General features: G+C 37.9%; 80 protein-coding genes. 51 read left to right on the top strand and 29 right to left on the bottom strand.

Annotation, left to right across the window (positions count from 1 at the left end; all coding sequences use genetic code 11):
- The first annotated feature begins 37 nt into the window (after positions 1–37).
- The 7 genes from JEM65_RS10840 (at position 38) to JEM65_RS10810 (ending at position 9996) form a co-directional block, all read left to right on the top strand.
- Positions 38–1225, top strand: a complete 1188-nt coding sequence (locus tag JEM65_RS10840) for a DUF1343 domain-containing protein (RefSeq protein ID WP_199599289.1) — start codon at positions 38–40, stop codon at positions 1223–1225.
- A 68-nt stretch (positions 1226–1293) separates the two neighbouring features.
- The gene (locus JEM65_RS10835; protein ID WP_199599288.1) at positions 1294–2754 is read left to right on the top strand and encodes a sodium:solute symporter; all 1461 of its coding nucleotides are present in this window, start codon (positions 1294–1296) and stop codon (positions 2752–2754) included.
- 27 nt (positions 2755–2781) lie between these two features.
- Positions 2782–3603 (top strand): N-acetylmuramic acid 6-phosphate etherase, encoded by an 822-nt coding sequence (murQ, locus tag JEM65_RS10830; RefSeq protein ID WP_199599286.1) that lies wholly within the window; start codon positions 2782–2784, stop codon positions 3601–3603.
- On the top strand, positions 3600–5288 hold the full coding sequence (locus tag JEM65_RS10825; protein WP_199599284.1) for a glycoside hydrolase family 3 protein: 1689 nt from the start codon (positions 3600–3602) through the stop codon (positions 5286–5288). Before murQ ends, JEM65_RS10825 begins: the two co-directional genes overlap by 4 nt.
- Positions 5289–5357: 69 nt before the next feature.
- Complete coding sequence (locus JEM65_RS10820) at positions 5358–6572, top strand: exo-beta-N-acetylmuramidase NamZ family protein (protein WP_233530617.1); 1215 nt, start codon at positions 5358–5360, stop codon at positions 6570–6572.
- A 367-nt stretch (positions 6573–6939) separates the two neighbouring features.
- Positions 6940–9453 carry a glycoside hydrolase family 9 protein gene (locus JEM65_RS10815; protein WP_199599282.1) on the top strand — a complete coding sequence of 838 codons (2514 nt, stop codon included), beginning with the start codon at positions 6940–6942 and terminating at the stop codon, positions 9451–9453.
- A 219-nt stretch (positions 9454–9672) separates the two neighbouring features.
- Complete coding sequence (locus tag JEM65_RS10810; protein ID WP_199599281.1) at positions 9673–9996, top strand: hypothetical protein; 324 nt, start codon at positions 9673–9675, stop codon at positions 9994–9996.
- Positions 9997–10319: 323 nt separating this feature from the next.
- On the opposite strand, the gene JEM65_RS10805 is transcribed toward JEM65_RS10810, so the two are convergent.
- Together JEM65_RS10805 and JEM65_RS10800 are read right to left on the bottom strand one after the other, a co-directional pair.
- The gene (locus JEM65_RS10805) at positions 10320–11156 is read right to left on the bottom strand and encodes a universal stress protein (protein ID WP_199599280.1); all 837 of its coding nucleotides are present in this window, start codon (positions 11154–11156) and stop codon (positions 10320–10322) included.
- Positions 11157–11539: 383 nt separating this feature from the next.
- Complete coding sequence (locus JEM65_RS10800; protein ID WP_199599279.1) at positions 11540–12538, bottom strand: metal-dependent hydrolase; 999 nt, start codon at positions 12536–12538, stop codon at positions 11540–11542.
- Between the two features lie 264 nt (positions 12539–12802).
- On the opposite strand from JEM65_RS10800, the gene JEM65_RS10795 reads away from it, so the two are divergent.
- The 25 genes from JEM65_RS10795 (at position 12803) to JEM65_RS10675 (ending at position 60310) form a co-directional block, all read left to right on the top strand.
- On the top strand, positions 12803–13690 hold the full coding sequence (locus JEM65_RS10795; protein ID WP_199599277.1) for an alpha/beta hydrolase: 888 nt from the start codon (positions 12803–12805) through the stop codon (positions 13688–13690).
- A gap of 391 nt (positions 13691–14081) precedes the next feature.
- Positions 14082–16898 carry a helix-turn-helix and ligand-binding sensor domain-containing protein gene (locus JEM65_RS10790; RefSeq protein WP_233530616.1) on the top strand — a complete coding sequence of 939 codons (2817 nt, stop codon included), beginning with the start codon at positions 14082–14084 and terminating at the stop codon, positions 16896–16898.
- A gap of 222 nt (positions 16899–17120) precedes the next feature.
- Positions 17121–20249: a SusC/RagA family TonB-linked outer membrane protein gene (locus tag JEM65_RS10785; RefSeq protein ID WP_199599275.1), complete on the top strand. Its 3129-nt coding sequence runs from the start codon at positions 17121–17123 to the stop codon at positions 20247–20249.
- 12 nt (positions 20250–20261) lie between these two features.
- On the top strand, positions 20262–21668 hold the full coding sequence (locus JEM65_RS10780; protein WP_199599273.1) for a RagB/SusD family nutrient uptake outer membrane protein: 1407 nt from the start codon (positions 20262–20264) through the stop codon (positions 21666–21668).
- A gap of 254 nt (positions 21669–21922) precedes the next feature.
- Positions 21923–23290, top strand: coding sequence for a glucoamylase family protein (locus JEM65_RS10775; RefSeq protein ID WP_199599271.1), 1368 nt, complete (start codon positions 21923–21925; stop codon positions 23288–23290).
- A 237-nt stretch (positions 23291–23527) separates the two neighbouring features.
- Complete coding sequence (locus JEM65_RS10770; RefSeq protein WP_199599265.1) at positions 23528–24895, top strand: glucoamylase family protein; 1368 nt, start codon at positions 23528–23530, stop codon at positions 24893–24895.
- 40 nt (positions 24896–24935) lie between these two features.
- Positions 24936–25730 carry an alpha/beta hydrolase-fold protein gene (locus tag JEM65_RS10765; RefSeq protein ID WP_199599263.1) on the top strand — a complete coding sequence of 265 codons (795 nt, stop codon included), beginning with the start codon at positions 24936–24938 and terminating at the stop codon, positions 25728–25730.
- Positions 25730–28039 carry a beta-glucosidase BglX gene (gene bglX, locus JEM65_RS10760; protein WP_199599261.1) on the top strand — a complete coding sequence of 770 codons (2310 nt, stop codon included), beginning with the start codon at positions 25730–25732 and terminating at the stop codon, positions 28037–28039. The genes JEM65_RS10765 and bglX (JEM65_RS10760) overlap by 1 nt, the downstream gene beginning before the upstream one ends.
- 230 nt (positions 28040–28269) lie before the next feature.
- Complete coding sequence (locus JEM65_RS10755; protein WP_199599259.1) at positions 28270–30372, top strand: glycoside hydrolase family 97 protein; 2103 nt, start codon at positions 28270–28272, stop codon at positions 30370–30372.
- 138 nt (positions 30373–30510) lie between these two features.
- Positions 30511–32748, top strand: a complete 2238-nt coding sequence (locus JEM65_RS10750; protein ID WP_199599255.1) for a glycoside hydrolase family 3 N-terminal domain-containing protein — start codon at positions 30511–30513, stop codon at positions 32746–32748.
- 10 nt (positions 32749–32758) lie between these two features.
- Positions 32759–35380 carry a glycoside hydrolase family 2 TIM barrel-domain containing protein gene (locus JEM65_RS10745; RefSeq protein ID WP_199599253.1) on the top strand — a complete coding sequence of 874 codons (2622 nt, stop codon included), beginning with the start codon at positions 32759–32761 and terminating at the stop codon, positions 35378–35380.
- Between the two features lie 54 nt (positions 35381–35434).
- Positions 35435–37111: a sulfatase family protein gene (locus JEM65_RS10740; RefSeq protein WP_199599251.1), complete on the top strand. Its 1677-nt coding sequence runs from the start codon at positions 35435–35437 to the stop codon at positions 37109–37111.
- Between the two features lie 13 nt (positions 37112–37124).
- The gene (locus JEM65_RS10735) at positions 37125–38984 is read left to right on the top strand and encodes a family 43 glycosylhydrolase (RefSeq protein WP_233530615.1); all 1860 of its coding nucleotides are present in this window, start codon (positions 37125–37127) and stop codon (positions 38982–38984) included.
- A 131-nt stretch (positions 38985–39115) separates the two neighbouring features.
- A complete protein-coding gene (locus JEM65_RS10730; RefSeq protein ID WP_199599249.1) occupies positions 39116–40495 on the top strand; it encodes a sugar porter family MFS transporter in 1380 nt (459 codons plus the stop codon).
- Between the two features lie 125 nt (positions 40496–40620).
- Positions 40621–43425 carry a triple tyrosine motif-containing protein gene (locus JEM65_RS10725; protein ID WP_233530614.1) on the top strand — a complete coding sequence of 935 codons (2805 nt, stop codon included), beginning with the start codon at positions 40621–40623 and terminating at the stop codon, positions 43423–43425.
- A 236-nt stretch (positions 43426–43661) separates the two neighbouring features.
- Complete coding sequence (locus JEM65_RS10720) at positions 43662–46808, top strand: SusC/RagA family TonB-linked outer membrane protein (RefSeq protein ID WP_199599248.1); 3147 nt, start codon at positions 43662–43664, stop codon at positions 46806–46808.
- 18 nt (positions 46809–46826) lie between these two features.
- Positions 46827–48326, top strand: a complete 1500-nt coding sequence (locus JEM65_RS10715; RefSeq protein ID WP_199599247.1) for a RagB/SusD family nutrient uptake outer membrane protein — start codon at positions 46827–46829, stop codon at positions 48324–48326.
- Positions 48327–48337: 11 nt separating this feature from the next.
- Complete coding sequence (locus tag JEM65_RS10710; protein WP_199599246.1) at positions 48338–50365, top strand: PKD domain-containing protein; 2028 nt, start codon at positions 48338–48340, stop codon at positions 50363–50365.
- Positions 50366–50397: 32 nt separating this feature from the next.
- Positions 50398–52044, top strand: a complete 1647-nt coding sequence (locus JEM65_RS10705) for a glycoside hydrolase family 16 protein (RefSeq protein ID WP_199599245.1) — start codon at positions 50398–50400, stop codon at positions 52042–52044.
- Positions 52045–54342, top strand: a complete 2298-nt coding sequence (bglX, locus tag JEM65_RS10700) for a beta-glucosidase BglX (RefSeq protein WP_199599244.1) — start codon at positions 52045–52047, stop codon at positions 54340–54342. It begins immediately after the preceding gene.
- Positions 54339–55097, top strand: a complete 759-nt coding sequence (locus JEM65_RS10695; RefSeq protein ID WP_306465088.1) for a glycoside hydrolase family 16 protein — start codon at positions 54339–54341, stop codon at positions 55095–55097. The genes bglX (JEM65_RS10700) and JEM65_RS10695 overlap by 4 nt, the downstream gene beginning before the upstream one ends.
- Before the next feature lie 88 nt (positions 55098–55185).
- Positions 55186–56190 carry a LacI family DNA-binding transcriptional regulator gene (locus tag JEM65_RS10690; protein WP_199599242.1) on the top strand — a complete coding sequence of 335 codons (1005 nt, stop codon included), beginning with the start codon at positions 55186–55188 and terminating at the stop codon, positions 56188–56190.
- Between the two features lie 127 nt (positions 56191–56317).
- The gene (locus JEM65_RS10685; RefSeq protein WP_199599240.1) at positions 56318–57610 is read left to right on the top strand and encodes a PQQ-dependent sugar dehydrogenase; all 1293 of its coding nucleotides are present in this window, start codon (positions 56318–56320) and stop codon (positions 57608–57610) included.
- A 5-nt stretch (positions 57611–57615) separates the two neighbouring features.
- On the top strand, positions 57616–59904 hold the full coding sequence (locus tag JEM65_RS10680) for a TonB-dependent receptor family protein (protein ID WP_199599238.1): 2289 nt from the start codon (positions 57616–57618) through the stop codon (positions 59902–59904).
- A gap of 67 nt (positions 59905–59971) precedes the next feature.
- Positions 59972–60310: a DUF4870 domain-containing protein gene (locus JEM65_RS10675; RefSeq protein ID WP_199599236.1), complete on the top strand. Its 339-nt coding sequence runs from the start codon at positions 59972–59974 to the stop codon at positions 60308–60310.
- Between the two features lie 70 nt (positions 60311–60380).
- Here the strand turns inward: JEM65_RS10675 and dnaN are convergent, their stop codons facing one another.
- The 6 genes from dnaN to JEM65_RS10645 all read right to left on the bottom strand — a co-directional run bounded on the left by dnaN (position 60381) and on the right by JEM65_RS10645 (position 65910).
- Positions 60381–61499 carry a DNA polymerase III subunit beta gene (gene dnaN / locus JEM65_RS10670; protein WP_199599233.1) on the bottom strand — a complete coding sequence of 373 codons (1119 nt, stop codon included), beginning with the start codon at positions 61497–61499 and terminating at the stop codon, positions 60381–60383.
- 242 nt (positions 61500–61741) lie between these two features.
- Positions 61742–63412, bottom strand: a complete 1671-nt coding sequence (gldG, locus tag JEM65_RS10665; protein ID WP_199599232.1) for a gliding motility-associated ABC transporter substrate-binding protein GldG — start codon at positions 63410–63412, stop codon at positions 61742–61744.
- Positions 63399–63893 (bottom strand): hypothetical protein, encoded by a 495-nt coding sequence (locus tag JEM65_RS10660; protein WP_199599231.1) that lies wholly within the window; start codon positions 63891–63893, stop codon positions 63399–63401. The genes gldG and JEM65_RS10660 overlap by 14 nt, the downstream gene beginning before the upstream one ends.
- A 1-nt stretch (position 63894) precedes the next feature.
- On the bottom strand, positions 63895–64605 hold the full coding sequence (gene gldF / locus JEM65_RS10655) for a gliding motility-associated ABC transporter permease subunit GldF (RefSeq protein ID WP_199599230.1): 711 nt from the start codon (positions 64603–64605) through the stop codon (positions 63895–63897).
- A 16-nt stretch (positions 64606–64621) separates the two neighbouring features.
- Positions 64622–64918: a putative quinol monooxygenase gene (locus JEM65_RS10650; protein WP_199599229.1), complete on the bottom strand. Its 297-nt coding sequence runs from the start codon at positions 64916–64918 to the stop codon at positions 64622–64624.
- 158 nt (positions 64919–65076) lie between these two features.
- The gene (locus JEM65_RS10645) at positions 65077–65910 is read right to left on the bottom strand and encodes an SAM hydrolase/SAM-dependent halogenase family protein (protein ID WP_199599228.1); all 834 of its coding nucleotides are present in this window, start codon (positions 65908–65910) and stop codon (positions 65077–65079) included.
- A 210-nt stretch (positions 65911–66120) separates the two neighbouring features.
- Between JEM65_RS10645 and JEM65_RS10640 the strand changes: the two genes are divergently transcribed.
- From JEM65_RS10640 to JEM65_RS10630, 3 genes are all read left to right on the top strand, one after another.
- Positions 66121–67077: a PhoH family protein gene (locus tag JEM65_RS10640; protein WP_199599227.1), complete on the top strand. Its 957-nt coding sequence runs from the start codon at positions 66121–66123 to the stop codon at positions 67075–67077.
- Between the two features lie 191 nt (positions 67078–67268).
- Positions 67269–67772, top strand: coding sequence for a hypothetical protein (locus JEM65_RS10635; RefSeq protein WP_199599225.1), 504 nt, complete (start codon positions 67269–67271; stop codon positions 67770–67772).
- Positions 67773–67887: 115 nt separating this feature from the next.
- Entirely contained in the window at positions 67888–68841 is a 954-nt protein-coding gene (locus tag JEM65_RS10630) for a phosphoribosylaminoimidazolesuccinocarboxamide synthase (protein ID WP_199599224.1), read from the top strand.
- Here JEM65_RS10630 and JEM65_RS10625 read toward each other — a convergent pair.
- On the bottom strand, positions 68838–69986 hold the full coding sequence (locus JEM65_RS10625) for a heparan-alpha-glucosaminide N-acetyltransferase domain-containing protein (RefSeq protein WP_233530613.1): 1149 nt from the start codon (positions 69984–69986) through the stop codon (positions 68838–68840). The genes JEM65_RS10630 and JEM65_RS10625 overlap by 4 nt on opposite strands.
- A gap of 119 nt (positions 69987–70105) precedes the next feature.
- Between JEM65_RS10625 and JEM65_RS10620 the strand changes: the two genes are divergently transcribed.
- The 8 genes from JEM65_RS10620 to JEM65_RS10585 all read left to right on the top strand — a co-directional run bounded on the left by JEM65_RS10620 (position 70106) and on the right by JEM65_RS10585 (position 79556).
- Positions 70106–71476: an alanine/glycine:cation symporter family protein gene (locus JEM65_RS10620; RefSeq protein WP_199599223.1), complete on the top strand. Its 1371-nt coding sequence runs from the start codon at positions 70106–70108 to the stop codon at positions 71474–71476.
- A 270-nt stretch (positions 71477–71746) separates the two neighbouring features.
- On the top strand, positions 71747–73651 hold the full coding sequence (gene acs / locus JEM65_RS10615; RefSeq protein WP_199599222.1) for an acetate--CoA ligase: 1905 nt from the start codon (positions 71747–71749) through the stop codon (positions 73649–73651).
- An 8-nt stretch (positions 73652–73659) separates the two neighbouring features.
- On the top strand, positions 73660–74760 hold the full coding sequence (locus tag JEM65_RS10610) for a sensor histidine kinase (protein ID WP_199599221.1): 1101 nt from the start codon (positions 73660–73662) through the stop codon (positions 74758–74760).
- 3 nt (positions 74761–74763) lie between these two features.
- A complete protein-coding gene (locus tag JEM65_RS10605) occupies positions 74764–76089 on the top strand; it encodes a sigma-54-dependent transcriptional regulator (protein ID WP_199599220.1) in 1326 nt (441 codons plus the stop codon).
- A 385-nt stretch (positions 76090–76474) separates the two neighbouring features.
- Complete coding sequence (locus JEM65_RS10600) at positions 76475–77770, top strand: Glu/Leu/Phe/Val family dehydrogenase (RefSeq protein ID WP_199599219.1); 1296 nt, start codon at positions 76475–76477, stop codon at positions 77768–77770.
- 20 nt (positions 77771–77790) lie between these two features.
- On the top strand, positions 77791–78204 hold the full coding sequence (locus tag JEM65_RS10595) for a GreA/GreB family elongation factor (protein ID WP_199599217.1): 414 nt from the start codon (positions 77791–77793) through the stop codon (positions 78202–78204).
- The gene (locus JEM65_RS10590; RefSeq protein ID WP_199599215.1) at positions 78204–78584 is read left to right on the top strand and encodes a hypothetical protein; all 381 of its coding nucleotides are present in this window, start codon (positions 78204–78206) and stop codon (positions 78582–78584) included. The genes JEM65_RS10595 and JEM65_RS10590 overlap by 1 nt, the downstream gene beginning before the upstream one ends.
- 177 nt (positions 78585–78761) lie before the next feature.
- Positions 78762–79556: an NYN domain-containing protein gene (locus JEM65_RS10585; protein ID WP_199599213.1), complete on the top strand. Its 795-nt coding sequence runs from the start codon at positions 78762–78764 to the stop codon at positions 79554–79556.
- A 222-nt stretch (positions 79557–79778) separates the two neighbouring features.
- Here JEM65_RS10585 and JEM65_RS10580 read toward each other — a convergent pair whose 3' ends face one another.
- The 9 genes from JEM65_RS10580 to JEM65_RS10540 form a co-directional block, all read right to left on the bottom strand.
- Positions 79779–81320, bottom strand: coding sequence for an acyl-CoA carboxylase subunit beta (locus JEM65_RS10580; RefSeq protein ID WP_199599211.1), 1542 nt, complete (start codon positions 81318–81320; stop codon positions 79779–79781).
- Between the two features lie 126 nt (positions 81321–81446).
- On the bottom strand, positions 81447–82892 hold the full coding sequence (gene accC / locus JEM65_RS10575) for an acetyl-CoA carboxylase biotin carboxylase subunit (protein WP_199599210.1): 1446 nt from the start codon (positions 82890–82892) through the stop codon (positions 81447–81449).
- A gap of 132 nt (positions 82893–83024) precedes the next feature.
- Positions 83025–83510: an acetyl-CoA carboxylase biotin carboxyl carrier protein subunit gene (locus JEM65_RS10570; protein ID WP_199599209.1), complete on the bottom strand. Its 486-nt coding sequence runs from the start codon at positions 83508–83510 to the stop codon at positions 83025–83027.
- Positions 83511–83555: 45 nt separating this feature from the next.
- Positions 83556–84227, bottom strand: coding sequence for a 3'-5' exonuclease (locus JEM65_RS10565; RefSeq protein WP_199599208.1), 672 nt, complete (start codon positions 84225–84227; stop codon positions 83556–83558).
- Positions 84224–86143 (bottom strand): DUF294 nucleotidyltransferase-like domain-containing protein, encoded by a 1920-nt coding sequence (locus JEM65_RS10560; protein ID WP_199599207.1) that lies wholly within the window; start codon positions 86141–86143, stop codon positions 84224–84226. Before JEM65_RS10560 ends, JEM65_RS10565 begins: the two co-directional genes overlap by 4 nt.
- Before the next feature lie 53 nt (positions 86144–86196).
- Positions 86197–86883: a PrsW family intramembrane metalloprotease gene (locus tag JEM65_RS10555; protein ID WP_199599206.1), complete on the bottom strand. Its 687-nt coding sequence runs from the start codon at positions 86881–86883 to the stop codon at positions 86197–86199.
- Complete coding sequence (locus JEM65_RS10550) at positions 86880–87449, bottom strand: NUDIX hydrolase (RefSeq protein ID WP_199599204.1); 570 nt, start codon at positions 87447–87449, stop codon at positions 86880–86882. The genes JEM65_RS10555 and JEM65_RS10550 overlap by 4 nt, the downstream gene beginning before the upstream one ends.
- Entirely contained in the window at positions 87450–88610 is a 1161-nt protein-coding gene (locus JEM65_RS10545; RefSeq protein ID WP_199599202.1) for an aminotransferase class V-fold PLP-dependent enzyme, read from the bottom strand.
- Positions 88610–89701, bottom strand: a complete 1092-nt coding sequence (locus JEM65_RS10540; protein WP_199599200.1) for a M42 family metallopeptidase — start codon at positions 89699–89701, stop codon at positions 88610–88612. The genes JEM65_RS10545 and JEM65_RS10540 overlap by 1 nt, the downstream gene beginning before the upstream one ends.
- Positions 89702–89802: 101 nt before the next feature.
- On the opposite strand from JEM65_RS10540, the gene JEM65_RS10535 reads away from it, so the two are divergent.
- Both JEM65_RS10535 and trhA read left to right on the top strand, forming a co-directional pair.
- Positions 89803–90480, top strand: coding sequence for a DUF4294 domain-containing protein (locus JEM65_RS10535; RefSeq protein WP_199599295.1), 678 nt, complete (start codon positions 89803–89805; stop codon positions 90478–90480).
- Entirely contained in the window at positions 90480–91106 is a 627-nt protein-coding gene (gene trhA, locus JEM65_RS10530; protein WP_199599293.1) for a PAQR family membrane homeostasis protein TrhA, read from the top strand. Before JEM65_RS10535 ends, trhA begins: the two co-directional genes overlap by 1 nt.
- Before the next feature lie 5 nt (positions 91107–91111).
- On the opposite strand, the gene JEM65_RS10525 is transcribed toward trhA, so the two are convergent.
- The 4 genes from JEM65_RS10525 to JEM65_RS10510 form a co-directional block, all read right to left on the bottom strand.
- Complete coding sequence (locus tag JEM65_RS10525; protein WP_199599198.1) at positions 91112–91924, bottom strand: amidohydrolase family protein; 813 nt, start codon at positions 91922–91924, stop codon at positions 91112–91114.
- A 244-nt stretch (positions 91925–92168) separates the two neighbouring features.
- Positions 92169–92597 (bottom strand): DUF4268 domain-containing protein, encoded by a 429-nt coding sequence (locus JEM65_RS10520; protein WP_199599196.1) that lies wholly within the window; start codon positions 92595–92597, stop codon positions 92169–92171.
- Positions 92598–92703: 106 nt separating this feature from the next.
- On the bottom strand, positions 92704–93378 hold the full coding sequence (locus tag JEM65_RS10515) for a ZIP family metal transporter (RefSeq protein ID WP_199599194.1): 675 nt from the start codon (positions 93376–93378) through the stop codon (positions 92704–92706).
- Positions 93375–94106, bottom strand: a complete 732-nt coding sequence (locus JEM65_RS10510) for a class I SAM-dependent methyltransferase (protein WP_199599192.1) — start codon at positions 94104–94106, stop codon at positions 93375–93377. The genes JEM65_RS10515 and JEM65_RS10510 overlap by 4 nt, the downstream gene beginning before the upstream one ends.
- A 57-nt stretch (positions 94107–94163) precedes the next feature.
- On the opposite strand from JEM65_RS10510, the gene JEM65_RS10505 reads away from it, so the two are divergent.
- Positions 94164–95321 carry a THUMP domain-containing class I SAM-dependent RNA methyltransferase gene (locus JEM65_RS10505; RefSeq protein WP_199599190.1) on the top strand — a complete coding sequence of 386 codons (1158 nt, stop codon included), beginning with the start codon at positions 94164–94166 and terminating at the stop codon, positions 95319–95321.
- Positions 95322–95383: 62 nt separating this feature from the next.
- Here JEM65_RS10505 and JEM65_RS10500 read toward each other — a convergent pair whose 3' ends face one another.
- From JEM65_RS10500 to rlmD, 4 genes are all read right to left on the bottom strand, one after another.
- Positions 95384–95908 carry a DinB family protein gene (locus tag JEM65_RS10500; protein WP_199599188.1) on the bottom strand — a complete coding sequence of 175 codons (525 nt, stop codon included), beginning with the start codon at positions 95906–95908 and terminating at the stop codon, positions 95384–95386.
- Between the two features lie 76 nt (positions 95909–95984).
- Complete coding sequence (locus tag JEM65_RS10495) at positions 95985–96716, bottom strand: DUF6048 family protein (RefSeq protein ID WP_233530612.1); 732 nt, start codon at positions 96714–96716, stop codon at positions 95985–95987.
- Complete coding sequence (locus JEM65_RS10490) at positions 96688–97224, bottom strand: DUF6452 family protein (protein WP_199599186.1); 537 nt, start codon at positions 97222–97224, stop codon at positions 96688–96690. The genes JEM65_RS10495 and JEM65_RS10490 overlap by 29 nt, the downstream gene beginning before the upstream one ends.
- Positions 97225–97328: 104 nt before the next feature.
- A complete protein-coding gene (gene rlmD / locus JEM65_RS10485) occupies positions 97329–98738 on the bottom strand; it encodes a 23S rRNA (uracil(1939)-C(5))-methyltransferase RlmD (protein ID WP_199599185.1) in 1410 nt (469 codons plus the stop codon).
- Positions 98739–99224: 486 nt separating this feature from the next.
- Here rlmD and rocD point away from each other — a divergent pair, with 486 nt between their 5' ends.
- Positions 99225–100475, top strand: coding sequence for an ornithine--oxo-acid transaminase (gene rocD / locus JEM65_RS10480; protein WP_199599291.1), 1251 nt, complete (start codon positions 99225–99227; stop codon positions 100473–100475).
- The gene (locus JEM65_RS10475; protein WP_199599183.1) at positions 100475–100930 is read left to right on the top strand and encodes a DUF5362 family protein; all 456 of its coding nucleotides are present in this window, start codon (positions 100475–100477) and stop codon (positions 100928–100930) included. Before rocD ends, JEM65_RS10475 begins: the two co-directional genes overlap by 1 nt.
- Before the next feature lie 343 nt (positions 100931–101273).
- On the opposite strand, the gene JEM65_RS10470 is transcribed toward JEM65_RS10475, so the two are convergent.
- Together JEM65_RS10470 and JEM65_RS10465 are read right to left on the bottom strand one after the other, a co-directional pair.
- Positions 101274–101609 (bottom strand): CCC motif membrane protein, encoded by a 336-nt coding sequence (locus JEM65_RS10470; protein WP_199599181.1) that lies wholly within the window; start codon positions 101607–101609, stop codon positions 101274–101276.
- A 10-nt stretch (positions 101610–101619) separates the two neighbouring features.
- Entirely contained in the window at positions 101620–101919 is a 300-nt protein-coding gene (locus tag JEM65_RS10465; protein WP_233530611.1) for a DUF2752 domain-containing protein, read from the bottom strand.
- A 129-nt stretch (positions 101920–102048) separates the two neighbouring features.
- Between JEM65_RS10465 and JEM65_RS10460 the strand changes: the two genes are divergently transcribed.
- Positions 102049–102246: a hypothetical protein gene (locus JEM65_RS10460; RefSeq protein WP_199599179.1), complete on the top strand. Its 198-nt coding sequence runs from the start codon at positions 102049–102051 to the stop codon at positions 102244–102246.
- Complete coding sequence (locus JEM65_RS10455) at positions 102243–102797, top strand: Smr/MutS family protein (RefSeq protein ID WP_199599177.1); 555 nt, start codon at positions 102243–102245, stop codon at positions 102795–102797. Before JEM65_RS10460 ends, JEM65_RS10455 begins: the two co-directional genes overlap by 4 nt.
- 77 nt (positions 102798–102874) lie before the next feature.
- On the opposite strand, the gene JEM65_RS10450 is transcribed toward JEM65_RS10455, so the two are convergent.
- The gene (locus JEM65_RS10450; protein WP_199599175.1) at positions 102875–103798 is read right to left on the bottom strand and encodes a hypothetical protein; all 924 of its coding nucleotides are present in this window, start codon (positions 103796–103798) and stop codon (positions 102875–102877) included.
- 249 nt (positions 103799–104047) lie between these two features.
- On the opposite strand from JEM65_RS10450, the gene JEM65_RS10445 reads away from it, so the two are divergent.
- Positions 104048–105187, top strand: coding sequence for a cysteine desulfurase family protein (locus JEM65_RS10445; protein WP_199599173.1), 1140 nt, complete (start codon positions 104048–104050; stop codon positions 105185–105187).
- The last annotated feature ends 324 nt before the right edge of the window (positions 105188–105511 follow it).

The raw sequence follows: 105511 nt of genomic DNA, 5'->3' as shown, positions 1-105511 counted from the left end.
ATTGAGTTTTACTAATTTAAACAAATAAGCATAGATTTTGAAAAGAATTAGTTTAGGATTGGATGTTTTAGTGGCGGATGGCAATCTTCAAAAAACCTTCCGTGGCAACGTGGCCTTATTGGCTCATAATGCATCTGTAGATTCTAGCTTAGTGCATGCGTCTGTAAGATTTAAGGAACTTTTTGGATCAAGATTTGTAAAACTATTCGGACCTCAACACGGATTTAGTACCAGCGCACAGGACAATATGATTGAAACAGATCATGAGATCCATCCTTATTTCAACATTCCAGTCTATTCTTTGTATTCTGAAACGCGCGTACCTACGGATAGCATGTTGGAGGCTGTGAACCATCTGTTTGTCGATTTACAGGATATAGGGAGCAGAATGTACACCTACATCTATACCCTGACCTTACTTTTGGAAAAATGTAGTGATAAACCAATCGAGATTATTGTTTTAGATAGACCCAATCCTTTAAATGGTGTTACCATTGAGGGCAATATTTTAGACTTGAATTTTGAGTCATTTATAGGAAGGCATCCCATTCCCGTAAGGCATGCGATGACTATTGGAGAAGTAGCATTGATGCACCAGAAATTTTGGGCTAAAGAGAAAGCCAACTTAAAAGTCATAAACATGCGAAATTGGGATCGCGAAATGTATTATGAAGATACACAATTGCGTTGGCTATTGCCATCACCCAATTTGGGTAGGGTAGAAAGTGCTTTAACATTTCCTGCAATCGTCCTTTTTGAAGGCACGAATTTAAGTGAAGGTAGAGGGACTACGCAGGCCTTGGAGATTATGGGGCATCCTAAAATTGAACCATTTTCATTTTATAAGGATCAATTGACGCAAAAAATCAAGCAGTCCAAATTAGAAGGCTTTACATTAAGACCGATCACTTTTCTGCCCACATTCCATAAGCAAAAAGATGAAGTTTGTGGCGGATTTCAATTACATACAACGGACAGAACGCTTTACCAACCGTGGCGCGTGGGTCAATTTTTGTTACGAGAAGTCTACCATTATTTAGGTGATGATTTTGAATGGTTATCACCCCCTTACGAATATAATTACACCCAACAACCCATTGATATTATTAACGGAACAGATACATTAAGACATTGGGTAACCCAAAATGGATCCCTTGAAGAATTGGATTCATTTGAGGATTTAAAGGACTATACATTACAACTCGAAGACATTAAGATATATTAAAGTATTTTTGGAGATTCAAAATAAAAAATAACCATAGCAACCCATTAAAATAAAAACTAACCACACAAATGAGCGCGACTTTAATTTTAATAATCATAGCCTGCTATTTTGGAGTATTGATGCTGATCTCCCACATCGTTTCTAAAAATACCAGTGAGGACTCTTATTATACCGGAGACAGGAAATCGCCGTGGCAAATTGTAGCCTTCGGGATGATTGGTGCCGTTTTATCAGGGGTCACCTTTGTATCCATTCCGGGAATGGTGGGGAACAACTATTTTTATTATTTACAGTTCGTTTTTGGAAATGTTGTAGGCTATGTGTTTATTACCTATGTATTGGTTCCCATTTATTATGATTTGAAGTTGGTATCCATCTACACTTATTTAGAAACACGTTTTGGGATGAAGACCTACAAAACGGGGTCTATGTTTTTTCTTATTTCACAGTCTTTTGGCGCGGCCCTGCGTTTAATGCTTGCCGCAAAAATCTTACAATATGCCGTTTTTGACGCCTTTAACATCCCGTTTTTTGTGACGGTCATCCTTATTCTCGTTCTCATCTGGCTATATACTAACAAATCAGGGATTAAGACCATTGTGTGGACAGACACGTTACAAACCTTTTTCTTGTTATTAGCGGTTGGAATCTCTATTTATGTTGTTAAAACATCGCTTAATTTAAGTGTTTCGGAAACCATTACTTCAGTGACCAACCACGAGTATTTTAAAGTGTTTGATTGGGATTTTAAATCGGGGAACAACTTTTACAAGCAGTTCATTTCAGGGGTTCTCATTGCCGTCGCTATGGTGGGATTGGATCAGAATATGATGCAAAAAACCTTAACCTGCAAAACCAAAAAGGAAGCCCAGAAAAATATTTTGACCTTTAGTATCTTTTTAGCGGTAACCCAATTTCTATTTTTAGGTTTAGGCGTCATGCTCTATTTATATGCGGAGAAATTCGGGATTCAATTAGACATGGAGAACGGCAATTTTATCAATACTGATAATTTATTCCCAATGTTGTCTTTAAATCATTTTGGCATGATTGCCGGAATCAGTTTTATTCTGGGAATAACGGCCGCGTCATTTTCCAGCGCCGATTCTGCCTTAACCGCATTGACTACATCATTTACACATGATTTTTTAAATATTAAAACGAAGACTTCCAAGAAAAAGATTCAGCTAAAAAATTGGACGTTATTTGGATTCTCAGCGTTTATTTTCATCATCATCATGGTGTTTTCAGAAAGTAAAGGCGATGTTATTTCAACCATATTTAAAGTAGCAGGTTATACCTACGGGCCCTTGTTGGGCTTATATCTATTGGGTATTTTTACAAAAGTAAAGGTTTATGACGCTGCAGTGCCGTATATATGTATTGCAATGCCGTTGGTAACCTACTTTTTAAATTACTTTTTTATAAACTGGTATAACTTTGATTTCGGGTTCATGAATATTTTTGTCAATGCCTTGTTAACAATTGTGTGCTTGATACTTGTGAAGAAAAAGCCACTCAAATCTTAATATAATAGCAAATATAATACAAATCCTATGGAACGTAAATTAACCACAGAGCAAGCGTCGGATTATAATGATCTAGAAAAAATGGACACCTTTGAGTTGCTCTCAAATATGAATACCGAAGATAAAACGGTACCTGAAGCCATTGAAAAAGTCCTTCCACAAATTGAAAACTTAGTAGATGCCATATATTCTAAAATGAAGGATGGCGGACGCTTATTTTATATTGGTGCAGGCACTAGTGGCCGTTTGGGCGTGTTGGATGCTTCAGAATGTCCACCTACCTATGGCGTGCCAGATACGATGGTAGTTGGTATTATAGCGGGAGGCGATGGTGCTCTTAGAAAGGCAGTTGAAAATGCTGAGGATGATACTGAATTAGCATGGGAAGATCTAAAAAAACACAACATCACCTCAAAGGATGCACTTGTGGGGATTGCAGCGTCTGGTACAACACCGTATGTGATTGGTGGTGTAAGAGTAGCAAGAGCTCAAGGTATCATTACAGGATGTATTACCTGTAATGCCGATTCGCCGTTGTCTCAAGAAGTAGACTTTCCTATTGAATTGGTGGTAGGTCCGGAGTTTGTCACCGGAAGTACCAGAATGAAAGCAGGAACTGCCCAGAAACTCGCCTTAAATATGATTTCCACAACCGTGATGATCAAATTGGGAAGGGTTAGAGGCAATAAAATGGTCGACATGCAATTGTCAAACAAAAAGTTGGTGACCAGAGGTGTTCAAATGATTATGAATGAAACCCACGTTGATGAAGCCACTGCAAAACTACTTTTAAACGAGCATAAAAGCATCCGAAAAGCAATTGACACCTATAATTTACATAAAAAATGAAAAAAATTTTACCGATAGTCAGTATCGCCATGCTCATGTTGGCGTCTTGCGCTAAAACGCCAACTAAGCGTTCTATAGAGGTCGATCATAGAGGGCATTGGGTGGACAGTGTGTATAATCAAATGTCGCTTCAGGAAAAGGTAGGACAGTTGTTTATGGTCAGCGCCTATTCCAACCGCATTGATGCCCATACAGATTCTATTCAAAAACTCATAAATGAGTATCAAATTGGGGGACTGATATTTTTTCAGGGCGGACCAGTACGCCAGGCAAATCAAACCAATACCTATCAAGCTTTATCAAAGGTGCCGATGTTTATTGGTGTTGATGGCGAATGGGGTTTGAATATGCGTTTGGACAGTACGGCAAGATATCCGTATAACATGACCCTCGGAGCAATTACCAACAACAAAATCCTCGAAAAAATAGGCCATCAAATTGGGAAGGATTGTAACCGCATGGGCATTCATATCAACTTTGCACCTGTAGTAGATATCAATACAAATTCTAGAAATCCGGTGATTGGTGTCCGCTCTTACGGAGAAGAAAAGTATAACGTCGCCCAAAAAGCTTGGGCCTTTACCAAAGGCATGGAAAGTACGGGCGTGATTGGTTCTGCCAAACATTTTCCAGGTCATGGCGATACAGATACTGATTCTCACAAAACATTACCAACCGTTGCTTTTACCGAACAAAGAATCGATTCGGTAGAATTGTATCCTTATAAAGAATTGTTCAAGAAAGGTATTGGCGGCGTCATGGTAGCGCATTTAAATGTACCGAATTTGGAACCTCAAGCGGGCTTACCGTCGTCTTTATCCTATAAAATTGTCACGGAACTCCTGAAAGAAAAATTAGGCTACGACGGACTCATTTTTACCGATGCTTTAAATATGAAAGGTGCCGCAGATTATGGTCAACCTGGCGATATTGATTTGGCGGCATTTAAAGCAGGAAATGACGTTCTTTTATTTTCTGAAGACGCACCAAAAGCCATTGCAAAAATAGTCGAAGCTTACGATGCCAAGGAGGTTTCAGAGGAGCGTTTGGCTTATTCTGTAAAGAAAATCCTTGCCGCAAAATTTGACTCCGGATTGAACAACTATAAGCCTATAGAAACAAAGCATCTCATCAAAGACTTGAATGGCGAAGTTAACGCAAATCTGTACGAAGAGGCTATCAGAAATGCCATCACTGTCATTAAAAACGAGGATCAACTTATGCCGTTGAAAAAAAATGGAGACGAAAAAATTGCCTTTGTAAAATTAGGAGAAGGCCCTTCTGAGGCGTTTCTAAAGGAATTGAAATCCAGAGCTGAAGTGACGGAAATTACTAACACTTCTACTAACACTCTTTTGGAAGATCTTAAAGCGTACGATAAGGTAATCATTGGGTATCATCGTAAAAATAGTCGTTTAACCTATGCTGTTTCTGCAGCCGATAAAAAGGTGATAGAATCCATCGCAAAAGAGCATCAAACACTACTTACTGTTTTTGCCAGTCAGTACAGTTTAAAGGAAACAAATCTTGACAACCTTGAAGGTATTGTGATTTCTTACGAAAATTCAGTAATAGCCAATAACGTTTCGGCAGAAATCATTTTTGGCGAGACTGAAGCAAAAGGGACCTTGCCAGCTTCAATTTCACCAACCTATCCGGTGCATTCAGGAATTGTAAATCCTTAATGATTTGAAAAAAAATAATGGCTATTTAGCCTCTCGATTCAGTATTAACAAATTCAAAAAATAGAACTTATGAAATATCTTTTATTATGTTTTATGACGCTTTTAGCTTGTAATTCTACGCCTAAAAAAAATCAAGCTAAAGATGACGGTGTGGTGCCTAATGTTGAAAGCCCAGCAATCATAACAGGCGCTAACCAAACAGAAAACTACCTCAAATTATTAGAAGGGAAAAAGGTTGGTGTTGTAGCCAATCAAACCAGTGTTATTTTTAAAGATGCGAGTGAAGAAACGCATACGCACATTGTGGATTCCTTAATCGCTATGAATGTTAACGTGACCACCGTGTTTGCGCCAGAACATGGCTTCCGTGGCACAGCTGATGCTGGTGAATATATTGAAGATGGTGTGGATGAAAAAACCGGACTTCCTGTATTTTCATTGTATGGAAAAAACAGAAAACCACCGGCTGAGTTTTTAGAGAATATTGATGTGATGTTGTTTGATGTACAGGATGTTGGGGTGCGTTTTTACACCTATATTTCTACCTTACACTATGTGATGGAAATTGCGGCTGAACTCAATATTCCAGTCATTGTTCTTGACCGACCGAATCCTAACGGACATTATATTGATGGTCCTATTTTGGAAAGCGATGTGAAGAGTTTCGTGGGCATGCATCCGGTGCCAATTGTATATGGGATGACTATTGGCGAATACGGAAAGATGATCAATGGCGAAAAATGGTTGGACAATGGCATTCAATGCGATCTTACTGTGGTGCCACTTCAGAATTACACCTATGCTTCTGAATACGACTTACCTATTTTACCATCACCAAACCTTCCCAACGCAAAGTCGATTAATCTATATCCTAGCGTGTGCTTTTTTGAAGGTACAACGGTCAGCTGTGGACGTGGTACGGAAATGCAATTTCAAATTTTTGGAGCACCTTATTTACCAAAAGACCAATTCGATTTCAGCTTTACCCCACAACCAAATTTTGGAGCGAAAACACCAAAACATGAAGGCAAAGTCTGCTACGGAAAAGATTTAAGAACCGTAGAACCGCTTAACGAAATCCGTTTAGATTGGTTAATTGAAGCCTATACTGCAACTTCAGATAAGAAAACATTTTTTAATGACTTTTTTAAGAAATTAGCCGGCACTACCAAATTAAAGGCCCAAATAGAACAAGGCATGTCTATAGAAGATATTAAAGCAACTTGGCAGCCTGGATTGGAATCTTTTAAAGAAACTAGAGCAAAGTACTTGTTGTATAACTAATCGAACTGAAGAGCGTAGTTTCAGTACTTTAGCTTATAATTCAATTAATGGTGTCGGAATATGTATCTTTTCAACAATGGATGCCACTGCTAACAAGATATGATCTTAGACGTCGTAGCATCCCTTTTTTTAAAAAAAATTGATTGTCCAGAAAATATCATAACACTATAAATTTTCACGTTATAGTAATTTTTAGATTTAGTCATCAAAAACAAATATTCGTTTTTATTCGGCGTGAATCTGCGCAATCTGCGGTATAACTTCCGCATTCGCATGTTTTTATTTCCCGCTGATTTCGCACATGTTCGCAGATTTTTCACTGATATGACAAAATACGGACGTACAGTAAAAAAAATAAAATAAACAGATGAAAAAAATATTCCTCTTTCTTAGTCTGATCCTATTTTCTACACTTGCTAGCGCACTGGCGTTGCAAACTGAAGAAAACGCGGTAATCCGAATCAATCAATTGGGATACACACCAAACGCCATAAAAGTTGCTGTTTTCGGTGCGCTGGAGTCCGAAACAATTAATGCGTTCACTTTACACGATGCACAAACAGATAAAGTCGTGTTTAGCTCAAAAACACCAGAAGCTAAAGGTGCTTACGGTCCTTTTAAATCGTCGTACCGCTTAAATTTTAGTACCTTCAATACGCTAGGCACATACTATCTTTCTGCCAATGGGGTGAAATCGCCCGAATTTCGGATCAATGCTGATGTGTATGACCATACCGCCGATTTTCTTTTAGAATATATGCGTCAACAACGTTGTGGCTACAATCCCTTTTTAACCGCCTCCTGTCATTTGGATGATGGTTATATCCTTTACAATCCTGACAGAATAGGAGAGCGCATGGATGCGACTGGTGGATGGCATGATGCTTCAGATTATTTACAATATACCGCCACTTCGGCCAATGCTGTGTTTCAATTGCTTTTTGCCTATCGCGATAATCCAGAAGCCTTTGGTGATGCTTATGATGTAGCTGGGTTACCGGGTCCGAATGGTATCCCTGATGTGATTGATGAGGCCAAATTTGGAATGGATTGGCTGAAAAGAATGAATCCATCTACAACAGAATATTATAACCAAATTGCTGATGATCGTGATCACGCAGGATACCGTTTGCCAAATAAGGACACGGTGGTTTACGACCCTAATCACAAAGGACGTCCCGTGTATTTGGCAAGTGGTGAACAACAAGGCGTGTTAAAATATAAAAATAGATCTACAGGGGCGGCTTCTACTGCAGGAAAATTTGCGTCAGCGTTTGCGATTGGCGCGGAAGTGTTAAGCAATTTTTATCCTGAATATTCTAAAGATTTATATCAGCGTGCCGAAGATGCCTTTTCTTATGGCGAAGTGCATCCCGGCGTGAGCCAAACTGCACCAGGAGGTTCGCCTTATTTTTATGAAGAAGACAATTGGGTGGATGATATGGAGTTGGCGGCAAGCAGTCTATATAAACTTACCGGCAATGAGGCCTATAAAAAGAGCGCCTTAAAATATGCGGCTGAAGAAAAAATCACCCCTTGGATTGGTCGAGACACCATCCTCCATTATCAATATTATCCGTTTTTAAATGCCGGACATCATGAATTGGCTACCGCGCTCGCTTCCGAAGAAAAAACGGAAGTCGTTTCCTATTATCAAGAAGGCTTACAAATGTTACACGAACGCGGTAAGGATAATCCGTTTTATATAGGAATTCCATTTGTGTGGTGTTCCAATAACTTCTTAACCGCTGCCGTCACCCAAAGTAAATTGTATTATAATCTGACGGGGGATGCAACGTTTTTAGAAATGGAAGCCGCGCTGCGCGATTGGCTGTTTGGCTGTAATATTTGGGGAACCTCAATGATTGTAGGACTTCCAAATTTTGGAGATACACCGGTTGATCCGCATTCTTCCCTAACGCTTTTGGAAGGTTATCCAACAAATGGTGGGCTCATTGACGGTCCAGTTTATGCTTCTATCGCCAACAGTTTGATAGGGGTGGAGCTTCATAATGCGGATGAGTACGCAAGGTTTCAATCGGATTTGGTGGTGTATCAAGACGATGTGGGGAGTTATGCCACCAACGAGCCTACTATGGACGGGACAGCGTCTTTGGTGTACTACCTTGCAGCTCTTGAAAATGAGAGTAGGGCAAAAGGACATCAGAAAAAGAGCTCTACTTATGATGATACTGGCGCCATTGTTAGAGGCAGCACATATCATAAAAGAATCAGCTTACTATTCTCTGCGGATGAATATGCTGATGGGGCAGAGGATATCTTGCGTATTCTTGAAAGGCATGGTATTAAAGGATCGTTCTTTTTAACGGGGAATTTTTATAGAAATAAAGACTTCACCCCATTTGTGGAACAAGCAAAAAAAGCCGGCCATTATCTTGGTGCACATTCTGACCAACATTTACTTTATAACGAGTGGACAGAAGACAAAAAACGTTTAGTCACTCAGGAAGAATTTCAAAACGATCTCAAAGCCAATTATTCCGAAATGGAAAAATTAGGCATTCAAAAAGAGCAAGCCCCCTATTTTTTACCACCTTATGAATGGAACGACAATATTATCACCCAATGGACTGATCAAATGGGTATTACAATGATCAATTACAGTAAAGGCACGTTGTCCCATGCAGATTATACCACACCTGACATGAAGAATTATAGAAGTACAGAAGACATCAGGGATTCTGTTTTGACCTTTGAAGAAACGTATGGCATGAATGGTTTTATGTTACTCTCACATTTGGGCACACATCCTGATCGGACCGATAAGTTTTATAAAACGTTGGATAATCTTATTACAATTTTGAAAGAGCGTGGCTATACGTTTGAGACTTTAGAGCGTACCCTCAATTTGAAGGATTAAAATCAGATCTCTATCGTTTAAACTGAACTTGTAAAAACCTTGACGTGCTGCAGAAATTAAAATCTGTCTACAGCAATGTCAGGGTTTGTTTTGATAAGCGTATGAAATATAAATTATCTCCCTATCTTTGCCCTCTTCCTAATAATCTACAAGTAAGGCGTTATACTAGCGCTAACGGTTATAGCAAGTAACCAAAAACATGGTGATGTCACCCTAATTATGAGTCAAAGAATATATTCCAATACTGAAATCCAAGAAAAAATTTCAAGTGCACTTAAAAAATTATCAGACGCTGATTTAGACAAGTTTTGCCGGAAATCACATTCCAAAGTGGTTTTTGATATCAAAAATCCGCTGCTTTTAAAAGTACCAACGCATTTTACAGAAGCAGAGAAAGTGGATGCCGTAAAAGATGAAAAAGGTGTGGAGCGATGGACTTGGGATCATGAGATTGAAAGAAACGGGTTTTTATATGCCATCAATACGCAATGGTATGCGAGAAATGATGAGTATGTGCAACGTTGGTTGAACGACGTGGCATAGTCTGAAATATCTCTATTGTTATATTTTGATGGTAATCCATACTATAAAAGCGACCCAATAGGAGTCGCTTTTATTTTTTTATCATTCTTACTACGTAAAATACACTATTGAAAATCTCAACTTAATAGCATTTAAATTAGTGAAACTCAATTTTTAAAAGTTGCGAAGCAATGAATTAAAAATTGTTAGTTGAACTAATCCCGCTTTTTAGCGGGATCTTTGGGTTTTATTCCCCGACGCTCTGCGTCGAAATAAAAAAGGAACTTCTACTTGATACCTCGTACCCTTGGGTCGAGGTTGTTCATTTCAAAAAATTCTTTATTTTAGTCGATTCTCGGGATGACCATAAATGGAATTCTTGAATGAAACCCTAATTTTTTAATAACCGGTTCTTTGATTAAATTTTCAATAAAGCTGTGCTCATAATTGATCATGGTGAGGATATTGATATCATTATCCTTAATAAAATCGGTTATAGCATGTGCTTTCGTATTATAATCTGGCATCCAATTAAAATTAAACTCAAAGTCTTTTAAAGACGTTTTTAAACTTTCTAAATTAGAATTCTGGATGTCTGATAACGTATCCTTTTTATTAATATGAAGAATGTCTATTGTAGATTCATGCAACTCAGCTAACTGTTTTACTCGCATAATTTCTTCACCAAAAAATCGAGTAAAAGCCGTAGGAAACAATATCTTTTTAGGAGTTTCAAAGGTACATTTCTTAGGGACAAGTAATAATGGAGCGCGTCTCACTTTATTGATGACCGTTACCGCATTACTCCCTAGAAAAATCTTTTTGGCTCCTGTAGCACCTTTAGTACCCATTACAACCAAATCAATATTATGCTCCTTATTGGCGAATTCTATGGAGTCCATAAGAGAACCATAACTAAAAATAGTTTCAAACTCATGGTCGCTACTAGTGCTTTCCAATTTTGCTTTCTCCTTCACTGCTTCAAGTTGTTCTTTGGCGTTTTCAATTAAGGGCTCTATATAACTTTGCGAAATATGTGTTCTTGATCCTGAGTTCAAAAACGTCCAAGCATGCGAAAAATAAAACGTACATGGTTTGTTGGCATACAATTTTAGGGCGTAAAGCGCGGCACTCCATGCGTTGTCTGAAAAATCTGTTGGTACTAGAATCTGATGTCTCATGCTTTTTATGGTTATTTCTATGAAATAAAATTAAGTTTTTAATAGATGTAAAATTACAGTTTTATATGTAATAGCAAAATGACATAGATCAGCTTAAATTTGTCTCCCTTTAATAGTGGTTAGCTCATTGAAAACAAGAGGTTTATATGCTATTTTTTTAGCTTCGTATAACTTCTTTAAGGTTTTAAAAAAAAATATATTTTCAGCATTAAATTTAATTAGTGAAACTCAATTTTTAAAAGTTGCGAAGCAATGAATTAAAAATTGTTAGTTGAACTAATCCCGCTTTTTAGCGGGATCCTTGGGTTTTATTCCCCGACGCTCTGCGTCGAAATAAAAAAGGAACTTCTACTTGATACCTCGTATCCTTGGGTCGAGGTTGTTCATTTGCCCTTGATCCGCGTCCATAAATCAGACATCAGCTTTTTGGCATCCCGTGGTCTCTTTTCCTGCTCTACAAATTGCACCTTGCCTTGGCTGTCTTGCTTTATTTCGTATTGAAACACAAAATCTTGAGAGCCTTCCTCCATACTCAACACTCCAAATCGTAGATCATTATACAATAATTTACCATCCTTTTCTGTAATAATATACCATCCTTTGGAAATGTTAATCATCTGTTGCACTTTTTCATCATTCGCAAGATCGCCCAAAAGTTCATGATTCTTTTCATAGGTTTCAAATTTGATGGACTCTGTATCAAAGAATGAATAATAACCCAATAAATAGGCGGTATCAGTTTCAACATTGGCACTCCACAAAATCGTATTGAGCGGGGCAGGTCTGGTGTCTATTTGTTTGTAAGCAATCTGCTGGTCTTTCAAAGCCGCTTCAAATTTGATAAACGCCATCCATTTCAAGAAGAAGGTCAAAAGCAAATACGCGCTACTTAAAATGAGCCCAGTCTTATTATACAGTCGTCTTTTTTTGGAAGTTCGCTGCTGGAACATGGCCATAATTAAAAATACTAAAAATGGCACCGTGTAAAGTGGGTCGATGACAAAAATGGTTTTAAAGGCAAGCCGTTCATGTAATGGCCAAAACAGTTGTGTACCCCAAGTGGTGTGCGCATCTAGTATGGGATGGGTTACAAATGCCCAGAAAAACAACCACGCCCAGCCCTTAAAGTCTTTATAACGTTCATAGCGTGATACCAGCCATCCAAAAATAGGAGCGAACAGTGCGGAAAACACGATTGAATGGGTAAAACCTCTATGTATTTGCAAGGCCGTTACCGTATCCGTGAAATAAGATGAAAAAATATCCAAATCAGGAATCGTGCCTGCAATAGCACCGTAGAGCATCGCCTTGTTCCCAACTTTTTTCCCTAAAACGACCTCTCCAACAGCGGCCCCTAAAATGATTTGTGTAAGTGAATCCATAATGGCTGCAAAAGTAAGTGAAATAATATAGTTTTCCTTCTCAAAGGAGCCCCTGATTGGAGCATTTATAAGGAGATACTGATGATTCTTAACTTTAGGCAGAATTCTAAATCCAAAGGAATGTATCCTTCATAAATTACATTTCAATGAGATAGTAATTATTAAACAATAATTGATATTTTTACCCGTGATAATACAGACCTCATTAAGGATTGAATTCATTTTTGAGAATCCCTATTTAAGTGATTATTTAAAGACCCCATTATGCAAAAACACATTGTTTACATTTTTATATTATTTACAAGTTTTGCCATTGCGCAATCAAAAGTAACCAAATACACTTATGCCATTAAAGGTTTAGATACCCTAAAAATGGATGTGTATACACCCAAAAACATGAAAAAAAATGATTCCCTTCCGGTAATGCTATGGATGCACGGTGGCGGGTTTTCTGGTGGAGGGAGGGATTATCCCAGTGAGGTTAAATTTGGTGAGTTGGCCGCTGAAAAGGGTTATATAGGAGTACTAATTTCTTACCGATTAACCCGTAAGGGGCAGCCTACCGGGTTTGGCTGCGATTGTCCAAAAGCTGATAAATTGGCGACTTTTAAAAGTGCGGCCATCGATTTTCTGGATGCCGCAAAATTTATCGTTGAGAATAAGGGCTTATTGGGGGCAGATGTCAATAGGATAATCGCTGGCGGTAGTAGTGCGGGAGCAGAAGGCATGTTGAACGCGGTGTATATGCGGGAATATTTTGTAGACGATTTAAAAAAATATGATCGCGTCAAATTTGCCGGAGTGCTATCTTTAGCTGGCGCTATGGTCAATGCAGATTATGTAACTAAAGAAAACGCCTTGCCGTCCGCTTTTTTTCATGGTACGGCTGATACTTTAGTGCCATTTGCTAGTGCAGCACATCATATGTGCAAACCTGAAAAAAAGGGGTATATCATGTTAGATGGTTCTGCAACCATTGTGGATAGATTGTTGGAATTGCAAATGCCTTATTATTTTTATAAGGTTATTGGTGGCAAGCACGAATTGTCTTCTATTCCTTTTGATCAATTAAAAGATGTCTTTAGCTTTTTTGATCAAACGGTGTTAAAGAAAGAAATTATCCAAACGGTAAGAATAAATTTTAAAAAATAGAGCACTATAGATTTGAAATCCATAGTTTTAAAGAAAAGAATGAAATTCTTTTCTGAGAATAGTTTGTCATTCCGAATGAGGTATGAAGAGGAATCTCAATATTATAAGATTTCTCGTCACTCGTTCCTCGCTCTGTCGAAATGACAACATCCTCTTAAAAGTTTATATAACTAAAGTAACTGCAATGAATCCTGATAGCTATCTGGAGCAGGGTTTTAACCTTTAACTAGATAATAAATCACATTATTTTCTAAATGATTTTTGTCCAAATAAAACCTCTAGGTTAGTTTTCTACTAACACGTTTTTTACCATCAAATAATAGTCGCTGGTGTAGGATATTCATTGTGATTACATGATGTTATTTCAACTATAAATGATATTTTTATAGCAATGAAAATAAGAATGTCTTTAACACTTACTTCTAAAATCTGGGCTGCACTGCTCGGGTGTTTGCTTTTTCAAAACATCGCAGAGGCGCAATATGCACCTTATTTTCAAAATTATGATCTGTCGCAATACAATGCAGGAAACCAAAATTGGGGTATTTCTAAGGCAAGTGATGGTCGTTTGTATGTAGCGAATAACAAGGGTTTGTTGGAGTATGATAGTTTTAGGTGGACCTTGAGTACGCTTCCCAATAAGACCACAATACGCTCCGTTCTAGCAATTGACACTAAAATTTATACAGGCTCCTATGAAGAGTTTGGATTTTGGGAACGCAGTAAATTTGGACAACTAAAATATACCTCACTAAGTGAAAACTTGAATCCAAAAGAATTTTTAAGTGAAGAGTTCTGGCAGATTATAAAAATTGAAGACGCCATTATCTTTAGGTCGTTTTTGAACATTTATATCTATAAGGATGGTGAAATTAAGAAAGCAACGCCTCCTTCAACGGTGCTTTCTTGTGATGTTATAGATGGAACCTTATATATTTCAACCTTAAAGAATGGTATTTTTACTTTTGATGATGGAGAACTAATTCCGTTTATTGATCATAAGGATTTAGTTGAAGCTAAAATAATCTCTATTACCAAAAAGAAGGAACAGCTATTCATTACCACTTCCTTACAAGGCATATTTATATATGAAAACGGCGTTCTTAGCCCGTTTAAAGCTGAAATATGCACTATTATAAAAGAACAACAACTCAATGCGTTTTCTGAAATGGGAAATGGAAATATGATCTTTGGAACTATAAAGAACGGTATATATATTACCAATTCAAAAGGGAAATTACTTTTCCATATTCATAAAGAAAATGGACTTATTAACAATACGGTGCTGTCTCAATATGTGGATGATGACAACCAGCTTTGGTTAGGTCTTGATAATGGATTGGCATCGGCAGATTTGAGCAGTCCATATCTATTTTATAATGATGTTTCAGGAAATTTGGGCGCCGTTTATGATGTCATCCAATATAAAAACACCGTTTATATAGGCAGCAATACTGGTCTTTATTACCTAGATGCTGATAATATACTGCAATTTATCGACGGCTCCCAAGGGCAGGTTTGGGATTTGAAAGAAATTGAAGGCGATCTTTTTTGTGGGCATAATAACGGAACTTACCTTGTAAAAGACAAACAACTAGAGCTTATTTCCTCACACACAGGTGGCTGGGTCATTAAAAAGGTGATCGGAACACCAAGGACCTACATTCAAGGCACTTATGCTGGATTGGTCAGATTTAAAAAAGAATCTACGGGGTGGACGGTAAAGCATTTAGGACAAACTACTATTCCCAGCCGGTTTTTGGTATTTGAAGATGCCTATACTGCTTGGGTAGCGCATGCCTATAAAGGCTTCTACAAAGTTAAGTTCAACAGTTCATATGATTCCATTTTGGAGATCAAAAATTATGAAAAGAAAGGACTCTGGTCGCCGTATAATGTCCGTGTATATGAACTTAAGAATGATATCTGTATCAAAACTAATGAGGGCTGGCAAAAATATGAGCCACTGTTGGATACGATTGTTTCGTATCCGTTATTGAATAAAAGTTTTGGAAAGAATTCCTACATCATTTCTGAAAATGATATCAGCACTTTAGCGGTCAAAAATAAAAATACAATCAATTTTAAAACCTTTCCAGATGATGGTTTTAAAGCGTCGCTCGGCGACAAGTATTTTAAGCAGCGCCTTATAGTAGGCTATGAAAATATTTCACAACTGTCAGACTCCATATATGCATTGAGTTTGAATAATGGATTTATGTTATTTGATAAAACATTAAATTCACAGTCAAGTGCATTGCATGAGCCCTATTTTGAAAGTATACTCATCAACAAGCAACGGATCGCCATAGATTCCGTCACAACCGTTGAACTAAAAAATAATTTTCAAACGTTTAGCATTTCATTGACCTCGCCAAAATCTAAAGATCATTATTTTGAATATGCTGTGAGGTCAACGGATTCCATGCATTGGTACAAAATAGAAAATGATAGGTTGGAAGTTTCAAATATAAATTACGGCGATCATGAGTTTCTTTTCAGAACATCAAACCACCTGGGAAAAGCATCAACTTCTCGTAGGTTGATGGTCAAGGTACTGCCTCCTTGGTACAGATCTACACCAGGTTACGTACTCTTTGGAGTTTTATTGGTGTTAACGTCAGTCGTGTTTTATATCCTGCACCGTAAAAAAATTGATAAAGAGCAACGCCTCTTGCATTTGAGGTTTGAAGAGGAGCAAAAGGAAGTCCTTAAAGAAAAATCCATTGAAAATGAGAGACGCATTGTTGAGCTCAAAAATGAATCTTTAAAAAATGAAGTCAAATTAAAAAGTAAGCAACTTGCCAATACTGCCATGTCTTTGGTCAAAAAGAATGAAATACTTTTAGAACTTAAAAAGGAACTATTAGTGCATAAAAATTCTTTTGAAAATTATTACTCTTATAAAAATCTTATTAAAAAAATAGACACATCCATAAGCCATAAAGATGAATGGAAAGTGTTTGAGTACAATTTCAACCAAGTCCATGAAGAATTCTTTCATCAATTAAAACACAAACATCCCGAATTGAACGCTAAGGATTTACGAATTTGTGCCTACATCAAAATGAACTTATCTACCAAAGAGATTGCACCATTATTAAATATCTCCATCAGGGGTGTAGAGACTCAGAGATATCGATTAAAGGGTAAATTGGCGCTTGATTCAGACAAAAATTTAACAGATTATTTGTTAAATTTTAAATAACAGCACTTCAAAACATACATTTCCATAATTTTTTCTACGTCAATTCTACGTCAAATGCGTTTTACTTAAACGTTTTCGGTCATTTGTTTGTAACTTAATCCTACGTCATTAGTGAAATTTAAGAATTATTTAACGTTGACGTAATTAAAATGTAAACCATTTATTCGTCACGTTTCAAATTCATTATACATTCGATTAACTAACGCAATAAAATTTAATTATATGAAAGCAAGACTAGTTTTATTCTTATTTTTTCTTTTCAGTTATGCTGTTTCACAAGCGCAGGAATCGACTGTCACAGGAACGGTAACGAATGCAGAAGACAATATGCCAGTTCCGGGCGTGAATGTTCTTATTAAAGGGACCACTAGAGGAACTAGCACTGATTTTGATGGGAAGTATTCTATTACAGCTAAATCTGATGAGATTCTTGAATTCTCATATGTAGGATTCAAAAAACAATCATTTACTGTGGGCAGTCAAACTGTGGTTAATGTCACGTTACAAAACGATATTGAATCGCTGAGTGAGATTGTGGTGATTGGGTATGGTACTCAAAAACGTTCTGAAGTTACTGGTGCTATTTCCAGTATAAAGTCGGAAGAACTTTTAAAGCAACCGGCTTTAAATGCCACGCAATCCATCCAAGGTAAATTATCTGGAGTAAATATTGTTAATTCCGATGCTCCAGGTGCAGTACCTAAAGTTGTGATCAGAGGAGTTGGTACAGCATCTGCAGGGGAGCAGGTGCTTTATATAGTAGATGGTATTCAGGTAACAGGAATTACAAATATCAACCCAGCTGATATTGAAACCATGGATGTTCTTAAAGATGCTTCATCTACAGCAATTTATGGGATGGATGCTGCCAATGGAGTTGTAATCATCACAACTAAAAAAGGTAAAAAAGGCCAAACCAAAATTGAACTTAGTTCTTTTTATGGTGCAAAAACGATATTGAACCAAGTTAGAATGGCCGATGCCAATCAATATGTTACTTATTTTAATGAAAATCAAACTGCAATAGGTGGGGATAATTCTTACCAATTAGCTCCGGCCTCACAACAACCCGCAAATACTGACTGGTATGATGCGCTTATTGATGTTGGTTTTTCTAACAGCAATAATGTTGCGTTGTCAGGTGCTGGTGATATGTCTAGCTATTATTTTAGTTTCAACAACTATAATGAAGATGGAATCCTTAAAGATCAAGATTTAAGCAGAAACACTTTACGTTTAAATAATACGTTCAATTTTTTTGATAATAAATTAAAAATTACTTCATCTATAAGTGGCGCTTTTACGAAATCGACACCAAAGCCATTTGGTGCATTTAACGAAGCTTACCGTCAAGCGCCAATTGTACCTGTTTTTTATCCAGATGGTCATTTTGGAACAAATGACGTGAATAGAACAACTGGAGTTCAAGGCTTTTTAGCTGGCCTTGGTGAAACTATCGGTGGGTTAAATTCAGTAGGAAATCCGGTTGCTAATGTGTTTTTCTCGAATAATAAAAATAAAGCGACTGATCTACAAGGCATAATTGAGGCAGAATTAAAAATCACAGATTTCTTAAAGTTTACGTCAAGAGTGGGTATGACTAAAGCCTATGGTAGAGAAAGGGTCTTCAACGACATAAGGGGAAGATATGTAGTGGCAGGAGATCCTGTATCAGATACAGATCAACAATTTCAAAATTTGCAAGATGCGAATCCCAATAATACACAATATGCAAATAATAGTTTGAGATACACAATGACTGAAAATTTTAGTTATAATTGGGATAACTTCTTGAGTTTTGATAAGACCTTCAATGAAAAACATACCATTGGTGCCTTAGCAGGTATCACAAAAGGGAAAAGGGATGATTTTTATTTTGCAGAAACCACTGCGTATGGTGTTCCTTCTCAAGAGCAATATTGGAGCATAGAGTTTGCGAACGGTAATTACGACAATGTGTCCACGCAAAGATTTTCAACGTATACTACTCAATTGTCCTACTTCGGTCGTTTGCAATACAACTACGATGGTAAATATTTAGCACAGGTGAATATACGTCGAGATGGTGTGAGTACCTTTAAGGACAATGCTGAATATTTTGGTAATTTTCCTTCATTCAGTTTAGGATGGGTACTGACAGAGGAAAATTTCCTGAAAGATGTTAACGGTCTAGACTTTCTTAAGCTACGTGGCGGTTGGGGTGAAGTTGGCAACTCAAGAGTGCCATTCAACCAATTCCGCTTTAACACCAATAGTGGTAGCAATAACGTGAATTATGTTTTTGGAGTTAATCAAGATTTTGTACTTGGGGCATCATTGGGAGCGCAAGTATTTCCAATATCATGGGAGGTTACTGAAGAGACAAATATAGGTCTGGAATTTAGAATGCTGGACTCAAGATTGGCAGGTTCTGTTGATCTATATGATAGAAGAACTAACGATGCAATTTTGCAAGTGCGACCTGTTTTAAATTCACCTAATGATGCTAACTTTTTTGATTCTGGAGCGGACATTACTAACAAAGGTGTTGAAGTAGAACTGAACTGGCGTGATGATATTAATGATAATCTTTCTTATAATATTGGTGTTGTCTATTCATACAACAAAAATAATGTTGAGAATGTAAAACCTGCTTATGATGGTCAAATTGGTGGTAGCTTGAATAACGGTCAAATTACTAAACGATTGCAAGACGGTCAGCCATTGTATGCCTGGTGGATGTATGAAGCCGAAGGAGTTTGGCAAAACCAAGCTGAAATTGATAATAATCCAAGAGTTGGAAGTCCTAAACCAGGTCATTTAAGATATAAAGATCAAAATGACGATGGCGTGATTGATGATAGGGATAAAAAGTTTTTTGGTTCTTATTTACCAACATATAATCTTGGATTGACTTTAGGACTTAACTACAAGAACATTGATTTCAGTGTGGATGCCTTTGGTGCTGGTGGAAATAAAATTTACAATGGATTAAAAGGTACACGTATTGACGGCGGTGAAAATATTACAGCAGATGTATTTAATGAACGTTGGACTGGAGAAGGTTCGACCAATGTCAATCCAGGTGCTAATAGAGATGCTATTGCATCAAGCTACTATCTTGAAGATGGTGATTATTTGAGAATTAACAATATGACGTTAGGGTATACCCTGAAAAATGTGATTCCAGACATTTCAAGAATTCGCTTATATCTTACGGTTCAAAACCCCTTTTTATTTACTAACTACTCAGGTTTTACTCCAGAGTTAGTAGGTAATGAAGATGGAGCGCCTGAAGAACGAGCTGGAATTGAGCTAAGTGCATATCCTAATACAAAAACATTCTTGTTTGGAGTTAATATAGAATTATAAAAATAAATAATTATGAAAATTAATATAAAAAAAATTAGTCTTTTACTGGCGACACTTATAGTGATTGTTGGGTGTGATGAAGATTATTTAGAAGTTGATTCTAGAGATGATATTGAGTTTGAAGATAGTGGGGAGGTAGTAACACCTGAAGAAATGGTCACTGGTGTTTACGGGCGTTTTACCGGCTTTAGCTATGCCTTTTCCTATTTGGGAGTTTCGGAGATCATTTCTGATAATTCAGATAAGGGCAGTTCTCCAGGAGATACGGGAGGAGATAAAAATTTGTTAGACGACTTAACCCATACAACTTCATCCTCTTCTATTAGAGCCATGTGGGAAGAGTGGTATAAAAGTATTGGTCGTGCAACCATTGCTATAGATTATACCCAGAATTATGAAAACTATGATGCCAATCTAAAATCGCGATTAATTGGAGAAGCAAAGTTTTTAAGAGCCTTACATTATTTCTGGTTGGTGCGTAGTTTTGGTGACGTGCCAATTCAAGAAGTTGATCTTGTGGAAAGAGCTCCAGAAAGTGAAGTTTATGCCTATATAATCAATGATTTACAAGATGCTATTAGCGCATTGCCAGTTAAAAGTTCTTACGCCCCTAAAGATGTTGGTAGAGCAACTAAAGGTTCGGCTCAAGGTTTATTGGCCAAGGTCTATTTATATCAAGAAAATTGGCAAGCCGCTTATGATGCAGCTAATGAGGTCATTGCATCAAATCAATATGATCTACATCCTAACTACGCTGAGATATGGAGAGCTTCGACAGAAAATGGTATGGAGTCACTTTTTGAAATTCAAGGTAGAGGGGAGACCATAAATCATGGCATCCAGCAATATTCACAAACCCAAGGCGCCAGAGGCTCAACTGGTTGGGGATGGGGCTTCAATACGCCAAGTGAAAATCTCTTAAATGCATTTGACGCCGCAGGAGATGACGTAAGAAGAGACGCCACTATTATTTTTAGAGGAGAAACTCTTTGGGATGGTCGTGTGGTTGGTGAAACTGAAAACCCAATGTATAATGAAAAGGCGTATTCAAGTTTAAATGTAGGTGATGGTGATGGTGATAAAAATATCCGGGTATTGCGCTATGCTGAAATTCTTTTGATCCAAGCTGAAGCCGCAACTCATATCAATCAAGATGCCGCGACACCACTGAATTTAGTAAGGGAGCGTGTAGGTTTAGCACCTATCGCTGCACCCACAGTTCAACAAATTTGGAATGAAAGACGCTTGGAGTTGGCAATGGAACATGACCGTTGGTTTGATCTTAACAGAACAGGCCAAGCTGCTGCGGCAATGGCAGCTGATGGAAAAACGTTTGTCAATGGGAAGCACGAATTGTTTCCAATTCCCAATGATCAACTAATACAAACACCAGAAATGGTTCAAAACCCGGGATGGTAAAATTTGAGTTAATCTATTTTTATTTTGGCCGCATTTTGGTAACAGAATGCGGCTAAAATTTAATATTGAGACCCTTGTGCCGCTCTCTTTTATTAACAACGTACTAAAATATGATGGTCAAACATCCCTTTTGTGAGCAGGTTAACCCCATATTTTTTGCGGAGTTTCAATTAAAATACTTCGTTCCGGAAACCCAATAACTATCAGATCGGGAGCCCGAGAATTTACATAATAATTTTTTACATAAAATTTTCATGAATAAAACATCTACCAAAATTGTAGTTTTTTGGATGTTATTTGTAGTGTTTTTTTCTAGTTGCAATTCAACAAAAACAAAGCAGATTACGGTGCCTTCTGAAAGTTATTCAGGGCTGATAATTGTTGATGACCCCTTGTTGGACACCATCCAAAAACAAACTTTCAACTACTTCTGGGAGGGTGCTGAACCCAACTCCGGGTTGGCAAGAGAACGTCTCCATATGGATGATGTTTACCCTACCAGTCCTAAAAACACGGTTACCACCGGTGGTTCTGGTTTTGGTTTTATGGCGCTTCTGGTAGGGATCAAAAGAGGTTATATTACTAGGGAAGATGCCGTTGGCCGATTTGTGAAAATGGTAGATTTTCTCGAAAAAGCCGATCGCTTTCACGGCGCGTGGCCACATTGGCTTAATGGAGAAACTGGCAAAGTAGTGCCTTTCAGCAAAAAAGATACAGGTGGTGATTTGGTGGAGACTGCATTTTTAATCCAAGGCATGTTGACCGTTAAAGAGTATTTCAAAAATGGCAACGCCAAAGAAAAACAACTTGCCGCTAAAATCGATCAGCTATGGCGAGGGGTAGAATGGGACTGGTACACTAAAGGAGAAAACGTCCTGTATTGGCATTGGTCTCCCACCGATAATTGGGACATGAATTTCCCTGTTGGAGGCTATAATGAATGCTTGGTGATGTATGTGCTAGCAGCAGCCTCACCTACATATCCTATTTCTAAAGAGGTCTATGATCAAGGCTGGGCGCTCAACGGTAATATTGTATCTAAAGATTCTTTATATGACATCCCCTTAGTGCTGAATTATTACGAAAATGATGACACTGATGTGGGCCCTTTATTTTGGGCGCATTATTCGTATTTAGGGTTAAACCCAAAAGGATTAAAAGATCAATATGCAGATTATTGGGAATTGGTGCAAAATCAATCCAAAATACACCATGCCTATGCTGTTGATAATCCGAAGAACTTTAAAGGTTATGGCGATAGTTTATGGGGTATGACCTCCAGTTACTCCATAAAGGGATATACCAGTCACAGGCCAGGAAATGATGTAGGGGTCATTTCACCAACGGCCGCCTTAGCTTCCTTTCCTTATACACCTAAGGAGAGCATGAAAATGCTTCATTATTTATATAAAAAACAAGATTCCTTGATTGGGAAATATGGACCTTATGATGCGTTTAGTTTAGATAAAAAATGGTATGTTCAGCGGTATTTGGCAATAGATCAAGGCCCTATTCCCATAATGATTGAAAATTATAGATCAGGAATGTTATGGGATTTGTTCATGCAAAACAACGATGTACAACACGGTTTGGATAAACTGGGGTTCGAGTATCAGAAATAAAGAATTTTTTGAAACCAACTATCCTCGAGGCAGAGCCATAGAGGTGTTTCGCTGGTTTCATTTTGACCTGAAAAAGGTCAAAAACCAAAATTCTGTATTTAGATTCCCGTTTTCACGGGAATGACTCCCGATAATTATCGGGATCAACGGAAACCCCGAGGCAGAGCCTCGAGGAATTCTTTACGATTAAATGACACTAATGACTGAAAAAATTTCAGACACTCAAAATAAAACACAATGACTCACATTTATAGGCTCCTCCTCATAGCGTTTATAACTTTTTCCTGTTCTGACAACTCGCCATCAGAACCCTTTATTCCAGCTCCTGGAGTTGATGTTCCGGTCCTCATTGCACCGCTGTCAGATGTGGAAATGATGGACTTGGTACAACGTGAATCCTTTAAATACTTTTGGGATTTTGCAGAGTCCAATTCTAAAGCAGCAAGAGAACGCTATATCCCCAGCAACCCTTCCCAAGATCAGAATATCGTCACTACAGGTGGTACTGGTTTTGGGCTGATGGCAATTTTGGTGGGTATTGAGAGAGGTTATGTTTCAAGAGCGGATGCAGTGGCAAGATTACAGACCCTTTTGACGTTTTTGGAAACCGCAGACCGTTTTCATGGCGCATGGCCACATTGGCTCAATGGCACAAATGGGAGCGTAGTTCCTTTTAGTGCCAAAGATAATGGTGGAGATCTAGTAGAAACTGCTTTTTTAACCCAAGGGCTCATCTGTGTCAAAGAATATTTTAAAAATGGAACTCCGGCAGAGGTGCAATTGGCCAATAAGGCTGATCTGCTTTGGAAAGCTGTGGAATGGAATTGGTACACACAAGATCAACATGTATTGTATTGGCATTGGAGCCCGAATTACGAATTTGCCATCAAGCTAAAACTGCAAGGGTATAATGAAACCTTGGTGGCCTACATTTTAGGAGCTGCATCCCCAGAACATAGTATCCCAGTAGAGGCTTATATCCAAGGGTGGGCTGGTAATGGAAGCATTGTATCTTCAAATGTACAATATGGCCTGCCATTGGTTCTAAAACATGCGGGTTCTCCTCAATTTGGAGGCCCAATGTTCTTTAGTCATTATTCATTTTTGGGTTTAAATCCAACAAATTTAGTGGACCAATACGCCAATTATAATGAGGTGGTGACCAATCATGCCAAAATCAATTATCAATATGCGGTTCAAAACCCTAAAAACTTTGAAGATTATGGTCCTGATTGTTGGGGTCTAACGGCAAGTTATTCCAGAAATACTGACGGATCTCTAGGCTATTCGGCTCATAGTCCAGTTAATGATAAAGGGGTTATTTCGCCCACGGCGGCCATAAGTTCCATCCCTTATACGCCTACCGAATCTTTGCGTGCGATGCATTATTTCTATCAGAAGAAAGACAAATTATTGGGAAAGGCAGGATTTTATGATGCCTTTAGTCCAGAGTATAATTTTTGGGTGGCAGAAGCCTATTTGGCAATTGATCAAGGACCGGAAATCATCATGATCGAAAATTACAGAACAGGTTTGCTTTGGAATCTGTTTATGCAGAATGAAGATGTGCGTAACGGACTTGATAAACTCGGGTTTACGTATTGATTTATAAGATGAATTAAGTGAACCATAAACAATGAAACCAATGAAAACAAATTTTAGAACTATAATCTACAGTGTTGTGATTCTTCTTTTAAGTGCCTTTAAATTACTGGCACAACATCAAGAATACTACTCCCAAGAACAATTTATTTCTGGCAACGATAGCTTGAACTATCGGGCGTTAATGCCTAAGAACTTTGAAACGACCAAAAAATATCCTGTCGTACTCTTCCTTCATGGCGCTGGTGAGAGGGGGAGTGACAACACAAAACAATTGGCACACGGGAGTGAGTTGTTCTATAAAATGAGAGATTCCTTTCCGGCAATAGTCATCTTTCCACAATGTCCGCAAACCGATTATTGGGCAAATGCAACAGTAGACAGAAGTACAAAACCTATTACTTTAAATTTCCCATTAGATAGCGCTCCAACCAAATCTATGTCTTTAGTTATGGAACTGTTAAACGACTTGCTGGCCAAACCGTATGTCAATAAAAATCAAGTATATGTTGGAGGGCTTTCTATGGGAGGGATGGGAACTTTTGAAATCCTTTACAGAAAACCAGACGTATTTGCAGCAGCATTCGCTATCTGTGGTGCCGGGAATCCTGAAGCTACAGAAGCATACGCCAAAACTATTCCTATGTGGATTTTCCACGGTGCCAATGATGATGTGGTAGATCCGCAGCATTCCGTTGACATGGTTTCCGGTATTTTAAAATATGGTGGAAAGCCCAATTTTTCGCTCTACGCCAAAGACAACCACAACAGTTGGGATTCTGCATTTGCTGAACCTGAACTCATTCCTTGGTTATTTTCTAACTCTAAATCTCAATAATGAAATTACAATCCATTAACAGCATTCTCTTTAGTGCACTTACATTCTGTTTGTTATCCTGTACTTCCTATCAGGCACAAACACAAGTAAAACCACAACAATCTATTGAACAGAAAGTAGATTCCATCCTTAAACTCATGACTTTGGAAGAAAAATTGGGCCAGCTCAATTTACCATCTTCCGGAGATATCACCACAGGTCAGGCCAAAAGCGCTGACATTGCAAGTAAAATTGAAGACGGCAAGGTAGGCGGACTTTTTAACATCAAAACGGTTGAAAAAATTAGAGACGTCCAAAAGGTGGCCATGGAAAAAAGCCGACTTAAAATTCCGTTATTATTTGGTATGGATGTTATTCATGGATATGAAACCACATTCCCGATTCCGCTGGGATTATCGAGTTCTTGGGATATACCAATGATTGAAAAAACAGCACGTATTGCGGCTATTGAAGCCAGTGCAGATGGTATCAACTGGACCTTTTCGCCTATGGTGGATATTTCCCGTGATGCCAGATGGGGTCGTGTTTCTGAAGGTTCTGGAGAGGATGTGTATTTGGGAAGCGAAATCGCAAAAGCAATGGTTAAAGGATATCAGGGTACTGATTTGACCGATAATAAAACAATAATGGCCACTGTTAAACATTTTGCACTCTACGGTGCTCCGGAGGCAGGTCGCGATTATAATACGGTCGATATGAGCCGCATCAAAATGTACAACGATTACTTACCGCCTTATAAAGCTGCCATTGATGCTGGTGTGGGTTCAGTAATGGCCTCTTTTAATGAAATAGATGGGATTCCTGCCACAGGCAATAAATGGTTAATGACCGATTTACTGCGTACCGATTGGGGTTTTGATGGCTTTGTGGTTACTGATTATACGGGCATCAACGAAATGGTTGATCATGGGATGGGCGATTTGCAAGCGGTTTCTGCCATGGCCTTGAATGCCGGGATAGATATGGATATGGTGGGCGAAGGATTGTTGACCACCTTGCAGAAGTCTTTTGAGGAAGGTAAAGTGTCTATGGCAACAATTGACACCGCCGTTAAGCGGATGCTAACCGCAAAATATCAATTGGGTCTGTTTGATGATCCTTATAACTATTGCGATATCAACAGAGCCAAAACAGAGATTTTCACAGATGAGCACCGTGCCTTCGCTAGAAAAGTATCGGCAGAATCTATGGTATTGTTAAAAAACGAACGTCAAACCCTGCCCCTAAAAAAATCAGGGACCATTGCTCTTATCGGGCCTTTGGCCAATAATGCAGTGAATATGGCAGGCACGTGGAGTGTGGCCACCAAACAAGAAAAGTCCAATCCGTTGTTGGAAGGTTTAAAAACAGTGGTTGGCAATAAGGCTACAATTCTCTATGCCAAAGGAAGTAATCTTGCTGCCGACTTAGCATACGAAAAACGGGTCACCATGTTTGGAAAAGACATTCCACGTGATGGCAGAACCGACAAACAAATGCTGGATGAAGCTTTGGAGATCGCTTCAAAATCTGATGTCATTATTGCCGCTTTGGGAGAATCGGCTGAAATGAGTGGCGAAAGTAGCAGCAGGACAAATTTAGATATTCCCCAAATTCAAAAAGACTTATTACAAGCCCTTTTAAAAACAGGGAAACCTGTGGTGTTGGTCATGTTCGCTGGCCGCCCATTGACCATTCAAGAAGAAGTGGAAACTGTTCCTGCAATTTTAAATGTTTGGTTTCCTGGTAGTGAAGCTGGTTTGGCAATTTCTGATGTCTTGTTTGGCGATGTGAATCCGTCAGGAAAATTAACAGCGACGTTTCCGCGAAATGTGGGACAAATTCCCATCTATTACAATCACAAAAATACCGGACGCCCACTGAACAATAATGAAGGCACTTTTGAGAAATTCCGAACCAATTATTTAGATGTACGCAATGAGCCATTGTTTCCTTTCGGCTTTGGTTTGAGCTATACCAAATTTGACTATACCAATTTAAAATTGAGCAGCAATCAGATAGACAGTAATGGTACTGTAGAGGTGACTGTTGATGTAAAGAATTCCGGAAATTATGATGGAAAGGAAGTTGTTCAGTTATATATCAGAGATATGGTCGGTTCGGTAACACGTCCTGTTAAAGAATTAAAAGGGTTCCAAAAAGTGGAGATCAAAACAGGAGCAACTCAAACGGTAACCTTCACATTGAGCGTCGACGATTTAAAATTCTACAACTCCAGTTTGGATTTTGTAGCAGAACCTGGACAGTTTGAAGTCTTTGTAGGTACCAATTCTGACACGACCATGAAAGCTGAATTTGAGTTGAAATAATTTTCAGACTTCTAATTTTAGAAACCTGAGAGGTCTGGCAACAAAAACTGTATCTCATGAGAAACTGTTATTTCTCGCGTCTTTTGCTGCCAAATAAAATTGTCCTCCTTTCTAAGGAGGAGTGGATTCTGCTTCCGAAGAGAAGCAGAAGACGAGGTGGTTCATGATTAATTAAACCTCCAAGTCACAAATTTTCAGCTATGAATAGTTGAGCAACAAAATATGTATATATGAAAAATCTATCCTTAATCATCTGCTGCTGTTCCTTCTATCTCATCAATGCGCAGCAAATCCTGTCGCCATCAAAGGAGATTTCAGTTGCGTTCTCTTTGACGGATCGAGGAGCACCAACCTATACACTGACCTATAAAGGAAATAGCGTCATCAAACCTAGTAAAATGGGCATTGTACTTAAAGATGGTACCTTGCTAAATCAAAATTTCGCACTGGAAGATGTCAAAACGGATACGTTTGATGACCATTGGACACCTGTTTTGGGTGAAGAATCGGCCATCAGAAACCATTATAACCAAATCACTTTCCATCTGAAACACCTTGATTCTGACAAGAAAATAGACATTGTTTTTAAAGTGTATGATGAAGGTGTGGCCTTCAGATATGAATTTCCATTTGAAAACAAGGTGGACTATTTTGTTATTTCTGATGAAACTACAGAGTTCAATGTAACAGGAGATCATAACACATTTTGGTTACCTGGAGATTATGACAGTCAAGAATATAACTATAACGAAACACCCCTTTCAAAAATCGATATCTCAAAAATCAATAGAGATAATGGGATTGCACTACAGAGCATTACCAGTAATTTCAGGGTACAATCGCCGTTAATGATGAGGTCTGCTGAGGGATTATACCTCAATATTTTTGAAGCCGCGGTCAACAATTATCCAGTGATGCACTTGGATGTCAATACTAAAAATTTTCAGTTAACCTCCAATTTAGTACCAAATGCCGTTGGAGATAAAGCCTATTTGAGAACGCCGTCAACCACACCTTGGCGTACTATTATGGTCAGTGATGATGCGCGCGATATAGTGGCGTCAAAAATGATCTTGAATCTCAATGAACCCAGCAAAATAGAAGACACATCTTGGATTAAACCTATGAAATATGTTGGCATTTGGTGGGAAATGCATGTGGGGAAAGCCACCTGGGATTATGCGGGAAGCCAAAATGCGCAAAATGCTGAATCGCAGGCATTAATTCCAACAGGAAAGCATGGTGCTACCACTGAAAACACAAAACGTTATATTGATTTTGCAGCCAAACATGGTTTTGACGGAGTGTTGGTTGAAGGTTGGAATGTAGGTTGGGAAGATTGGTTTGGAAATTGGAAAGAAGATGTCTTCGATTTTACAACGCCTTATCCTGATTTTGATATTGAGGAAGTACATCACTATGCGAAGTCTAAAGACGTTAAAATGATCATGCACCATGAAACTTCAGGATCTGTGGGCAACTATGAGCGCCATCTGGACCGCGCGATGGCCTTGATGAAAAAATATGAGTATCCAGCGGTCAAGACGGGTTATGTAGGACGCATCATTCCTCGTGGAGAATTTCATGATGGCCAAGCCATGGTCAACCATTTTAATTTTGTGGCACAACGGATGGCGGACAATCAATTGATGGTCAATTCCCACGAAAGTACACGGCCAACGGGGTATCATAGAACCTATCCCAATTTTATAGCGGCAGAAGCAGCACGTGGCAACGAATTTAATGCCTGGAGCAATGGCAATTTACCTTCCCACGAAACCGTCTTGCCGTTCACCAGATTATTAGGAGGCCCGATGGATTACACTCCAGGAATTTTTGAAATTAAGATGGATGTGTATGACCCAAGCAAAACCGAACAAGTGCATACCACTTTGGCAAAACAATTGGCACTCTATGTCACGATGTATTCACCTTTACAAATGGCGGCGGATCTGCCAGAGAACTATGAAAAATATTTGGATGCCTTTCAATTTATCAAGGATGTTCCGGCCGATTGGCAAACCTCAAAATACCTTGAAGCAGAACCTGGAGACTATTTGACGGTGGTAAGAAAAGATAAACATTCAGAAAACTGGTTCTTAGGCGCCATTACAGATGAAAACCCAAGACATACTGAAATCAAATTAGATTTCCTTTCGCCTAGCACAATGTACAAAGCCATCATTTATCAGGATGGGGAAGATGCACATTGGGAAAAGCATCCGAAAAGTTACAACATTATAACAAAAACGGTAACTAACAAAACAAAACTAAAATTAAAGATGGCTGCAGGTGGTGGAACAGCAGTGAGTTTGATGCCTATAGATCAGTAATGGAAGGGATGGGATCAATCATATAAAAACGGTTGTTATAGTGGCTTTAGGATTCCCTTTATTTTTAAACAGAAGCGTTCAATGACAACGTGCATTTCAGTACTCGGCCCTTATTGAATCGTAATAATAGCAATGGATATGAACTCAAAACAATTGGTAATCGCAATTTTCGCACTTATTGGATCGTGCTGCTATCTGAATGCCCAAAATGCACCTTCAATTTATGAAGCTCAAGTAGATTCGTTGATGAATTTGATGACTTTGGAAGAAAAAATAGGCCAGACCGTTATGTATGGTGGTGGTTGGGATAAAACAGGGCCGTTCGTCGATACGGATTTCGAAAAATACATCAAGCAAGGTAGCGTTGGTGCCATGTTAAATGTCTATACCGCAAAAGCGACTCGCGATTTACAAAAAATAGCCATTGAGGAGACCCGCTTAGGCATTCCTTTATTGTTTGGCTATGATGTGATCCATGGGCACCGAACCATCTTTCCTATCAATTTAGGACTGGCGGCAAGTTGGGACCCGAATCTTGTTGAACAAAGTTCTAGAATTGCCACTGAAGAGGCTTCTGCAGAAGGATTGCATTGGACGTTTGCCCCCATGTTGGACATTGCTCGCGACCCCCGTTGGGGACGCATCTCAGAAGGTGCAGGAGAAGATGTCTATTTGACTAGTATTATGGCAAAAGCCTATGTTAAAGGCTTTCAGGGGGACGACTTGTCCAAACATAATACCATTCTTGCCTGTGCGAAACACTTTGTAGGATATGGCGCCGCCCAAGCCGGCCGTGATTACCATACGGTAAACATGGGCGAGGATGAATTGAGAAATGTGTATTTACCACCTTTTAAGGCAGCTGTTGATGCTGGTGTGGAAACTTTTATGACCGCATTTAATGAACTTAATGGTGTGCCTGCATCAGGAAATAAATATATTTTTAGGGATATTCTCCGAGGGGAATGGGATTTTAAAGGCTTTGTAGTGTCTGATTATACGGCAATCAATGAAATGATTCCACACGGCTTTGCAACAGACAGTACAGATGCGGCACGTTTAGGAATGCTTGCCGGTACGGATATGGACATGATGGGACATGTTTACCGTTTGCATCTAAAGGAATTGATTGCCGCTGGAAAAATTGATCTGGAATTGGTTGAAGCGTCCTGCAGAAAAATCCTATTGGCAAAATTCAAATTAGGACTGTTTGATGATCCGTACCGCTATTCAGACGAAGCACGTCAAAGGGAAACCATCTATAAGCCTGAATTTTTAAAGGCAGCCCATGAAGCCGCAGCTGCATCTTCAGTCTTGTTGCAAAACAACAATAACGCTTTGCCCTTGGATAAAACAAAAACAATTGCCCTAATTGGTCCTCTGGCAAAAGATGAGTACCACATTAACGGCAATTGGGGAGGCGCCGGCGATAGAAAAGGAAAATCGGTTAGCATCTATGAAGGTTTGCAGGAGTATTTAAAGTCCAATCAAATTATTTATGCAAAAGGATGTGACATCGTTGCTGATGATGACACCGGATTTCAGGACGCTATCAATGCCGCAAAACAAGCAGACGTCGTGTTATTGGTCATGGGAGAAGACCATGGAATGAGTGGGGAAGCGGCATCAAGAACAAATTTAAAGATTCCGGGCATTCAGCCAAAACTCATTAAAAAAATCCGCGAAGCCGTTCCAAATAAAAAAATTGTGTTGCTATTGATGAATGGGAGACCCCTCAATCTTTCTGAAGAAGTGGATGAGGTTGACGCTATTTTGGAAGCTTGGTTTCCTGGAACAATGGGCGGAAATGGAGTTACTGATGTATTGTTTGGAGCCTATAATCCCTCAGGAAAGTTGACCGTAACCTTTCCAAGAAATGTTGGTCAGGTACCCATTTATTACAATATGAAAAACACTGGCCGTCCTATTCCTGAAGCCAATCCGAAGGAAGACTATAAATCCAATTATATTGATGTGCAAAACACGCCGCTATTTGCTTTCGGACATGGCTTGAGCTACACAACTTTTAACTATTCAGACCTACAGCTGTCTGCATCCCAAATAGGTGTTGGGGATACGCTTACGGCCACTGCAACCATCAGCAATACTGGTAATTATGACGGACATGAAGTCGTACAACTTTATATCCATGATAAATTTGGAAGCATTACCAGACCAGTAAAAGAACTGAAAGGGTTTCAAAAGCTATTCCTTAAAAAAGGAGAAAGCAAAACCGTCACGTTTACGATTACGGTAGAAGATTTGAAGTATTATAATAACGAGCACAAATTTGACGTGGAACCTGGCGAATTTGAGATTGCGATTGCCCCGAGTTCTGATTTTACATTTAAGAATACATTTATTCTAACAGATTAAAATAAAACTGATGCAGCACATAATATCTCACCTAAAAACTTTAGTCATCCTGTTCTGTGCGGTTTTTTCTTATGAATTGTGCGCACAAAAAATCACCTTAAATTCAGGTTGGCAATTCACCTTGGATGCTGCGAAAACCAATTGGCAAACGGTCAATATTCCGCACAATTGGAATACAGACGATGCTTTGGATGACATTTCCGGTTATTTTAGAGGTGTGGGCTGGTATCAAAAACAGGTGTATATTCCCAAAGAGAAGAAAGATCTGGTACACTATCTCAATTTTAAGGGCGTCAATCAAGAAGCAAATGTTTATGTAAATGGCAACTATGTTGGCAACCACAAAGGCGGCTACACAGCCTTCAATTTTAATATTACTGAATTTTTAAAATTTGACGCTTACAACAGCATTGAAGTTAGCGTTGACAACTCGCATAATGAGAATATTCCTCCTCTGGATGCTGACTTTACATTTTATGGAGGTATTTATAGGGATGTGGAGTTGATAGCCCTTCCAAAGCAGCATTTTTCTCTAAACGATTTCGCATCGGACGGTTTTTACGTGGATTACCCTAATGTTTCAAAGGAAAAGGCCGAGGTGGAAGTCACCGTTCTATTGGATAATTTTGATATAAAAGCAGCTTCAAATCAACTTCAGGTAAGTATTTCAGATGCCGAAGGAAAAATCATCCAAACTGATAGTAAAAAAATTAAAATCGGCGCCAACGCCAGCGAAACATTCAAAATACATTTTCCTGAAATCCATAATCCAAAATTATGGTCGCCAGAACAGCCATATCTCTATCGTTTGCAGCTGTTGCTAAAAGATACCGATGGAACCATTTTAGATGAGAAACTATCGCATATAGCCTTCCGTTGGGTGAGTGTCGATCCAAATAAAGGCTTGTTTTTAAACGGAAATCCTTACAAGATAATTGGGGTTAACAGACATCAGGATTATGAAGGCTACGGAAATGCGGTTCCGATGCAGCTTCAGGAAAAGGACATTCATTTGATAAAAGATATGGGTGCCAATATAATTCGCTTTGCACATTATCCACACGCTCAGGAACTCTATAAGTTATGTGATGAACTGGGACTTCTGGTTTGGTCAGAGATTCCCATTGTCAATAAAGTGACCAACACCCCTGAATTTTTTGAGACCAGCATGACCATGCAGGAAGAACACCTCAAACAGTATTATAATTTTCCTTCTGTGGTGATGTTTGGTTATATGAATGAGATTTTTCTACGCTTGGTGTTCGACAATAAATCTACTGAAAAAGAAAAGGAAGCCGCTAAAGTGTATAGCTATGCACTTGCGAAACAGTTGGAAGAGTTCACAAGAAAAATGGCACCAAACCGCTTAACGGTAATGGCATTGCACTTTAATGAAGTTTATAACGATACCAAAATTGCCGATTTGTCCATGCTCATTGGTTGGAATCTCTACTTTGGATGGTATAATGATACCATTCCTGATTTGGGCATATTTTTGGATGATCAACACAAACATTTCCCCAACCGTTCCATTATGGTGTCAGAATATGGTCCTGGTGCAGATGTCAATGTGTCTAGCACGACCCCAAAAAAGTACGATTATACTCAAGAATATCAATTGATTCTGCATAAAAGCTATTATGAACAAGTTACTTCACGCGATTTTGTTGCAGGCATGACCGCTTGGAATTTTGCCGACTTTGGCTCAGAATTTCGGGGCGAAACGATACCACATGTCAATCAAAAAGGTTTGGTTCAATACAATCGGGAACCAAAGGCTATTTATTATTGGTATAAATCCGTTTTAAATAAGAAGGCTCCTTTTGTTTATATAGCCTTGAATGCAAAACACCCGTTGAATTTAATCAAGGAAGATAAGCGTACAGTATCGCTATTTTCAAATCAAAAGAAGGCAGAGGTTTTTTTAAATGGCAAGTTAATTGATTCGGTTGTATTTAGTAACGGATTGGCTACAGCGGACATTCCATTTATAAATGGTGAAAACGAATTGAAATTGGTAGCAGATACTCAAGTCGAGACCAAAACGATTCAAGTATTCAAATCTGATAACTTGAAAACAGCGGATTTCAAAAGATTCGGAATTAACATCGGGTCTCATTTTAGCTTCTATGATAAAGACCATGAGGTAACGTTTGTTCCGGACAGAGGCTATTCTGAACAGCTGTATGGACATGTAGATGGCACACCTTATAACATCACCAAAGATCGCAATCAAGGCATTCCCAATAACGTCATAAACACAGAAAAGGAAGGGATATTCCAAACCATGTTGGAAGGTTGTACGTCGTATAAAATTGACATCCCAAATGGCAATTATAAGATATCCTTATATTTTGTAGAGCCTCAAATTAAAAGCAAGGTTGAAACACTCTATAATTTGTCGGCTATAAAAGAACCTAATGAAATCACCCAAGAACGGATCTTTGATATACTGTTGAATACCACAGTGATTGAAAGTCAATTTGACCTGGCAAAAGCCTATCCAGATAAATATGGGGTGACCCTTACGAGCAGTATCAGCATCGATAACAACGAAGGTTTACACATTGCATTAAGACCCATAAAGGGAAAACCTGTTATCAGTGGTGTTTTAATAGAAAAGATAAACTAACACAATGATCTAAAAAAAAGACATCATACAAACTGTACAAATCATTGACAAATTATGAAAAAGTTAGCCCTTTTTATACTGGTTGTTATCGCATTTCAATCCTGTAAAACGAAACAGCAAAACGAGAATAAGATCGTAACTGAGGTCACAAAACAGAGGCCGAATATTATTTTCATCATGGCAGACGACCATGCGACACAAGCCATTAGTGCTTATGGACATCCTATCAGTAAATTGGCACCCACACCTCAAATAGATCGCATCGCCAATGCCGGTGCCATCTTTAAAAATAACTTCTGTACCAATTCTATTTGTGGCCCGAGTAGAGCCGTCATTTTAACAGGAAAACACAGTCATATCAACGGGTTTAGGATGAATGGGAATAAGTTTGATGGAGATCAGCCTACCTTTCCTAAAATGCTTCAAAAGGCAGGATATAATACCGCCCTCATTGGGAAATGGCATCTGCACGGCAATCCGCAAGGGTTTGATCATTGGAATATTTTAACCGATCAAGGCAATTATTACAATCCGGATTTTATCGCCATAAATGAAACAACCCATACAATAGACACCACAAGAATTGAAGGCTATGCTACAGATATCATCACTGAAGATGCCATAAACTATTTGGATAAAGTTAAGGATGGCAACCAACCATTTCTCTTAATGGTACAGCACAAAGCGCCACATCGTAACTGGATGCCCGCGCTCCGGCACTTAAATAAATATGACGCGGTTAAATTCCCGTTGCCTGACACGTATTTTACAGATCATGAAGGATCTATCGCTTCAAAAGAGCAATATCAGACCATTTATAAAGACATGTACGAAGGTCATGACCTCAAGATGACTGTTGCAAAAGGAAGCACAGCGTTGGCACATAATCCATGGACCACAGATTTTGATCGCATGACCAAAGAACAACGTACCATTTGGGATAACGCCTACGGACCAAAAAATGAAGCCATGCATGATGCCAATTATAATGAAGAAGAATTGGCCCTTTGGAAAGCACAACGCTATCTACAGGATTATTTGGCAACCATAGCCTCGGTTGATGAAGGTGTTGGGAAAATCCTCGACTATTTAAAGTCCAACGGATTGGACAAAAACACCATCGTGGTATATACCACAGATCAGGGTTTTTATTTGGGCGAGAAAGGCTGGTTTGACAAACGTTTTATGTACGAAGAATCTTTGGCAATGCCTATGGTGATGATGTATCCCGGTGTAATCAAACCAGGAACAGAAGTGACGGCTTTGACCCAAAACCTCGATTTTGCGGAGACGTTTCTAGATTTTGCCCAAGCTGAAACCCCAGCAGATATGCAAGGGAAATCATTAAGACCTCTTGTAACAGATACCTCAATTGACGCCGATTTTAGGGATGCCATCTATTATCATTATTACGATTTTCCGGCATTCCACATGGTGAAGAAAATGTATGGTATCCGCACCAAGCGCTACAAGTTAATTCATGTGTATGATGATATTGACCAATGGGAATTATATGATCTAAAAACAGATCCCAAGGAAATCCATAATCTTATTGACGATGATTCTTACAATGCTATTGAAAGAGAATTACGAATAAAACTTGGCATCTTGCAAGAGAAATACCTAGTAACGGAGAAAGAATTTGAAAAAGCAAGTCCAGAATCCATCCAACGCAGTTATAAAAACTTTGAACGTTTGAGAGGCCAACCAATGGAAGCTTATAAACACTAAAATTGAAAAGATCATGATTAAATCGCTTAAAACACTCAGTATATGCCTTTCGATAGTCGCGCTGACATTCTGCAAGGAAAGCGCAGAGGCACAGAATAAAACGGAGGTAAATCAAACAAGGAATACCGTCCAAAACCCCAAAAATAATTTTACCACCTATTGCAATCCAATAGATATTGATTATTCCTATATGTCGCATTATCGGGCTAAAAATAATGTGTCTTACCGTTCTGGTGCAGACCCTGCCATTGTCAACTTTAAAGGCCGCTATTATATGTTTGTCACACGCTCCCACGGCTATTGGGCTAGTGATGATATGAGCAATTGGACCTTTATCAAGCCCCAAAGTTGGTATTTTAATGGTTCCAATGCCCCAGCGGCGGCGGTGAGGGATGGAAAAATCATTGTTTCGGGAGATCCCTCCGGAAGAGGGGCGGTTATAGAAACCGAAAATCCTGAACTTGGCGATTGGAAAACAAATTACGCCGTGATCAATATGCCTGGAGGTACTCAGGACCCCAATCTTTTTGTGGATGATGATGGTAAAGTTTATTTGTATGAGGAGTCCTCCAACAAATGGCCCATTAGAGGTATTGAGTTAGACCCGGAAAACTATTACATTCCTTTAGGAGAACAAGTTGATCTGTTTAATCTTAAACCAGAACAACACGGCTGGGAACGTTTTGGACAGGATCATAATTCTGATTTAAAACCGTTTATCGAAGGTCCTTGGATGGTGAAGCACAATGACACCTATTACTTAGAATATGGTGCTCCAGGAACCCAATGGAACGTTTATGCTGATGGTGTTTATACCAGTAAACATCCGTTAGGACCATTTGAGTACGCACCTTATAATCCCATTTCCTATAAACCTGGAGGCTTCTTAAAGGGCTCCGGACATGGTAGTACGGTTCAGGATAACAATGGTAATTACTGGCATTATTCTACCATGGCCATCTCAGTCAATTTTAAATTTGAACGACGTTTGGGCATGTATCCTGCGGGATTTGAAGACAACGGACAAATGTATGTCAATACAGCATATGGCGATTATCCGCATTACCTTCCTGATACCAAAGTGGACCAGCATAAAGAACGCTTTACAGGATGGATGTTACTTTCTTATAATAAACCTGTAAAAACCAATTCGCCTTTGGTCGAAAAGGAAATCAATGTGGTTGAAGAAGTTGAGGAAGGTTATATGCAGGAACAAATCAAGGATTTTAATATCAATAAGATCAATGATGAAGAGATTCGCAGTTATTGGGTGTCAGAAAGTAACAACGACTCTATTTATATTGAAATGGATTTGCTAAAACCGATGCAGGTGAACGCACTTCAAATCAATTTTCAGGATTTTAATAGTGAAATTTTTGGAAGACCGGAAGACATCAAACAGCAATTTGTCATTGAATCGTCTTTAGATGGTAAAACATGGGATGTTGTGGTAGACTATTCAAAGAATGAGACAGATAGACCCCATGCTTATATGCAACTGGAAAAAGCGGTTGAAGCTCGCTATATTCGCTATAACCATGTGTTTTGCACAAATAAGTATTTGGCCATTTCAGAACTGCGTATTTTTGGCAAAGGGAAGGGAAGTCTGCCGCAAACACCTTCCAATTTTAAAGTGGTGAGACAAAAAGACAAACGCAATGCCAATTTAACTTGGGATGCCGTAAAGGATGCCACAGGATATGTTATTTATTGGGGAATCGAAAAGGATAAATTAAATCTGAATGCCATGATGTATGACCATCCAAATTATGAAGTAAGGGCATTGAATGTAGATCAGTCTTATTATTTGCAAGTGGAGACATTTAATGAAAATGGCATTTCCGAGCGAAGTGAGATCATCTTTATAGATTAAAAAAACTTCTTAAGAGGGCCTTTAAAAGTCACTTGCAAAATTACAGCGATTGCGAGGCTTATCCGTTGATGTAACACAATAATAACCTTACCGATATAAAAACCATACTGAACAACTTAATATCTACGATCATGAACAAAAAAACATTTCTTCTTCTTATTGCAGCAGTGTCAGCTTTAGGAGGCCTATTATTTGGATACGATACTGGGGTTATCAATGGTGCCCAATTTTATTTGAGCAAATATTTTGACTTGAGTGATGCCATGAAAGGTTGGGTGGTAGGCAGTGCATTATTGGGCTGTTTTGTAGGCGCTATTATTGCAGGCCCTTTAAGTATAAAAATTGGTCGTAAATATTCGTTGATTATTTCTGCAGTTTTGTTTACACTTTCGGCGTGGGGTTCGGGTTTGCCTTCCTTTTTACCGGAATCAGTAACGCTTTTGGTTGTTTTTCGAATTATTGGCGGATTGGGTATCGGGATTGCTTCTATGAACGCACCCATGTATATTGCAGAGATAGCGCCTAGTGATATTAGGGGACGGATGGTGACGTATTACCAATTGGCTATTGTGATAGGGTTTTTTGTCGTGTTTTTAGCCACATATTTTATAGGCAATAATTTAACCGAGGCTGAGAACATTCAATTGGGATGGCGTAAGATGTTTTGGTCAGAATTGATACCGAGTGGTCTGTTTTTGATTTTATTATTTTTCGTTCCCAAAAGTCCGCGATGGTTAGCTTTAAAAGGGAGAAATGATGACGCTTTAATCGTTTTAAAGAAAATTCATGATGACGAGCAGGCCAACAAAGAGATTTTCCAGATTCAACAATCTCTAAAGGCAGATGATACTGGCTTGAAAGTCAATTATTTTTCTAAAGCAATTTTAACCATAATCATTATAGGCACGGTGTTCTCTATGTTACAGCAGTTTACAGGTATCAATGCGGTATTGTATTATGGGGCTGATATTTTTGAAAAAGCCTTAGGCTTTGGCAAGGCAGATGTTTTGAAACAACAAATTCTACTAGCTTTCGTAAATTTGGTATTCACTTTCGTAGCCATGTTTACGGTGGATAAGTTTGGAAGAAAACCATTAATTTATATTGGTGCTTTTGGCATGCTAGCAGGATTCTTATTATTAGGCATAACGCTGCAACAACAATCGGTTGGATTTTTATCCTTATTGGGTGTTTTGATTTTTATCGCCTCGTTTGCATTGTCCATGGGGCCTGTGGTGTGGGTGCTGCTTTCTGAAATGTTTCCCAATAAAATACGCAGTGTGGCCATGTCAGTTGCTGTAGCGGCGCAGTGGGCAGCTAATTATATGGTGTCTCAATCGTTCCCCATAGTAATGGGAAGCGAGGTCAATCATAGCGACACCTGGAACGGGTCGTTGCCATACTTTATTTTTATTGTGTTTATAGTCGTCATCGTTTTTGTGACCTATAAATTCATCCCTGAAACAAAAGGAAAAACATTAGAAGAAATTGAAGGGTTTTGGAAGAAGTAAGATGTTTATAATTGGTAGGTTTTAAGAATCAGGAAAGTGCGCATGTCACCTGAAATTTGAACTTTTTAGTTTGGAATTTGAAATTTCAACCTATATTGTATGTCATACTTAGGAAATCTTCAATTTTGAGAATTAAAACCATCATTTTTTCCATACAACTCTTGCTTTCATCCGCATTGATTGCTCAAGAGTTGCCTCCCATCATTACATATCAACCACAGCAATATGGCGCAGAAAACCAAAATTGGAGTATTTCTCAATCGTCTGAGCAATACATCTATGTAGCAAATAACAAAGGTCTCCTAGAATTTAATGGCGCTAAATGGCAATTATATCCTACACCAAATCAATCCGTGTTACGTTCAGTCAAAGTTATAGATGATCTGATTTATACAGGATGTTATATGAACTTTGGGTATTGGAAGCGGAATGCATTTGGTAGTTTAAACTATACCTCAATCTCTGATGAACTGGAAATACCGCTTATTGAAGACGAGCAGTTTTGGAATATTTTAGCGATGGACCATTACGTGCTTTTTCAGTCTTTGAATAGAATTTATATATATGATTTAGAAAATAATAGTTATAAAGTCATCGATAACCAGAGTACAATTACCAAGATTTTCAGGGTAAACGATACGATATACTATCAGGGTTTTGGAGAAGGAGTTTATAAAATAGAAAGCGGCCAATCCATCTTGTTGATAGATAATGAGATTCTCAAGACGAATGTTATCGTCAATATGTTCAACCATAATGGAAATCTTTTGATAGAAACCCAAGAGCAGGGATTTTATAAATGGAAAGATGAAAAATTAACGGATTGGGATATATCCGCCAAAGCAATGATTGACACTTTGAGCGTGTACAATAGTATCAGGCTTAAAAATGGCGATTTTATTTTGGGAACAATTTCTAATGGTTTAGTTTATTTAAATAGCTCTGGCGATTTTGTCTATAAAATTGATCAAGCAGATGGGCTTTCAAACAATACGATACTATCATTATTTGAAGATAGCAATAACAATATTTGGCTTGCTTCAGACAATGGGATCAACTGTATCAACATGACATCAGCCTTGAGTATTTATAATGATAAAAAGGGCGATTTGGGTACAGTGTACACGTCCATACTTTATGATGGTAAACTGTATTTAGGCACTAACCAAGGTCTTTTTTATAAAGTAATGGCGTCAAATGATCGCTTTAAGTTTATTGAAGGCACCAAAGGACAGGTGTGGAGTTTAAAGGCCATAGGAGACACTCTTTTTTGTGGACATAATTTAGGAACTTTTGTGGTGAAGGATGATCAGGTACAACTGGTAGCCTCAATTCCGGGAACTTGGGACATTCAGCCTTTTCTCGACAATGAAAATCTTGTTATTCAGGGTAATTACGGTGGACTTCATGTATTACACAGGCAAAATGGAGCATGGTCATTTAGAAATAAATTAGAAGGATTTGATATTTCGTCCAAATACTTTGCTAGTGTTGATGCCAATAAATTATTAGTGAGCCACGAATACAAAGGTGTTTTTGAAATTACAACTGATAATGATTGGACCAAAGTGCAATCGGTTATAAAAGATACTTCTGTAGAAAAAGGTTTTGGCTCAAGTTTAGTAAACTATTTGGATAAAATCCTATATGCTTATGAAAACGGAGTATTTGTCTATGATAAACAAGAAAATAAATTTGAAAAGGATAGCTTGTTGAGTACAATGTTCTCGTCTGGAGAATATACTTCAGGTAAATTGATTTCAGACATCCAACATGATAAACTATGGGGTTTTTCACAGAAAAATATTTCATACGTATCTCCAGGAAAATTTAGTGAGCAGCCCATTATTACGAGAATTCCGCTGCCAAAATCGCTCAGAAAGGAAATGGTAGGCTATGAGACGATTTCATTTTTGTCAGATGACACCTATCTTTTTGGCACATCTTCAGGTTATATTATAATTGATATCAATAAAATTGATCTTAAATCTTATGACGTTGCCATCAATTCCATAGCCAATTATGCCATTAACGGAGAGGCATTTTCTGTAGATGTAACAGAACCTTCCCATTTTAAGACTAATCAAAATAACCTTCAGTTTAATTATAGCGTGGCGGAGTACTATAAGTATTTAGAGGCAGAATACCAGTATAAACTTATTGGTTATTATGATGAATGGAGTCCATGGTCTTCACAGTCTTCGGTATTGTTTAAAAACTTACCACATGGTGAATACACTCTTAAGGTGCGTTCTAAAGTAGGTGATAAATTATCCAATAACGAAGCAATCTATGAATTTGAAATCGCTAAGCCGTGGTATATTTCTAATTTAATGATCTTTCTATATATCATAATCTTAATCGTTTTAGGTGTTTTGGTCCATTATATTTATAAACGTTATTATAAAAAACAGAAGGAGAAATTGATCTTAAAAAATAAGCGTGACATAGATTTAAGGGAGCTGGAGAGCGAACAACAATTAATGCAGCTCAAAAATGAAAAGCTACATCAGGATATAGAAAACAAAAACAGGGAATTGGCAATTTCCACAATGAGTCTGATTAAAAAGAATGAATTCCTGAATCAAATCAAGGAAGAACTCAAAAACACAAACGATCAGGCCAGTGTGAAGCCAGTGATCAAGATTATTGACAAGAACATAAATACTACAGATGATTGGAAGTTTTTTCAGGAAGCTTTCGACAATGCAGACAAAGATTTCTTAAAAAAGATAAAAAGTAAGCATCCCAAACTAACGCCCAATGATCTGAAACTCTGTGCTTATTTACGACTTAATCTGTCCTCCAAAGAAATAGCACCTTTATTGAACATTTCCCACAGAAGTGTAGAGGTAAAACGTTACAGATTGCGTAAAAAGATGGATTTACCTCACGAAGCGAGCTTAACAAATTACATCTTGGATTTGTAAAGCCACAACAACTTTTAAAGTAACCTATACATTACCACAACAATTGTGCTTTTCAGCCCAACTATCTCGTTGTAGTTGCAGAAAATAAAAACAGTGGTGTATACGGGTATACTTGACAAATCTTAAAATTTTCTTAAAAAAAAACCTGAAAATCTGCGCTGTATGTTCATTGTCGTGGTCATATTTCCTGATCTCGCAACTTGTTTGTTTAAGTTTATCAAATAAAGTTTTAAACTATGATAACAAAATTTCTCTCTTTTTTATTACTTCTATCTACAACAATATCCTTTGCACAATCTATTAGTGTTAATGGTACAGTTAAGGATTTGGGAAGCGGACAACCGCTTCCTGGAGTAAATGTGATTGTAAAGAATACATCTAAAGGGGTCTCTACAGACTTTGATGGCAACTTTACAATTCAGGACATCAACGTCAACTCAATTTTGGTTTTTTCTTATGTAGGATATAAAAATCAGGAAGTTGTAGTTACAAATGGCCAACCATTAATTATCAATTTAATTGAAGATGCTGAGGCTCTTGATGAAATTGTCGTGATTGGGTATGGTACGCAAAAAGTCACCAATGTTTCTGGCGCTATTTCTACAGTAAAATCAGAAGCTATTGAACGATTAAAACCAACAAGAATTGAAGAGGCTCTTCAAGGGAATGCCTCAGGTGTTGCGGTTATTCAAAGTGGTGCACCAGGCAGCAAACCAACTGTATTAGTGCGTGGTATTCCATCATTTACAGGTACAGAGCCTGTAGTGATTATAGATGGTGTACCTCAGAGTTTAGATGATTTAAATTCAATAAACTCAGCAGACATTCAATCGCTAAACATCTTAAAAGATGCTGCTTCAACGGCTATATATGGTGTTAAAGGTGGTAATGGTGTCATTGTGGTGACCACTAAAAGCGGTAGAAACAATGAAAAAACTGAATTTTCATTTAATACATATACCGGTATTCAATCTGTAGATAGAAATATTGGTCTTTTAAACGCTTCTGAATATGCTGCTATTATTAATGAAGGTAGTGTGGTCTCTGGAGGCAACCTTATATTCCCAGATATTTCTACTTTAGGAGTCGGTACTAATTGGCAAGATGAAATTTTTAAAGATGCCCAAATATCGTCCTACACACTTTCTGCTAGAGGTGGTTCAGAAAAAGTTGGTTATTTCTTATCTACTGGATATTTAAGTCAAGGTGGTATAGTAGGTGGTGTTGATAAATCTAATTTTAATAGATTGAATATCACGGCGAATATAGATTTTCAATTATCTTCTAAATTAAAATTTATAATTAACACTAGTTACGCCAACATTAAAGGTAAAACAATTGCAGAAAATTCATTTAATTCAATTCTTGGTAATGCTATAAATTTTGATCCAACAGTATCGCCATATAATTCAGATTCTAATGATTTTGCAACTTTTGGTTATAGTAATTTATTGTTGTCTGAAATATTTAATCCAGTTCAGAGATTGCAGGATACTTATAATGAGAGTAATGGTGATAAGTTGTATGGTAAACTAGAGCTTCAATATGACCTATTGGATAATCTTAAAATTACTTCACGTTTTGGTTACACTAAATGGGATCAAGTAAGCAAAAGCTTTTCGCCATTGGCGTATTATGGTCCTAATAATGTTTCCAGTGATTATAATACTGATGGCACAGTTAAAACACAAGAGGTTGATAATGGTGACGGAACTACAAGTATAATACCTTCGTTTCATAACAGTGTTACTGAAAGGGAAGAATCCAATTTTAATTATACGTTTGAAACTTTTGCGAGTTATGGATTTGTTTTAAATGACCAACATAATTTTGATATTGTATTAGGGATATCTCGTAGTAAATCTACCGGCGATGAGATTGGTACGACAAGACAAGATGTTAGGGACAACTCTTGGGCATGGGCAGATATAAGTTCTGCTACGGGTGTCAATACAAAATTAAATACCAATGCATACACAGGATATAGTAGCCAAGATTTGGAACGAAGAAATTTATCTTACTTCAGCAGGGTTAACTATGATTTTGAAGGTAAGTATTTAGCTTCGTTTTCTGCACGACGCGATGGTTCAATAGCTTTTGGTAAAGATAATAAGTTTGCAAATTTTTACGCAGGGTCTTTAGGTTGGGTACTAACTAATGAAGATTTCTTTAAATCTAATGCCATCAATTTCTTAAAAATTAGAGGGAGTTATGGTACCGTTGGTAATGAAATTGTTGACCCACAATATGTGAGTATTACAGTTGGTGGTCCGAGTTATAATCAAACAGCGAATAGTAATGGCTATACTTTTGGGACTGAATTTGTTTCTGGAGCAACTGTAAATTCATTCAATAACCCTTTTCTTAGTTGGGAAGAACAGACGCAGTACAACATCGGTTTTGATGCTACTGTATTAAACAATTTATCATTAACTGTTGATTATTTCAATAAATCTGTAGAAGGTTTATTATTTACAGAAGCACCGCCACTTTACGCTGGGACTTCTGAACCGGTACAATCTAATATTGGAAGCACTGAAAGTAAGGGTATTGACTTAACTCTAGGGTATAATAATAGTAGCACTAAGGATTTTAGATTTAATACCTCAGTCACCTTTACAACTTCAAAAAACCTAGTAACAGAAACAAATAATGATGGTACTGCATTTGTTGCTGGGGGCTCTTATTTTAATGGTCAAAGCCAATTTGCAACACGTTTCGAAAAAGGCTTTACGCCAGGTTATTTTTACGGGTACCAAACTAATGGCTTATTTCAAAACCAGGCTGAAATTGATGCTCATGCAACACAAACAGGAGCACAACCAGGAGATATTCGTTATGTAGATGGTAACAATGACGGTGTTATAAACGATGAAGATAAAACTAAAATTGGAGATCCGTTTCCAACTTTTACTATAGGATGGAATTTGGGGTTTGATTATAAAAACATTGATTTTAGCATGTTTACGTATGCATCAGTAGATAATGATATCTATAGAGCTTATGAACGAAATGCACAGTTTACTAACAAAGATCGAAGTATTTTAAATAGATGGACTGGAGAAAATACGACTAATGATGCCGCAAACCCACGTTATACTTTTGCAGATACAAATAGTAATATCAGACCCTCTGATAGATATGTGGAAGATGGGAGTTTTATAAAAATTAAAAGTTTGATTTTAGGCTATTCATTACCAAAAAGTTTTAGCTCAGGTTTTAGTAAAGTCCGCATCTATGCCCAAGCTAAAAATCTATTAACTCTTACTGAATATACAGGTTCTGATCCAGAGATTTCTGGTGGTATTTTGGATACAGGTATCGATAGAGGTGCTTATCCACAAGCAAGAACATTTTTAATTGGTTTAGACCTTAAATTTTAACATCTAAAATAAATTAGTATGAAAAATATAAAAAATAATTTCGGGTTAATTATCATACTTTCAATCTTTTTGGGTTGTTCAGATGTGGTTGAATTTGATCCTCATGATGAGTATCAGGTTACTGAAGTAGATTATCTGCAAACAGAGGCAGATTATCAAACCATGGCAGTTAGTTGTTATACGCCAACACAATGGTTAAACCAGGTAATTGTTGTTGGGGATGTTTCTTCAGACAATTCTGTGGCTGGTGGCGAAAACGCTTCGGATGTTATTGCCTATCAACAAATGGATGATTATGCTATTTTGACTAACAATAGCATATTACAGGATTTATGGACTTCTGCCTATGAAGGTGTTAATAGAACTAATTATTTAATAGGTTATAAAGATGTCAACCTTTTAGGTAATACTGTAAATTTTGAAGGTAAAGAAGCACTTTATGGAGAGATTCATTTTTTAAGAGCTTTTTATTATTTCAATTTGGTAAAAATGTTTGGTGATGTGGTTCTGTTTACGGATCATAAACTAGGCCTATCTGATTTTGGAACTTTGCAGAGATCTCCAAAAGCTGAAGTTTATGCTCAAATGGAAATGGATTTAATTCAAGCCATTAATGTGTTACCAACAGTACAATCACAACAAGGACGTATAACAAAATATGCAGCTCAGGCTTTACTTGGTAAAGTGTATTTGTACCAAGAAAAATTCAATGAGGCAGTTCCTGTCCTTCAAAGTGTCGTGGATGGGCCGTTCAGTTTAGTGTCCAATTTTGATAACATCTTTTTATTGGAAGGTGAAAATGGTTCAGAATCTGTTTACGAAGTTCAGTATTCTAACGGTCAGCCTTACTATAATTGGGGAGGTGCTACAAGAGGTCAAGGAAATTATGCCGTGCAGCAGAATGGTGTTAGGGGCTTTAATGGTTCAGCAAACATGCCATTCAATTCAGGATGGAGTACAAACCTACCTACTCAAGATTTAGCCAATGCTTACGCAGAAGGAGATCAAAGAAAAGCCGCTACAACTTTTGATGTTGAGGCTTATGCTAATAATAATCCTAGTTTAAATGTGTCTTATCAAGTTGCACCTTTTAAAAATACAGGATTATATAATAAAAAGTATTTGCCAAGAAAAGGGCAAACTAGTGGACAAGTAGAATTGAATTACGAGAACAACCAGCGTACCATCCGTTATTCTGAAGTGTTGTTAATGGCAGCAGAGGCAAACTTAAGAGCATCAACTGCAAACCAAGCTTTAGCACAATCCTATTTAGACAGAGTACGTGATAGAGCATTCAGAAACCAAAATAATAGAGTTACAGCTACAGTTCAAACAGTTTGGGATGAAAGACGATTAGAATTGGGTATGGAAGGTGATCGTTTTTTCGATTTGGTAAGAACCGGACAAGCTACTAACGTATTAGGAGGTTTAGGATATAATTCGGCAACATTAGGACTTTTTCCAATTCCTCAAAGAGAAATAGATATCTCTAGGTTGTCTCAAAATGAAGGGTATTAAAAAATAGATATATGAAAACAGTAAAATACATATTTAGTTTATGTTTTATAGTGTTAGCAATTTACAGTTGCTCACAGGATGATGATAATGCAGATTTTGTTGAGGCCATTGCAGCGCCATCAAACGTCTCAGCATCGGTAACTGTAACACAAGATAACACTGGTTTGGTTACCATTACACCAACTGGAGAAGGTGCTGTTAGTTTTAATGTCGCTTTTGGAGATAATTCAGATCCATCAGGGACGATAGTTACTGGTAAAAGTTTGAAACACATTTATGAAGAAGGTACCTATACAGCAATTATAACTGCCAATGGACTTAATGGACTTACAACCACCGTTAATCAAGACATAGTGGTATCCTTTAAAGCGCCTCAAAATTTGATGGTAACCATTGAAAATGATGGAACACTATCCAAAACCGTTAATATTTTGGCATCCGCTGATTTCGCCTTAAGTTATAATGTCGATTTTGGTGACGGAAGTGATCTTCTTATGTCAAATATAAATGAGACAACATCTTATACCTATCAAGATGGAGGAACTTACACCATTACAGTTACTGCGTTTAGTGCTGCTATTGAAACAGCATCATATACTGAAGAATTTGAGGTCACCGAGATTTTACAGCCTTTAAAAGCTGCGCCAGCGCAACCTAATAGAGCTGCAACTGATGTTATTTCAATTTACAGTGATAGTTATCAAAATATTGCTGGTACTGATTTTTACCCAAATTGGGGTCAAACAACTACCTATAATGAAATTGCAATCAATGGAAATAACAGCATTCAATATGGCAATTTAAACTATCAAGGAATTCAGTTTGGCGCTACGGCAGACGCTTCTCAAATGGAGTTTTTACATATTGATGTATGGACTGCTGATGAAAACATGGCCCTTGATATTTTTCCAATAAGTATTGCAACCGGAGAAAAATTTGTTCAAAAAAATCCTGTGGCAGGACAATGGAACAGTTATAACATTCCATTATCTGATTTTACCAGTCAAGGTCTTTCCATGGCTGATATACATCAATTTAAGTTTGTTGGAACGCCTTCAGGTGGTACTGTTTTTATTGACAACCTATATTTTTATAAAGCCGCTTCGGGGACTACTAGTGCTATGATTCAAAATTTTGAAGGCGCTACACCAACATTTACAACCTTTGGAAATATTGCCGATACGCAAGTTGTTGCCAATCCGGATGCGTCAGGGATTAATACGACCAGCAAGGTTGCAAAATTATCCAAAACAAGCGGGTCTGAAGTTTGGGCAGGGACTTTCTTTGAAATTGCAAGCCCTTTGGACTTAGTATCCTTTAATAAAATTAGTGTTAAAACATGGTCACCAAAAGTTGGTGCTGTAGTGAAACTAAAACTTGAAAATCAAGATGCAAGCATTGTTCACGAAGTCGATTTAAATACGGCTGTGGCAAACAATTGGGAGGAACTTATATATGATTTTAGTGCGGCCCCAACTGCAGATTACGTTAGAATCGTTATTTTCTTCGATTTTGGCAACGCAGGCACTGGAGCAGATTACTACTATGATCAAATACAATTGGTAAATAATTCAGGAGCTTCAGTTCCTGTAACATTACAAAACTTTGAGGGAGATGCGCCAGCATTTACAACATTTGGCAATATTGCTGATGTAGAAATTATAGCAAATCCTGATGCTTCAGGCATTAATATGTCTAATAAAGTAGCGCAATTGACAAAAACTTCAGGATCTGAAGTTTGGGCAGGATCTTTTTTTGAAACAAGCACTGTGGATTTGACAAATTACAGCCAAATTAGAGTTAAAACCTGGTCGCCAAAACGAGGTGCTGTTGTGAAGTTAAAATTGGAAAATGTAGATGCCAGCATTGTTCATGAGGTCGATTTAAACACAACAGTCGCAAATGCATGGGAAGAACTACGCTATGATTTTAGTGAGGCTCCTGTGGCAGATTATGTAAAAGTGGTCATCTTTTTCGATTTTGGAAATGTAGGAGATGGTTCAACATATTATTATGATGATTTCGCTTTAATTAATTAAGATAATATAACAGCATTTTAAATAAAGAGATAATGAAAAATTTTAAAACTATATGCTTCTATTTTATGGCACTCACTGCGTTCGCAGTTGTAAGTTGTCAAGAAGACGATGTTTCCATAGGAGATATTATAGCACCATCAGATTTACAAGTACAGGCAGAAATTGTTGGAAAGGATACCGATAACCCTTTTGGTGATGGAAGTGGTGTTGTTAAGTTTTCTGCCAGCGCTAAAAATGCATTAACCTTTAAGTTTGTCACTCCTGAAAGTCAGCAATTAGCACCCAATGGTGTCGCTTCAATACCTTTTACCAGTGCAAATTCTGGAATTTTCACGTATCAAGTTGCAGTAGTTGCCTATGGAACTGGCGGTATTTCAACGTCAACCACAATAGACGTGGAGGTTTTTGTTGACTATACACCTCCAGCGGATTTACTACAAAAATTATTTGGAGATGGTAGCAAGACTTGGCGTATTAAGTCGGAAAAAGCTGGTCATTTTGGACTTGGTCCTGTTGGTGGAAATATTCCTGCTGAATGGTATGGCGCTGGTCCTGAGGAAAAAGCTGGTGTAGGCATGTATGATGATCGCTATATTTTTAATAGTGATGGCACTTTTACACATATAACGAATAATAACAATGATGATCCAACAACTGATGCAAGCGGCACCGTCTTTGGCCGTAAAGGTTTAATTGATGAATTAAACGGTCCTGGTGGCACAGCTGACGGTGATGATATATTTAATTATCCATATAACGATTATACTAATAATTATCAAATTAGTGCACCAGGTGGAGCAGAGACTATCACATTATCTGGAACTGGTTTTATAGGTTATTATACAGGAGGTTCACATCAATATAGAATTTTTGATAGATCTGTTCCAAATGAATTGATTTTGACTACAGCAGATGGTAATGGCAGTTTTAATTGGTGGTTTATCATAACTTCCGAAGAGCCAGCGACAGCTATGGATGAATTTACTACAATATTTAATACACTAATTTGGGAAGATAACTTCAACACCAATGGTGCTCCAAATCCTGCCAATTGGACTTATGATTTAGGAACAGGCAGCAACGGTTGGGGAAATAACGAATCACAAAGTTACACAGATAGCCCTAGTAATATAATAGTGGAGGATGGTAGCTTAAAGATTACGGCAAAAGCTGAGAATGGAAATTATACATCCTCAAGAATTAAAACCGAAAACTTATTTGAATTTACTTATGGTAGAGTCGAGGTGAGAGCCAAACTCCCGAAAGGTGCTGGTACTTGGCCAGCAATTTGGATGTTAGGTGCAAATTATGATACTAATGCCTGGCCTGCTAGTGGTGAAATTGATATTATGGAACATGTAGGTAATGATCAAAATACGATTCATTCTACCTTGCATTTTCCTGGAAATTCAGGAGGTAACGGCGTAACAGAAAGCACTACTGTTGCTACAGCATCAACGGAGTTTCATATTTACAGTGTGGAATGGACTGCGGATTTTATTAAATTTTTAGTGGATGATACCGTTTATCACACCTTCCCAAATACCGCAGCAAAGCCTTTCAATGCTGATTTCTTTTTAATCTTGAATGTGGCTATGGGCGGAAATTTTGGAGGTACGATTGACCCAGCCTTTACGGCATCAACATTAGAAATCGATTATGTAAAAGTATTCCAATAGATGAAAAATTTAGTAACATATTTAGCCTTTTCCGTTATTATAAGTAGCATGATTTCATGTGGCGAAGCAAAGGCTCGTAGTACGAAGCAAAATTCAGTTTTTTCAGAGGTAAAAGATTCTATCGCCATTAAGGTAGATGCACTATTGGCAAAAATGACCATAGAAGAAAAAATTGGACAAATGAACCAATATAATGGCTTTTGGGATGTTACAGGACCAGTACCTCAAAATGGTGACGCCGCTCAAAAGTATGAACATTTAAAAAAAGGTTGGGTGGGCTCAATGCTCAACGTTAAAGGTGTTACGGATGTACGAAAAGTTCAAAAAATAGCGGTTGAAGAAACCCGACTAGGAATTCCGTTGATTATCGGTTTTGATGTCATTCATGGTTATAAAACAATTAGTCCAATTCCGCTTGCTGAAGCTGCAAGTTGGGATTTGGAAGCCATAAAGTTATCGGCACAAGTAGCCGCAGAAGAGGCTGCTGCATCAGGAATCAATTGGACTTTCGCGCCTATGGTTGATATTTCTCGAGATGCACGCTGGGGGCGTGTCATGGAAGGTGCAGGAGAAGATCCCTATTTAGGTTCCTTAATCGCTAAAGCGAGGGTTCAAGGTTTCCAAGGTGATGACTTAGCTTTGGCCAATACTATTGCCGCTTGCGCAAAACATTTTGTAGGCTACGGATTTCCCGAAGATGGGAAAGATTATAATACTGTTGATGTGGGTACATCAACATTGTACAATATCATCTTACCACCATTTAAAGCCGCCAAAGAAGCTGGAGCAAGAACTTTTATGAATGCTTTTAATGAGCTTAATGGTATTCCTGCAACGGGTAATGCTTTTCTGCAACGAGATATTTTAAAAGGTGAATGGAATTTTGATGGTTTTGTAGTGACAGACTGGGGTTCTATAAATGAAATGATTGCCCACCGCTATGCTGAAAATCGGAATATGGCTGCTGAGATAGCTATCAAAGCTGGTGCTGATATGGATATGGAATCTTACGCTTACGTTAATGAGCTTGCAACACTTGTAAAAGAAGGTAAGGTTGACGAGGCTTTGATAGATGATGCCGTTAAGCGAATTTTAAGAGTGAAATATGAATTGGGACTTTTTGAGGACCCTTATAAATATTGTAACGAAGCGGTTGAAAAAGAAGTCATCGGAAGTAAAAGAATTATGGATGCCGTTCTAGATATGGCTAAAAAATCTATAGTCCTTCTTAAAAATGAGAACAACCTTCTACCACTAAAGAAGAATGGACAAAAAATTGCCGTGATTGGTGCTTTAGCTGATGACACTACGAGTCCGTTAGGAAGCTGGCGCATTGCTGCTGATGACGGTACTGCCGTATCTGTATTGGAAGGATTAAAAGCGTATAAGGGCAATACCATAACTTATGAAAAAGGCGCAGATGTGGTCACGGGCGAAACCCTCTTTCCTAAAGAATTGACCATCAATGTGTCTGAGAAAAGCGGATTTGCTGCGGCGGTTTCTGCTGCAAAAAGCGCAGATGTGGTCATCATGGTTTTGGGAGAACATGGTTTGCATTCTGGTGAGGGTAGAAGTCGTTCTGAAATTGGTCTTACAGGTGTTCAGCAAGAATTATTGGAAACGGTTTATAAAGCCAATAAGAATATTGTATTGGTACTCAATAATGGCAGACCTTTAACGATAAATTGGGCAGATGCACATATTCCAGCTATAGTTGAAGCCTGGCATTTAGGAACTCAAAGTGGCCACGCCATAGCTCAAGTACTTTATGGCGATTATAATCCGAGCGGTAAATTACCGATGACCTTTCCTAAAAATGTGGGTCAAGTGCCCATTTATTACAATCATAAAAGTACAGGTAGACCTACAATACCTGCACCAGGTGAAGTGTTTTGGTCACATTATACAGATGTAAGTAATGCACCATTGTACCCTTTTGGATATGGATTGAGCTACACCACATTTGAATACAGTGATCTTAAAGTAAATGTAACTTCAAATACTACTGTTACCGTTTCTGTCAATCTGACCAATACGGGTAACGTTAAAGGTAAAGAAGTGGCGCAATTATATATAAGAGATGAATTTGCTAGCGTGACACGACCAGTAAGAGAGTTGAAAGGATTTGAATTAGTAGAATTACAACCAAATGAAACTAAAACTATAACCTTTAACTTAACAGATCAGGAATTAGGATTTTATAATAACAACGGAAAATTTAGTGTTGAACCAGGAACCTTTAGCATTTTTGTTGGAGGTAGTTCTGACGCCACCTTAACCTCTCAATTCGAATTATGATGAATACTTTAAGGATACTTTGTGTTCTCTTTCTTATCACGTTGACTGTCCAATCTCAAGAACTCATTTTTGAAGAGCACTTTAATGGAGATGCTTTAGATGCTACCGTTTGGAATTATGAATTGGGAGATGGCTGTCCAAATTTATGTGGATGGGGAAATAATGAGCGTCAAATATACACGCAAGACAATGTGAAAATACAAAATGGATATCTCGTTATTACTGCCGCATATGATGGTGCGACTTACACATCAGGAAAAATAAATACAAAAGATAACATTGAATTTCAATATGGGACCGTTGAGGTTCGCGCCAAATTGGCCGTAGGGAAAGGAATTTGGCCTGCCATTTGGATGTTGGGGAGCAATATTTCAGAAGTGGGTTGGCCAAGGTCTGGTGAAATCGATATTATGGAATATGTTGGTAAACATCCACATGAAATTCATACCACGCTGCACACGCCTGACAGCCATGGACAATCCATAAATACAAAGATAACCACCTCAGAAAACATTGAAGAGGGCTTCCATCTGTATAAGGCACATTGGACCAAAGATTTTATTAAGTTTTATATTGATGACGCACTGGTATATACGTTTTCACCAGAAGTAAAAGACGAAAATACGTGGCCTTTTGATCACCCTTATTATCTCATTTTAAATTTGGCTATTGGTGGCAATTTTGGTGGTCCAGAAGTAGACGATACGATCTTCCCGCAACAATTTTTAATAGACTATGTTAAAATTTATAAATAATTGAAACACTAATACATGTGCTAACATAGCTTATTATATAAAAAGAGTGTATTTTTATCCCTTGTACTCTTTTTAATTGCAAACATCCATGGTAACGCTCAAACAATTAGCTGAACAATTAAATGTGTCAGTGTCTACGGTTTCTAAAGCCTTAAATAACAGTGAAGAAATCAGTAAGGATACCATTCAGCGGGTTAAGGAATTGGCAAAACATCTAAATTATCAGCCCAATCGAATGGCCTTGAGTTTGAAAAGCAACAAAACAAAAACGTTTGGGGTGATCATTCCAAATGTGCTCAATCATTTTTTTGCGAAAGCGCTCTATGCAATTGAAAAGGAAGCTTCGAGACAAGGTTTTAGTATTATCACCTGTGTTTCCAATGAATTACTTGAAAAAGAAGAACAGAGTCTGCAGGTATTGTCTAATGGTAGCGTTGACGGATTTATCATGTCGATAGCAGAAGAGACACAAGTAAAAAATTCTACGGATCATATTTCACTTATTTTGGATCAGGACATTCCTATTGTTTTGTTTGACAGAGTTGCTGATCTCAGTTGCGATAAAGTTATTATAGATGATTTTGGCGCTTCTTATGAAGCCACCAAACATTTGTTAAGTGAAGGGCGTAAACATATTGTTCTTATAAGCGATATTGAGGAGTTGAGTGTTGGTAAACTTAGAACCAATGGCTATCTTAAAGCTTTGGAAGAAAATATCGATTATAAGCAACCGCCAATCGTCATCCACGTTAATAAAGATAATGATGTGGAAGCAAGCATTGAAAACCTTTTTATGTCAAATCCAAAAGTTGATGGCATCCTATCCATCGACAATACTTCTGGGGTAGTCGCCTTACATAAAGCTTTAAAAAAAGGCTTTAAGGTTCCAGAAGACCTATCGATTATTGGTTTTTCTGATGAGAATGTGCTTGTCTTTACGGATCCCAAACTGTCTACAATATCTCAGCATACCATGGATATTGGGAAGGCTACCGTCGAGCTCTTGATTGATCGATTAAATAAAAAAAACACCACTACACACGTTACCAAAACCATTAAAACAAATTTGATTTTAAGGGGGACGACAAAATAATCTTCAACGACTTATGTAATGAAGTTTAAAAAACTTCAAATAAAAAAAAGATCATCTCTGCTACAATTTTATCTAATGGAGTTCAGAACTTATACCAGTATTCCTAACTTTATGAAAAACTAATTTTATGAGAATATACATTCAAACATTTAGTATTATTGGCCTGTTCCTTCTGGCGTCCTGTAAATCGGACACAGAAAAGAAGATGGAAAAAACCAATGAGGTTCAACAACAAAAAGTGCACACGGGCGATACTGTAAGGACTGCTGTTGGCGAATTAATTTTGGCCGCGCCCTACGCAACCGAATCCGTAGCAAAACAAAACACTCTGGTTGATTGGCCTGAAAACACCCTGCCAACCGCACCCGAAGGATTTACCGTAACTAAATATGCGGACGGTTTTGATAATCCGCGTTGGTCTTATTTTGGTCCCAATGGCGATTTATTTGTGAGTGAAGCTTCTACAGGAAAATCATCCGGTAAAATTTCCGTACTCCGAGATAAAAATAATGACGGTAAATTTGAGGTTCGGGAAACCTTTCTTGAGGGTCTTAATCAGCCTTTTGGCATGTTGATCATTGATAACTTTTTCTACGTAGCCAATACGGACGGACTGTATAAATATCCCTATAAAACCAATCAGACGTCATTAAAAGATGTAAAAGGCGAGAAAATTCTGTCGCTACCAGCTGGTGGGTATAACAACCATTGGACCCGAAATATCATTACCAATGCTGCTCAAGATAAAATCTATATTTCCGTAGGTTCGGCGAGTAATGTGGGCGAGCACGGGATGGAGGAAGAAATAAGACGCGCCAATATTTTGGTGGTTAATTTAGATGGTTCTGATGAAAAGATATATGCAAGCGGATTGAGAAATCCGGTTGGTATGGATTGGAATCCTGTCAATGGCGAATTGTGGTCCGCAATCAACGAACGTGATGAACTTGGGGACGAATTGGTTCCTGATTATGCAACAAGTGTTAAGGAAGGTGGATTTTATGGATGGCCATATTCTTATTTTGGCCAGATTGAAGACCCACGCTTAGAAGGCAAAGCCCCTGAAATGGTGGCAAAATCAATTGTTCCTGATGTACCTCTAGGCCCACACACCGCTTCGTTAGGATTCACCTTTTACGATGCTAAAGCCTTCCCGGAAAAGTATAGAAATGGTGCTTTTGTTGGCCAACATGGCTCTTGGAATCGTTCCGTATTGTCAGGATATAAAGTGGTGTTTATTCCTTTTGAAAATGGAACACCAAAACAGCCTGAAGATTTCCTAACAGGATTTATTGCCGATAAAGAAGGAACTGATGTATACGGACGTCCAGTAGCAGTAACTGTAACGCCACAGGGCGATTTATTAGTTAATGATGATTCTGGAAACGCCATTTGGAAAGTAAGTTATAAGACCCAATAGAGAATATGAAATTTTTTAAGATACAAGCGGTTATGATGTTCATAACCGTTTTTTTTAATGTATTGTACGCACAACACACAAAAGGCATCGTTAAATCTGAACTCCAACGCCCGGTTCAAAATGTGGCTGTAATTTACGAGAATCGGGTCATTTCAAAAACAGATAACGAAGGTATATTTATACTGCCCGAACAGTTGAAGCTTCCATTAGAGATTCAATTGGAGCATCCTCATTATCAAACGGAAACGTTTCGCTTCCGTGATGCCAATCAAGTATTTCATCTAAAGGATTCCGTCACTATTGAAGAGCTAAAAACCATAGTACTCATGGCGCCTTCAGAAATAAAAAGTGAAGTGATTATTCCTACCAACTTTATTAGGAGTGAGGCCATAGATCAGCAAAGTCCAGTAGCGCTGGTAAATGCTATAAACCAAACCGCAGGAGTCTACATTCAAAGTGGCGCTATCAATACCAACCGAATCACCATCAGGGGTGTGGGCTCACGCACGCTGTATGGTACCAATAAAATTAAAGCCTATTTTAATGGAATCCCAATTACCAATGGGGTTGGCGAAACAGCATTGGATGTTTACGATCCGGAAGATTTACAATCCATAGAAGTTATTAAAGGTCCTAAAGCCACATTATACGGCACCAATTTAGGCGGAACGATATTGTTAAATTCCAAAAATGCCAAATCGCAAGGACTTTCTGTTAAAAACAGTAGCACTGTAGGTTCTTACGGATTGTTTAAAAGCAGCATGTCATCTGACTATTCTGATAAAAACATTACTCTGCATGTGGCCTATGACCATTTGGAACAGAATGGGTATCGCGATAACAGTCGGTATAATAAAAACTCCTATTTTGTAAATTCGAGTTATAAATTAAACGACAAAACCCAAATGTCAATCGTGCTCAATCACACCAATTATCAGGCACAAATTCCGAGTTCCATTGGAAGGACCGATTATTTGGAAAATCCATCAAAGGCAGCCTTCACCTGGTCTAAAGCCCAAGGATATGAAGCGGATAAACAAAATTTGGCAGGCGTGAGTCTGAACCATAATTTCTCTGAAACCTTTCAGAATACCACAAGCCTATTTTATACCTATACGGACCATTATGAACCCAGACCATTTAATATTCTGGATGAATATACTGAGGGCCTCGGCTTGCGATCCGTTTTTACCACCACGTTTGTCGTTTTAGGTCAACAGGCCACATGGGATTTTGGCACAGAACTGTTTAAAGATGACTATCAGTGGAAAACCATCGAGAACCTTTATGCAACTAACAACGATCAGGGAAGTTTGGAAGGTGAATTACTGAGTGAAAACGAAGAAATCAGAAAAAAGATGAATCTATTTTCTAGTTTGACCCTTCCTATAGCAGAAAAATTAACCCTTCAATTTGGGGTGAATTATAACAAGGCAACCTACGGTTTTCAAGACAAGTATAACTTTGGAGAGGCAAATAAAAGTGCTTCAAGGAATTTTGACCCTATCATCGCGCCCAATGTCAACCTGTCCTATCAAGTCAATCCTCAGCAACAACTTTTTGCCAATGTGAGTTATGGGTTCAATTATCCGAGTTTGGAAGAGACCTTAACGCCGGAAGGTATGGTTAATCCTGAAATTAGTCCAGAAAAGGGCTATAATTATGAACTAGGAACGGAAGCTTACTTTTTTGAACGACGCTGGCATATATTAACATCGTACTATATTTTAGACATCAAAGATTTATTGGTGGCCCAACGCGTAGGAGACGATCAATATATTGGCAGAAATGCAGGGCGTACCGTACACCAAGGCTTGGAAGTTTCAACCAATTTTAAGTTTCTAGTCACTGATGATTTTAATATATCGCCTTATGTCAATGCCTCCTTTAACTGGCATGAGTTTAAAGACTTTGTAAACGAGGATATTGATTATTCTGGAAAGGATCTTACGGGCATTCCAAAGGTAACAGTGGCCTCGGGAATTGCCTTCAATAGGAAGCAACTCTCTTTATTTTTAAATCATTTATATGTTGGAGAAATGCCTATGAACGATGCCAACAGTTTGTACAGTGATGGTTACAACCTTTTAAATTTGAAACTGAAATATTCCGGTCAACTATTTAAAAAGCTGGGATATAAAGTGAATTTTGGAGTGAATAATGTGACAGACACGACATACGCATCATCTATTTTGATAAATGCTACAGGTTTTAATAATTCTGAACCGCGATATTATTACCCAGGAAATCCACGGAATTATTATGGCGGCGTTTCATTAAACTACCACTTTTAAGATTTGTGTAACATTTTTGATTGTTGAACGTCATATAGATACATCAATCATCAAAAAACAAATCATCATGAGAGAAGACAGACAATTAATCGTCATTACCCATTTAAGTCAATTAGTAACCTTAGTAACAGGTTTTGGAAGTTTAATTCTGCCCTTGATCATTTGGGTTACACAAAAGGAAAAAGTCTATGAAATGGAGGAACACGGAAAAAACATTATCAACTTTCAATTGAGTTTGATCGTTTATTGTATTATTTGTGTACCCCTAATTTTATTATTCGGACTTGGGCTTTTAGGATTTATAGTGTTGGGAATTATGGCCATAGTGCTTCCTATTATAAATGCTATTAAAGCCAGCAATGGGGAAACACCTACATACCCTTTATCTTTTAATTTTATTAGTTAAACAATCATTAGATAAAGCAAAAACGCCTACTTTTTTAGAGTAGGCGTTTTTTATATTCAATTATGTCGTTCTAATTATTTAACATCACTGGCATTACTAACATGGTAACGCGTTCACCTTCATCTAAGCCATCAATAGGTGTTAAGATTCCTGCGCGATTTGGCAAACTCATTTCCAGTTGTACTTCACTGGCACCAAGATTGTTCAACATTTCTGTTAAGAAACGCGAGTTGAATCCTATTTGCATATCATCACCTTGGTAATCACATGTTAGGCGCTCTTCTGCTTTATTGCTGTAGTCAATATCTTCTGCAGAAATATTCAATTCAGCTCCCGCAATTTTTAATCGAATTTGATGGGTGGTTTTGTTAGAGAAAATACTAACACGCTTAACAGAATTCAAGAATTGGTTTCTGTCAATGGTCAATTTATTCGGATTTTCCTTAGGAATCACCGCCTCGTAATTAGGATATTTCCCGTCAATCAAGCGACATACCAACACGGAATTTTCAAAAGTAAATTTTGCGTTGGAGTCGTTATATTCAATGGTAACCGCATCATCATTACCGGCTAAAATCCCTTTTAACAGATTTAACGGTTTCTTGGGCATTATAAATTCGGCTACCTGATTTGCAGTCACATCTTCCCGAGTATATTTTACTAATTTATGCGCGTCAGTGGCAACAAACGTCAGTCCTTCAGTAGAGAACTGAAAAAACACGCCGCTCATTACGGGGCGTAGATCGTCATTTCCTGCAGCAAAAATTGTTTTGCTGATTGCTGTTGCCAAAATATCGCCCATAATCGTTGTAGTACTAGGGTTTTCTAGCGCTACTGCTTTAGGGAACTCATTGCCATCAACATACGCCAAAGCGTATTTACCATGATTGGAACTGATTTCAACCGTATTATTAGCTTCTGCCACAAAGGTAAGGGGTTGCTCAGGAAACGTTTTAAGAGTGTCCAATAGCAAACGTGCCGGCAACGCTATACTCCCAACACTTGTGCTCTCAACATCGATAATAGAAGACATGGTGGTCTCTAAGTCACTAGCGGAGACAGTGAGCTTTGAATCATTAAGTTCAAACAAAAAGTTATCCAGAATAGGTAAGGTGTTTGAGTTGTTTATGACCCCTCCCAATACTTGCAATTGTTTGAGTAAATAGGTACTTGATACGATAAACTTCATGTATGTGTTTATTTTGTATGTTAGATATTAGACAAAGCAAATATATTTGTTTAAACTGATACTCGTAGGCCTAACTTATACAATTTTATTAACAGTTTGTGCATATGTTGAGCTTCATTGAAGCTTTTCATAAATTATTTCCGCAGTGGTTAAAATTAGGGGAATTGCACTTTTTTTATGCGCTATGAAACTCAGTCTTCCCTTGTCATTTTATTCAAATTTACAAAAAGTACGGTAATTTTCTAAGCGTATTTTTTACGTCTGATATAAGTAAAGACCACACCAAAAATGGCCAGAAGTAAAAGTGGTAGCGCAATGGTGAGTACTTGCCACAGGGTTTTATTCTCAGCCGTAGCTTCAGCATCTAAAAATGCAATATTGATATCTTTGGTTCTGACATTCAACAAACCATCGTCGTTTAAAAGATAATTTACGGCATTGGTCAAAAACTCTTTATTGCCAAAATTTTGTCCTGTCCAACGGTCAAAACCCAATTCTTGAGGTTTGTTTTTGATAACGTCATTTTTAATCACATCACCATCCGCAATCACAATCATTTTGGTGTTAGGACTACTGTCTTTATAAGACGCCATTGTGAAGGGTTTAATTCGATTTTTGTAAGCCGACGTAAATTCGCCTTCCATTAACACTGCCAAGGTTTGTGGTCCTTGAGTAAAGGTGGCAGGATCTTGATCTTGCGTCACGATTGCCAAAGAGATTTCTTTGGGAACCCCTTCCAATTTTGTGAGTTTGGAACTCTGTAAAAGGATTGTTTTTTTGGTACTACTCTTCAAGGTGTCCAATTGGCTGGCGAAATCAAATTTCACCAAATTTAAGTTACTGGTTATTGGATGTTCAGGATTACCTGCTGCCAATGGCGAATATGGCCATTTTATAGGCTGAAACTGTGCATTACTACCTTCGCCCATTGCTAGGGTGATAGGGGCAGAGAACATATCATTTACAATAACGGGGTTGATACGTACACCGTAAGAAAAAAAGAAATCATTTAAATTGAGTTCATTTCTCATGGCTATTCCGCGACCTTCATCATTATAAAGGCTGTCTTTATCCATCAAAATACTTTCGGTAAGCCACAAACTTTTTCCGCCATTCATGGTGTATTGGTCCAATACCAGTTTTTCTGCTTCTGAAAATGCTTGGGTAGGTTTTGCAGAAATAACCAAATCAAATGTATTTAGTTTGTTTAAAGTGCCTTCTGCATTTGTAGCCACACTATCTAGAGTGAATGGCGCCAGAAAATAATGCTCTTTAATGGCCTGAAGGAAATCTGCCACATAAGCGTCGCCCAATTGACCATTCCCTTTTAAAATGGCAATTTTTTTACTCTTTGGGGTGACGAGTTTCTGAAATCCTTCCGCAAAGGCATATTCTAAATGTTGAATGGAATTTGTGACCAACTCTTGTTGTGAAGCCCCAATTTTATTTTTGATCAGAGGGATTTTAACCGTTTGATCATTATAACTAGCCAATGCCCACGGAAATATCAATTCTTGAGAGGTCTTACCATTGTTATTGACACTCAATTGCAAAGGTTCTAAACCGCGTTGTACCAACTGTTCAATATTGTTGTCGCGTAACTTTTGATCTTCTTGCGGATTGATAAAATTAACTATAATCTGATCATTGTCTAAGGCAAACTCCTCCAGCAATTGCTCAGTTTCATTTCTTAAGCGTCTAAATTCTGACGGGAAGTTGCCTTCCAAAAACACATCTACAATTAAGGGCGATTTAACATGCTTAACCGTTGCCAAAGCCGATTGAGAAAGTGTATACCTCTTATTCTGGGTCAGGTCAAACCGTTTATAAACCATTGTGCCTCCCCAATTGAGAGCGAGCAGTGCAACAAACAGCATCATAATTTTAATAAGAATGGATTTATTTTTTAGCATCTACTTTAAGGGTAATTTTATAGGTGTTTATCGCTCTGACCGTATCATTATCAAATACAACTTCCATCGCTTCAGATTTGCTGTTAAAAGCGCCTGGTAAAATACCCAGACCGTAATTCCAACGGTTGGCATCGTGACCATCTTTTTCATCATCCCAGCTCAACCATTCATAGGTGCCCAAAAGTTCTTTGATCTTTGGCTTGGAGATTCCCACTAAGGTATCTGTTGCAATGATATTATCATACATTTCGTAACGGAATGAAGGATTCTTGTGCCACACTTCGGAATCAAAATATTTTTCGTGGTGATAGCTGCTAAAGATGTTGATCAACGGGTAAAACGCATAAAAATAAATGAAGGGCGTTAAAATAAGGCTCAATGGAATGGTAATCCAAAGCCGCTTATCGATTGTATTTACAAACAGATAGGTCAATACAAATACAATAATTAAAAGGACAACAAGGAATGGCGTGATGATCATATTATGTTTTTTGAATGTTGAATTGGGTCAAAGCAATAAAAAAGATTGAAATACTAACAAAATAGAGCAGATCTCTGGTATCTAAAACCCCTCTGCTTATACTGTTATAATGGGCTTCCATCCCCAATGATTCTAAGGGCCAAGCACTCAAATTTGAAAGGCCTTCAAAACCAAAGTAAAAGAAAAAGCAGAGAAAGACCGCACTTAAAAACGCTACAATTTGGTTGTCAGATAGGGTAGAGGCAAAAAGTCCGATAGCGGTATATGCCCCCACTAAAAAGAACAGTCCAAGATAGGATCCAATAATACTGCCATAGTCCAAAATATTCGTACTCATTTTTAAATTGTCAAGAGCAATGATATAGAGTAAGGTAGGCAGTAAAGCTAATACAATCAATATTAGGGTGCCGAAATATTTACCCAATACAATTTGTAAATGGGATAGCGGTTTGGTCACTAAAAGTTCTAAAGTGCCTTGTTTTTTCTCATCGGAAAAACTACGCATGGTTACGGCAGGCACTAAAAAAATAAGAATCCAGGGTGCTAAAAGGAAAAAAGGCGTTAACTCCGCAAAACCACTTTCCAAAATATTAAAATCGCCTTTAAATAACCAAAGAAAAAGTCCGTTGCACACCAAAAACAACGCGATTACCAAATAGCCTATTGGAGATGCAAAGAAGGAATTGATTTCTTTTTTAAGTATTGCAAACATTTATATAAGTTGTAAATTATTTAAGTGATACCACTTTATCTACGCTCCATGCTTCTGGTTTATCATTAAAAAATTGCTTAGTAGTTGCCCAAACATTTTTAAAGAGATCAGAGTTTCTATAATTTTCCAAATCGGATTCAGCGTTCCAATAACTATAGGTAAAAAATATATTTGTATTGTTGGTGTCTCTGTAAAGCTCTAAAAAGGTACAGCCCTCAAAACCTCTGATCAATTCCTTTTTAGTTTCAAAATAGTCTAAAAACGCCTCAACTTTTGAAGGTTCAAAACTCATTTTTACAATTCGTACAAACATTTATTTAGTTTTAGTTAGTCTTCAGTCTTCAGTCTTCAGTTGGCAGTACTCAGTGTTCAGTATTCAGTGTTCAGTGTTCAGTGTTCAGTATTCATTGCTCCAAAAATCAACAATCTTCAATCAACAATCATCAATCAGCAATCTTCAATCAAAACCGCTCACTTCAAAAAATTCACCGTCACCGTATCCCGCATCTGTAAGCCCATTAAACTTGACGCACTTCCCACGGTGGCCAAATCACTTTTATAGATGGCAATTTCTAAATAATCGGACGAATTGAATACGACCAATCCGCGGCCTTCATCTTGACGGTCTTCTTCCGGCATGTCATAATTCACAATATCACTGTATTTGTTATGAATTTCCTTAAATTTATAACTCCGCGCTGACACTTCAAAAAGACGTCCTTTTTGTGTCTGTTCAAAAAACTTACGACGTATGTTGGTCACCACGTTTCCATAATTGTCTATATATATAACGCTACCTATAATTTGAGATTTGTCTTCATTAACAAACGGATTCAAATTTTTAATGGGCTTAATTTCCGAAATCACCTTCCCTACAACTTCTAAGGTGCCTCCACGGGCAATATGACAGGCCACTCTGACAAACACGTCCAACACGGGGAAATTAGTCTCTATCTTATCATGTATGTTGATTTCAACGATTTTTTCTGGGGTAATTTCATTACAAATCATGCTCATAATGCCATTGTTGGCACAAATAAAATAATGATCGTTCAATTTTACGGCAATATGTTTGTTTTCAGGGTTTAATTCAGAATCAATTCCTATCAGATGGATCGAACCCTTTGGGAAACTGCTGTAGGCGTTTTGTATGATGTAAGCCGCTTCCAAAACATTAAAAGGCGAAATGGCATGAGAGATATCCACAATCTTGATATCTTCAAGTTCACTATAAATAGATCCTTTTATGGCGCCAACAAAGTGGTCCTTTTCTCCAAAATCAGTAGTTAATGTAATGATTGCCATGTACTTTTAATTATTCTTCTATACGTTGTTTTTCACGTTGTTGTTATGTTCTTATAACTATTGAAAAAAAAACTATATATTATAAGTTTTGATAAAATTTTGTAAAAATTTTCAGTTAGATTTGTATAGTAGCGTGAATTTTATGAGACATTTTTTGTCCACACAAAACTAATAAAACTTAAGAGATTAATTTATTAAATCCCACAGCTTTTGAATGAACTTATATTAGAATTAGAAGAAATTGCTCCGAAAGAATTTTTTGGACCACATAACGTTAATATTGAACTACTTAAAAAATATTTTCCAAAAATAAAAATCGTGGCTAGAGGCAACAAAATAAAAGCCTACGGCGAAGAAGATGTGCTGGAAGAATTTGACAAGCGAATGACCATGTTAACTGAGCATTATACCAAGTATAACAAAATTGATGAGAATGCGATAGAGCAGGTCTTAACGAGCGCCAGCAGTGAAGACTATACAACAACAGAAAAGAGCAATGAAGTTATAGTTCACGGAGTGGGTGGCAAAATTATTAAGGCACAAACCGTCAATCAACGCAAATTAGTTGAAAGTATGCGCAAACATGATATGGTGTTTGCTATTGGCCCTGCCGGAACGGGAAAAACTTATACAGGTGTTGCCTTAGCAGTTAAGGCGTTGAAAAATAAGGAAGTCAAACGGATTATTTTAACGAGACCAGCCGTGGAGGCAGGTGAGAATTTAGGGTTTCTTCCTGGGGATTTAAAAGAGAAATTAGACCCCTATATGCAGCCACTATATGATGCCTTAAGAGATATGATTCCTGCAGAAAAATTGGCGCAATTTATTGAAAACGGTACGATTCAAATAGCACCATTGGCGTTTATGCGAGGACGTACCCTAGATAATGCATTTGTAATTTTGGATGAAGGTCAGAACACCACCCACAATCAAATGAAGATGTTCTTGACTCGAATGGGGAAAAACGCCAAATTCTTGCTGACGGGAGATCCTGGACAAATTGATTTGCCAAGACGTACTACTTCTGGTTTAAAGGAAGCGCTTTTGATTCTGAAAAATGTGGATGGTGTAGGGATGGTGTTTTTAGATGAAACGGATGTCATACGTCACAAATTGGTCAGAAAAATCATTGAAGCCTATAAAAGTATTGAGCATCACGAATCATAAGTTTTTAATAGCGTTTAGATAATTGGTATAGTGTTATAACATAGAACCTGACTGACATGTCGGGTTTTTGTTTTTTTAATAATATCAATATCAACCCTTTAAATATTTTTTAGGTAATTGGCGTTTTAAAACGCAATATTGGTACAGGTTTTGACTGTGCAGATGGATTAACTTAAAAATTATTTAAAAATATGAAAAAACTTATTTTAGTATTTGCATTGTTGGTAGTAGGATCAACATTTGCACAAAATGATGACATTACATCAAAAAATTCATGGTTGAAGGTTGGATTGAACACAGGATTACCAATGGGTGATGCTGATGACCTATCTACTTTTTCGCTTGGACTGGATTTAAAAGGTCAATTCTTGGTCACCCCTAATTTTGGTATTGGTATCGCAACCGGATACACACATTTATTTGGTAAAGATGGTGTAGACGATTTTGGTATTATTCCAGCAGCAGGTTTTGCGAGATATTATTTTCAAAAAACAGGATTGTTTCTTGGGACTGATTTTGGTTACGGCTTCTTAATGAACGGTGATAACAACCAAGGTGGACTTTATGTAAACCCTCAAATTGGGTATCATAATGACGATTGGAATTTCTTCGCGTATTACCAAAACACATTTGCTGAAAATGATTTGGATATTAGAGTCCTTGGCATTGGTGCGACATATAACCTGAGGTTTTAAGTAGAAAACACTAAATATTTTAAAAAGAGCAGTTTTTACTGCTCTTTTTTTTTGCAATGTACTATTCAATACACTTACTTTTGTAGGACATAACATAGCTAAAACATTTGCCAAAATGAATACCATTACAGACACCAACTTTAATTTTCCAGGACAAAAAGGACTTTACAAAGGCAAGGTCAGAGAGGTTTACAATATCAATGACAATTTATTGGTCATGATTGCAACAGATAGATTAAGTGCCTTTGATGTGGTCATGCCTAAGGGTATTCCGTATAAAGGTCAAATTCTTAATCAAATTGCGACCAAGTTTATGGCGCAGACGCAAGATTTGGTGCCAAATTGGTTGATTGCTACACCAGATCCAAATGTTGCGGTAGGTCATTTGTGCGATCCTTTTAAAGTTGAAATGGTGATTCGGGGTTATATGGCCGGTCATGCAGCACGCGAATATAAGGCGGGTAAGCGGATGTTATGTGGTGTGGCGCTTCCAGAAGGCATGAAAGAAAATGACAAGTTTCCGGCGCCTATTATTACACCGGCTACAAAAGCTGAAATGGGCGATCATGATGAAGATATTTCACGAGAAGAGATTTTAAAACGCGGCATTGTTAGTGAAGCTGATTATGTAGTTTTAGAAGATTACACCGGAAAACTTTTTCAAAGAGGTTCTGAAATTGCAGCAAGCAGAGGCCTGATTTTAGTGGATACCAAATATGAATTTGGAAAAACAAAAGACGGAAAAATTGTATTGATTGATGAAATCCATACGCCTGATTCCTCTAGATATTTTTATGCAGATGGGTATGAAGATCGTCAAGATAACGGAGAACATCAGAAACAATTATCGAAAGAATTTGTGCGTCAGTGGTTAATTTCTAATGGCTTTCAAGGTCTCGAAGGCCAATCTGTACCTGAAATGAGTGATGCCTATATTGAAACCGTTTCTGATCGCTACATTGAACTTTACGAAAATATAATGGGAGAACCATTCGTAAAGGCTGATGTGAATCAAATACAAGAGCGTATCAAAACAAATGTGGAGCATTTTTTAGCTGAACATGTCTAGAGCTCTTCGTTGTTCTCTTTAACGGTGGTTTCTGAGGGTTTAATTAAATGCAAAAGTTTCCTGAGGTATTTGTAGATAAATGCATTGGTTTTTCCGATATGGAAAACTATGATGCACACCACCACTATAAACGTCAACGCACCAAAAACAGCTTCCCAAGGTTCTAATGATTTGTAGTAAAAGTGTTTTAACCCAATACCCGTAAAACTTCCGTAGATGATGATAAAATGGACCACATAAATATTCAGTGTGGTCTCGCCAATTCGGGTGACAATGGACTGTTTCATAAACCGTTCTAGCAGGTAAAAGAACCCGAAATACAACATCACATTCCCCAATCTTAAGAATAGATAATTATAGTTGGCGGCTCTTTCAAACAATTCAACATTAGTAAAAACAAACAACTGTTGTAATATTTGTGTTGAATAGAACAGCAGAATAAAACTTAATGCAAAAAAAGCGGATAGTGTAATCTGTCTAAAGTATTGCTTATGGGAATATTTAAAAAATAGGGTCGCAAAAAATCCGCCAAAGGCCACATAGCCAAACCATGGCAATATGGTAAACACGCTTCCGTTGGACTTGCTCAGATAGTTGGCCAAAACTACAGGTACGTTCTCTAAAGTCGAACTCCGGTACAGGGGCTCCGTAACAAAAATAACGCAGCCTATACTCAGTAATACTACAGAAAGTATCGTGCTGTTTCTTCTGCACAATAAATAAAATCCAATCAATAGAAGTAAAGACAGACCAATGCACTGCAGGACGTCAATCACCAAAAAATAGGAGTCAAAATCACCCTTTAACCAAGAAAAAAATGGAATTCTGAGCGCATATCCTATCCCAATTAACATCAACCCTCGTGTAGCGCCCTTTCGCAAACGCTGCTTATCACTCCCCTTTGCGTGGGCTTTTAGTAGTAAATAAAGAAATACTAATCCTGAAATGGTGAAAAATGTAGGCGCCGTAATCCCTCTAAAATAAGACCAAACTGTATAGGCCGTATAAGAATCATCTCTATAAATCGGGTTTAATAGCGTGTCCACAAAGTGGCCTTGAAGCATCATTAAAATGGCAAACGCCCTGACAGCGTCAATAAAATAAAGTCGGTTTGCTTTCAATGAGGTTTTGGCTAGTAAATGCAAATATAATGTTAAAATCCAAAATTAGTAACTTTTCAGTGTAATCGAGATTATTTCTAAGACATTCTTAAAATTTCTAAACCGAAAACTATATCTTTAAAATCGCTAACCAAATTTCACAAATGAAGACTTTAGATTCAATCTTTCAAACCTATGCTGATTACGCGTGGGGTTTACCCTTATTGATATTATTAATTGGCGGCGGATTGTACTTATTGGTACGCTCTCAATTTTTGCCTTTCCGTTATTTTTTTCACGCATTAAATGTCCTAAGGGGCAAGTATGATGATCCTAATGCGCCTGGAGAAATCACACATTTTCAGGCACTTTCAACAGCATTGGCATCTACTATTGGCATGGGGAATATTGCCGGTGTGGCTGTAGCCATACACATTGGTGGTCCTGGAGCTATGTTTTGGATGTGGATGAGCGCAATAATTGGCATGTCTACAAAATTCTTTACGTGTACGTTGGCTATTATGTATAGAGGTAAAGACAGCAACGGTGATATCCAAGGGGGACCTATGTATTTTATTATGGAAGGCTTGGGCAAATCTTGGAAGCCTTTGGCGGTATTTTTTAGTATTTGCGGACTTATAGGCGCGTTGCCAGTATTTAACGTCAATCAATTAAAACAGGCTATCAATTTTATTTTATTAGAACCGAATGGCGTCGAAGTAAGCACCACCTCCAATATTATAATAGGAGTGATTCTTGTGGCCATCACCGCAGTGGTCATTTTAGGAGGATTGGACCGAATCAGTAAAACTGCTTCAAAGTTGGTGCCAAGTATGGTATTGCTTTATTTCGTTTTGGTCTTAATCATTTTGGGGGTTTATATTGAAGAAGTGCCTCGTTATTTAGTCTTGATGTTTACAGATGCATTTGCTGGAAATTACTTTAACGGCGACTCGTTTTTAGGCGGAGTTGTGGGCGGCTTGATATTATTGGGCGTAAGGCGTGGCGCATTTTCTAACGAAGCCGGGATTGGTACGGCACCAATGGCCCACGGAGCTTCAAAAACAAATGAGCCGGTTCGTGAGGGCTTAGTAGCCATGTTAGGACCCGCCATTGATACGTTGGTAGTGTGTACATTAACTGCACTTGCAATATTAGTTACTGGGGTGTGGCAAACTAGTGAGGCCAACGGCGTGAGTTTAACTGCGGCTGCATTTAATGATGCCATTCCTGAGTATGGTAATTATTTGCTATTGATATGTATTGCAACATTTAGTATTTCGTCCTTATTTACCTATTCGTATTATGGTACAAAATGCATGTCCTTTTTATTTGGAGCACACAACAAGCATTATTACAATTATTTCTATATTGCCAGTATCATTTTGGGGGCAATAACACCGTTGAGTATGATGCTTAACCTAATTGATGGCACTTTTGCATTGATGGCGATTCCAACCATGACTGCTACAATTATTTTGGCGCCAAAGGTGATCAAAGAAATGAAGGCTTATGCCAAAAGGATGAATTTATAAAAACAGGATTAAAAACTAAATTCAACCAAAAGCAATATATCAAAATTAGTGTTGTAATCCTTATATGGATTGTGGCATCGTCTATTTTTTCAGATTGGGAACATTTTAAATTGGGTTTATTTGGTTTAACATAGGAATTTACTCAAGTAATGGACAGCTTTATACTATTTTAAAAATTAATTGATATTTTTGAAAGAACGATCTGTTGTTCATTAACAGACAACAGCAGCAACAATTAATTAGAAACACTAACAAAAAGAACATTTATATATGAGTAATTACAGCATTAAAAACCTCGAAGAGTATTACCAAGTCTATAGAAAGTCAGTACGCGAGCCTGAAAATTTTTGGGAAGAAATAGCGGAAGAACATTTCTTGTGGCGAAAAAAATGGGACAAGGTGCTCAGCTGGAATTTTAATACGCCAGAAATTAAATGGTTTGAAGGTGCCAAGCTGAATATTACGGAAAACTGTTTGGACAGACATTTGCTCAATCGTGGCAATAAAACAGCCATTATTTTTGAAGCGAATAACCCTGATGAAGAAGCGCAGCACATCACCTATAAACAGCTTTATGAGCGTGTTTGTAAAATGGCGAATGTTCTAAAAGATCAAGGCGTAAAAAAAGGAGATCGGATATGCGTGTATTTGCCTATGATTCCTGAACTGGCCGTAACCTTATTGGCTTGTGCCAGGATTGGTGCCATACACAACGTTGTGTTTGCAGGATTTTCATCTAAAGCACTTTCAACCCGTATCATTGATAGTGATTGTAAACTGGTCATCACCGCAGATGGATCTTACAGAGGCAACAAAAGCATCGATTTAAAAGGCATTGTAGATGAGGCACTTCAAGAGTGTGAGGTCGATAAAGTATTGGTGGTAAAACGTACGGATTCTGAGATTACCATGGTTGAAAATCGCGATATTTGGTTGCAACCCTTAATGGATGAAGCATCTGCTGTTTTTGAAGCAGAAGTTATGGATGCGGAAGATCCGTTATTTATTTTATATACTTCAGGTTCTACAGGCAAACCAAAAGGGATGGTACATACTACTGCTGGCTATATGGTGTATACCGCCTACACCTTTAAAAATGTGTTCCAATATAAAGAAAAGGATGTGTATTGGTGTACTGCAGATATTGGTTGGATTACCGGTCATAGTTATATTGTTTATGGGCCTTTGGCAAATGGAGCAACCACGTTAATGTTTGAGGGTGTGCCGCATTATCCAGATTTTGGACGATTTTGGAAAATTGTGGAAAAACATAAAGTCAATCAATTCTATACGGCGCCTACAGCAATTCGCGCCTTAGCAAAACAAAACCTTTCCTTTGCTGAGAATGTAGATTTGTCCTCAATTAAAGTATTGGGCTCCGTAGGAGAACCTATTAATGAGGAAGCCTGGCATTGGTATAATGACATTATCGGCAAAGGTAAAAACCCAATTGTTGACACGTGGTGGCAAACAGAAACAGGAGGCATCATGATTACGCCTTTACCCTATGTAACACCAACAAAACCAACTTATGCAACCTTGCCATTTTTGGGTGTGCAACCCGCTTTGGTAGGTGAAACTGGTGATGAACTGATTGGAAACCAAGTAGAAGGTAGCTTGTGTATCAAATTTCCGTGGCCAGGGATGGCACGTACTATTTGGAATAACCACCAACGTTATAAAGAAACGTATTTCTCCACTTATGATAATATGTACTTTACAGGTGATGGTGCTTTGAGGGATGAAGTTGGGTATTATCGGATTACAGGAAGGGTAGATGATGTGGTGATTGTCTCAGGACATAACTTAGGAACAGGACCTTTGGAAGATGCGATCAATGAGCATCCAGCAGTAGCTGAGAGCGCCATTGTGGGGTTCCCTCATGAGATTAAAGGGAACGCGCTTTATGGGTATGTGTCTTTAAAAGAAACAGGAGAAAGCAGAGTTCATGATAATTTACGTAAGGAAATTAATCAGTTGATATCAGAACGTATTGGACCGATTGCTAAACTCGATAAAATACAGTTTACGGAAGCTCTGCCAAAAACCAGAAGTGGAAAAATTATGCGCCGTATTTTGAGAAAAATTGCAGAAAATGACATGACCAACTTGGGGGATACAAGTACTTTGTTGAACCCGGAAGTTGTACAAGAAATTATAGATCATAGGATTTAAACGTCAAAATGGGAGCGCTTGTTACAACCGAAGATCAACTAAAAGAACGCATTAAGGAACTGACCTGTCTTTACAATGTCAGTTCCTATATTGCCAATTGTAACCTGTACGATCTAGAACCTACATTTAAAGCGATTGCCGCCAGTCTGAAGGCGGCCATTCTTTATACGGAAGAAGCTTTTGTAGAAATGAAATTGGGCAATGAGCTCGTGCATGCCGGTCAGCGGTTGCAAGACCAAGTATTTATTTTATCGGCCATAAAAGTGTTTAATTTGCCTTATGGTTCCATCAAAATAGGATACCCGAAATCTAAGTTTAATGAGAATGTTTTCTTGGAAGAAGAGAAGCAACTACTAAAAACATTGGCCTCAGAAATTGGAAATCTCATTGAACGCAAGCAAATTATCGATAAAGAAGAACTGACCAAGCGCCAAATGGCCCGCTCCGATAGATTGGCGATTTTAGGCGAAATTACCGCAGGAATTGCACACGAACTAAATACGCCATTAGCGAATATTTTAGGATTTTCTGAATTATTAAAAGAGCGGTTTGCTAAAGATAAAGACGCGCTACAGGATTTGGATAAAATTATGAACAGTGCAATTTTTTCGAGGGAAGTAGTCAAAAAGCTGATGTTTTTTTCGTGCGAAATGCCGCACCACATGGAACTTGTCAACATTAACCCCATCATCACAGAGGCTATTAATCTTTTAAAACCTAACTTTAGTAAAAAAAGCATTGAATGTCACTTGCAGTTTAGTGAAGAGGACATTACCTTAAGAGTTGATGCCATCCAATTGACTCAGGTTGTTTTTAATTTGGTCATCAATGCCATTTATTTTTCGCCCAAAAACGGCCATATTATAGTGGACGTCAGCAATCAGCCAAAAGAACTTGTCCTGAATATCAGTGATGAAGGTAAGGGCATTCCAAGAGAAATTTCTGAATTTATTTTTAACCCATTTTATACTACAAAACCAGTGGGTGAAGGTTCCGGCTTAGGATTGAGTGTGGTTCATGGTATTATGAAAAGCCATAGAGGAACTATAAAACACAGTTTTAATAAACCAAAAGGAGCACTGTTTACACTGACATTTCCAAAAATATAACTGATGCTGTTGGAAAAGGAGAATATATTGATTGTGGATGATGATGTCCATATTTTGGAACTCATCCAAAGACACCTCAAGTCCTTAAATTATCATACCTATAAAGCGATTTCCGTAAAAGAAGCCATTGTTATTTTACAGGATCAAACTATTGATCTTTTAATAACGGATCTTCAGATGCCAGGTGTGGATGGGCTACAGTTGGTTAAATATGTGTCTGAGCATTTTCCTGAAATTCCAAAATTGGCGGTAACGGGGTTTCCTTCCATAGATGGTGCCTTAAGAGCAATGAAGTCTGGGGTTATGGATTATTTGACCAAACCATTTACCAAAGAAGAACTTAAGAATGCTGTGGAAAAGTCCATAGCATTGCGGCCTAGGGCTCATTCTGAAACCCGCAAATCAACGCTGCGGAATCCTGTTTTTGGCGAGCTTATAGGGCAATCAGAAGCTTTTAAAAATGTGTCGAATATTATTGACAGGGTAAAGGACAATAAAGCAACAGTATTTATAAAAGGAGAAAGTGGCACCGGAAAGGAATTGGTGGCCCGTGCCATCCATTATAAGGGTAAATTTGCGGCAGCGCCATTTGTAGCAGTCAACTGCGGTGCAATACCGGAAAATCTTTTGGAAGCGGAATTGTTTGGCTACACCAAAGGTGCTTTTACTGGTGCCAACGACAATCGGAGTGGGTTTTTTCAGGCGGCCAATAAAGGGACCCTTTTTTTAGATGAAATAGGAAACGCTTCCATGGGTACACAATTGAGTTTGCTGAGAGTGCTGCAAGAAAAGGAGATTATGAGAGTCGGCTCCCAAAAAGTGGAAAAGATTGATGTCAGAGTTATTGCAGCGACTAATGTTGATTTAAAAGAGCTAATTAAAAATGGTCATTTCAGGGAAGATTTGTATTACCGTCTTACGGTTGTCCAAATTGATGTGCCACCTTTAAGAGATCGAAAATCAGATATTCCACTCTTAGTAAATAAATTTCTGTTTAAATATGGGGTAGAGTATAAGGACCGCATTGTTAACATATCTGAAGAGGCACTATTAGCGTTAGAACGCTATGATTGGCCAGGAAATATTAGAGAGCTGGAAAATAGTATTCAGCGCGCTGTAATTATGTGCGACAAACAAGTGGAGATTGAAAATTTACCTAAATATCTAAAATTCCAGATCGACTTCCCCAAAGAAGATGTTTTATTATCACTGAAAGAAGTAGAAAAACAACACATTCTTAAGGTGTTAGAAGCGGTAGACAATAATAAAACCAAAGCTGCACAAATTCTTCAAATTGATCGTAAAACCTTACGCGATAAAATCAAATAAACATTTTTATGTGAGTAACAATTCCCCAGTGGGTAAAATTGAACCGCTCTTGTTTTTTTAATTTTAGTAAATTTTATCCTAAATTACTGAATTTCAATTAATTAACGTAAATTACATAGGTTTATGATTTAACGGCATAGCTATTGCTTTTGTATGCTATGCTTTAAATATGACGTTATGGATGGTCCGGAAAATAGTTTATGTGCATCGTGTGAGCATCTTGCCTATTGCTGTTTAACAAGTGATAAAGGTTTTATCTGGTCTTGCAGTGAGTATGAGGTATCGGGTGATCATGATCAATCTTTTCAAGAGAATATAATGAAACAGGCCAACAATTTATCTGCCTCTGGCGGTAAAGAGGAGGTTTTCATATAAATATAAATAAATGGCTTTAACAAAAGAAACAAAACAGAAACAAGTTCCAAAGCAAGGTATGCTTGAGAATGTGATGAAGCAATTCAACACGGCCTCTGAACTAATGAATTTAAATCCCAACATCAAGAAAATCTTGTCCGTTACCAATAATGAACTTATCATTCATTTTCCGGTACGTATGGACAACGGTGAAATTGAAATTTTCAAAGGCTATCGTGTGCAACATAATAACGCACTTGGTCCGTACAAAGGCGGGTTGCGTTACCATCCCACTATTGACATTGATGCTGTAAAAGCATTGGCTATGTGGATGACTTGGAAAACATCTTTAGCAGGATTGCCTTATGGCGGTGCTAAAGGAGGCATTCAAATGGATCCACAAAAATATTCCCTGTCAGAGTTGGAGCGTATTACAAGACGTTTTGCCTATGCTTTAGGAGACAATATTGGTCCGGAACACGATATTCCGGCACCAGATGTTAATACCAATGCGCAAACCATGGCATGGATTGCTGACACTTATATGTCAACGAAAACACCATCTGAGCGCTCTAAAAATCAGCATGTGGTTACGGGAAAACCAGTAGGATCTGGAGGTCTTGAAGGAAGAGATAGAGCAACAGGGTTTGGCGTGTTTTTGACCATTAAATATTGGGCGGAATATAAACATATTGACCTGAAGGATAAAACTTTTATTGTACAGGGGTTTGGAAATGTTGGGTATTGGACATCTCACTTTTTGCAGGAAGTAGGCGCAAAATTGGTAGGCGTCCAAGATGCTTTTGGAACCATAGTCAATCCTAAGGGGTTGGAAGTGGAGTCTCTATTTAACTATACAGAGGCCAACGACGGCAGTATTGTAGGGTTTCCAGAGTCGGATATTATCGATAATGACAGGTTTTTTGCCTTAGATTGTGATATCTGTATTCCGGCAGCATTGGGCAACCAAATAACAGAAGATCGAGCGTATCAAATAAAGGCGTTTTTAATTGCTGAGGGAGCCAACGGCCCAACCACAGTAGAAGCCGAAAAGATTTTGAAAGAACGAGGCATTGAGGTCATTCCTGATATTCTTTGTAATTCAGGCGGCGTGGTAGGTAGTTATTTTGAATGGCTACAAAACCGTAATGGCGAATTATGGGGTCTTGATGAGATCATGGTTAAACTAGACAAAAGAATAAAAGAGGTGTTTAAAAAAGTATACGAAACCTCTCAAATAAAAAATCTTGATATGCGCTCAACGGCGTATATAATTGCGATAGAGCGTATTGAAAGAGCGTATATACAACGTGGTATTTTTCCTTAATTATTAATAAATATGTAAATATGAAGTACGGTAATTTGATATTAGAAAAGAAAGAGTATGTGATGATAAAACGATTGTTGACGCTCACTAATGATTATAAAGACTCCACCCAAAAGGTCTCACTGACCAAGTTCGCTAAAGAAATGGAAAGTGCTGAAATTTTGGATGATGATAAAATGCCTGATGATGTTGTAAGAATCAATTCAGAAATTACAATAGCTACCAATGATGGCTGGTCATATACATTCCAAGTCGTGTTGCCCGCTGAAAGCAACAATGCTCAAAAGAAAATTTCGTTGTTATTGCCAATGGGAGCAGCGGTTATGGGATATGCCAAAAATGATAGTATTAGCTGGACCTTTCCAGGAGGAGACAAAGACATAACTATTTTGGATGTCAAACAAAATAATATAAAAAAATTAAATATTGCGTAATGGAACCTTTAGTTAATTACGGTCATGAAACAGATGATGAAATCGTAAAAAGACATATGCATCGGGAGCTTCATACCTGGATATCCCATTTGGACGCTATGAATACTGAAGCGGACCAACTGGCAAAAATAGTGTCCCACAGAATTGGAGATAAAGAGTTGCGTGATGCCTTGTTGGACGATATTAATGAGAATATTAATCTGTTGAATGAATTTTACACCTATAGAAACTTGTTCAATAATAATGTGAGGGAGTGCGATGAAATGGAGTGTGATCTATTTTACTTGCAAAAACATGACTATATATTTGAAAAATATGTGGCGTGTGTAACCCAAAACCAAGCTATAAAAGATAGCGTTTATCAAAAATTGCTCGTTTAGTTTTTCTTATTAGTTGAATGCTATAATATTTGGTTGAGCAAGAAACCATAGTCAAGTTGGCTATGGTTTCATTTTTTTAATACCCTCTTAAAATCAAGTTGCATGCCGAATTTCCTATTTAAATAGTATCTTTAACTTTTTAAAACAACTTTTTTTAAACAATTACAACATCACCAAATGGATATCAAACTTGCAGTACTAATTGATGGGGATAACATCCCTTCAGCCTATGTAAAAGAAATGATGGAGGAAATTGCCAAATACGGTAATCCTACCATCAAGCGTATTTACGGAGATTGGACCAAGCCGCACCTTTCAAAATGGAAGAACTTGCTTTTGGAAAATGCCATTACGCCAATTCAACAATATGGGTATACGGTGGGTAAAAACGCGACAGATTCTGCCATGATTATTGATGCGATGGACATTCTTTATACAGCAAAAGTAGATGGTTTTTGTATTGTATCCAGTGATAGTGATTTTACGAGATTGGCAACGCGGTTGCGCGAAGCTGGGATGAAAGTATACGGTATTGGTGAAAAGAAAACACCAAATCCTTTTATCGTGGCCTGCGATAAATTTATCTATATTGAAATTCTAAAAAATCAGAGTATAGATGAAGAAGTTGTTTCTACTGAAGAATCAAAGACCTCAAAAAGTAATGTCGATAAAATCACTCAAAAAGAGATAAAGTTTATTGCCGCTACAATTGATGATGTGGCTGATGAAGATGGATGGGCGTTTTTGGGAGATGTTGGCGGATTGATGCAAAAAAAACAGCCTAACTTTGACTCTCGTAATTACGGGTTCCAAAAATTAACACCTTTAATCAAGTCCCTAAAAGAATTTGAGATTGATCGCCGTGAGGACTCCAAAGGGCACTTCAAGCTGATTTATGTGCGCATTAAAGAAGCACAAGCGAAACCCAAGAAACAGCCCCGCAATAAAAAGAAATTGATCTCAAAAACCTAAATATAGAGTTGAGTGAAATTTAAAAAATGACACCTTGTTTTTGAAACCAATTTGACTTAGAGTGATTGGTCAAATTTAATTTAGAATAACTACTGTTTATCAGTCAGTTACAATCAAGTCTTTGTTCTTTTCCCGATAGCTATCGGGACTAGAAGCGCAGCGCCTGCCTGCCGGCGAGGCAGGATCTTAATTCTTTATCGGACAATAATGTTTAGTTAAAGATTATAATGGAATATTTCCATGTTTACGTTTTGGAACTTCTACCTTCTTGTCTTTCAACATTGCAAAGGCTTTTATCAATTTGCGCCGTGTATCTTTAGGGATTATGACTTCATCAATAAAGCCGCGTTCTGCAGCACTATACGGATTGGCAAAAAGACGCGCGTATTCCGCTTCTTTTTCTTTTAATTTTGCGTCCTTATCTTCGGCTCGGTTGATTTCCTTTTTAAAGATGATTTCTGCCGCACCTTTAGCGCCCATTACGGCAATCTCTGCACTTGGCCAAGCAAAATTCATATCAGCACCAATGTGTTTCGAATTCATAACATCATAAGCACCGCCATACGCTTTTCTTGTAATGACAGTCACCCTAGGAACCGTAGCTTCACTTAAGGCATAGAGCAACTTAGCACCATGAACAATAATCCCGCGCCACTCTTGGTCTGTACCTGGTAAAAAGCCCGGAACATCTTCTAAAACGAGTAATGGAATGTTGAAACAATCACAGAAACGCACGAAGCGTGCTGCCTTTTTGGAACTGTTGACATCCAACACACCCGCTAGATACATCGGCTGATTGGCAACAATGCCGATGCTTCTGCCACCCAATCTCGCAAATCCTACAATAATGTTTTCTGCGTAGTCTTTATGAATCTCGTAAAAAGAATCTGTATCAATAATGCCATTGATCACGCTATGCATATCATAGGGCTTGTTGGCATTGTCAGGAATGATGTCTGAAAGCACGTCTCGAACTTCATCCTTTAATTCATAAGGTAAAAGAGGAGTGGTTTGGGTATTGTTTTGAGGCAAGTAGCTGATGAGTTTTTTAATATCTTCCAAACATTCAATATCATTTGAAGAGGTGATATGGGCAACTCCTGATTTTGTGGAGTGCGTACTGGCGCCTCCCAACGCTTCTGATGTCACAGTCTCATTGGTTACTGTTTTGACTACATTTGGACCCGTAACAAACATATAACTGGTGTCTTGTACCATGATCGTAAAATCAGTCATTGCCGGACTGTAAACCGCACCACCGGCACATGGCCCCATGATGGCGGAAATTTGAGGAATTACCCCTGAGGCTTGGACATTACGGTAAAATATGTCCGCATAACCCCCTAAACTTCTGACGCCTTCTTGAATCCGTGCACCGCCAGAATCATTCAGTCCGATAATGGGTGCGCCCACTTTAACGGCCAAATCCATCACCTTGCATATTTTTTCAGCATGAGTTTCGGATAAAGATCCGCCAAAAACCGTAAAATCCTGCGCAAACACATAGATCAGCTTCCCATGTACAGTGCCATAGCCTGTGACCACCCCATCGCCATAAAATTGCTGTTCTGCCATGCCGAAATCCTGGGAACGATGGGTTACCAAAGCGCCAATCTCCTCAAAAGAACCTTCGTCCATTAAATAAAGCACACGCTCCCTTGCCGTAAGTTTCTTCTTTTCATGTTGTTTGTCAATACGATCTTGGCCGCCACCTAGGTAAGCGAGGGAAAGTTTTTCGTTAAGGTCTTTTATTTTCGATTCCATATGATTTTAGTTTCACTTAAAAATGCACTATAAATAGGACTGCATTTCATTATTTGTAATTGTTAGTTGGGTTTCTCAGAACGACATTTCTAGTTGATTTATTGATACTCTAAGTATGAACTCATCTTAATTATCTTCCGGGATGCGCAATACTTTTTGATCTTCCAAATACTGCCTTACAGCGATTAATGCCGCCAAATGCGCTTCTTCCTGACGATGCGCTTTAATATTTTCAGGAGAAAAGTATTTTTTTACAAAATGCGTGTTAAAATCGCCAGAACGGAAGGCCTCATGTTCAAAAACAAAAGTTCCGAACGGAAGCGTTGTTTCAATGCCTTCAATATGATAGTTGCTAATAGCATTCAACATTTCCTCAATGGCTTCAGCTCTGGTGGCGCCATAAGTAATCAACTTGGCGAGCATGGGATCATAATAAATAGGAATGTCCATACCTTCCTCAAAGCCGTTATCTACCCGGATATTGTCGCCTATCGGTAAGCGGTACACTTCTAGATTACCAACACTAGGAAGGAAATCGTTGAGCGGATCTTCAGCATAAACCCGCAGCTCCATGGCGTGACCCTTAATTTTTAAATCCTCCTGTTTCAGCGGTAGTACTTCACCTCTGGCAACACGAATTTGTAGTTCAACCAAATCGGTGTTAGTTATAAGCTCCGTCACGGGATGTTCCACTTGAAGTCGGGTGTTCATTTCTAAAAAATAGAAGTTGAGACGTTCGTCCAGCAAAAATTCCACCGTTCCCGCACCCACATAGTCACAAGCTTGGGCAACTTTTATAGCCGCTTCTCCCATTTTATGACGTAATTCAAGCGTCAAAACAGATGAGGGAGCTTCTTCAACTACCTTTTGGTGACGACGCTGAATGCTACATTCCCGTTCAAAGAGGTGAATGGTATTCCCGTGTGTGTCGGCCATAATTTGAATTTCAATATGTCTTGGAGAACTGACATATTTTTCAATAAATACGGAACCGTCACCAAAGGCTGATGTTGCTTCACTAATGGCGCGTTTCATTTGTGATTCCAGTTCTGAGGCTTTTTCCACCACACGCATACCTTTACCACCACCACCTGCAGAGGCCTTTATTAAAATAGGATACCCAATATCATCGGCTATCGCCTTGGCTTTTTCAACATCCGTAATGGCCTGGTCAATACCAGGAACCATAGGGATGTCATAATGCTTAACAGCGTCCTTAGCCGCTAATTTGCTTCCCATAATTCTAATTGCCTTCGATTTTGGTCCGATAAAAATGATATTATTGGCTTCACAAGCCTCAGCAAAATCGGCGTTTTCACTTAAAAAGCCGTATCCCGGGTGAATCGCATCGACATTTAAACTTTTTGCTACGTCTATAATTTTATCACCTCGCAAATACGATTGATTGGAAGGCGCTTCGCCGATTAATACGGCTTCATCTGCAAATCTGACGTGGGGCGAATTCCGATCAGCAGTAGAATAAACCGCAACCGTCTTAATACCCATGCGTTTGGCAGTTTTCATCACACGAATGGCGATTTCCCCTCGATTTGCAATTAATATTTTTTTCATTTAAAAATGTATTTATATTCCCGCGAAAGCGGGAATCTCATTTTAATTAACTGAAATGCTCTTGATTTATGAGAGCATTTGCAGGTTATTTTTAGTAGGCAAAACTTCTTGCGTATTCAATGTTGTAAGTTGCTATTCAAACTCAACCAACAATTGGTTTTTATCAACCGCAGCGCCTTTCTCAACAGCAATAGATTTGATAATGCCTTCTCTCGGAGAGGTGAGGACATTCTCCATTTTCATGGCTTCTAGGATTAACAAGGGGTCGCTTTCTTTAACTATGTCACCAATGTTTACATTGATCTCCAAAATTAATCCAGGCATAGGGGCGGTAATTTTATCTACTTTTTTAGTACTGCCAATCTCAAAACCTAAGTCTTTAATAAGTTGATGTAGACTGTTGTTTATGTTGATGTTATAAGTGTTATTGTTAATTTTTACTTTATATGTTTTTTCATCGAAATTGCTGTCTATTATTTCAGCACTGTATGATTTTCCACCATGTAGAATATGGTATTTTAAATCAGATGTTTGGATGGCGTCTAACAATGTAATATCCTTATCGGATACTGATATTTCCAGTGCTCCGTTAACCTTCACTTGGTATGCTTTATTCATAGGGTGTCATTAATGGTTGAAAAGTTACGAATTTTATGAGGGATATTAAAACCTAGTTGATTTAAGAAAATAGTGTTCCAATTTAAAGGATTTTGATTTTTTGAGGAGTGCTGTCGTCTTCAAGAATATGAGTGCGGCAATCAGCGCATCACCGGGTGCGGTATGCCGATCCATCAAATTGATGGCATAAGCCTCTGCAATGTCGTCAAGTGAGTAGTGGGCGCTCTTATCAATAAAATTTGATTTGATTCGCGTGTTGGCATAGAGGTTCATCGTATCGATAACTTTATTTTTTAAATTTGGTAAGCCCATTCGGTTCAACGCCGCATTGATCATTTTAATGTCAAAGCTAGCATGGTGGGCAATCAATACGGCATCTTCAATATAAATCAGAAATTGCTTCAAGGCATCCTCCTCAGAAAATTTCGCTATCATCCCATGTTGGAGTATACCGTGGATATGCACGCTATCTGGATTAAAATGTGATTGTTTCAAATAGATTTCAAAGGATTCAGCAACTGCAATTTCATTTTTAGAAATAGATACTGCACCGATAGATAATATTCTGTCAATATAGAAATTAAACCCAGTGGTTTCACAATCCAAAGCGACAAACCGCGAAGAATCTAAGGTCTTTTTTTCCTTTTTCTCAAAGTGATGCAGATACGCTTCCCAATATTCGGGATAGGTCTTTTTATTGAAGTTCCAGCCCATCATTTAAAATTACTTAGATTGTACTTCAGCTTGATGGATTCCTGAATCTGTGCTATGGTGTTAAAGCACCGTTTCAGTTTCATTTTCTCTTCTTTATTCAATGCTGCTAATTCAATAAATCGGCCGTTATCATTATGGAGCAAGCCATGTTTTGTGCGGAATTTGAGTAGCGCTTTTGAGGTGTAAGAACAGGATAGGTACAATTCTTTGTTCTCGGGAAATAATTCAGCCATTTTTTCAAACCTTTCTGCCGTGTTATTAATGTTTTTAATTTGATTGGAAAGCGCAAATAGTCTGCCGGCATCAACAATTGGCATGATGGCACGTTTTTTAATGTCGAAAAAATCTTTATACTCACCGTCTTGTTCTACCAAAAACCGCCTAAAAAAGCCAAGCGGTGAAGCACTTCTTAGCGCACTTGCTGCAAGCTTGGACAAGAACATGTGGTTGCTTTTTGTGATTTCGAATATGTGATCCGAGAGTTGATTTGTAAGATTGGCATCACCAAAAGTAACATCGAAGTCGAAAAAAATAGAGGACAGTAAGATCTCATCATCGCCCGTATTTGATGTCCATTGGATAAACTGATTCTTCCATTCATCCAAACTTAAGCACCATTTTGGGTTCTTTGCCATGATGTCGGCGGGGCAAAAGTCAAAGCCCACTTCGTTCAACCGTTTATTAACTTTTTTTGCAAGTAGCAGGAAATACGCTCTTACATTTTCCAACTCATCTGCTTCTACATTTTCAAATACGATGGCATTGTCTTGATCTGTATGCAATAATTGCTCCTTTCGTCCTTGACTTCCCATGGACATCCAGGCAAACTTTACAGGAGGCTGTTTTTCCATTTTCACTATACAACGCTCAATAATGCGCTTAATGGTGGCATCATTCAGTTCGAATATTATTTTACTAGTTTGGGTCAAAGGGATATCTTGTTGCACAAAACCCTTTAGAAGCACCATTATTTTTTTGCGGATATGCTTCAATTGTTTGGTAGATTGGGAGCGTTTGATGGCTTTCATCAAAACTGTCGGATTGCTGCCCCGCATCACATTGATGTCGTTTTGTGAAATGACACCTATGATTTTTGTATTTGGAGTACCATCTGCAGTGACACATAAATGACTGATATTGTGCTTCATCATTGTGAGTTGTGCCTGGCTAATGGATACACCTTTTGGGTAGCACAAAACCGGAGCACTCATTATCTGGTTTACTTCAGCTTCAATAGTGTATTCGCCAGTGATAACCTTGTTGCGCAAATCCACATTAGTGACAATCCCAATAGGAAGATTATCAGCTTCTAAAATTATAGAGCCAATTTGGTGTTTCTGCATGAGTAGTGCGATGTCCTTGATTTTAGCGTTCGCCTTGGCAGTAATCACTTTTTTTATATAGCGGACTGGTTGCAGTTCAAAAAGTTCTTTATCATTTGCTAAAACTTCCAAGCGGTTGTCATATAGAGAGCCATGTATTTCTTTTGAAAAGGGGTTTTCAGTATTGGAAGCGAAGCTTTCTATAAGGAAGTCAACAACAGCTCTGTTATGGGTTATTAATGGTTTGAAAGTGGCTAGGGGAATTCCGTAAAGGATGCTTTCTTCTTCAGTAACTGCATTGGTGGCATAATTTTCTTTAGCAAAAAGTGGTCTGAGTCCAAAAACATCACCTTCATCAAAACGATCGACCGTTTCCAGCTTAGCGTTAATTTCTTTAGTGAGTGCAATGGCACCTTTATGGATCATGTAGAATTTATCGTGCAGCGCGTCGCCTACAGCATAAACCATTTTATCCTTTTCGAGATAGGTAATCGTTACTACTTTTGCGACAGCGTATAAATCCTCTTTTGAAAGTTGGTCAAAAGGAGGGAAGTTTTTGATGAAATCGGCAATTCTTTCGGCTATAGTGTTTTTCATTCCGATAAAATTAATCAAAAAAAAATCGCCAACACCAATCAAAGTTTATTGTTTCATCGTTTTTTATGAGTATTGAATTGAGAATTGAATTGATGATTCTTTATTGCTTTATGGGCTAGGACAATTCCAATACATAGGGAGATAAAAGCGCCAATCCAGATGCCTGGTATAAAATCTATAAAAAGAAAAAAATCATAAGCGCCGTGAAACAAGGTAGCCATAAAGAGGCCTGTCAGATTTAAAATCTTCCTATTTTTCGAAAATTTCGCTTTCCCCATAAAATACCCCATCAATATGGCAAATGTAGCATGAGCAGGAACAGCTGTAAATGCTCTGATGATGGCCACTTCCATGCCACCTTGCAATACATACATCACATTTTCTGTAGCTGCAAAACCCATGGAAACCATGACGGCATAAACAATACCATCAAACGGTTCATTGTATTCCTTAAGGGGTTGAGCGTAGTAACGGACAATCACATATTTGCTAAATTCTTCTGTCAGACCCACCACAAAGAAGGCCTTGATGAATTGTTCAAAAACGCTGGAATGGTTTTGTAATTTAAAGGGAATGTCGATAATCATGTATAACATCGTGGTAATAATGATGCTTACAATGGCTCCTAATATGAAATTATATACCAATAAACGGGCAGGCTCTTTTTCGTATTTGTCCTTTATAAATATATAAATGATAATGATGAGTACAGGAGAGATAGCTAGCAGTAATAGGGTCATGCTTTTTTATTTGCGATTTTGTGTTCAATGGCTTTGATAACATCAAGGTAATAGGACGTGTTGCTCGCCACAAAATGGTTGTTGTTTTTGGTGTTTCGCAAAAGATTTAAAAATTCAGGAATCGTTACAAATTTTACTTGTCCTACTTCTTCAAGATCTAAAGTAAGATCCTCTAAAGTGCGCTCAATTTTAGCAATAAATGTATGGTGGAATTCATTATCAACTATGCCGTTAGGATAACTTTGAAAACAAGGGTACACACCAATTTTTTCAAGTTGATGTTCTGCAATTTCAAGACCTATTTCTTCTCGAGTTTCCCTGATAGCCGCTTGAGCAATGGTTTCGCCTGCATCAACATGACCAGCTACAGAAATATCCCATAGCAAAGGGTAAATCATTTTGGAAGCGGCGCGTTGTGCCAATAGAATTTCAGCATTGGCATTGTAGTACCATACATGTGCTGTGTTGTGGTAATATCCTTTTTGGTGAATTTCAGATTTAAGGCAGGTTCTGCCGGTAAGAGAGCCGTCTATATTTAAGATAGCGATATATTCTTCAGGTTCCATTTAAGTCAGAACAGATTTTAAACAGGTTATAAATCTTTGGAAATCACGCTCTGTATTGAATATATGACACGACAACCGTACATAAGCACCTCTAAAAGACACAAAAATATTCTGATCAGATAATGCTTTTTTAAACGCTTTGAGGTCTACCGAATCTGGCAATTCGAGTCCGAAAAGATGATGACTTCTATAGGCATCGTCTTCAATATAACAGCCCAAATTTCTTAATTCCAATACAGCTTTAACTGAAAGTTCCCTACAGTGGGCTTGGACGGCTTCAGGCGTCCACAATAGTACTTGCTTTAAGGCTTCCAGCTGCATTTTTACGTGAATAAAACTGCCGCTTTCGCCCATAACATATCGGTTGGCAAAAGGCTTGTATGTGTCTTGGTATTGGGTTAAGTCCGGTAATTTATGACTGTCCAACCGGTTGGTCCAATTTTCTTCCAAGGGTTCACCGTTATCAAAATACGGTCCATAATAGGCATAAGCGCAACCATAGGGTCCAAAAAGCCATTTATAACCGGCGCAAATCAAGGCATCTGGCTGAATATCCTTAACTGAGAAGGGGAGTGCTCCAACAGATTGGCTCCCGTCAATAATCAACAGCGCATTGTGTTGACGGGTTTTTTTTCGAATCGCTTTCAGATCGAATAAAGCGCCACTAGACCAATGAATGTGACCCATGGCCACAACAGCAGTGCTATCATCAATAGCGTCCAAAATGGCTTCGTTCCATAATCGACAACGATTTGTTCTGGTTTTTGGAGCCTGAACTATTTTTAAATGGGCTTGATGGGTGTCGGTTAATTTCTTCCAGGAATAATAATTACTTGGGAATTGCTCCTGCATGAGCACTATGGTATCTCCGGGATTTAATTTGATATTATTGGCTACCGTAGCAATACCGTAAGATGCTGACGGTATTGTAGCAATACGTTCATATTCATCTAGTTCAATAAGTTTAGCGAACCTTTTCTTTAACTCTATAACGGGGTCGAAAAAATCAGATGATGGTATCAGATATGGTCTGCTTTTTTGCAATACTGCATCAATTCCTGCTTTTTCTACTGCTCTAAACGACGGGGATAAACTCGCCGTGTTTAAGTAACAGATTTCCTCAGGGATATCAAATAAATCTTTTTGTTTTGAAATGTCCATTAGTCTTCAAAATAACTGAACGTATCGTTTTCTTTAATATTCAATAACGTTTCGTAAATTAGTTTAATCACGTTTTCCACATCCTCTCTATGCACCATTTCTACCGTAGTGTGCATATAGCGCAATGGTAGTGAAATCAAGGCACTGGCAACGCCCATGCCGCTATAGGCAAACGCATCCGTATCTGTACCAGTAGCTCTTGAACATGCGGAACGTTGGAATGGGATCTTCTTGTGTTCTGCCGTTTCTGTAATTAAGTCACGCAATTTTTGTTGAACGGCAGGCGCGTAAGCTACTACAGGGCCTAAACCGAGCTCCAAATGGCCTTCTTTTTTCTTGTCGATCATTGGCGTGGTGGTGTCATGTGTCACGTCCGTAATAATAGCAACGTTAGGTTTGATACGTTCTGCAATCATCTCAGCACCGCGCAATCCAATTTCTTCCTGAACGGAGTTGGTGATGTAAAGTCCAAACGGCAAGGTCTTTTTATTTTCGTGCAGTAAACGTGCCACTTGCGCAATCATAAATCCGCCAATACGATTATCAATAGCGCGACAAACAAATTTATCGTTGTTCAAAATATGGAAGGTGTCTGGGTAGGTAATAACACATCCTACATGGACACCCATTTTTTCAACTTCTTCCTTGTTTTTTGCACCAACATCTATCGTAATATTGTCTGGTTTAGGTGCTTCTTCCTTGGTTTTATCTCTGGTGTGTATTGCCGGCCATCCAAAAACACCTTTAACAATGCCGTTTTTGGTATGGATGTTTACAATCTTACTTGGTGCAATTTGATGGTCACTACCACCATTTCTGATCACATAAATAAGCCCGTTGTCTGATATATAATTGACATACCATGAGATTTCATCAGCGTGGCCTTCAATAACTACTTTGTATTTTGCTTTAGGATTGATAACGCCCACAGCGGTTCCGTAGGTGTCAGTAATAAATTCATCAACATAAGGTTTCAGGTAATCCATCCATAATTTTTGGCCGCTCCATTCATAACCTGTCGGTGAGGCATTGTTTAAATAATTCTCTAAAAATTCTAATGATTTGTTGTCTAAAATGTTCTTATTGGGCATGAGTTATTATTTTTTATAAAATTAGTAATATTAATAGTATTTTAAGGTTATTGCAGGTGTAAATTCTTAATTTTGGAATGATTTTAGCGCTATTGTACCTGATGAAGTTATTGACCTACATTTTTATATTTTTTCCAGTCCTGCTCTTTGCTCAATCAAATCCTGTTGAGCAAGATTCTACCGCAGTAGAGTATTATTATATTGATGGCGATTCGATACCCGTGGCCACCATTGACTTGGACGCGGTAGTGGTATTGAACCGATTGAAATTTGATGATAAGGCAGCCAGAATACGCTATCTGATTTTAAAGCGAAAGACCATCAAAGTATATCCATATGCTAAATTGGCAGCAGAACGCCTGGTAGAGCTGACCAATCGGTTGGAAACTTTAGAACGCAACAGTCAGAAGCGTAAATATGCGAAAATTATCCAAAAATATATTGAAGAAGAGTTTTCGGCTGAATTGAAAAAATTGACCCGTACTGAAGGGCAGATTTTGGTGAAATTGATCCATCGACAAACAGGAAAAACAACCTTTCAATTAATTAAGGAGCTACGCAGTGGCTGGCGTGCTTTTTGGTTTAATAGTACAGCTAAAATGTTTGACATATCGTTAAAGGAAGAATTTAATCCATTAGCGGTCAGTGAAGATTATTTGATAGAAGATATTTTGGAGCGCGCTTTTCAAAATGGGCAATTAGAACGTCAAAAATCGGCATTTCCTATTGATTATTTTGAGCTTAAAGCTAAATGGGCTGCCAAAACTGTAAAAAATTGATGCGGATACAATCTAATTTTGAAGAAAAACTAAACGCTTGGACGCATGGCTTTGGAGCACTTCTAGGCATTGCAGGCTTAGTTTTGCTTGTTAGTTTTAAAGAGCACAATACGGACTGGAGCTTATTTAGTGTCATAATTTATGGCATTTCCATTATTGTTCTCTTTTCAGCTTCTGCTATTTATCATTCAGTTTCTGACGAAAGACGCAAACACTATTTCAGGATTATTGACCACATCAGCATTTATCTATTAATTGCCGGAACGTATACGCCGGTAACTTTAATTGCGTTGAACAATAGTTTAGGCTGGCCGTTATTTTGGAGTGTCTGGGCCATAGCAGGTTTTGGACTGATTCTAAAATTGTTTTTTACCGGAAGATTTGAAATTGTGTCCACCTTACTCTATTTAGTTATGGGATGGTTGATTATTTTTGATTATAGCAATTTATCGGGATTGATTGGTCCTAACGGTGTCAGTCTGTTTATTGCTGGGGGTGCCTTCTATACCATTGGTATTATTTTTTATGCTGTACACAAAATACCGTATAATCATGTTATTTGGCATTTGTTTGTACTAGGAGGCGCGATTTGCCACTACCTTATGATCTTTCTATATGTGTTGTAATCCTGTTATTTAAGCTTGCTCACATCAATCTTAAAGAGATCCGCAGCATTTTTCCACAGAATCAATTCCTTTTTGTCATCCGCCAAATCCAATTGGTCCATAAATTTAAGATAGGACTTCATATTACTGATAGGCCAATCGGTGCCGTATAATAAATACTTAGGATCTCCCGCGTAGGTTATCATTTCTTCGATTTCCTTTTTCATATAACGCTCAAACTTCTCGTTAAAATCGCCTAAAACCAAGCCGGAAATATCAGCATGCACATTCTGATTTTTATAAACCACCTCCATGCAATCCTTAATCCACGGATTACCGACATGGCAAATTACAATTTTTAAGTCGGGATAATCTACCGCCAAATCATCAATATGAATAGGGTGGGAAAATTTTATTTTTCCAGTAGGAGCGTAAGTATCACCGGAATGGAACATGACCGGAACATCAAATTCAATGGCCATATCATACATGATCTTAAACCGAATATCGTTAGGATAAAACGGTTCATAACCTGGGTAAAACTTGAGGCCTTTTATGAGTCCGGCGTCTAGAAATTCGCTGAGCTCACGTAAATCTTTATAGTCATAATTTAAGTAGCTCACGCCTGCCACAACGCCAAGATTATCTCTATGACTAATGGCTTCAACAACTTTTTTAGTACTTGGGCGGTGTTCATTAACTTTATAGGACGACAACACCAGCGAATAATCCACGTTATTTTCCGCCATGGTATCTGTCAGCTTGTTAAGGCTGTCTTCTAGAGATACGACTCGGTCTTCATGGTAATTGTTAATGTGGGTGTGTACGTCTATGATCATAATATTTTTTTGTTTTTTGCTAAGCTAACAATATCGAACTATTTGATGAAAGCGCCAAGGTTTCTTCAGTTTTCAGTATTCAGTCCTCAATCCTCAGTCCTCAGTCCTCAGTCTTCAGTCCTCAGTGTTCAGTGTTCAGTGTTCAGTGTTCAGTATTCAGTAGTCCCCCTTCCTTCGAATAGTAAAATATTGAATAAGACTGCCTACTGCCAACTGCATACTGATTACTGCCAACTGCCAACTATCAAGCGTCAATAAAATCCTTATAATCTTCAAAGAAAGTTTCAAATAAACTCATTTTTTCAATAAAAAACTCCATGACGGCTCTCCAAGTGTTTTTGTTGTGAATGGATACTTTCTGATTTAAAGGAACATAAATTCTGGAAATTTCCTTGCCATTTTCTAAAAAATAGGTTTCTTCAAAAATCGCTTGGGGTAGAAAATCCTCTGTTAAAATGGCTTTTAGAGATTGTAGTTTATCCCAATACTTGATTCGATTTTCCAGATCGTCTTCAAGGTCTAGACTTACAAATGCGGATTTGGTGTCAAAATGAAATTTAAAAGAGAAACCTTTCAATTTGGTATCATAAAGAATCCATTTTCTTGGGAATGATTTCCCGAAACTGATCCAGAATTCTTCTCTTAATTTTCTTGATTCTTCTTTGCTAAACATACTATGTCCCTCGAAAGCGGGAATCTTTTTAAATAAAATTTACATTTCTCTACTCTCTACTCTCTACTCTCTACTCTCTACTCTCTATTCTCAAACCTCAATCCCTTCAAATTACATAAGCTACCAAAATCCCGAGTACAATCACTACCAATTTAGAAAGGTTGAATTTATGCCCTTCACTGCTTTCAAACAAGATGACGGTTGAGATATGGAAGAAAATACCAATTACAATGGCATTAATATAAAACACATAGTCTTCAACTAAACTGACCGTGTTGGAAATGAGTGTTCCAATAGGCGTCATTGCTGCAAAAACCACCAAAAACCCTACAACCTGAAGTTTTGTAAAATTAGATTGCACCAAATACGTTGTAATCAATGCTGCAATGGGGATTTTATGAATAAGTACGCCATATACCATGTCATTATGCTGATGTATAGGAAATCCTTCCAGAAAACTATGGATACTTAAACTGATAAACAATACCCATGGGAAGTTCGTGTCCCCCTCATGTACATGCACATGTCCGTGTTCTGCACCTTTGGAGAAAAATTCCAATAGAATTTGGATGAGAATTCCAAACATGATAAACAATCCGGTTGTTTTGGCATCTAAATGGTCATAAACTTCAGGGAGTAATTCAAAAAGTGTCAGGGCTAATAAAAAAGCGCCGCTGAATGATAACAGCAACTTTGTGTAATTAGACTTCTTATGCTTGAAAATAAAGACTAACAAAACACCTAAAACAACAGCCAAAATTGGTAATAAATAGTGCATCATTTAAAGATCATTATTAAACGCTCTGAGGTATCTTTATGGAATTTACGCAATTTATAATCGCCAAAAATATCCAATAAATACACACCTGCTTCTTCAAAAAGAGCTTCAAAGTCAGCTAAAGTCTTTGCTTTTACACGTTCTTGGTAGTGATAATCCTCACCCTTATCTGTAAAACTAATGTCTTTAATGATATAACCGTCTTTCACATATCTTTTCTGATAAAAATCAATACCTCCTGCCGATTTTACATCTTCAGCTACCAAATTATCTATCACAAAATCACTGTTCATAAAATCAATTACTCCAAATCCTGATTCGTTGAGATCGTCTCTGATAGCTTTAATTGTGTTCAGATTGTCTTCTGTTCTGTCAAAATATCCAAAACTAGTAAACAAATTAAACACGGCGTCAAATTTATCATTGAAGGGTCTGCACATATCGTGCACCTCAAAATGAAGTTTATCGTTTTCGTGAGTTTTGGCATAGGCAATGCTATTTACTGAAAGGTCAACCCCGGTAACATCATAACCTAAAGAGCTGAGATATATGGAATGACGACCTTTACCGCAAGCAAGATCGAGTATTTTTCCATCTTCTGGCAAATTCAAATACTTGGTCAAATTATCCATAAAGTGGTGTGCCTCGGCGTAATCTCTACCTTCATAAAGAATGTGATAATATGGTGTGTCAAACCAAGAAGCGTACCACTGTGTTGTGTCTTTTGTCATTATAAATTCGTCTGACTGCAAAAATACTTTATTTTTGTAATCTATAGGATGAGAATAATGGATAATAATTTTAGTATGGTTGCCAAAACCTTATTTGGTTTTGAAGAATTACTTGCAAAAGAATTGACCCAGTTAGGTGCCCGAGAGGTAAAGGTAGGGGTTCGAAACGTGGGTTTTGTGGGCGACCAAGGGTTTATGTATAAAGCTAATTTGGCACTGAGAACTGCCATTAAGATCCTGAAGCCCATAAATAGTTTTAGAGTAAATAATGAAAAGGATTTGTATGATCAAATCTATAAAATGGATTGGTCTCAATATGTGAAGCCTACGGGGACAATTGCGGTTGATGCTACCGTACATTCGCATTTGTTTACCCATTCCTTATATATAGCACAAAAAACGAAAGATGCCATTGTGGATAAATTTAGAGATACCGTTGGCGAACGCCCGAACGTCGATCTAAAATTTCCTGATCTTAAAATAAACGTGCATATTGATCGTAACATGTGCAATATTTCTTTGGACTCTTCTGGAGATTCTCTTCACAAACGTGGGTATAAAACCGCAACGAATATTGCACCAATTAACGAAGTATTGGCTGCGGGCTTGATTATGTTATCAGGCTGGGACGGACAGACTGATTTTATGGATCCTATGTGTGGCAGTGGTACTATTTTAGCTGAAGCTGCTATGATAGCCTGTAATATTCCTCCAAATTTAATGCGTAAGGAATTCGCTTTTGAGCGCTGGCAAGATTGGGATGTAGATTTATTTGAGAAAATAGAAGAATCGCTTTTGAGCAAGACTAGAGATTTTCATCATAAAATTATTGGTTATGACAAATCGCCCAGTGCTGTTACCAAAGCGATAGAAAATATTAAAAATGCAAAGTTGGAAGACTTTGTAGAAGTGCGTCACGAAGATTTCTTCAAGACTCAAAAGGCAGGAAACGAAAAACTTCATATGGTATTCAATCCACCATATGGCGAGCGGTTGGATATTGATATGGAATCTTTTTACAAGAGTATTGGAGATACCTTGAAACAGAACTATCCGGGTACGGATGCATGGTTTATCACCTCAAATCTTGATGCCTTGAAACATGTAGGATTAAGACCTTCTAGAAAAATTCATTTGGTAAATGCTAAATTGGAAGCGAGGTTGGTAAAATATGTGATGTACGAAGGCAGTAAAAAAGGAAAGTATATGGACTAGAATTCAATTTGAAACAGGTTCTGTTTTCAATATTGAAATCTTAAATACATTTATTAACAACGTTAATACATCTTTTGAAGCTGTTTGGTGTGATGCTCTGCATGGTAGGCTGTCCACATTAAAAGTTCCCGTATTGGCATTTTTCCCATTATCGGGTGGGGAAGGACCAAGGTGTCTAAATTTTTATCAGATATCCGTCGGGTCTTATATTGCAACTTTTTACTCTCAACCTGCAGTCGCGTTAAGATATATTTCTTGTCCTTAATTTTCGGAACTTTTAATTTTTTGGATGCTTTCGCGGGGTTTTTTTTAAATTCTTCCAATCGTTCGAGATAACGTTGAACAATCATATCATAATCCCGTAAGTCGCGATTGTTTATCCCAAAAGCGTATTTAAACCAAAATCTGGGCATGCTTAAAACATCATTTAATGGCTTTATACTTTGTAGTAAGTGCAAGGCCTGCTGACCCGTAGTCCATTTTCCTTCCGGTCCTTGGAGCCATTTGTCTTCATCTTGAACTTCCAGCCAATTAAGAAGATTGTGATATTTCTCCTCCAATAAATCGGCAATCTCATCTTTATGCATACGTTGGGGTTTGTATGCAGAAGTTAAACAAAATCTCTAAATAAATGGAGTAAAAATTTAAAGTATTTACAAGACCTTAATCCTCAATAGCGATCTTTTTATTTTTCTTATAAATAGGAATCAAATACGATACGTTATACCCAAATCCGAAGCCAAATCGGCCACTATCAAACGTTCTATTGAATCCTGGTACATATAAGTTCTCAAAATTGGTAGGCTGATCCTGTGTCACCATTCCTTTAACTTGTGCATTGACACCTACAAAAAGATTGGTCAACAATTCAGCTTTTACGCCTATGACTGCTTCCACCCAAATTGCGGACAGACCCTTGTATTCCTGTAAATCTGACGACGTAAATGGAGTGTCATAATATTGGTCCGTTGTATAAACAGTGTAGCTGTTTAAACTTTGACTAAAGGTGCTGGCACCAACTCTTAATCCTGTATAGATTAGGTTTTCCATATCCAACCAATTTCGGTAGAGATTGTAATCTATTCCGGCTTTAAAGTAGCTTCCTTTACCAGTCACATTTAAATACTCATTTTTTATAGTATTCTCTTCTGACCCCAATTCTCCAGCGAGATATAGGTTTTGCGTAAGTCTGTAATCGCCACTGATTTCAAATCCAGTATAATCCTCATCAATAAAAGACCTTGCCAATTTTCCAATATCGCCACCTAAACGCAAACCATATTTCTGTTTCACAACAATGGTATCGTTAGTGTTTTGTTCTTCCTGAGCAAATGATGTTAGTGGCAACACCATCAAAATAATCAGACTAGTGATAAATGTTGATATGCGCTGCATCTTCATTGTTTATGGTGTTGTTTATAACTTGAACATCAAGAATCCAGTTGTTCTCGTCTGAAGCTCGACTCGCTACAAGATTGTTGAATATACTTTTATAGCCGCAGGCACGCGACACATAAATTAGTTCAGGTGTGTAGCTCACTTCAAGGGTATCGATGTTGGAAACTGTGTTGTCATCTTCGTCTGTATCGTAATCACCATCTCTTTCTATAATAAAGCGTGTCGTATTGGTGGTGTCTAAAGCATCAATTCTTAATGGTAATATAATAGAATCTAAAGTTTTATCTAAGAGAATATATTTTGAACTATTTTCTTCAAATACATTCATCCGTCTTACCGTTTTAGTCTCCGATCTCTCATTAATATTATAAAAACGAATTATTAAGTGAGGTGTTGTAGGCGTTGCGGATGCGCAAATATCATCACGTTCGCAGCTCCAAAGACTTGCAATCAAGATGAACGAAAGTATGATCTTTGTGTACTTATGGAAGGTGTTCTGTTTCAAGTTTCTGTTGTTTCTGATTTAAAATTTGTGTTAGTCTAATTAATTGTCAATCGTTAATCGTTAATCGTCAATCGAGAATCAGCAATCAACAATCGTCAATCCCGTTATCTTTTTTCCAAAAGTACAACATTTTCTACGTGATGGGTTTGTGGAAACATATCAACTGGTTGCACTTTTGTGACTTTGTACATGGCATCCATAAGTTCCAGATCTCGGGCCTGTGTTGCACTGTTACAACTAACATACACTACTTTTGATGGTGCAATGTTCAATATTTGTTGCACGACATCCTTATGCATCCCATCTCTTGGAGGGTCCGTAATAATCACATCTGGATGACCATGTTGATTAATGAAATCAGTATTAAACACATTTTTCATATCGCCCACATAAAAAGCAACGTTGTCAATTCCGTTTAATTGTGCGTTTTCTTTGGCAGCGGTAATGGCATCAGCAACAGCTTCAACACCGATTACTTTTTTTGCGTTTTTAGCCACAAATTGCGCAATGGTTCCAGTACCTGTGTACAAATCGTAAACAAGTTCATCACCTTTTAAATCGGCAAAATTACGTGTAATTTTATAAAGTTCATAGGCCTGATCAGAATTGGTCTGATAAAAGGATTTAGCGTTGATCTTAAATTTTAAGCCCTCCATTTCCTCAAAAATATGATCTTCACCTTTGTAACATATGACTTCCTGATCATAAATGGTGTCATTCGCTTTACCATTGATGACATATTGTAAAGAGGTAATTTCTGGGAATTTATCGCCTATATAATCCAATAGTAATACACGGTTGGCCTCGTCTTCTTTATAGAACTGAAAAAGCACCATAATATCACCCGTAGAGGAGGTGCGCAGCATCATGGTTCTTAAAAATCCGGTTTGGTTGCGCGCATTAAAGAATTCCATGTCGTGCTTTACAGTAAATTCTTTTACAGAATTTCTAATGGCGTTAGAAGGATCGTCTTGTAGCCAACACTTTTCAATATCTAAAATTTTATCCCACATTCCAGGAATATGGAAGCCGAGCGCGTTTTTATCTCCAAAATTCTCATCAGATTTAATTTCTTCCAAGGTTAACCATCGGCTATCGCTAAAAGAAAACTCCATTTTGTTTCTGTAAAAATAATCTTTGGCCGATCCTAAAATTGGTGTAATAGGAGGAAGTTCTAAATGACCAATGCGCTTTAAATTTTCTTCCACTTCCTTTTGCTTGTAGAATAATTGGTATTCATAGGCCATATCCTGCCACTTGCAACCGCCACAAACCCCAAAATGCTGACATCTTGGTTCTGTCCGTTTATCAGAATATTCGTGAAATTTTATAGCTTTTCCTTCGTAGTATGATTTGCGCTTCTTAAAGGTTTCTACATCCACCACATCACCTGGAACCACATTTTGCATAAAAATGACCGCGCCATCTGGCGATTTTGCAACAGATTTTCCTTTTGCACCAGCATCAACAACTAGGACATTCTCAAAGATTTGTTTTTTATTTCTTCTTCCCATGCCGCAAAAATAGTGAAACCAATTGCGATTTGCGAATTACAAATTGTCATTTTATTAGTGAAATTCTGATTTACATGTGAAGGGCCATTGGCTGTTGTTCTGGATACTTGAATTATTAGGGCTTTTTTGAGTGATTCAGTGACTTTAAGAGCGCTTAATATTATGAGAATTAGGGAAGATGTCCTATTAAGAAAGTTATATTCAAAAATAGAAATCATCTTTTAATACTAACTTTGCTAAATATGTAGACCTAAAACAACCCTAAAATTTTTTAGAGGCTTAATTATTTCATAATTTGCAGGCCCTAGGGGTGATTTCTCTCCCACGCTGCTTTTTCGTCCCCGATAGCTATCGGGATATCGAAAGAATAAAGGTACAGTAGGAATGGTTATTTTTCTCGCTAAGCGAGATGTAATTATTAATGTTTGCCGCCTCAAAAGTGGTCAAACTATGTCTTTTAGACATAAAACCTTAAATTCTTATAATATGGCTGTTTTAGACCAATTAACTTCGCAACAAGCGATCAATTTAGAAAACAAGTATGGTGCACACAATTACCATCCGTTACCTGTAGTACTGAGTAAAGGAGAAGGGGTGTATGTTTGGGATGTTGAAGGAAAAAAATATTATGATTTTCTTTCTGCCTATTCCGCCGTTAACCAAGGCCATTGTCATCCAAAAATTATCGATGCTATGGTGGATCAAGCCAGAACATTAACCTTAACGTCTCGTGCGTTTCACAATGATATGTTAGGCAAATTTGAAGCCTATGCGGCTCAATATTTTGGCTTTGACAAGATTTTACCAATGAATACAGGTGCAGAAGCCGTAGAAACTGCGCTTAAGATTTGTAGAAAATGGGCCTATGAGGTCAAAGGTATTGAAAACCACAAAGCAGAAATTGTGGTTTGTAAAAACAATTTCCATGGCCGTACCACCACTATCATATCATTTTCCAATGATCCTGTGGCGCGTGAACATTTTGGACCTTTTACGGACGGATTTATAAAGATTGAATACGATAATCTAGCCGAATTGGAAGCCACTCTAAAAAGTAATCCAAACGTTGCAGGATTTTTGGTAGAACCTATACAAGGGGAAGCTGGCGTTTATGTGCCAAGCGAAAACTATCTTTCTAAAGCCAAAGCCTTATGTGAACAGTATAATGTATTGTTTATGGCAGATGAAGTTCAGACGGGGATTGCAAGAACAGGAAAACTATTGGCGGTAGATCATGAAAATGTGAAACCAGATATTTTAATTTTAGGAAAAGCCTTAAGTGGTGGCGCTTACCCAGTAAGTGCGGTATTAGCAAATGATCCTATAATGAATGTCATCCAACCAGGAAATCACGGCAGTACATTTGGCGGAAATCCTGTTGCTGCGGCTGTAGCTATGGCTGCTTTAGAAGTTGTTAAAGATGAACACTTGGCTAAAAACGCTGAGAAGTTAGGGCAACTTTTTAGAAGTGAGCTAAATACATTTATCGAAACGAGTTCGATTACAAAACTGGTAAGAGGAAAAGGGTTGCTTAACGCTATTGTTATAAATGATAGTGAAGACAGTGAGACAGCTTGGAACATTTGCTTGGCATTGCGAGACAACGGACTGTTAGCAAAGCCAACCCATGGCAACATTATCCGTTTTGCGCCGCCTTTAGTCATCAATGAAGAACAATTGTTAGATTGTGTGGGTATTATTGTTAAAACATTAAAACAATTTGAACCCAAATTATAATGACAGAAGAAAAATCTGCTTTCGACACGTTTGAACTGAATCTGTCACCAGCAATAGTAGGCTTTTTAAAAGAAACTTCCAGTTGGACTTATTTTCTTTCCATTTTAGGATTTATAGGTATCGGACTCATGCTTCTTTTTGGTGTGTTCTTTAGTGTGGCCATGGGCTTTATGCCGGGTGGCAACCCTTATGAAGCTATGGGCATGGATATGAATATGTCTTATTTTGGAATTGTTTATGTGGTTATGGCATTATTCTACTTTTTCCCGGTGCTTTATCTTTTTAATTTTTCCCGAAAAATGAAAAGTGCACTAAGTGCTAAAAATAATGACGATTTAACGGCAGCATTTTCAAACTTAAAATCGCATTATAAGTTTTTAGGCATCTTTACAATTGCCATTATGAGTCTATATATATTGATTTTTGTGGGCGCGTTATTTACAGGGTTAATGTAACCCAAACCCCCAGAGGTAAAGCTATCTCGGAATGTTATGATATAAAAAAGCGGCCTTTTAAGCCGCTTTTTGAGTGTTTAAAAATATGAGTGTCCAATAAAAAAGATAGAAGGGTTGCCAATTCCATTAAAACGAGATGTGGTACGCGATTTTAAAAAGGCACCTTGCTTTTTGAAACCACTATTGCTTAGAGTGATTGAACAAATTTAATTTGGAATAACGTAGTTTCTCAGTCAGTTATAATCAAATGTTGGTTCCCCGCCTGACGGCAAGGGCAGGTTTATTCTATAAGCGCAGCGGTCTAAATTCTTTATTGGATAATACTGTTTTAAAATAGAAATTATTATTGTTCCATACCATCATTCATGCCTCTCATCAAGTCTTCAGACATCTGTTGAATGCCATCGCTGCCAAGGGTTGCAAACATCCATATCACATAAATTAAGAAAATAGCATTTAAGACAATTCCAATAATAGCAAGTATTTTACCTGTTTTTACATTTTGAAATCCTGTATACAGTTCCGGGTCTGCTGCATACACAGTGGTTGCTTTATTGGCCATGACCAAGGCGATAATACCTAATGGCAGCCCGATAACCCCGTAACAGCAGCAGGTAATAATAGAAATGATGCCGAATACTAAAATGAGTGTTGAATTTGGTAATTGTTGTCTTTCCATGCGATTGGTTTTAGTTGATTATTTTAATTAGAAAACTGACTACAATGATGATGACGTTAAGACTGATTAAGCCGATTTTGATTCCGTAATCATATTTAAATTTGATGATCAGGTTAAATATAAGAAAAAGTGCCAATAAAATAAGCGTATATATAGCAGGATAGGTTTTAAACGCCAACACAAAGTCGCCCCTAAACATTAAAAGCGTAGCGCGTTGAATGCCACAGCCCAAGCACTCCAAGCCAAACAACTGCTTGTTTAAACAAGGGAGCATAAAATCTTCAGGCTTGATAAGGTTGATCAAAGTCATACGCAAATGTATAAAAAGATACCAAGTGATGCGCTGATTTTTTCAGCTTAGATTTGTCTATAACTGCTGTTTTTTTTAGTTCTAAATTTGTAATTTCGTCGTTCTTTAAATAATTAACCTACGTATACTATGTCACGGATTATAAATATTTTACTCATCATTATTGGCGGATTTGTTGCCATTTACGCCAGGGCTGGAGTGGACCAAAATGAATATGTCCTTATTGGTGGCATTGTGATTTTGATGATTGGTGTGTATCGCATTTCAAAAAACATTCCCAGCAAAAACGATCCAGAAACACCTTCTGATAATACTGACAAGCCATGAACTTAAAAGTAGGCGATAAGGTAACGGTATTGGATGAGGCCATTTCTGGAAGGGTTTCAAAAATTGAGGGGCAGACCGTTTTTATGGAGACGGAGGATGGTTTTCTTATGGATTTTAAAGAATCTGAATTGCTTAAAATGGAAGACAAGGATACCTTGAAATCCAGCATTTTTTCTGAACACTCATTTCAGGAAGTGCTGTCGGAAAAAGAACAAAATGTAAAGCGAAAGTCTATAAGGGTAAAACCGAAAGAACGCAACCAACCTACCATGGAAGTGGATTTACACATCCACAATCTGACGGAAAACCAACGTCATTTATCCAATTACGACATGTTGACCTTGCAGTTGGATACCGCACAACGAAAGCTAGAATTCGCCATTGGTAAACGCATTCAAAAAATAGTCTTTATTCATGGTGTAGGAGAAGGTGTGCTAAAAATGGAGTTGGAAACGCTTTTTAGACGCTATGACAATGTTAAGTTTTACGAGGCCGATTTTCAAAAATACGGTTTGGGAGCCACTGAAGTTTATATTTATCAGAATAGTTAAATAGCACCAGGTTGCAATTTATTTGTCAGCAAAAAACATACTGCTTTTAGTTATAAATAGCTTATAGATGAAAAACATTATTCATTTTCATTAGCTATTTCAATGGTAGTAGTGTTAGTATAAGTCCCAAAATCAATATCCGTTAAACTAATAATATCTAAGTTGACATTTTTAATTTGGAATTTGACGGTAGTAATCCGTTGGTAGGTGTTTTTGTTGAACAACTGATAATCATAAACATCTGTGGCCACTTTGTTTAAATACCTCGGAACTGCTGGTGTCAGGGTAGCCTCATCACGATCGTTCATCGGATTTCCATCCTGGTTTTCATCCTCAAAACGCGTTAAAACATCATCACCGTCGTCGTCATTGTCTAAATAATCAGGTGTCCCGTCTCCGTCAGTATCTTGCGCCTTAGACAAACCATCAACTTCTGTATAGTTGTGACCTTCATTTTTAGTCAACACATTATCATTATCATCATCATCGTCAAGATAATCTGGGATGCCATCGCCATCAGAATCTGTAGGATTGGTTGCTGGATCGTTATCGCCATCTAAATTATCATCTTCAAAATCAGAAGGAATGCCATCATCATCATCATCAATAAAAGTGGTCAATGTTGTAACCGTACCAGATGTTGCAGCATAATCTTTGAGAATGTTAGTATTGGCATCAGGTAATAAATTACAGATTACCTTTTTTGGATCGCCATCATACGTCCTATAATTGAACTTAGTACCGGAGCCGTTAATCTCAAAAGTACTTGTATAATTGTTGGTCTCCGGATTGAATATCAGCTTTGTCGTGGTGTTGTTTGGAAAAATTAAACTCAACGATTCAGAGGGATCAGTTTTGATATCGTATAAAAAATAAGATTCAGGATTTAGTTCGCATCTAAACAGCTGCTTGTCAAACGCCAATTCTACTTCCATAATATCGCCATCGTCACAAGCGGTAAGTGCTACGCATAAACTTAAGAGGTAAACTATTTTTTGCATTTCCATTGATTAAGCAACAAAAATAAGGCATTCTCTAATTTATAACGCCCCATCTCTCAAATAATTTTATTTGGAGTATTTTTGCTTTCAGGAAGTGCTTTTCTTTAAAATTTATTCCGAAGTTCTGAGCAATTGAATGATGACTTTATTGAGGTGACTATTACAGTAGATTCCAAATTCCATAAAAATTCCGACATGTTATCAATTCTATTTTGACTCCTAAGTCATTATAATTTATAAAACACAGCTATGAAACAAGTTTATTTTGACAATGCAGCAACAACCCCAATACGAGACGCGGTCATAGAACGGATGACTGAAGTGATGCGCCTACAGTATGGCAACGCCTCTTCTACCCACGGAATGGGACGTTCAGCAAAATCATTGATGGAAACCTCTAGAAAAACGATTGCTTCATTTTTAAATGTCTATGCGTCAGAAATTGTTTTTACCGCGGGAGGTACGGAGGCTGATAATTTAGTGTTGCGCAGTGCTGTAAGAGATTTGGGGGTAACAGAAATCATCACCAGCAAACTGGAGCACCATGCCGTGTTGCATACGGTTGAACAGCTTCAAAAAGAATATGGCATTACCGTGAGTTATGTGAAGTTATCGGACAATGGGGTGGTTGACATAAATGATCTAGAGCGATTATTACAATCTTCAAATAAGAGTTTGGTCAGTTTGATGCACATCAATAATGAAATTGGAAACAAACTCGATCTTGCAAAAGTAGCAGCCCTTTGTAAAGCACATCATGCCTTATTCCACAGTGATACCGTACAATCTATAGGGCATTACAATTTGGATTTACAAACGATTCCTATCGATTTTCTAGCGGCAAGCGCCCATAAATTCCATGGGCCCAAAGGGGTAGGTTTTGCGTTTATCAGAAAAGGATCCGGTATTAAAGCTTCCTTGCTTGGAGGCGAACAGGAGCGTGGGTATCGCGCAGGTACTGAAGCTATCCACAACATTGTAGGGATGGAAACGGCATTGAAACTGAGTTATGCCAATCTTGAAGCTGAGCGAAAACAGATCTCAGAACTTAAAACATATTTTATTGACCAATTGAAACGTTTGTCTCCTGACATCACTTTTAATGGCAATTGTGAAGATTCAGAAAACAGCACCTATACATTAATTAATGTGTGTTTACCAATTGCGCCAGAAAAAGGAGGGATGCTTCATTTTCAATTGGATTTGAAAGGCATTGCCTGTTCTAAAGGATCAGCGTGCCAAAGTGGAAGCAATCAAAACTCACACGTTCTGTCTGAAATTTTGAGCCCAGATTACTTATTAAAACCTTCTGTCAGGTTCTCGTTCTCAAGCTTTAATACGAAGGAGGAAGTTGATTATGTGATTGGTGTGCTGAAAGATTTTATTTGAAAGTAGAATTAAGAGAACAGAGAGAAGAGAGAAGAGAGAAGAGAATAGAGAAAAGACTGAAACAGAGGTAAAATATAATTAAAACTCATTGTTGTCCGGTAAAGAGTCAAGACCGTGCCTAAAGAAACGGCTGGCAGGGAACAAAACAATGAAAATAACTGACTGATAATCAGGTGTGATTTAGAAGTGAAGCGTCTGCTCCTTCTCCATAACATTTTTTGGAAAAAGATAAGTTTAAATGAACAACCTCGACCCAAGGGTACGAGGTATCAAGTAGAAGTTCCTTTTTTATTTCGACGCAGAGCGTCGGGGAATAAAACCCAA

This window comes from Gelidibacter salicanalis, assembly GCF_016469035.1.
Lineage (GTDB): Bacteria > Bacteroidota > Bacteroidia > Flavobacteriales > Flavobacteriaceae > Gelidibacter > Gelidibacter salicanalis_A.
This window is presented reverse-complemented; position numbering and strand designations above follow the sequence as displayed.

Bases quoted from the DNA above. Each gene is read 5' to 3' on its own strand.
- JEM65_RS10835 (WP_199599288.1), top strand. From the start codon at position 1,294: ATGAGCGCGACTTTAATTTTAATAATCATAGCCTGCTATTTTGGAGTA.
- murQ (WP_199599286.1), top strand. From the start codon at position 2,782: ATGGAACGTAAATTAACCACAGAGCAAGCGTCGGATTATAATGATCTA.
- JEM65_RS10825 (WP_199599284.1), top strand. From the start codon at position 3,600: ATGAAAAAAATTTTACCGATAGTCAGTATCGCCATGCTCATGTTGGCG.
- JEM65_RS10820 (WP_233530617.1), top strand. From the start codon at position 5,358: ATGAAATATCTTTTATTATGTTTTATGACGCTTTTAGCTTGTAATTCT.
- JEM65_RS10815 (WP_199599282.1), top strand. From the start codon at position 6,940: ATGAAAAAAATATTCCTCTTTCTTAGTCTGATCCTATTTTCTACACTT.
- JEM65_RS10810 (WP_199599281.1), top strand. From the start codon at position 9,673: ATGAGTCAAAGAATATATTCCAATACTGAAATCCAAGAAAAAATTTCA.
- JEM65_RS10805 (WP_199599280.1), bottom strand. From the start codon at position 11,156: ATGAGACATCAGATTCTAGTACCAACAGATTTTTCAGACAACGCATGG.
- JEM65_RS10800 (WP_199599279.1), bottom strand. From the start codon at position 12,538: ATGGATTCACTTACACAAATCATTTTAGGGGCCGCTGTTGGAGAGGTC.
- JEM65_RS10795 (WP_199599277.1), top strand. From the start codon at position 12,803: ATGCAAAAACACATTGTTTACATTTTTATATTATTTACAAGTTTTGCC.
- JEM65_RS10790 (WP_233530616.1), top strand. From the start codon at position 14,082: ATGAAAATAAGAATGTCTTTAACACTTACTTCTAAAATCTGGGCTGCA.
- JEM65_RS10785 (WP_199599275.1), top strand. From the start codon at position 17,121: ATGAAAGCAAGACTAGTTTTATTCTTATTTTTTCTTTTCAGTTATGCT.
- JEM65_RS10780 (WP_199599273.1), top strand. From the start codon at position 20,262: ATGAAAATTAATATAAAAAAAATTAGTCTTTTACTGGCGACACTTATA.
- JEM65_RS10775 (WP_199599271.1), top strand. From the start codon at position 21,923: ATGAATAAAACATCTACCAAAATTGTAGTTTTTTGGATGTTATTTGTA.
- JEM65_RS10770 (WP_199599265.1), top strand. From the start codon at position 23,528: ATGACTCACATTTATAGGCTCCTCCTCATAGCGTTTATAACTTTTTCC.
- JEM65_RS10765 (WP_199599263.1), top strand. From the start codon at position 24,936: ATGAAAACAAATTTTAGAACTATAATCTACAGTGTTGTGATTCTTCTT.
- bglX (WP_199599261.1), top strand. From the start codon at position 25,730: ATGAAATTACAATCCATTAACAGCATTCTCTTTAGTGCACTTACATTC.
- JEM65_RS10755 (WP_199599259.1), top strand. From the start codon at position 28,270: ATGAAAAATCTATCCTTAATCATCTGCTGCTGTTCCTTCTATCTCATC.
- JEM65_RS10750 (WP_199599255.1), top strand. From the start codon at position 30,511: ATGAACTCAAAACAATTGGTAATCGCAATTTTCGCACTTATTGGATCG.
- JEM65_RS10745 (WP_199599253.1), top strand. From the start codon at position 32,759: ATGCAGCACATAATATCTCACCTAAAAACTTTAGTCATCCTGTTCTGT.
- JEM65_RS10740 (WP_199599251.1), top strand. From the start codon at position 35,435: ATGAAAAAGTTAGCCCTTTTTATACTGGTTGTTATCGCATTTCAATCC.
- JEM65_RS10735 (WP_233530615.1), top strand. From the start codon at position 37,125: ATGATTAAATCGCTTAAAACACTCAGTATATGCCTTTCGATAGTCGCG.
- JEM65_RS10730 (WP_199599249.1), top strand. From the start codon at position 39,116: ATGAACAAAAAAACATTTCTTCTTCTTATTGCAGCAGTGTCAGCTTTA.
- JEM65_RS10720 (WP_199599248.1), top strand. From the start codon at position 43,662: ATGATAACAAAATTTCTCTCTTTTTTATTACTTCTATCTACAACAATA.
- JEM65_RS10715 (WP_199599247.1), top strand. From the start codon at position 46,827: ATGAAAAATATAAAAAATAATTTCGGGTTAATTATCATACTTTCAATC.
- JEM65_RS10710 (WP_199599246.1), top strand. From the start codon at position 48,338: ATGAAAACAGTAAAATACATATTTAGTTTATGTTTTATAGTGTTAGCA.
- JEM65_RS10705 (WP_199599245.1), top strand. From the start codon at position 50,398: ATGAAAAATTTTAAAACTATATGCTTCTATTTTATGGCACTCACTGCG.
- bglX (WP_199599244.1), top strand. From the start codon at position 52,045: ATGAAAAATTTAGTAACATATTTAGCCTTTTCCGTTATTATAAGTAGC.
- JEM65_RS10695 (WP_306465088.1), top strand. From the start codon at position 54,339: ATGATGAATACTTTAAGGATACTTTGTGTTCTCTTTCTTATCACGTTG.
- JEM65_RS10690 (WP_199599242.1), top strand. From the start codon at position 55,186: ATGGTAACGCTCAAACAATTAGCTGAACAATTAAATGTGTCAGTGTCT.
- JEM65_RS10685 (WP_199599240.1), top strand. From the start codon at position 56,318: ATGAGAATATACATTCAAACATTTAGTATTATTGGCCTGTTCCTTCTG.
- JEM65_RS10680 (WP_199599238.1), top strand. From the start codon at position 57,616: ATGAAATTTTTTAAGATACAAGCGGTTATGATGTTCATAACCGTTTTT.
- JEM65_RS10675 (WP_199599236.1), top strand. From the start codon at position 59,972: ATGAGAGAAGACAGACAATTAATCGTCATTACCCATTTAAGTCAATTA.
- dnaN (WP_199599233.1), bottom strand. From the start codon at position 61,499: ATGAAGTTTATCGTATCAAGTACCTATTTACTCAAACAATTGCAAGTA.
- gldG (WP_199599232.1), bottom strand. From the start codon at position 63,412: ATGCTAAAAAATAAATCCATTCTTATTAAAATTATGATGCTGTTTGTT.
- JEM65_RS10660 (WP_199599231.1), bottom strand. From the start codon at position 63,893: ATGATCATCACGCCATTCCTTGTTGTCCTTTTAATTATTGTATTTGTA.
- gldF (WP_199599230.1), bottom strand. From the start codon at position 64,605: ATGTTTGCAATACTTAAAAAAGAAATCAATTCCTTCTTTGCATCTCCA.
- JEM65_RS10650 (WP_199599229.1), bottom strand. From the start codon at position 64,918: ATGTTTGTACGAATTGTAAAAATGAGTTTTGAACCTTCAAAAGTTGAG.
- JEM65_RS10645 (WP_199599228.1), bottom strand. From the start codon at position 65,910: ATGGCAATCATTACATTAACTACTGATTTTGGAGAAAAGGACCACTTT.
- JEM65_RS10635 (WP_199599225.1), top strand. From the start codon at position 67,269: ATGAAAAAACTTATTTTAGTATTTGCATTGTTGGTAGTAGGATCAACA.
- JEM65_RS10630 (WP_199599224.1), top strand. From the start codon at position 67,888: ATGAATACCATTACAGACACCAACTTTAATTTTCCAGGACAAAAAGGA.
- JEM65_RS10620 (WP_199599223.1), top strand. From the start codon at position 70,106: ATGAAGACTTTAGATTCAATCTTTCAAACCTATGCTGATTACGCGTGG.
- acs (WP_199599222.1), top strand. From the start codon at position 71,747: ATGAGTAATTACAGCATTAAAAACCTCGAAGAGTATTACCAAGTCTAT.
- JEM65_RS10610 (WP_199599221.1), top strand. From the start codon at position 73,660: ATGGGAGCGCTTGTTACAACCGAAGATCAACTAAAAGAACGCATTAAG.
- JEM65_RS10605 (WP_199599220.1), top strand. From the start codon at position 74,764: ATGCTGTTGGAAAAGGAGAATATATTGATTGTGGATGATGATGTCCAT.
- JEM65_RS10600 (WP_199599219.1), top strand. From the start codon at position 76,475: ATGGCTTTAACAAAAGAAACAAAACAGAAACAAGTTCCAAAGCAAGGT.
- JEM65_RS10595 (WP_199599217.1), top strand. From the start codon at position 77,791: ATGAAGTACGGTAATTTGATATTAGAAAAGAAAGAGTATGTGATGATA.
- JEM65_RS10590 (WP_199599215.1), top strand. From the start codon at position 78,204: ATGGAACCTTTAGTTAATTACGGTCATGAAACAGATGATGAAATCGTA.
- JEM65_RS10585 (WP_199599213.1), top strand. From the start codon at position 78,762: ATGGATATCAAACTTGCAGTACTAATTGATGGGGATAACATCCCTTCA.
- JEM65_RS10580 (WP_199599211.1), bottom strand. From the start codon at position 81,320: ATGGAATCGAAAATAAAAGACCTTAACGAAAAACTTTCCCTCGCTTAC.
- accC (WP_199599210.1), bottom strand. From the start codon at position 82,892: ATGAAAAAAATATTAATTGCAAATCGAGGGGAAATCGCCATTCGTGTG.
- JEM65_RS10570 (WP_199599209.1), bottom strand. From the start codon at position 83,510: ATGAATAAAGCATACCAAGTGAAGGTTAACGGAGCACTGGAAATATCA.
- JEM65_RS10565 (WP_199599208.1), bottom strand. From the start codon at position 84,227: ATGATGGGCTGGAACTTCAATAAAAAGACCTATCCCGAATATTGGGAA.
- JEM65_RS10560 (WP_199599207.1), bottom strand. From the start codon at position 86,143: ATGAAAAACACTATAGCCGAAAGAATTGCCGATTTCATCAAAAACTTC.
- JEM65_RS10555 (WP_199599206.1), bottom strand. From the start codon at position 86,883: ATGACCCTATTACTGCTAGCTATCTCTCCTGTACTCATCATTATCATT.
- JEM65_RS10550 (WP_199599204.1), bottom strand. From the start codon at position 87,449: ATGGAACCTGAAGAATATATCGCTATCTTAAATATAGACGGCTCTCTT.
- JEM65_RS10545 (WP_199599202.1), bottom strand. From the start codon at position 88,610: ATGGACATTTCAAAACAAAAAGATTTATTTGATATCCCTGAGGAAATC.
- JEM65_RS10540 (WP_199599200.1), bottom strand. From the start codon at position 89,701: ATGCCCAATAAGAACATTTTAGACAACAAATCATTAGAATTTTTAGAG.
- JEM65_RS10535 (WP_199599295.1), top strand. From the start codon at position 89,803: ATGAAGTTATTGACCTACATTTTTATATTTTTTCCAGTCCTGCTCTTT.
- trhA (WP_199599293.1), top strand. From the start codon at position 90,480: ATGCGGATACAATCTAATTTTGAAGAAAAACTAAACGCTTGGACGCAT.
- JEM65_RS10525 (WP_199599198.1), bottom strand. From the start codon at position 91,924: ATGATCATAGACGTACACACCCACATTAACAATTACCATGAAGACCGA.
- JEM65_RS10520 (WP_199599196.1), bottom strand. From the start codon at position 92,597: ATGTTTAGCAAAGAAGAATCAAGAAAATTAAGAGAAGAATTCTGGATC.
- JEM65_RS10515 (WP_199599194.1), bottom strand. From the start codon at position 93,378: ATGATGCACTATTTATTACCAATTTTGGCTGTTGTTTTAGGTGTTTTG.
- JEM65_RS10510 (WP_199599192.1), bottom strand. From the start codon at position 94,106: ATGACAAAAGACACAACACAGTGGTACGCTTCTTGGTTTGACACACCA.
- JEM65_RS10505 (WP_199599190.1), top strand. From the start codon at position 94,164: ATGGATAATAATTTTAGTATGGTTGCCAAAACCTTATTTGGTTTTGAA.
- JEM65_RS10500 (WP_199599188.1), bottom strand. From the start codon at position 95,908: ATGCATAAAGATGAGATTGCCGATTTATTGGAGGAGAAATATCACAAT.
- JEM65_RS10495 (WP_233530612.1), bottom strand. From the start codon at position 96,716: ATGCAGCGCATATCAACATTTATCACTAGTCTGATTATTTTGATGGTG.
- rlmD (WP_199599185.1), bottom strand. From the start codon at position 98,738: ATGGGAAGAAGAAATAAAAAACAAATCTTTGAGAATGTCCTAGTTGTT.
- rocD (WP_199599291.1), top strand. From the start codon at position 99,225: ATGGCTGTTTTAGACCAATTAACTTCGCAACAAGCGATCAATTTAGAA.
- JEM65_RS10475 (WP_199599183.1), top strand. From the start codon at position 100,475: ATGACAGAAGAAAAATCTGCTTTCGACACGTTTGAACTGAATCTGTCA.
- JEM65_RS10470 (WP_199599181.1), bottom strand. From the start codon at position 101,609: ATGGAAAGACAACAATTACCAAATTCAACACTCATTTTAGTATTCGGC.
- JEM65_RS10465 (WP_233530611.1), bottom strand. From the start codon at position 101,919: ATGACTTTGATCAACCTTATCAAGCCTGAAGATTTTATGCTCCCTTGT.
- JEM65_RS10460 (WP_199599179.1), top strand. From the start codon at position 102,049: ATGTCACGGATTATAAATATTTTACTCATCATTATTGGCGGATTTGTT.
- JEM65_RS10455 (WP_199599177.1), top strand. From the start codon at position 102,243: ATGAACTTAAAAGTAGGCGATAAGGTAACGGTATTGGATGAGGCCATT.
- JEM65_RS10450 (WP_199599175.1), bottom strand. From the start codon at position 103,798: ATGCAAAAAATAGTTTACCTCTTAAGTTTATGCGTAGCACTTACCGCT.
- JEM65_RS10445 (WP_199599173.1), top strand. From the start codon at position 104,048: ATGAAACAAGTTTATTTTGACAATGCAGCAACAACCCCAATACGAGAC.